106 protein-coding genes and 2 tRNA genes (1 of these 108 running past the window's edge) are annotated in these 115,343 nt (G+C 34.0%); 35 read left to right on the top strand and 73 right to left on the bottom strand.

Annotated features, from left to right (window positions below; genetic code table 11):
• The 9 genes from X925_RS06415 to X925_RS06375 form a co-directional block, all read left to right on the top strand.
• Nucleotides 1-43, top strand: the end of a protein-coding gene (locus tag X925_RS06415; protein ID WP_103066635.1) for a sugar ABC transporter substrate-binding protein. Its footprint begins 1,217 nt before the window's first position; the window shows 43 of its 1,260 coding nt (coding positions 1,218-1,260); its start codon lies off the left edge, out of view; it ends in the stop codon at nt 41-43.
• 98 nt (nt 44-141) lie between these two features.
• Entirely contained in the window at nt 142-1,056 is a 915-nt protein-coding gene (locus X925_RS06410) for a carbohydrate ABC transporter permease (RefSeq protein ID WP_199171504.1), read from the top strand.
• Nucleotides 1,056-1,907 (top strand): carbohydrate ABC transporter permease, encoded by an 852-nt coding sequence (locus tag X925_RS06405; protein ID WP_169924946.1) that lies wholly within the window; start codon nt 1,056-1,058, stop codon nt 1,905-1,907. Before X925_RS06410 ends, X925_RS06405 begins: the two co-directional genes overlap by 1 nt.
• A gap of 12 nt (nt 1,908-1,919) precedes the next feature.
• Nucleotides 1,920-2,900, top strand: coding sequence for a glycoside hydrolase family 68 protein (locus X925_RS06400; protein ID WP_103066633.1), 981 nt, complete (start codon nt 1,920-1,922; stop codon nt 2,898-2,900).
• Nucleotides 2,897-3,622, top strand: a complete 726-nt coding sequence (locus tag X925_RS06395) for a DeoR/GlpR family DNA-binding transcription regulator (RefSeq protein ID WP_121959468.1) — start codon at nt 2,897-2,899, stop codon at nt 3,620-3,622. Before X925_RS06400 ends, X925_RS06395 begins: the two co-directional genes overlap by 4 nt.
• 130 nt (nt 3,623-3,752) lie before the next feature.
• On the top strand, nt 3,753-4,202 hold the full coding sequence (locus tag X925_RS06390; protein WP_146026693.1) for a hypothetical protein: 450 nt from the start codon (nt 3,753-3,755) through the stop codon (nt 4,200-4,202).
• A 5-nt stretch (nt 4,203-4,207) separates the two neighbouring features.
• The gene (locus X925_RS06385; protein ID WP_121959466.1) at nt 4,208-7,453 is read left to right on the top strand and encodes a PD-(D/E)XK nuclease family protein; all 3,246 of its coding nucleotides are present in this window, start codon (nt 4,208-4,210) and stop codon (nt 7,451-7,453) included.
• A 116-nt stretch (nt 7,454-7,569) separates the two neighbouring features.
• Complete coding sequence (locus X925_RS06380) at nt 7,570-9,429, top strand: GumC family protein (protein WP_158245432.1); 1,860 nt, start codon at nt 7,570-7,572, stop codon at nt 9,427-9,429.
• A gap of 36 nt (nt 9,430-9,465) precedes the next feature.
• Nucleotides 9,466-10,017 carry an N-acetyltransferase gene (locus X925_RS06375; RefSeq protein WP_103064936.1) on the top strand — a complete coding sequence of 184 codons (552 nt, stop codon included), beginning with the start codon at nt 9,466-9,468 and terminating at the stop codon, nt 10,015-10,017.
• Between the two features lie 46 nt (nt 10,018-10,063).
• Here the strand turns inward: X925_RS06375 and X925_RS06370 are convergent, their stop codons facing one another.
• Together X925_RS06370 and X925_RS06365 are read right to left on the bottom strand one after the other, a co-directional pair.
• The gene (locus tag X925_RS06370) at nt 10,064-10,666 is read right to left on the bottom strand and encodes an outer membrane beta-barrel protein (protein WP_121959464.1); all 603 of its coding nucleotides are present in this window, start codon (nt 10,664-10,666) and stop codon (nt 10,064-10,066) included.
• Between the two features lie 91 nt (nt 10,667-10,757).
• A complete protein-coding gene (locus X925_RS06365; RefSeq protein ID WP_121959463.1) occupies nt 10,758-11,291 on the bottom strand; it encodes a hypothetical protein in 534 nt (177 codons plus the stop codon).
• Nucleotides 11,292-11,427: 136 nt separating this feature from the next.
• On the opposite strand from X925_RS06365, the gene X925_RS06360 reads away from it, so the two are divergent.
• Complete coding sequence (locus X925_RS06360; protein ID WP_121959462.1) at nt 11,428-13,032, top strand: gamma-glutamyltransferase family protein; 1,605 nt, start codon at nt 11,428-11,430, stop codon at nt 13,030-13,032.
• 77 nt (nt 13,033-13,109) lie between these two features.
• Nucleotides 13,110-14,312 (top strand): MFS transporter, encoded by a 1,203-nt coding sequence (locus tag X925_RS06355; RefSeq protein ID WP_158245183.1) that lies wholly within the window; start codon nt 13,110-13,112, stop codon nt 14,310-14,312.
• On the opposite strand, the gene rbsK is transcribed toward X925_RS06355, so the two are convergent.
• The 11 genes from rbsK to X925_RS06300 form a co-directional block, all read right to left on the bottom strand.
• Nucleotides 14,307-15,224, bottom strand: a complete 918-nt coding sequence (gene rbsK / locus X925_RS06350) for a ribokinase (protein ID WP_103064931.1) — start codon at nt 15,222-15,224, stop codon at nt 14,307-14,309. The genes X925_RS06355 and rbsK overlap by 6 nt on opposite strands.
• A gap of 57 nt (nt 15,225-15,281) precedes the next feature.
• On the bottom strand, nt 15,282-16,151 hold the full coding sequence (rbsB, locus tag X925_RS06345) for a ribose ABC transporter substrate-binding protein RbsB (protein WP_012208749.1): 870 nt from the start codon (nt 16,149-16,151) through the stop codon (nt 15,282-15,284).
• Between the two features lie 102 nt (nt 16,152-16,253).
• Entirely contained in the window at nt 16,254-17,153 is a 900-nt protein-coding gene (locus X925_RS06340; RefSeq protein ID WP_041534308.1) for an ABC transporter permease, read from the bottom strand.
• 16 nt (nt 17,154-17,169) lie between these two features.
• On the bottom strand, nt 17,170-18,660 hold the full coding sequence (locus X925_RS06335; RefSeq protein ID WP_121959461.1) for a sugar ABC transporter ATP-binding protein: 1,491 nt from the start codon (nt 18,658-18,660) through the stop codon (nt 17,170-17,172).
• Nucleotides 18,660-19,055, bottom strand: a complete 396-nt coding sequence (rbsD, locus tag X925_RS06330) for a D-ribose pyranase (RefSeq protein ID WP_121959460.1) — start codon at nt 19,053-19,055, stop codon at nt 18,660-18,662. The genes X925_RS06335 and rbsD overlap by 1 nt, the downstream gene beginning before the upstream one ends.
• 1 nt (nt 19,056) lies before the next feature.
• On the bottom strand, nt 19,057-20,040 hold the full coding sequence (locus X925_RS06325) for a LacI family DNA-binding transcriptional regulator (RefSeq protein ID WP_121959459.1): 984 nt from the start codon (nt 20,038-20,040) through the stop codon (nt 19,057-19,059).
• Nucleotides 20,041-20,201: 161 nt separating this feature from the next.
• On the bottom strand, nt 20,202-21,077 hold the full coding sequence (locus X925_RS06320; protein WP_121959458.1) for an ABC transporter permease: 876 nt from the start codon (nt 21,075-21,077) through the stop codon (nt 20,202-20,204).
• 16 nt (nt 21,078-21,093) lie between these two features.
• The gene (locus X925_RS06315) at nt 21,094-22,149 is read right to left on the bottom strand and encodes an ABC transporter permease (RefSeq protein ID WP_103064926.1); all 1,056 of its coding nucleotides are present in this window, start codon (nt 22,147-22,149) and stop codon (nt 21,094-21,096) included.
• Nucleotides 22,146-23,660, bottom strand: a complete 1,515-nt coding sequence (locus tag X925_RS06310; RefSeq protein WP_121514959.1) for an ABC transporter ATP-binding protein — start codon at nt 23,658-23,660, stop codon at nt 22,146-22,148. Before X925_RS06310 ends, X925_RS06315 begins: the two co-directional genes overlap by 4 nt.
• Nucleotides 23,661-23,683: 23 nt before the next feature.
• A complete protein-coding gene (locus X925_RS06305) occupies nt 23,684-24,676 on the bottom strand; it encodes a BMP family ABC transporter substrate-binding protein (RefSeq protein WP_121959457.1) in 993 nt (330 codons plus the stop codon).
• A 94-nt stretch (nt 24,677-24,770) separates the two neighbouring features.
• Nucleotides 24,771-26,153, bottom strand: coding sequence for an ADP-ribosylglycohydrolase family protein (locus X925_RS06300; protein WP_121959456.1), 1,383 nt, complete (start codon nt 26,151-26,153; stop codon nt 24,771-24,773).
• Nucleotides 26,154-26,240: 87 nt separating this feature from the next.
• Between X925_RS06300 and X925_RS06295 the strand changes: the two genes are divergently transcribed.
• Nucleotides 26,241-26,951 (top strand): glycerophosphodiester phosphodiesterase family protein, encoded by a 711-nt coding sequence (locus tag X925_RS06295; RefSeq protein WP_121959455.1) that lies wholly within the window; start codon nt 26,241-26,243, stop codon nt 26,949-26,951.
• Here the strand turns inward: X925_RS06295 and X925_RS06290 are convergent.
• From X925_RS06290 to X925_RS06220, 15 genes are all read right to left on the bottom strand, one after another.
• Complete coding sequence (locus tag X925_RS06290) at nt 26,948-27,835, bottom strand: radical SAM protein (protein ID WP_103064922.1); 888 nt, start codon at nt 27,833-27,835, stop codon at nt 26,948-26,950. The two genes, X925_RS06295 and X925_RS06290, sit on opposite strands and share 4 nt — an antisense overlap.
• A gap of 45 nt (nt 27,836-27,880) precedes the next feature.
• A complete protein-coding gene (locus X925_RS06285; protein WP_041534063.1) occupies nt 27,881-28,168 on the bottom strand; it encodes a hypothetical protein in 288 nt (95 codons plus the stop codon).
• Nucleotide 28,169: 1 nt separating this feature from the next.
• Nucleotides 28,170-29,141 carry a DUF4899 domain-containing protein gene (locus X925_RS06280; protein WP_103898555.1) on the bottom strand — a complete coding sequence of 324 codons (972 nt, stop codon included), beginning with the start codon at nt 29,139-29,141 and terminating at the stop codon, nt 28,170-28,172.
• 48 nt (nt 29,142-29,189) lie between these two features.
• Complete coding sequence (locus X925_RS06275; RefSeq protein ID WP_012208735.1) at nt 29,190-30,446, bottom strand: glucose-1-phosphate adenylyltransferase; 1,257 nt, start codon at nt 30,444-30,446, stop codon at nt 29,190-29,192.
• A 13-nt stretch (nt 30,447-30,459) separates the two neighbouring features.
• Nucleotides 30,460-31,581 carry a glucose-1-phosphate adenylyltransferase subunit GlgD gene (gene glgD / locus X925_RS06270; protein ID WP_103064918.1) on the bottom strand — a complete coding sequence of 374 codons (1,122 nt, stop codon included), beginning with the start codon at nt 31,579-31,581 and terminating at the stop codon, nt 30,460-30,462.
• 20 nt (nt 31,582-31,601) lie between these two features.
• Nucleotides 31,602-32,045 carry a nucleoside-diphosphate kinase gene (gene ndk, locus X925_RS06265; protein WP_121515012.1) on the bottom strand — a complete coding sequence of 148 codons (444 nt, stop codon included), beginning with the start codon at nt 32,043-32,045 and terminating at the stop codon, nt 31,602-31,604.
• Nucleotides 32,046-32,063: 18 nt separating this feature from the next.
• Entirely contained in the window at nt 32,064-33,152 is a 1,089-nt protein-coding gene (locus X925_RS06260; RefSeq protein WP_158245431.1) for an ABC transporter permease, read from the bottom strand.
• The gene (locus X925_RS06255) at nt 33,139-34,305 is read right to left on the bottom strand and encodes an LCP family protein (RefSeq protein ID WP_121959454.1); all 1,167 of its coding nucleotides are present in this window, start codon (nt 34,303-34,305) and stop codon (nt 33,139-33,141) included. The genes X925_RS06260 and X925_RS06255 overlap by 14 nt, the downstream gene beginning before the upstream one ends.
• Nucleotides 34,306-34,312: 7 nt before the next feature.
• Complete coding sequence (locus X925_RS06250; RefSeq protein ID WP_121959453.1) at nt 34,313-35,023, bottom strand: hypothetical protein; 711 nt, start codon at nt 35,021-35,023, stop codon at nt 34,313-34,315.
• A gap of 92 nt (nt 35,024-35,115) precedes the next feature.
• On the bottom strand, nt 35,116-36,417 hold the full coding sequence (locus X925_RS06245; protein WP_103064978.1) for a cyclic 2,3-diphosphoglycerate synthase: 1,302 nt from the start codon (nt 36,415-36,417) through the stop codon (nt 35,116-35,118).
• Nucleotides 36,418-36,434: 17 nt separating this feature from the next.
• Entirely contained in the window at nt 36,435-37,655 is a 1,221-nt protein-coding gene (locus tag X925_RS06240) for an arginine deiminase (protein ID WP_012208728.1), read from the bottom strand.
• 52 nt (nt 37,656-37,707) lie between these two features.
• Nucleotides 37,708-38,589 carry a pyridoxamine kinase gene (locus X925_RS06235; RefSeq protein ID WP_103898552.1) on the bottom strand — a complete coding sequence of 294 codons (882 nt, stop codon included), beginning with the start codon at nt 38,587-38,589 and terminating at the stop codon, nt 37,708-37,710.
• A gap of 12 nt (nt 38,590-38,601) precedes the next feature.
• On the bottom strand, nt 38,602-39,522 hold the full coding sequence (locus tag X925_RS06230) for a pseudouridine-5'-phosphate glycosidase (protein ID WP_103898551.1): 921 nt from the start codon (nt 39,520-39,522) through the stop codon (nt 38,602-38,604).
• A 196-nt stretch (nt 39,523-39,718) separates the two neighbouring features.
• A complete protein-coding gene (locus tag X925_RS06225; RefSeq protein ID WP_121959452.1) occupies nt 39,719-40,672 on the bottom strand; it encodes a carbohydrate kinase family protein in 954 nt (317 codons plus the stop codon).
• 11 nt (nt 40,673-40,683) lie between these two features.
• Nucleotides 40,684-41,535, bottom strand: coding sequence for an aldo/keto reductase (locus X925_RS06220; RefSeq protein WP_012208724.1), 852 nt, complete (start codon nt 41,533-41,535; stop codon nt 40,684-40,686).
• A gap of 278 nt (nt 41,536-41,813) precedes the next feature.
• Between X925_RS06220 and X925_RS06215 the strand changes: the two genes are divergently transcribed.
• The 13 genes from X925_RS06215 to X925_RS06155 are packed head-to-tail and all read left to right on the top strand — an operon-like array spanning nt 41,814 to nt 52,413.
• A complete protein-coding gene (locus tag X925_RS06215) occupies nt 41,814-42,299 on the top strand; it encodes a Na+/H+ antiporter subunit E (RefSeq protein WP_103898548.1) in 486 nt (161 codons plus the stop codon).
• On the top strand, nt 42,296-42,547 hold the full coding sequence (locus X925_RS06210) for a monovalent cation/H+ antiporter complex subunit F (protein WP_041534061.1): 252 nt from the start codon (nt 42,296-42,298) through the stop codon (nt 42,545-42,547). The genes X925_RS06215 and X925_RS06210 overlap by 4 nt, the downstream gene beginning before the upstream one ends.
• Entirely contained in the window at nt 42,544-42,882 is a 339-nt protein-coding gene (mnhG, locus tag X925_RS06205) for a monovalent cation/H(+) antiporter subunit G (RefSeq protein ID WP_012208721.1), read from the top strand. The genes X925_RS06210 and mnhG overlap by 4 nt, the downstream gene beginning before the upstream one ends.
• Nucleotides 42,875-43,120, top strand: coding sequence for a hydrogenase subunit MbhD domain-containing protein (locus X925_RS06200; protein ID WP_012208720.1), 246 nt, complete (start codon nt 42,875-42,877; stop codon nt 43,118-43,120). Before mnhG ends, X925_RS06200 begins: the two co-directional genes overlap by 8 nt.
• Nucleotides 43,120-43,845, top strand: a complete 726-nt coding sequence (locus X925_RS06195) for a Na(+)/H(+) antiporter subunit B (RefSeq protein WP_121959451.1) — start codon at nt 43,120-43,122, stop codon at nt 43,843-43,845. The genes X925_RS06200 and X925_RS06195 overlap by 1 nt, the downstream gene beginning before the upstream one ends.
• Nucleotides 43,842-44,177: a sodium:proton antiporter gene (locus X925_RS06190; protein WP_121959450.1), complete on the top strand. Its 336-nt coding sequence runs from the start codon at nt 43,842-43,844 to the stop codon at nt 44,175-44,177. Before X925_RS06195 ends, X925_RS06190 begins: the two co-directional genes overlap by 4 nt.
• Nucleotides 44,170-45,591, top strand: coding sequence for a complex I subunit 5 family protein (locus tag X925_RS06185; RefSeq protein ID WP_121959449.1), 1,422 nt, complete (start codon nt 44,170-44,172; stop codon nt 45,589-45,591). The genes X925_RS06190 and X925_RS06185 overlap by 8 nt, the downstream gene beginning before the upstream one ends.
• Nucleotides 45,592-47,433: a proton-conducting transporter membrane subunit gene (locus X925_RS06180; protein ID WP_121514942.1), complete on the top strand. Its 1,842-nt coding sequence runs from the start codon at nt 45,592-45,594 to the stop codon at nt 47,431-47,433.
• Complete coding sequence (locus X925_RS06175) at nt 47,430-48,332, top strand: respiratory chain complex I subunit 1 family protein (protein WP_103064907.1); 903 nt, start codon at nt 47,430-47,432, stop codon at nt 48,330-48,332. The genes X925_RS06180 and X925_RS06175 overlap by 4 nt, the downstream gene beginning before the upstream one ends.
• A 23-nt stretch (nt 48,333-48,355) precedes the next feature.
• Nucleotides 48,356-48,916, top strand: coding sequence for an NADH-quinone oxidoreductase subunit B family protein (locus X925_RS06170; protein WP_103064976.1), 561 nt, complete (start codon nt 48,356-48,358; stop codon nt 48,914-48,916).
• Nucleotides 48,900-49,454, top strand: coding sequence for an NADH-quinone oxidoreductase subunit C (locus X925_RS06165; RefSeq protein ID WP_121959448.1), 555 nt, complete (start codon nt 48,900-48,902; stop codon nt 49,452-49,454). The genes X925_RS06170 and X925_RS06165 overlap by 17 nt, the downstream gene beginning before the upstream one ends.
• Nucleotides 49,441-50,550, top strand: a complete 1,110-nt coding sequence (locus tag X925_RS06160) for an NADH-quinone oxidoreductase subunit D (protein WP_121959447.1) — start codon at nt 49,441-49,443, stop codon at nt 50,548-50,550. Before X925_RS06165 ends, X925_RS06160 begins: the two co-directional genes overlap by 14 nt.
• A 24-nt stretch (nt 50,551-50,574) precedes the next feature.
• Nucleotides 50,575-52,413 (top strand): FAD-dependent oxidoreductase, encoded by a 1,839-nt coding sequence (locus X925_RS06155; RefSeq protein WP_121959446.1) that lies wholly within the window; start codon nt 50,575-50,577, stop codon nt 52,411-52,413.
• Between the two features lie 30 nt (nt 52,414-52,443).
• On the opposite strand, the gene X925_RS06150 is transcribed toward X925_RS06155, so the two are convergent.
• Entirely contained in the window at nt 52,444-53,376 is a 933-nt protein-coding gene (locus X925_RS06150) for an inorganic phosphate transporter (protein ID WP_121959445.1), read from the bottom strand.
• A gap of 264 nt (nt 53,377-53,640) precedes the next feature.
• On the opposite strand from X925_RS06150, the gene X925_RS06145 reads away from it, so the two are divergent.
• A complete protein-coding gene (locus X925_RS06145) occupies nt 53,641-54,477 on the top strand; it encodes a M23 family metallopeptidase (RefSeq protein ID WP_121959444.1) in 837 nt (278 codons plus the stop codon).
• Between the two features lie 9 nt (nt 54,478-54,486).
• Here the strand turns inward: X925_RS06145 and yqeK are convergent, their stop codons facing one another.
• From yqeK to X925_RS06085, 12 genes are all read right to left on the bottom strand, one after another.
• Nucleotides 54,487-55,059, bottom strand: coding sequence for a bis(5'-nucleosyl)-tetraphosphatase (symmetrical) YqeK (gene yqeK, locus X925_RS06140; RefSeq protein ID WP_121959443.1), 573 nt, complete (start codon nt 55,057-55,059; stop codon nt 54,487-54,489).
• Nucleotides 55,060-55,093: 34 nt separating this feature from the next.
• On the bottom strand, nt 55,094-55,375 hold the full coding sequence (locus X925_RS06135; protein WP_012208707.1) for a DUF503 domain-containing protein: 282 nt from the start codon (nt 55,373-55,375) through the stop codon (nt 55,094-55,096).
• A gap of 10 nt (nt 55,376-55,385) precedes the next feature.
• The gene (locus tag X925_RS06130) at nt 55,386-55,913 is read right to left on the bottom strand and encodes a cob(I)yrinic acid a,c-diamide adenosyltransferase (protein ID WP_041534059.1); all 528 of its coding nucleotides are present in this window, start codon (nt 55,911-55,913) and stop codon (nt 55,386-55,388) included.
• 153 nt (nt 55,914-56,066) lie between these two features.
• Complete coding sequence (gene fusA / locus X925_RS06125; RefSeq protein WP_121959442.1) at nt 56,067-58,139, bottom strand: elongation factor G; 2,073 nt, start codon at nt 58,137-58,139, stop codon at nt 56,067-56,069.
• A 32-nt stretch (nt 58,140-58,171) separates the two neighbouring features.
• A complete protein-coding gene (locus X925_RS06120; RefSeq protein ID WP_233187749.1) occupies nt 58,172-59,857 on the bottom strand; it encodes a phosphodiester glycosidase family protein in 1,686 nt (561 codons plus the stop codon).
• 22 nt (nt 59,858-59,879) lie between these two features.
• Nucleotides 59,880-61,205 (bottom strand): thymidine phosphorylase, encoded by a 1,326-nt coding sequence (locus tag X925_RS06115; RefSeq protein ID WP_121959440.1) that lies wholly within the window; start codon nt 61,203-61,205, stop codon nt 59,880-59,882.
• A 2-nt stretch (nt 61,206-61,207) separates the two neighbouring features.
• Nucleotides 61,208-62,488, bottom strand: a complete 1,281-nt coding sequence (locus X925_RS06110; protein WP_121959439.1) for an ATP-binding protein — start codon at nt 62,486-62,488, stop codon at nt 61,208-61,210.
• 72 nt (nt 62,489-62,560) lie between these two features.
• Nucleotides 62,561-63,289: a response regulator transcription factor gene (locus X925_RS06105; protein WP_121959438.1), complete on the bottom strand. Its 729-nt coding sequence runs from the start codon at nt 63,287-63,289 to the stop codon at nt 62,561-62,563.
• 58 nt (nt 63,290-63,347) lie between these two features.
• Nucleotides 63,348-63,803, bottom strand: coding sequence for a thioesterase family protein (locus X925_RS06100; protein ID WP_121959437.1), 456 nt, complete (start codon nt 63,801-63,803; stop codon nt 63,348-63,350).
• The gene (ftsH, locus tag X925_RS06095) at nt 63,754-65,691 is read right to left on the bottom strand and encodes an ATP-dependent zinc metalloprotease FtsH (protein ID WP_121959436.1); all 1,938 of its coding nucleotides are present in this window, start codon (nt 65,689-65,691) and stop codon (nt 63,754-63,756) included. Before ftsH ends, X925_RS06100 begins: the two co-directional genes overlap by 50 nt.
• 36 nt (nt 65,692-65,727) lie before the next feature.
• Nucleotides 65,728-66,663 (bottom strand): tRNA lysidine(34) synthetase TilS, encoded by a 936-nt coding sequence (gene tilS / locus X925_RS06090; RefSeq protein WP_121959435.1) that lies wholly within the window; start codon nt 66,661-66,663, stop codon nt 65,728-65,730.
• Nucleotides 66,664-66,749: 86 nt separating this feature from the next.
• Nucleotides 66,750-66,824 (bottom strand) — tRNA-Thr (locus tag X925_RS06085).
• A 530-nt stretch (nt 66,825-67,354) separates the two neighbouring features.
• Between X925_RS06085 and X925_RS06075 the strand changes: the two genes are divergently transcribed.
• The 4 genes from X925_RS06075 (at nt 67,355) to X925_RS06060 (ending at nt 70,449) form a co-directional block, all read left to right on the top strand.
• Nucleotides 67,355-67,798 carry a hypothetical protein gene (locus tag X925_RS06075; RefSeq protein ID WP_233187748.1) on the top strand — a complete coding sequence of 148 codons (444 nt, stop codon included), beginning with the start codon at nt 67,355-67,357 and terminating at the stop codon, nt 67,796-67,798.
• An 82-nt stretch (nt 67,799-67,880) separates the two neighbouring features.
• Nucleotides 67,881-68,903 (top strand): NADPH dehydrogenase NamA, encoded by a 1,023-nt coding sequence (gene namA, locus X925_RS06070; RefSeq protein ID WP_103064669.1) that lies wholly within the window; start codon nt 67,881-67,883, stop codon nt 68,901-68,903.
• A gap of 65 nt (nt 68,904-68,968) precedes the next feature.
• Nucleotides 68,969-69,045: transfer RNA gene (locus X925_RS06065), tRNA-Asp, on the top strand.
• Nucleotides 69,046-69,207: 162 nt separating this feature from the next.
• Nucleotides 69,208-70,449, top strand: coding sequence for a HAMP domain-containing sensor histidine kinase (locus tag X925_RS06060; RefSeq protein ID WP_121959432.1), 1,242 nt, complete (start codon nt 69,208-69,210; stop codon nt 70,447-70,449).
• A gap of 3 nt (nt 70,450-70,452) precedes the next feature.
• Here X925_RS06060 and X925_RS06055 read toward each other — a convergent pair whose 3' ends face one another.
• Genes X925_RS06055 through X925_RS06010 form a run of 10 tightly spaced genes read right to left on the bottom strand, consistent with a single transcriptional unit; the run spans nt 70,453 to nt 84,653 of the window.
• A complete protein-coding gene (locus tag X925_RS06055; protein WP_121959431.1) occupies nt 70,453-71,439 on the bottom strand; it encodes a DNA polymerase III subunit delta in 987 nt (328 codons plus the stop codon).
• 13 nt (nt 71,440-71,452) lie between these two features.
• Nucleotides 71,453-73,150, bottom strand: a complete 1,698-nt coding sequence (locus X925_RS06050) for a penicillin-binding transpeptidase domain-containing protein (RefSeq protein ID WP_121959430.1) — start codon at nt 73,148-73,150, stop codon at nt 71,453-71,455.
• Nucleotides 73,151-73,157: 7 nt separating this feature from the next.
• Entirely contained in the window at nt 73,158-73,433 is a 276-nt protein-coding gene (locus tag X925_RS06045; RefSeq protein ID WP_121959429.1) for a hypothetical protein, read from the bottom strand.
• Nucleotides 73,434-73,456: 23 nt separating this feature from the next.
• Nucleotides 73,457-74,353: a 16S rRNA (cytosine(1402)-N(4))-methyltransferase RsmH gene (gene rsmH, locus X925_RS06040; RefSeq protein WP_121959428.1), complete on the bottom strand. Its 897-nt coding sequence runs from the start codon at nt 74,351-74,353 to the stop codon at nt 73,457-73,459.
• Nucleotides 74,354-74,392: 39 nt separating this feature from the next.
• Complete coding sequence (prfB, locus tag X925_RS06035; protein ID WP_121959427.1) at nt 74,393-75,493, bottom strand: peptide chain release factor 2; 1,101 nt, start codon at nt 75,491-75,493, stop codon at nt 74,393-74,395.
• Between the two features lie 30 nt (nt 75,494-75,523).
• Nucleotides 75,524-77,998, bottom strand: a complete 2,475-nt coding sequence (gene secA, locus X925_RS06030) for a preprotein translocase subunit SecA (RefSeq protein ID WP_121959426.1) — start codon at nt 77,996-77,998, stop codon at nt 75,524-75,526.
• 44 nt (nt 77,999-78,042) lie between these two features.
• Nucleotides 78,043-79,254, bottom strand: a complete 1,212-nt coding sequence (locus X925_RS06025) for a hypothetical protein (RefSeq protein WP_121959425.1) — start codon at nt 79,252-79,254, stop codon at nt 78,043-78,045.
• 45 nt (nt 79,255-79,299) lie between these two features.
• Nucleotides 79,300-81,369 carry a methyl-accepting chemotaxis protein gene (locus X925_RS06020; RefSeq protein ID WP_121959424.1) on the bottom strand — a complete coding sequence of 690 codons (2,070 nt, stop codon included), beginning with the start codon at nt 81,367-81,369 and terminating at the stop codon, nt 79,300-79,302.
• 31 nt (nt 81,370-81,400) lie between these two features.
• On the bottom strand, nt 81,401-82,282 hold the full coding sequence (locus X925_RS06015; protein WP_012208686.1) for a VIT1/CCC1 transporter family protein: 882 nt from the start codon (nt 82,280-82,282) through the stop codon (nt 81,401-81,403).
• A gap of 28 nt (nt 82,283-82,310) precedes the next feature.
• A complete protein-coding gene (locus X925_RS06010) occupies nt 82,311-84,653 on the bottom strand; it encodes an HD domain-containing phosphohydrolase (RefSeq protein WP_158245429.1) in 2,343 nt (780 codons plus the stop codon).
• A 266-nt stretch (nt 84,654-84,919) separates the two neighbouring features.
• Between X925_RS06010 and X925_RS10315 the strand changes: the two genes are divergently transcribed.
• Nucleotides 84,920-85,090, top strand: coding sequence for a hypothetical protein (locus X925_RS10315; protein ID WP_158245428.1), 171 nt, complete (start codon nt 84,920-84,922; stop codon nt 85,088-85,090).
• A gap of 347 nt (nt 85,091-85,437) precedes the next feature.
• Nucleotides 85,438-87,018, top strand: a complete 1,581-nt coding sequence (locus tag X925_RS06005; RefSeq protein ID WP_158245427.1) for an NFACT family protein — start codon at nt 85,438-85,440, stop codon at nt 87,016-87,018.
• Nucleotides 87,019-87,024: 6 nt separating this feature from the next.
• Here the strand turns inward: X925_RS06005 and X925_RS06000 are convergent, their stop codons facing one another.
• The 17 genes from X925_RS06000 to aglA (X925_RS05920) all read right to left on the bottom strand — a co-directional run bounded on the left by X925_RS06000 (nt 87,025) and on the right by aglA (X925_RS05920) (nt 107,606).
• Complete coding sequence (locus X925_RS06000) at nt 87,025-87,762, bottom strand: IclR family transcriptional regulator (RefSeq protein WP_255408266.1); 738 nt, start codon at nt 87,760-87,762, stop codon at nt 87,025-87,027.
• Nucleotides 87,763-87,886: 124 nt separating this feature from the next.
• Entirely contained in the window at nt 87,887-88,912 is a 1,026-nt protein-coding gene (locus X925_RS05995; protein WP_121959421.1) for a sugar kinase, read from the bottom strand.
• 40 nt (nt 88,913-88,952) lie between these two features.
• Nucleotides 88,953-89,591, bottom strand: coding sequence for a bifunctional 2-keto-4-hydroxyglutarate aldolase/2-keto-3-deoxy-6-phosphogluconate aldolase (locus tag X925_RS05990; protein WP_103066513.1), 639 nt, complete (start codon nt 89,589-89,591; stop codon nt 88,953-88,955).
• Between the two features lie 136 nt (nt 89,592-89,727).
• Nucleotides 89,728-90,561, bottom strand: coding sequence for an SDR family oxidoreductase (locus X925_RS05985; RefSeq protein ID WP_121959420.1), 834 nt, complete (start codon nt 90,559-90,561; stop codon nt 89,728-89,730).
• Between the two features lie 21 nt (nt 90,562-90,582).
• Nucleotides 90,583-91,653, bottom strand: a complete 1,071-nt coding sequence (gene uxuA / locus X925_RS05980) for a mannonate dehydratase (protein WP_121959419.1) — start codon at nt 91,651-91,653, stop codon at nt 90,583-90,585.
• A 94-nt stretch (nt 91,654-91,747) separates the two neighbouring features.
• Complete coding sequence (locus X925_RS05975) at nt 91,748-92,266, bottom strand: D-lyxose/D-mannose family sugar isomerase (RefSeq protein WP_121959418.1); 519 nt, start codon at nt 92,264-92,266, stop codon at nt 91,748-91,750.
• An 81-nt stretch (nt 92,267-92,347) separates the two neighbouring features.
• Nucleotides 92,348-93,388 (bottom strand): ABC transporter ATP-binding protein, encoded by a 1,041-nt coding sequence (locus X925_RS05970; RefSeq protein WP_121959417.1) that lies wholly within the window; start codon nt 93,386-93,388, stop codon nt 92,348-92,350.
• Nucleotides 93,381-94,382, bottom strand: coding sequence for an ABC transporter ATP-binding protein (locus X925_RS05965; RefSeq protein ID WP_121959416.1), 1,002 nt, complete (start codon nt 94,380-94,382; stop codon nt 93,381-93,383). Before X925_RS05965 ends, X925_RS05970 begins: the two co-directional genes overlap by 8 nt.
• Nucleotides 94,383-94,414: 32 nt before the next feature.
• Nucleotides 94,415-95,524, bottom strand: coding sequence for an ABC transporter permease (locus X925_RS05960; RefSeq protein WP_369973998.1), 1,110 nt, complete (start codon nt 95,522-95,524; stop codon nt 94,415-94,417).
• Nucleotides 95,525-95,532: 8 nt separating this feature from the next.
• Complete coding sequence (locus X925_RS05955; RefSeq protein ID WP_121959414.1) at nt 95,533-96,516, bottom strand: ABC transporter permease; 984 nt, start codon at nt 96,514-96,516, stop codon at nt 95,533-95,535.
• A 120-nt stretch (nt 96,517-96,636) separates the two neighbouring features.
• The gene (locus tag X925_RS05950; protein WP_121959413.1) at nt 96,637-98,613 is read right to left on the bottom strand and encodes an ABC transporter substrate-binding protein; all 1,977 of its coding nucleotides are present in this window, start codon (nt 98,611-98,613) and stop codon (nt 96,637-96,639) included.
• 445 nt (nt 98,614-99,058) lie between these two features.
• Entirely contained in the window at nt 99,059-100,459 is a 1,401-nt protein-coding gene (aglA, locus tag X925_RS05945) for an alpha-glucosidase AglA (protein ID WP_121959412.1), read from the bottom strand.
• 289 nt (nt 100,460-100,748) lie between these two features.
• A complete protein-coding gene (locus X925_RS05940; RefSeq protein ID WP_121959411.1) occupies nt 100,749-101,906 on the bottom strand; it encodes a tagaturonate epimerase family protein in 1,158 nt (385 codons plus the stop codon).
• Nucleotides 101,907-101,920: 14 nt separating this feature from the next.
• Complete coding sequence (locus X925_RS05935) at nt 101,921-103,078, bottom strand: ROK family transcriptional regulator (protein ID WP_121959410.1); 1,158 nt, start codon at nt 103,076-103,078, stop codon at nt 101,921-101,923.
• A gap of 33 nt (nt 103,079-103,111) precedes the next feature.
• Nucleotides 103,112-104,479 (bottom strand): glucuronate isomerase, encoded by a 1,368-nt coding sequence (gene uxaC, locus X925_RS05930; protein WP_121959409.1) that lies wholly within the window; start codon nt 104,477-104,479, stop codon nt 103,112-103,114.
• A 282-nt stretch (nt 104,480-104,761) separates the two neighbouring features.
• A complete protein-coding gene (locus tag X925_RS05925; protein ID WP_121959408.1) occupies nt 104,762-106,105 on the bottom strand; it encodes a glycoside hydrolase family 28 protein in 1,344 nt (447 codons plus the stop codon).
• A gap of 109 nt (nt 106,106-106,214) precedes the next feature.
• Nucleotides 106,215-107,606 (bottom strand): alpha-glucosidase AglA, encoded by a 1,392-nt coding sequence (gene aglA, locus X925_RS05920; protein ID WP_121959407.1) that lies wholly within the window; start codon nt 107,604-107,606, stop codon nt 106,215-106,217.
• 210 nt (nt 107,607-107,816) lie between these two features.
• Between aglA (X925_RS05920) and X925_RS05915 the strand changes: the two genes are divergently transcribed.
• From X925_RS05915 to X925_RS05905, 3 genes are all read left to right on the top strand, one after another.
• Nucleotides 107,817-108,980: a glycerol-3-phosphate acyltransferase gene (locus tag X925_RS05915; protein WP_121959406.1), complete on the top strand. Its 1,164-nt coding sequence runs from the start codon at nt 107,817-107,819 to the stop codon at nt 108,978-108,980.
• Between the two features lie 81 nt (nt 108,981-109,061).
• Nucleotides 109,062-109,730 (top strand): response regulator transcription factor, encoded by a 669-nt coding sequence (locus X925_RS05910; protein ID WP_103079440.1) that lies wholly within the window; start codon nt 109,062-109,064, stop codon nt 109,728-109,730.
• 26 nt (nt 109,731-109,756) lie between these two features.
• Complete coding sequence (locus X925_RS05905) at nt 109,757-111,097, top strand: cell wall metabolism sensor histidine kinase WalK (protein ID WP_121959405.1); 1,341 nt, start codon at nt 109,757-109,759, stop codon at nt 111,095-111,097.
• Between the two features lie 66 nt (nt 111,098-111,163).
• Here the strand turns inward: X925_RS05905 and X925_RS05900 are convergent, their stop codons facing one another.
• The 5 genes from X925_RS05900 to X925_RS05880 form a co-directional block, all read right to left on the bottom strand.
• A complete protein-coding gene (locus X925_RS05900; RefSeq protein WP_233186650.1) occupies nt 111,164-111,709 on the bottom strand; it encodes a PspC domain-containing protein in 546 nt (181 codons plus the stop codon).
• Nucleotides 111,710-111,750: 41 nt separating this feature from the next.
• Nucleotides 111,751-112,305, bottom strand: a complete 555-nt coding sequence (locus X925_RS05895) for a hypothetical protein (protein WP_121959404.1) — start codon at nt 112,303-112,305, stop codon at nt 111,751-111,753.
• 22 nt (nt 112,306-112,327) lie between these two features.
• Complete coding sequence (locus X925_RS05890; RefSeq protein ID WP_121959403.1) at nt 112,328-113,560, bottom strand: DUF1015 domain-containing protein; 1,233 nt, start codon at nt 113,558-113,560, stop codon at nt 112,328-112,330.
• 2 nt (nt 113,561-113,562) lie between these two features.
• Complete coding sequence (gene ybeY / locus X925_RS05885; protein WP_121959402.1) at nt 113,563-113,994, bottom strand: rRNA maturation RNase YbeY; 432 nt, start codon at nt 113,992-113,994, stop codon at nt 113,563-113,565.
• A gap of 12 nt (nt 113,995-114,006) precedes the next feature.
• On the bottom strand, nt 114,007-115,343 hold a 1,337-nt coding region (locus tag X925_RS05880; protein ID WP_121959401.1), incomplete at its 5' end, for an HDIG domain-containing metalloprotein.

The following is a 115,343-nucleotide window of genomic DNA, read 5'->3' as shown; positions in this document are numbered from 1 at the left end:
AGATCAGGATATTGAATCTAACCAGGGTTATCCCATATATTAAATGTTACAAGCTCCATGAACAGGGTGAGAAAACTCACCCTGTTTTTAAAATTGATAGAAAACTTTTCAATTATGAAGTAGATAAAGAGGTGAATAAAGTTGAATAAAGCAGAGAAAAGTAGGAAAATGAGTTATAAACAAAGGGGGCTTAAGCAGGCTTTACCTTTTTTATTACCTGCAAGTATTTTACTGTTCGTATTTTTAATAATTCCTTTCTTTTTTGCTTTTTATTTATCCTTTACGAATACTCGTTTAATTTCTCCTATTCCACCTAGATTTGTTGGATTTAGCAATTATGTTAGAATGTTAGGCGATGACCTCTTTGGAAAAGCCCTACTAAATAATTTTTATTTCGTAGCCATAGTTGTCCCTCTTCAAACCATTTTTGCCTTATTTTTAGCGATACTCGTAAACCAAAAAATAAAAGGTAGTACGACGTTTAGGACGATATACTTTTTACCTACCGTAACAACGATGGTAGTTGTTGCAGTAATATGGACATTTTTATATCATCCTGAGGGAACGATAAACGCCATCCTTTCTTTCATTACATTTGGGAACTGGGAGCCTATAGATTTTCTTAGCACCGAAAGAATCGCTTTCCCGACAATAATGTTTTTATCTATTTGGCAAGGAGTAGGTTTTCAAATGCTGATATTTCTTGCGGGATTGCAAGAAATTCCCGAATCATTGTATGAAGCAGCAACAATAGATGGAGCAAACAAATGGAAACAATTTATATATATCACTCTTCCCCAACTAAAAAATACAAGTATATTCGTAATTATCTCTACCACGATACTCGCTTTCAAATTATTCGATCAAGTATACATTATGACAAGCGGTGGTCCAAATTATTCGACATATACAGTAATGTTACATATATATAATCAAGGATTTAGGATGCAAAACGTTGGTTATGCATCTTCTTTAACGGTGATATTTTTTCTCATTATTTTAGGGGTTTCTTTAATTCAAAGAATTCTCCTGAGAGAAGAAAGAGAGGTGTTTTGATGAGGCAAAGAAGTAGAAAAAGAATGATAATTATTAATAGAATTATTAGTTATATTTTAATGATAATTCTCGCCATCTTTTTTTTATTCCCACTTTTGTACATGATCTCCGTGTCTCTTAATCCAAGTGAGATAGACATAGTCAATCAAATGTCTTCAATAAAAGGTTTTATACCCACTACGATTAGTATAGAAAATTTCAAAGATGTTTTTGATCGGATGCCTTTTCAAAGATTTTTATTCAATTCTGTGTTGATCGTTGGTACAACTATAATTGCAGGTTTAATTGTGAACAGCATGATGGCGTACGGACTTGCTAGGTTCTCTTTCAAAGGAAGAAAAATGCTAGTTTCAATAATTGTAGCTTTAATTATCATTCCCTTTGAAGCAATTGCCATTCCTCTATTGCTCATAACCAACAAGATGGGGTGGCTGGATAGTTACCAAGTTCAAATAATTCCATTTATTGCTAATCCACTTTATATATTTCTTCTCTATCAATTTTTCATAAATTTTCCCAAGGATTTGGAAGAAGCAGCTCTAATAGATGGAGCAGGTTGGTTTAAAATTTATTGGAAAATCGTTTTACCTCTTTCTAGACCAGTTTTGGCAAGTGTAGCAATTCTTCATTTTCTTATGCAATGGGGTTCTTTTTTGTGGCCATTGATGGTTACGAGGGGATACACATATAGGCCTTTAACGGTTGCAATGCAAACGTTCTTTGGACAAGCCCCAATCTACTGGGGAGATATCATGGCTTTTGCTACTATGATGACTATTCCTGTTATAATATTATTTATTTTCCTACAAAACCAGTTTGTAAAAAGCGTTGCTACCACAGGAATAAAATAGGAGGTATGTTTTATGACGCAAAATTCATCATGCTTTAAATTGAAAAACAAATACATTTGGGATCTCTGGTTTCTTAAGGACAAAGAAGGTACTTGGTTCAAATATTTTTTAGAATCACCCAGCACAAAAGACCCTGAAGACAGGCATTTTCATTCTTCAATAGGCTTAGCCAAAAGTCAAGATTTAATTAATTGGAAATATGAAGGTATTATATTATCCTCAAATCAAAACAAATGGGACGATACCTCTATTTGGACTGGAAGTACATTTTATTACAACAACGAATACTATCTCTTTTACACTTCAAGAAACAGTAAAAAACCCAACGAGCAACTCATCGGTTTAATAACTTCAAAATCCCCTGATTTCAAGAACTATACAAGAATTTCAGATAACGAACCACTTTTAAGAATAGATCCAAATCTTTATGAAACTAATTCTTACGATGGTATGATACATTTCAGGGATCCTTATGTTTTTCAAGAAGGTTCTGATTTTTACATGGTTTTCTGTAGTAGAAGAAAAGATGGTGAGATCAAAGCAAGAGGAACTGTGGGAATAGCTACCTCTAAAAACTTGATAGATTGGAAAATTCTCGAACCGTTATCTATACCTAAATGGTTTGACAATACCGAATGCCCGTATATTATTAAAAAAGATGGCATATATTATTTGCATTTTTGTTCTAATTCATTTTCGGATAACTTCAAAGAACAAACAGAATTAGATCCTATTCCTGGAGATTATTTCTTAGTAAGCGAAAATTTAAAAGGGCCATACACAAAGACCGCAAATGGACCAGCATTGTTTAAACCGCAAATTGAAAAAATCGCCTACAATACGCAAATAGTTTCACAAAAAAACGATAATTTTATCTTTTTTTGGCAAAAAAGTGAATCAGAGTTATGTCCAATATTTTCACACAGAGGACCTTACAAAATATGGTACAATAATTATGGAATATCTATCGAGAAAGAGGAGTTTATGAAATGAAAACAAATAGCACTAAATTAATTCCAGAAGAAAGACGAAGAAGAATACTTCAATTGCTTGAAAAAGAGGGAAGCATCACAGTTTTTGATCTCTCTCAAATATTAAAAGTTTCCTTTTCCACAGTTCGAAATGATTTAAATTATTTGGAAAGGGAGGGACTTATAAAAAGAACGCATGGTGGAGCCATTGCTAAAGAAAGGTTTAATCCTCTATTTCAAAAAGAAATTGCAGGACATGCAAAAGAAAAATTGGAAATTGCAAAGTATGCGGTTCAATTTGTAGAAAACGATGACACAATATTTATCGATGCGGGAAGCACTACCCTTGCTTTTACTGAAGAATTAATCAACTCTAATAAAAAATGCCATATAGTTACAAACTCATTATACATTATAAACGCCCTTTCTAACTCCACTGAAATAAATCTACACGTTTTAGGCGGAGAATTTATCCCCAGTAATATGAACTTTATTGATTTAGAGCAAAACTTCGAAAAATATAAGTTTAAAAAAGCCTTTATGGGAATTAACGGATTCAACGAGGAGGGCTTCTATGTCCATGAACTGAGTGAAGCAAATTTTAAAAAGAAAATTATAAAATCAGCAAAAGTTGCATATATCCTAGCAGATCATTCCAAATACAATAAAATCTGTGCTAACTTGGTTGAAAAATGGAAACAAAATTATATTTTAGTTACAGATGATAGAAAAATAGAAGTATAAGGGAGTTAATCTTCTGTTTAACCAATCTTTTTCACGGACATGTAATATGATCTAATGCGGTGAATTGAGATAATAAATATGATATAATTAAATGAAAACAGAGTTACAACATGAGAGAGGTGAAAAAGAGTTGAAAGGATTTTTAGCAATCTTCCTTCCATTTGCAATAATTCTTTTGCTTTTTGGTTTTTCTTCACAAAAAGCCTCGACAACAGCTCAGCCATCTCCTACACCAGCCCCAGAAATACCTTCATTTTCAGAAGAAGATGAAAATTTGTTCGAAGTCACTTTTATAATCACTTCCGTTCCAGCAGATACACCTGAAGATGCTTCAATTTATATGATGGGGAACTTCAACAATTGGTTGGTGGGAGATGAAAATTATAGGTTTGAAAAAATGGATGATGGAACCTACCAATTGACTCTAAGAATGCCTCCAAATACTGAAATCGAATACAAATATAACCGTGGCAACTATGATTATATAGAAAAGGATTTCTTTGGGAACGAAAGAGAAAATAGGACTTACAAATTTGAATATAACTTCGATGAAGTGAGAAACGAAATAGAAAGCTGGTAGAAAAAATGAGGAAGGTCTATTTTTTTGACTTAAATCCAGAACATTTTAAAAACGTTGGAGATCTTATACTTCCTTTTTACAACGAAGACCCTCTGAACTTTTTGTTTCTAGGGCCTTCTGGTTTTTATGTGAAGCAAGTGGCAGAATATATTGCCTCACAAACAAAAAAAACTATAAATCGTGATGCCTTCAGGGTTATAAACCAATATGTGACTGAGACGCTAAAAACATACCAACCACAATCTGTAATACTGGATAGAGATTTTTTGAAGGTATACATCGAAAATGAGATAATGGATTTAATAGAAGAAGAGAAAAAAGACGAAGAATTTTCTGAATATCTAAACGTTATATCCAAATCTCAAAAATCAGTGGAGTACATATTAGATATTTTCGAGAAAAAATGGGAAATTTCAAGGGTTGAAGATGAAAAAATCGTTGAATCCTCTGAAGAATACAAGTTGCTTGATGATTCTATAGATAACAATTCTAATTTGTACATGCTTTACACAAAATTAGAAAAAAAACTCGAAGATATTTTAGAAACGAAGTTCGATATGTCTATTAAATACCAAAGAAATTACGATCCCGTTAGTGTGTACAAATGGTTTTATGAGATTTTACCTAACAGATTGAAAGAAGAGGGGAAAAAATATATAGGGAAAAGGGTCGTTATTTCCGGATTTTTTGATATTTCTCCAGCCGTTAATAAAACACTTAAAGCTTTCTTTGATCTCTTTGAAGAGGTCCATTTTATTACTTGGGTCAACATAGAAGACAGAAGTTTTGATTCAATAACTAACATACACAACTTTTTAAAAAATGAAGGGTTTGAGTTCCAATCGAAAAGGAAAGGTTTAAAACGGATTTTTGAAAATACTAATATTGAAATCTTTCCCATGAACAACGATGTTTCTGAAATAGAAATCCTTACAAAAGAAATAAAAAGAAGATTGATAAGTGAAAATCTTTCGCCTGATGATTTGGGGATCGTTGTTCCCAATAATTCAACTGCAAAATTATTGGCGGATTATATGGAAGATGCCAAGATACCTTACAGGTTCAAAAATGATGTTTCGTTAAACGAAAGCCAAATAGTTTTGATACTTCTTCAACCAATTAAAACGCTGGTGAGGGGTTGTGAAGTTGAAGATATCTTGGCGATGATTGAAAGTGGTTACGGAGGAGTAACTGAGCTGACAATGGAGCAGATAGAAAATTATCTAAAGCATTTAAACTTATTCTATGACATACAAAAATCCTCACTCAAAAACCGAAAAGAAAAATGGCTGAATACTATTGAGAAAGAAATAGAAAAAAGAAATTCTCAACTTAAAGGCACAGAAGAAATAGAAAGGATAAGCGAAGAACTCAAAGACTTAAGGGAATTAAAAAAATGTCTGGGAAACATATTTTCTCTTTTAGAAGATATCCAAAAAAGCAAAGATCGAAAAAGGTACTTCAGTGTTTCTGATTACAGAGAGTTGGTGAAAGAATGGATAGATACTTACCTATCTCATTTCAACATACTGAAAACATACGAGGATGTACTCCCCATTGAGAGTCAATTAAATGCATTAAAAGCCTTCGAAACACTAGTATTCAATGTCGAAGAAAATTTGGAAAAAATTCTAAAGTCAGATAAAAATTTAGGAATTGAAAAGTTCTACAAAATACTTTCTTCTCTAATTCAGATTGAAACGTATAGAGAATCCGAAAGGTACGATAATACGGTAGAAATAATGAGCCTTGAGGACTCAAGATTTGTAAAGAAAAAATACAAATATTTTGTCGGCTTTACCGAAGAAAACTATCCTTCAATAAAGGTCAATCCTTTCATCACATCTATGAGTAACGAAGGGACCTTAATCGCCAGACATTCAGAAAAGATCAGTAGAAGAAACTTGTTTATCTCCATGATTTTCGCTGATAATATTATATTTACATATCCAAACGCTAAACTAAGTGGAGAACCAATACTACCCTCTCCATACGAAAAAGAGTTTAGGAACAACTTTAAAAACGTTAAATATTCCAGTGAGTTTCTCTCTAAAAAAGAGATCCTACCAACAGATCCAGAAAATATATTCTCTGATACAGAAGCTACTATTTATTACATATTGAACGGGAAGAAAGAATTTTTACAGAGTAAACACTACACTGATATTGAGAGATTAAAAAAAGAGATAACTAATCCAAGCTGGCAATTGTATAAAAATACCGATCTTGGACGGTTAAGCCATACAAAAATTACTACTTATGTGGATTGCCCGTTTAAGTATTACCTAGGTATAGAAGGTCGATTAAATGGAGATAAAGATTTTGGGAAGTTTTTCGATGGACTTATAAAGCACAGGGTGATGAAAGAGATATTTTCCAAATACAAAAATTATGAAGTTATGTCCCAAAAAATTCTCAACAAAGAAGAATTGAAAGAAGAAATAAAAAATATCATTGAAGATATTTGGGAAGAGTATACAGACGATTTTTTACAAACCTATCAAGCTATAAAAGATGTGGAAAGTGAAATAATAACAGAAGATATTTTAGATAGTATAGAAGACATACATCGAAATTATATCCATTTCAAAAAAGGTATAGATCTCACTTATTCTCAAGTTATAGCTACAGAGTTGGAGGTAAATTCAAAGATAAATATCGGAAATTTTCATGATGTAGACTTAACATCGAGAATAGACAGGGTAGATCTTTTAAACGGTAACTACGCATACCTTCTTGATGAATTCGACGAACAACTATTGCCAGGAACGTACTCAATTATGGATTACAAAAGATCAAAAAATTTCCAAAGTGAACAATTGCTAATTTATTACCTAACCTTATTAAATAGCGAAGAATGGAAAAACAAATTAACAAATTCTGATGTATATCTAAAATTTCAAGTAGTATCAAAGAAAAAAGATCATAAAAATGATAATTTTATAAAAATACAGAAAGGCCAGATTATATATAAAGAGCACAAGTCTAAAGCAAAATACGTATCTTTTGATATTAAAGAATTCTACACATGGCTAGAAAAAGTTTTTCAAAACATCAACAGATCTAATTTCACTCCTATAGCAGTAAAAGAAAGAGAAATACGAAGGTTCTTAGAAGAAATGCATGATAAATACAACAACGCAAAAACAGGGGAAAAATATTACGACTGCTCTTCTTGCCAATTCAGAAGTTTATGCGAGTTGATGCAGTACAAAAAGGATTTTAATATGAACATAAAAAAATACCTTTGAATTAAATGCCCCATATGGTAAAATATTTTGCATAAAACAAAATAAAGGGGCGCCAAATATCACCTTTCAGAGTTTCAAAACGCAGTAAAAAAATAACTTAAAATTGGAGGATGGAAATGGAAGAAGAAAGAGAACTAACCTTTTCAGACATACTCAGAATTTTTAAAAGAAGAAAGTGGACTTTTCTAATTATTTTCCTCTTAACTATCTTTTTAACAGCGTTTTATTTGTTTTTCATGACAACTCCCACATATGAAGCAAAACAGGTTATAGAATACAAATCAAGTTCTCCCCAACCAAGTGTCTCTTTAGGGTCTGCCGCAAACTTGTTAGGAATCAGTCAACCGTCTCCAGCTGGTTTAACCACCGAAATTGAAAGGATGAAATCCGATTGGGTGTTGGCAAACGTTGTAAAAGAGCTCAACCTTGTAGAAAAAGCGAATGAAAACAAAGGGTTAATTGCCCGATTAAGAGGCTCGGAAGTAACAGAAAGAGATCTCATTGATTCACTAAAAGAAGGTATAAATATACAAAATGTTCAAGATACTAATATGATAGAAATAAGATACCAAAGTTCTGATCCAACTATGGCTGCTTCGGTTGTGTCACTTGTATATTCTTACTACACCGATTATGCAGAAAACCTTTATTTTGAGGATTCTCAGTCTTATTTGAATCAAGTTGAAACGTTATTTGAAGATGTTTCTCAGCAATATGATCAGATAAATAAAGAAGTTTTAGATTTTCAAACTAAAAATAAATTGTTAGCTTCTTCTTCAACTTCATCTCAAACATTCGATAGTTTAATTAGTTATTATTCAGAAACCTATATGAATATACTAAAATTAGACGCAGATAAAAACCAATTAGAAATTAGAAAGCAAGCTATAGAAGATAATATTTTCAAACTGAGTCCAGAAACTAAAGAGTTTATACTAACAAACACAGAAAAAGATACACCTGTTAAGGATATAAAATCTAAATTAGTAAGTGACACCATAGAATTAGAAACTTTAAAGTTAAATTCCCCTAGTTCTCCGAGAATAGGTGCTTTGCAAGCAGAAATAACCGTTTTAGAAAACGAGTTAAAAAAGAGTCTTGAAACAATTTTTTCCAACGATCTAAACTTTCTTGCATCGATTGATATGGGAACTTTTAATGAATACACGGGGATAATTACACAACTCCAACTGTTCGATGTAACAAGACAAGTATATGAAAATATGCTTCAAGTTATAGATGAAGAAATTTCGAAAAGCTCCCCCGTTCTTTACGAATATTTTCTATTAACACAACAACAAACCATCCTTCAAGCTAGATATAATACATTATTAACTGCCTTAGAGCAAGAAAGAATGAAGGCATCACTGTACGATAACAAATTCAAAGTAATAACCTCCGCCTATGTTCCAGAAAACCCTGTATCACCAAACTCCACCCTCACTTTAGCTATTGGAGGGGTATTGGCAATATTTTTAGGGATTTTGGGTGTTTTTGTAAAAGAAGCAAACGATAAAACGGTGAAAGATCTATACGAATATGAAAGTTTATTTGGGGTTCCTGACATCATTTTAGATGACTCAAACGATGCCGAGAAAATAGTTAATTATGTTTATAAAAAAGATTTTAAAAAGTTTGGATTGCTATTTTTGGGAAATTTCTCAGTTGCCCAGAACCTTTCCCAAAGAATTTACAACATCTTGAATACAATAAAACCTTATAAAACGGAGTATTTCACTTCGATAGAAAACGAAGATTACAAAGAAAAGTTTGAAAAGTTTGAAAAGTTTAAAAACACTAATGAGGCTTTTATTATGTTTGACAATTTCAACAACAGTGATTATATACTATACAGAGATGATTTAGAAAAAATTATTATATTTATAGAAGAAAAAACAACCAATTTGGAAGATATAAAGGAGATTTTAAAAAAAGAAAAGGATCCCACCGTTGTTTATGTGAAAAAGAAAAGATAAAATCCTTTGGAGGTGTCGGTAACGAAGCTCGAATTAATGAGCAAAGAAGAGTTTGAAATATACAAAAAGAAAATGTATGAAGAATATGCAAAAGTTTTGGCTGAGAATTTGTTGATTCCATATGAAGAAGCCTTGGCAAGAGCTGAGGATCAAATTGATACCATCTGGAACGAAGATGTTAAAAAAGGGAAAAACTACGGTTATAATGTTATAACAGGTAATAACGAACACGTCGGAAGAATATGGGTTTTTGTTAATTATAGTTCTAAAAAAGCGTTTATATACGATATTAGGATTTTTCCACAGTATCAAAAAAAGGGACTTGCAAAGAGTGCTATAAAAGAATTAGAAGAAACATTAAAGAAAGAAAACGTAAAATCTCTTGAATTGAATGTCTTTGGAAACAACAAAGTTGCGTATAATTTGTATAAAAATCTTGGATTCACCGAGACATACATTAATCTGATGAAAGGCTTTCAAAAACAGAGAATTGTAACTTTGCCAAAATTTTTGAAATTTTTAGAAACTCTCTTTTTAAAATCAGGGTATAGAATAGTCGCTATCGAAATGAGAAAAAAATTAAAATAAAAAACCTCCGTAAGGAGGTTTTTAAGTTATTTTGTTTACTTTTAAATTAGAATTGTACGCCTGCGTAAACCTTGATTTTTGGTCTCAACTGGAACTCACTCTTATAAACTTCGTCATAATCCTCAGCTACTGTTGGTTTTTCAAATAAGACATCTGCACCTACATTCATGTCGAGGTTTTGAACTACAAAGTTTGCTCCAGCTCCACCGCCGAAACCTAAACTATTTGCTAAAACCTTATCGTCTCCTAATCCAAAGGAATAGTTAAACAACCCTTGGACATACATTCCAAATGGTAAGTCTGGGAAGAAGGCATTTAAACTCTGCCTGTAACCAGCATTCACGCCCACCATCATTTGAGCTACCTCTTCAGTAGCAGTAGCGGAAGCTGTAACTGCTGCATTAGTAGCAAATTCTGTTGGGAAATAGTAATCAAAAGAACCGCCGACTAACAACGCTCCGCCTTCTACACCCAATCCATCGAACAAATAGTTTGCACCTGCACTGATCCCATGCATCGTTACATCTTCTACTGTATCTACATCAGTAGCGGCTAGAGATGTATTTACATATCCAACTGTTACTTCAAATGCAGCGAAACTAAAAACAGCTAACATACCTACCAACAACGTTGCGAAAACTTTTTTCATCTTTGTTCCCTCCTCTCTGAGATTTTGTAGAAATTATGATAAAAAACTAACAAACATACTTGCTTCATTGTATCATACTTATTTTATATCTCTAAGAAAAAATGAATACATTTTGTTGAATTTCGATGAAATCTGGCGTATTTTGTTTAAAAAGGTTAAGAGAAAGTATGTAATCTAACCTACTGTTTTTCTGAACAAACTTATTTGCTAATTCATTTTTATAAGAGTAATCGTTTTTATGATTTTTATTATTAACGTTTGGATCTGATTTTATAAATTTATCAGAAAGACTTTTAGATCGGTTATGTGATTTGCTTGCTATCGAGTTAAAATTTGAACTGTAGTCTTGATTATAGTTTAGATCATTCAATTTTTTTATTTTGACAGTGTGATCATCGGTAGAAGCTAAATAATATACGCCTATAGTAATAGTTGATTTTTCTTCTTGATCCATTTCCGTCTCGCCAATCAGTTTCACTAAATTGAGATTACTAGGAATAGAAGAAACTAAAGACAAATTATCCAAATCTGCAAATTCTGTGTAAGATGTATTAGTTGCAAAAGATGAAAATACAAACAATAGAAAAATTAATAAAATGCTAGTGAATTTCGTAGCTTTTATCATAATTACTTCACCTCCTGAAATTAACCCGTTATATCGTCATAAAAAATCTGTATCTACGCCTCTTTCATTTATTTGATTTCAATGATATAATAGATTACATTCCTTAAAATTAGATTAAAAGAAAGGGGTAGTTCAGATGTTTGATCCATTAAAATTTGCTTATCCATCAAGAAGGATCCCCATTTATGCGAAAAACGGAATGGTAACAACAACAAACCCATTAGCTTCTGAGATAGGTATAGATATTTTAAAAAAAGGTGGTAATGCCTTCGATGCGGCTGTTGCAGTGGCAGCAGGCTTGACCGTCTTGGAACCTACTTCCAACGGTATAGGTAGCGATGCCTTCGCTATACTTTACAAAGACGGTAAACTATATGGATTGAATTCCAGCGGATACGCTCCAAAAAATCTCACCTTGGAACTAATGAAAGAAAAAGGGTTTGAAAAAATACCTCAGTTTGGTTGGGAATCAGTAACTGTTCCAGGTGCTCCGGCTGCTTGGGCAACTTTGTCTGATAGATTTGGTGTCCTTCCTTTTGAAGATTTATTAGAACCATCCATAAAATATGCAAATGAAGGTTTCCCCGTTTCGCCTGTGACAGCAAAATCATGGCAGAGCGCTTTTAAAAGGTATAAAAAAGAGTTGAAGGGAGAAATTTTTAAAACATGGTTTGAAGTATTTGCCCCGAATGGGAAGGCACCTGATGTTGGAGAAATTTGGGAATCAACTTATCACGCAAAGACTCTAAAATTAATTGCTGAGACAAAGGCAAAAAGTTTTTATTCTGGAGAGTTGGCACAAAGGATGGTTACATTTTCAAAAAAGACGGGAGGCTACTTTTGCCAAGAAGATTTAGAAAGTTATGAACCTATATGGGTAGAACCACTTAGTGTAAATTACAGAGGATTTGACGTATGGGAATTACCACCAAATGGACAAGGTATAATTGTTTTGATGGCTTTGAACATACTAAAAGGCTTTGAAATGAAATGTAAAGAAGATCCAGAAAGTTACCACAAACAAATAGAAGCCTTAAAATTGGCTTTTAGTGATGGTTTAAAATATATTACTGATATAGAAGATATGAAAGTGTCAGTAGAATCCCTTTTATCTGAAGAATATGCAAATCAGCGAAGAAATCTTATAGGTGAATATGCATTATTACCACAAGCAGGGGATCCATATTCTGGAGGAACGGTTTACTTTGCAACTGCGGATAAAGATGGAAATATGGTTTCTTTCATTCAAAGTAACTATATGGGATTTGGTTCTGGAATAGTAGTTCCAAATACTGGTATAAGCCTTCAAAACCGAGGAACAAGCTTTTCTTTGAATGAAGAAGATCACAACTGTTTAAAACCACTAAAAAGGCCATACCATACCATTATACCTGGATTTATAACCAAAGAGAACAAAGCGATAGGGCCTTTTGGAGTTATGGGAGGGTACATGCAACCACAAGGTCATCTACAATTTCTTAATAATTTTATTGATTTTCATTTGAATCCTCAGGCAGCTTTAGATGCTCCAAGATGGCAATGGGTAAAGGGCAAGGAAATTATGGTAGAAAAAGAATTTCCGACGTATATTCTAGAGTCTTTAGTAGATAAAGGTCATCAAATAGAGGTTTCATTAAATTCCTCTAATTTTGGAAGGGGACAATTCATATATAGAACGGACGATGGTGTACTGATAGGGGGCACCGAACCAAGAGCGGATAGTAACATATCTTGCTTTTAAAAGAAATTTAATGTAAATTCCAAAAAGATTCTAAAAAATGGTGGTACAATATAGTTAGATAAGCTAACTATATTGAGGTGAGTAAACTGACGCAAAAGGTTATTAATCTGCTTATTTTTTCGTCCATAAGTAGCTCTTTTTGGGCAATTTATAGGGTTGTTTTTAATTTATTTTTAAGAGATTTGGGTTATACAAATCAGTTCATTGGTCGAATGACCTCTTTAGAGATGTTGGGTGCTGCCATCCTAGGGATCTTGATAGGGATCCTGGGGGATAGAATCGGAAAGAAAAAAATGATAATTATATCTTCCATAAGTTTTGGTATTCTATTATTGATCAGAAGTACGTTTCCTTATAAAAATATTTTATTAATCCTTGGATTTTTAAATGGTGGATTCATGACCTCTAGGAGATTACTTTTGGATTCTTATCTGATGGATGTTACCGATAGTTCAACTCGAGGAGCTGCTTTTGGATACAATTTTGCTATTTTTATGGCTAGCGGTGTTTTAGGGAATTTCGTAGGTGGTTTTATGGGAGAATATCTGGGTTTAGGGTTGACTCTTTACATAACAGGGATATGTTATGCCATATCACCCATATTATTAAGAAAATTACCCGAAAGCGTTAGAGATAAAAGAGTCACCCTTCAAAAAGTTTTAGACTTTTCCCAATACAACAAAGAAGAAAAATACATTTTAAAGTACTATCTTTTAAGAACGGCAGCAATATCTTTTGGAGCGGGATTGTTTGTCAATTTTGGGAATATTATATACAAAGACCTCTTCAACATGTCTCCTTCCTTGATAGGTATATCTCTGTCAATTGCACAATTTGGGGCGGCTGCTGGCTCTGCCCTTTCACCAGTACTTGGTAAAAGATTTGGTCCTTTTAAATATACATTCATTTTAAATGGTATAGTTATTCCGTTGATTATATGTTTAGGTTTCATCCGAAATCCTTTTGTTTTTGTTGTTATTTATGCACTAAGATTTACTTTCACAAATATGACCAACCCTGTGGAAACATCCTCTGTTTTGAGTGCTCTACCAAAGAATAGAGTCACATCGATATATAGCCTTAGAAACGCCGCCAATTTTTTGACAAGGTCTTTGGCTGCATTTATATTTGGAATCGTAAGTGTATTACCAAGTGGTTATACTTACTTGTTCTTAATTAGTTCAGTGTTTTATACGCTCGCACTAATTTTCATGTATAAATTATTCGTTCCTTTGAGGAAAAACGGTGTTTTGCATCAATTGTACAGTAATAATTCATAAAAAGCGTTTTAATACTTCTTCCTTTTTAGGGATTGAAGACTGAGCTCCTTTTCTTTCAACAGAAATTGCGGCGGCGGTATTGGCAAAGTTAAGGCTTTTCTTTAAATCTTTTGTTTCTGAAAAAGCTACGGCAAATGCTCCATTAAAGATGTCTCCTGCACCGGTACTATCAACAGCTTTTACTTTTAGAGGTTTAATTTTCGCTAAGTTTTCATCTTCATCAATGTATATAACGCCTTTATCTCCCATCTTTACAATCAAATTTTTTACCTTGCTAATTCTTTTAAATTCAAGCATTGATTTGTCGAGGTTGTTTTCGTCGAAATCTATCTTTTCTTTTTCACAAAGGAACATAAACTCTTTAATATTGGGAGTTAAAAAATCTATACCGTTTAAACTTTCTATCTTTGTATTTCCAACAGGGGCAGGATCGTAAATAATAGTTATCCTTTTTTCTTTTAACTTAGAAATAGCGTACTCAACGCTTTGCATGGGAATTTCATTCTGCAATAAACAAATATCTATTTCATCACCATATTGATCAAAAAACTTATCTATTTTCTCTTTGTCCACATTATCGTTGGCACCCGAGAAGATAATTATTCTATTTTCTCCATTTTTATCAACCTCTATATAAGCCCTACCTGTTTTTTCATTCTTTTGCACGTAATAACCTTCTATTTTATACTTTTTAAAGTTTTGAGAAATTTGATTCCCATATTCGTCATCACCTAGGCAGCTACAAAAGTAAACAGGCTTTTCAGATAACTTAGCGGCTGCAACTGCTTGATTTGCCCCTTTGCCCCCAAAATAAAAGTCCAAGGAAAGGGCTTTTTGGGTTTCTCCAGGAAGTGTAAAATGTTCAACGTTGAATACAATATCCATGTTACTGCTACCAATTACAGCGATCATGAGGTTATCTCTCCTTTGGATAGTTTCAGTAAAAGGGGCATAAAGCCCCTTTTTAAGTTATTTTGTTACCAATTGAAGTGGAACGGGGAAGTAAATTGTCTCTGTGGTCAAATATTCATAAGCTTTTTCAACTGCCAGTTCCCCCATTGTGTAAGGTTGTTGAGCTATTGTTGCACTAAGTTCACCACTTTCAACAGAAGCTAATGCATCGGGAGTGGCATCAAACCCAACAACGATTATATCTTGTAATTTCCCAGCAGCCTTTATTGCTTCCAATGCACCTAAAGCCATTTCATCGTTATGAGCAAAAACGGCGTCTACATCAGGATAGGCCTGAAGTAGGTTTTCCATAACGGTTAGCCCTTCAGCCCTGTTGTAGTTTGCTGTTTGTCTGGCTACTACTTCAATACCAGGATATTTCGATATTTCTTCGTTGAAACCTTGACCTCTTTCTCTTGCAGAAGAAGTTCCAGGAACTCCGACCAATTCTATAACCTTTCCTTCTCCTCCTAATTGTTCAGCAATAAAACTACCTGCCATCATTCCTCCAGCAACGTTGTCTGAAGCTATATGGAGCAAAACTTTTCCACCATTGGCACTTCTATCAACAGTTATTACTGGGATTTTAGCATCGTTTGCTTCTTCAATAGCTGATACAATAGCGTCGCTGTCCGTGGGATTTACTAAAATCATGTCGACTCTCTGTAATATCAGATCTTCTATGTCGTTTAGTTGTTTTGCTGGATCGTCTCGGGCATCAACTACCAACAGTTCTACCCCTAATTCATTTGCTTTATCTTCAGCACCGTTTGCTAAGTCAACAAAAAATGGGTTGTTCAATGTTGAAACCGATAAACCTATCTTTACTCCAAAACTAAACGTTGAAACAAACAACACTAACAATACAAATACTAATACCTTTCTCATCTTTCTCTACCTCCTTTGATATGTTTTTCTCAGCGCCCTTCCCCCGCTCCCCACCCAAAAGGAAAGGGAAAGCATTATCCCTTCGCCTATCGAAAAATGTTTTTATTCCTCTTTTTCTGAAAGAACAGCTAACAGTATTATGACCCCTTTAACTAAATCTTGATAAAATGGGGAAATATTCATCAAGTTCATTCCGTTGTTAATTGTTCCCAGAAGAAGGGCACCAAACAACGTTCCTAACACTCCACCTTTTCCTCCAGCTAAACTTGCTCCACCCAAAACGACTGTTGCTATTGCGTCAAGTTCATACCCTTGCCCAAAAGTGGCTTGAGCGCTGTTTAATCTTGCTGTCAAGATTATTGCGCTGATCGCACTAAAAAGTCCACTCAACATATAAACAACGGTTTTATATCTATCTACGTTTACTCCACTGAGTTTCGTGGCTTCCTCATTTCCTCCAATTGCGTATATATACAATCCCAATTTTGTTTTTTTCAGTATGTAAAGGGAAAGAAAAAATATACCTAACATAATCAAAATGGGGACTGGTATACCAAATATATCCCCTCTACCCAAAAATCTAAAACTATCTGGGAAAAGTGAGATGGGGATTCCTTCAGTGTATGCTAAGGTTAAGCTCCTTCCTATAGCCATTGTAGCTAATGTTACAATGAAAGGTTGGATTTTGCCTTTCGATATGACAATTCCATTAAATGCCCCTATCGCTGCGCCAATTAATAAGCCTACAATTATTCCTAATAGGACTCTTCCATCTTTGACTATGGAAGCCATAACAACAGCACTAAAAGCAAAGGTTGAACCAACAGATAGATCTATTCCTCCAGAAATTATTACAAGTGTCATTCCGAAACCGAGGATAGCCATTATTGAAACTTGTCTAATGACATTAACGATATTATAGAGATTAAAAAAGCTGTCTGTAAAAATTGAAAGTACCACAAACAAAATGATAAAACCAACAAGGGCAGGATTTTTTCTCATAAAAACTAAGAGAGTTTTAAACAATTTCAACCAACCCCATTCCAGCTTTTAGTATATTTTCTGGTGTCATTTCTTCCTTTTCCAATAAAGCTGTTTTCTTTCCTCTGTGCATTATCAGAGTTCTGTCACATAACCCCAAAATTTCCGGAATCTCTGAAGTCACTAATATCACTCCCATTCCTCTATTAGCTAAATCGTTTATGAGCTTATAAACTTCAATTTTAGCTCCAACATCTATTCCCCGAGTAGGTTCTACAAGGATGGCAATTTTTGGTTGTTTTAATAAGAATTTTGCTAATACAACCTTCTGTTGGTTTCCGCCAGATAAGTTTTTCACCTTTTGTTTGTTAGACGATACTTTTATATTATATTTTTGGACCTGATTTTTAGTTTCTTCGATAGCTTTTTTCCAATCAATATTGAAAATAGGAGCGAATTCTTCAGCATTGGGAATGGTTATGTTCTCAACAACAGTCAATAGCTGAACTAGCCCTTGGGTTTTTCTATCCTCAGGAACCAAAACTATACCCCTTTTCAAAGCTTGAGAGGGAGACTTGAGCTCTTCTACCTTTTGGTTTTCTACAATAAGGTTTTTGAAAGTTGATTTGTATGCCCCAAAAAGTCCCAATGCCAGTTCTGATTTTCCACAACCAACCAATCCTGTTATTCCAAATATTTCCCCTTCCCTAACTTCAAAAGAAAGTGGGTAGACCTTTCCAGGAATTTCAAATTCCTCAACTTTTAGGGCAATTTTGTCTCTTACCTTATTAAACTTGGGGAACATGTCTTTTATTTCTCTTCCTACCATCATCTTTATCAGGTCATCTTGGTTTAGTTCTTCTAAATTTCCAGAACCAACCAATTTACCATCTCTAAGAACGGTTACTCTATCGGCAATTTGATAAACTTCTTCGAGTTTGTGGGTTATAAAAATAATAGAAATCCCCTTTTCTTTAAGATCCCGCATAACCTTAAATAAAGTACGTGTCTCGTGCTCGGTAATTGTAGCAGTAGGTTCGTCCATAACGATAATTTTGGCTTGTGATGCTATAGCTTTAGCAATTTCTACCAACTGTTTTTCTGATACGTTTAGATTAGAAACCTTTATTTTTGGGTCAATATCAAAATCAAGCATATTTAGATATTTTTTTGCTTCGATAGCCATAGATTTAAAATCGATATTCAAGAAATTACCTTTCTCTTTTCCTAAAAATATATTTTCTGCAATCGATAAATTTTCAGCCAGCATTAATTCTTGATGTATTATAGATATTCCTCTTTTTTTGGCTTCTATTGGGGAACGAAAGGTTACTTTTTCCTCACTTAAAATTATCTCGCCGCTATCTGGCTGATAAATTCCACCAAGTATTTTGATTAACGTACTTTTGCCAGCCCCATTTTCTCCAAGTAAGGCGTGTATTTCTTTTTCTTTTAAATTGAAACTGACTTTGTCAAGCGCTAAAACCCCTGGAAAGGTTTTGGTAATATCTACCATCTCTAATAACATTAAAAAATCACCCCTGAAACCAATATAATGTTTGAAAAGGGGGTACATTCTCCAGTTCTTATAAAAAATTTGGAATTTTTTGCTATATCTTTAAACTCTTCATGTGATTTTTTCTCTATCTCAATATTTGAAAATATATCGAGCACTTTTTGATAATTTTTAAGATTATTTACTTCCATCTCACCAGCAATAATAACTTTCTCAACTTCTAATTCGTATAAAACCATTTTTATGGTATCGATAAAATTTGGTATACCTTTATCAAAAACCAAGTCAACAAATGTGACATCTTTTGGTATTGGATAACCCATGTCAACTATACTTAACATATCTTTATGCCCCATCGATGCAACAAAATATGATATCTGAGAATTAAATATGCCTTGCTTTTTCAAATTAGTTTCTCCTCCTCGTACTTTCTCGAATTATTATCTCGTTCTCAAACTGTTTCACAGGAATGTGATCGATTGTTTTTGAAAGTATTGTAAAGATCATTTCTCCGGCCGTTTTTCCCATTTCATATATTGGTTGTTTCACAGTGGTTAAAGGTGGCGAGAACATTTTACTAAAGGCGATGTCATCGTAGCCTGTGACGCTTACATCTTTTGGAACTTTCAAACCTTTTGTTTTAAAATGTTCTATAACTCCATAAGCCAACAAGTCATTTGCACATACCACAACGTCGGGAAGACTTTTAATCTTTTTAGCCACCGAAATCCCCGATTCATGAGTGTACTCTCCCTCAAATATTTTGTAATCTATCTTGTATTCATTTGCAAAATCTTGGAAGGCTCTTAGTCTCTCGGCTGCACTGAATATTTCTCTCTTGCCGCTTATAAATATGAATTTTCTGTGATTTGAATTGTATAGATATTCAAGTAATTTATACATTCCATTGTAGTTGTTTGAACAAACGTAAGAAAATTCATTGTTTTTAATGATCCTGTCTATGAAAACGGTTTTTACATTTCTATTGATGAGACTTTCAACATGGTCACCAATGCCTGAGTATAAAATCCCGTCGACTTTCTTTTCGATCAATGTTTTAAATAATTTTTTTTCTTCAGCAATGTTGTTATCAGAATTGCATATAATCAAAGAAAAGCCTTTTGATCTTAGAAAATCTTCTGCTCCTCTTACTATAGTTGCAAAAAAAGGGTTGGCAATATTTGGAATGATAATACCTATTGTCTTGGTGTATCCAACTCTTAAACTCCTGGCGAGAGAATCGGGATAATAATTCAACTTTTCAATTGCCTTTAAGACTTTTTCTTTTGTTTCTTTTTTTACCGGTAAGGAACTGTTTACTACCCTTGAAACAGTTGATATGGAAACCCCTGCTTCTTTTGCTATATCTTTTATGGTTATTTGCTTATTCATAAAAAACCACCTTGTTACAATTATTATGCAAACGTTTTCGGAACTGCTCATTCATAGTATATCCCTAAATAATTTAAATTGCAAACTTGATTATGGGGGATTAGAGGAGATTAGACGGAATTATAGTCAATTAACTCAATTTTTCTTCTGTTTTCTTAATTTTATTCATTTTTTTCTTTGCTTTTGTTGGAACTGTATAAGAATAAGACCACCAGAGTAATTACATAAGGTAACATGGAAGTGATTTGTGGTGGGATATTGAAGTTTTGAAGAGTGAAAGTCACACTTTCAAAAAATCCGAACAGCAAAGACATTAAAAGTATTCCTAAAGGACGACCTTTTACCAAGATTATTATAGCCAAAGATATCCATCCTCTACCGTTTGACATATTTTCGCTGAAAAGGGTAACGTAGCCTAAGGATAAGTATGTTCCAGCCATGGAAGAAAGTATACCTGAAAGTAGTATAGAGGTAAACTTCATTTTATTAGGGCTAATGCCTAAAGATCTTGTGGTTTCTGGATCTTCCCCTGTTGCCCTAAGTCTGAGACCAAATTTCGTGTGAAATATTATAACTTCTAACAACAAGGCTAAAAGTATTGTTATGTAAACAATAAAAGGATGATTGTTCAATATTTGTGAAAGAATAGGAATTTGATTTAAAATGGGTATGTCCCATGTTGGAAGAGATTCTATCTTTGGAGATATGAAAGCACCTTTTACGTCGAAAATATTCCTTAAAAGGTACGTAGTTCCACCCAAAGCGAGCATATTTATACCGATTCCTGTCAAGAATTCGTCTGTTTTAAGGGACAATGCAAATGCCGAAAAAATCAGGGCAACAACAGCTCCGGAAATCACTGCAAACAACATGCCCATTGCCCAACTTTGAAAAAGATAGCTTCCCAAAACTCCGAAGAAAGCCCCGATAAGCATCATACCTTCCATAGCAATGTTGAATACGTTAGCGTAATAGGTAAAAGTGCCCCCCAACGCTGCAAGAAGTATAGGAGTTGCGCTACTGAAACTGTCTCTAATTAATAAAGAAATTATATCAGTCAGAGGATTTCACCACTCTTTTTGCTTTCAGAGAAGCTTTGATTTTATCACTGTAGTAAGATATCGTACTCCTTGTTGCAACAACCAATAAAACGATTATAGCCTGAAGAACCATTGTGAATTCAGAAGGTATTGATACCTCGAATTCCATACCTATTCCACCTGCTTTAAGAAACCCGAAGAATATTGCAAAAACTGAAGTTTCAACTACTCCGTTACCTCCCACTATGGCAAGCATTACTCCATCCCAGCCATAATTTGCTCCTATTCCTTTAATAAACCTATGTTGAGTCCCACCTAATATCAACAAAGCACCTGCTAAGCCGGAAAGGAACCCTGTGTAAAACATAACCCAGATTAAATTTTCTTCATTTTTACAGCCACCTATCTTTGAAAAATCATAATTATGTCCCATCATACGCCATTCGTAACCTTTTTTTAGATAAGTCACAACAAAAAATGAAACAAAGACCATAAAAATCGCTATGAAAAAACTGATATTTATTCCGTTTATAGTGGGAAGAAAAAATTCTCTTTTTATCATATGAGTGGCGGGAACATACGAGTTTTCATCCAAAAATGGGTAGGTCGCCAAGTACAAAGTCAAGTAATCTGCTATGAAATTCAGCATTAAAGTGGTTATAAATTCATCCATTTTATAATACTTTTTTAGTACACCAGCCAAGCCGCCATATAAGCCCCCAACGATACCAGAAATTACCAAAATAACAAATATCCCCAAGATTCCTGGTATGGGTAGATAGTATCCTAAAAGCGCAGCGGTCAAAGCTCCAACAATTAGTTGTCCTGGTTCTCCAAGGTTCACCACGTTTGAACTGAATGCTATTGCTGCAGCCATACCCGTTAATATCAATGGGGTAGCGTTGTTTAAAGTTGAAGAAAGAGAAAACCATGAAGCTAATCCGTAATTAAATAATGCTCGATAAGCTTCGATAGGGGAATTTCCCTGGAGTTTTATCAAAACCGCAGCTGCAAGAAAAGACAAGGCTATACCAATGATTCCTGTTAATATTTTATTTAAACTTTTCATAGTTTAGCCCCCAACATGTATTCGCCCACTTCTTCTTTTGAGTGAATTTTGGGGTCTAATTCAGCCACTATTTCTCCTTTTCGTACCACGTACAACCTATCGCACATAGATAAAAGTTCATCCAGATCTGCAGAGATCATCAGAATCCCTTTCCCTTTTTCTCTCATTTCAAGGATAACGTTATGAACATATTCGATTGAACCAACATCTAATCCTCTGGTTGGTTGGTCCAAAAGCAAAAAAGGCGCATCGAGGCTGAATTCACGTGCAACTATTAATTTCTGCTGATTTCCTCCGGAAAGACTTTTAGGAACATCGTTTATACTTCTTGAAAGGATGTTGTATTGATTGATCAAATCTTTCGCAAATTTTTTAGCCTTTTTCCAATCCATGATGTATTTGAATTTTGATAATCTTTCACCTAAGTGGTGAGTCATTGAAAGATTTTCTACTAAAACAGCGTTCAAAGCTAATCCAAATCTTTTTCTATCGGCAGGAATATAACTTATTAGTCTTCTTCTTTTTCTAATAGGGAACTCTGTGATATTTTGATCTTCTATAAAAATTTTTCCGTGATCCGGATAAATTTCACCGATTATTGTTTGTACAATCTCGTATTGACCGTTGCCTTCGACACCTGCTAAACCAACTATCTCACCTGATCTAATAACAATATTGATGTTTGACAATAGGTTTATCTTTGTTTTATTCGAAGCAACGGTCAAATTTTCACATTTAAAAACCTCTTTACCTGGTTCTTTTGGGACCTTCTTCACTGTTAGCATGACCTCTTTACCCACCATCATTTTTGCCAATTCACCTTTTGAAAGGTTATCGTTCTTTAAAGTTGAGATAATTTTTCCTCTTCTCATAACTGTTATGATGTCTGAGATTTCCAATACTTCTTCCAATTTATGACTGATAAAAACAATGGTTTTACCGGTATCTCTAATATTTCTTATCTCTTTGAATAGTTGCTGAGTTTCTTGAGGTGTTAATACCGCTGTTGGTTCATCAAAAATCAATGTGTCAACCTTTCTGTACAACAATTTTAGAATCTCCACTTTTTGTTGGGCTGCGACAGAGAGGTTAGAAGTAGTTGCTTGTAAATCAACAGCCAAACTAAACTTTTTGGTAATCTCTTCTAACTCATTTAATATTTTTTCTTTATCTAAGAAGCCGAAATTTTTTGTCTTTTCCATACCCAGAACAACGTTCTCGTATACCTTAAAAGAAGGAACGAGCATAAATTCTTGGTGAACCATACCTATCCCAAGTTTAATAGCTACGTTTGGGTTAGTTATTTTTTGTTCTTGACTATTGATAAAGATCTCCCCACTGGATGGAGGTACCATACCGTATAAGATCTTCATCAACGTGCTTTTTCCGGCTCCGTTTTCGCCAATAATAGAGTGAATTTCTCCTTTTTCTAAGGAGAAATTCACTCCTTCCAAGGCTAAAACATCAGGTGGGTATACTTTATAAATATCTTTTATTTGTATATATGACATTTAGAACCACCTATGGATTATTATTATCTATACTCTTTGACCACAATCTTTCCATCCGCTACATCTTGCTGGATCTGTAATATTTTTTCTACAGTTTCTTGAGGAAGAATCTGATATGTATATTCATCGATAGCCAATCCTACCGCTCCGGCTTTTAATCCGAGCTTGTACAACGTACCGGGTTCATATCTCCCCTCTACTATGTCTTTAAATACTAGTTCAATGGATTTTCCAACTTCTTTAAGATCGCTGGTGATCACGTGGCCTGGGGCAAGGCCATTTTGATTTGAATCTACGCCAATAGCATATTTCCCTTCTTCCTGGGCGGCTTGTAATACACCTGTACCGGTTAAACTTGCGATTTGAAATATTACATCCACACCTTGAGAATAAAGTTGTAAAGCGGCTTGTTTTCCTTTGGCAGGGTCATCCCAACTTCCCACGTATATCGTTCTTACTTCAATTTCCGGATCTATGTAATGTGCCCCTTGTTCATAACCATATACAAAGGATCTGATGACTATATCGTCATCTCCGCCTACAACCCCTATTAGTTTTTGGGGATTTATCCCTTCCAATTCCGTCATTGTTGTAACGATACCTGCTACAACTCCAGCCATGAAAGCCCCTTCTTCTTCAACGTAATCAACGTTTGATATTATACCCTGTTTATCTTCAACTACGGTGTCAATATTAACGAATATCTTATTGGGAAATTGTGCTGCTATGGTTTTTAATTCTTCTTCAAAACCATAAGAGATTACGAATATAACATCTGCCCAATTTGCGGCTGTGAGTAAACTTTGATAATAGAGCGAAGGATCAAAGTTGCATTCAATTACCCTTGTTTGAACCCCATAATCAGTTTCCAGTTGTTTTATGCCAGCGTAACCAGAGTCATAAAAGGATTGGTCCCCAAGGGAACCGTTTATTACGTATGCTACCCTTTGTGGTACGGCAAAAGCTGTGAAAGAAAAGAGAATAACAATGAACACAAAAAATGTGAATCTTTTCATATTTTACACCTCCCCATACGATTTATTATACTATTTTTATGAACTTTGCTATCTGCTTTAGCGCCCCCTTCGCCCCGCTGTCCACCCATAATCTTTACGATCTATTAATTCCCTTTTGGGTACTTAATTTAAATGTCCATTGTGCTAATGTAGAGATTTTTATCTTTGAAAAATCTGGTAAATAGGTTTCCAACGTGTCTTTCAAAGGGTCTGACCAATAAGAAGGGAAATCGTTTGCACCATACATGATCCCCAATATCGTACCTACCTCACCAGCATTACAATCAACGTCGTAACCGAAAGAAGATACGATCTTCATTGTTTTATCAAAATCCCCTTCTCCAAACCACAGAGAAGTCAAAACAGAGGCGGTATTGGGATACAGATGTACCCAATTATACCTTTGGAAATTGTCCTCTGTTTTTCTGAGGACGTTGATCCAATCATTATTTGCTTGACAATATTTTACTACATTATCTACGACTTTTTTAAATTCGGTATTTTTGGGGATATAATCCAATGACTTTTCTATTATTTTTCTTGGATCTTTTTCAGAAAAAGCCAAAGATGTCATAACCGCACTATGTATGCCACCGTATATACCGTTACCACTATGGGATACTTGTGAATCTATAAACGATAACTTTGCGGCATTATATGGATCGCCAGGTTGCAATAAACCATGAACCATGCATCTCATCTGTGCTCCTATCCATTCTTGAAATGGGTTATTAAAAAATCCTGATTCGGGTGGGAATATTCCTCTTTTAATATTTTCAAGGGCTATCAACTCAGCACTCCATCCAAATGGTATGTAGGATATCCAATTTTTTGCTAAATCCTTTGAAGTGATCCTTTCCCACTTCTCTTCGTAAGTTTTGAGAAAAATTAATTCATAGGTTACATCGTCGTTGATCGTTGAAACCTCACCTATGTAAGTACCCAATTGGTCAGAATATGTTTCTTCCAACGCATCGTGGGTATACCCTTCAAGTTTGGTTCCCATAGATCCACCTGCAAGTTGGCCTAACCAACCACCATGAATCTTGTCTTTTAGATTATCAATATTGTTAAATTTTTGCTTAGGAAAAGAGTTAGAGATATCTTCCCAGTCCAAAGGTCTATCATACTTTTCGTATGCGTTATTGTCCAATGAATCGGCTTTAGAAAGAGAAAAGAAAATTTCTGAAGTTATAGCCTTTAATTTAGAGTAATCTTTATTTTTTAATGCTTCGAATCCTTTATCCAGCAATAACTCCGCTTGGTTTACGTTTTTACCCATATTTTCTACAGATTGGACTGCACCAACGATGAGAGATTCCGGGGCGTTAGAACCTGGAACTTTACTATCCCAAAGGGTTACCAATATCTCTTTTGGGAAAACATTCATTTTTTCTACATCTTCCCATTTTTCGATGTTATCTTTTTTTGGTTTGGCGTTTCTTCTTCTATTAAATTCGTTTTCCCATGCCTTCATAATTTTTCTCCTTTCTTGAAACAAGAGGAGTTCTAATGGTATAATTATTTTATCACATTACTTGCTTAGGAGGATGATTAAAAAATTATGAATGAATTTGTAATTTTAGGGCATAGGGGTTACAGGGCAAAATTTGTCGAAAATACGATCGAAGCTTTTAAAAAAGCCAGAGAATATGGTGCCGATGGTGTTGAATATGACTCGAGATTAACTAAAGATGGAACGTTGGTTGTTCTTCATGACGATAGTATTAACAACAAAAAGTTGAAGGAATTAACTTACGAGGAGTTAAAACAGATACATTTTAAAAATGGAGAAACCGTTCTAACGGTCGAAGAAGTTATCTCTAATTTAGATGAGCGAGCTATTCTTAATTTAGAAATCAAAGAGGTTGAAGCGGCTGTTCCTTCCTACGAAATAACTAAAAGAATGAAGGCAGTTGATAGAACCCTATTTTCTTCTTTCAAAATTGACGCTTTGAGAAAGGTCAGAAGTTTAGATAAAAGTGCAAAAGTTGGATTACTCAGTGAATATGATACTTTAAAATACGTAGATGAATTGAATAACGAGATTGATCTTTATTCTTTGAATCTTTGGATAGATGCTTTAAAAGATAATATAGAACTTTCTAAAGAGCTCTTGCATAAATGGAAAGAAAAGGGTTTGAAGATATTTTTGTGGACGGTCAACGATCCTAAATATTTGCACACATTCAAGGGTTTGTACGATGGTATAATTACCGATGAGGTTGAAAAAATAGTAGAAGTAAGGAGACAAATCGCAAAAGAGAAACTTTAGAGATTGATGTGTCGAGGTATGGGGATGTTATATGGTTCTTTTGTTGGTTTTTCATTGTAAAAAGGACGGGTGCACCATGGACATCCCGAGGTTTTTTTAGCTTCTTCCATATCTATCTCCGCTTCTGGCAATTTTTCAAGGTTACCATTTGAATCAAAGAGAAAATCGGTTTTTTCTACATCGTGTTGTAAGATGATTTCTCTAGCGATCTGGATTTTTCTGTACCTAGATAAAGAAGGTGGTAAAAGGTTTTCAAACCTTGTCCCCTTTATGGGGGTAAAAGAAAATAAACTTACCAATATCTTAAACTTTTTCATTTTTAATAAAAACTCTATAATATTTTCGTCTGTTTCTCCCAATCCAACGATTATATGTGTTGTAATTCTGTTGGGGAAATCATTTGAAGCGTTTATGAGCATATTTTCATAGACTTCGTATCTACCGCCCCTGATTTTTGAGAAAAGTTCTTTGTTTGCTACATCTATAGCCATTCCAACCCTATCAACGTTGTACTTTTTAAACAAGGTTCTAACTTCTTCAATATTTCTTGGCCTTATAGAAACAGAGATAGGTATTTCTGTTTCTTTCAATAAAGATAATAATTCGTTTAATTCGTTCCAGTAATCTAAAGAAGAAACAACTTGTACACAAAGACGTTTGAATTTTGTTGGGATGAAGATACTTTTAAAAGTTTCTAGAGATATTTCAGGCCATTTGATTCTTGATAATAGATCTGCGTTACTTTCAGCCTTCCTAGCTTGTGCACAATAAGCACAGTTGAAAAGGCACTTTTCCCCGATCATGAGATAAGCTGTGTAGTTTGGGAAGTCAATTTTTCCTTTTTTTAAACCGAGTTCTACAGCTGTAGCATAGGATAAACGCAATTTAAATATTCCTCCATTCACCTATTGTTTCGATATATTTGTTACTTAGCGTGTATTTTCGATGTATACGAAGTCATATCCCTTATATTCAAAAACATGAATAGTCGCTTCTTTCGTTGTTGTCGATATTGTTTGTTTAATTTCATAACTATTCAAAAACTCTTGAGGCGTTAACGCAAAGATTTCTTCCACTTCATTTATTAATTCAAAGGCTTCTGTGATTTCCTTTTCTTTCAAATTTCTGTATTCAAGGATCCGATAGGCATATTCATATGAAAGCACAGAAAAGATCAACGTTGGGATCATAATAACAAAAGTCAACACTACTTTCAAATTAGAACGACCCCAGAAGTATAATAATTAAAATTATCAAAAGTATACCTATTATTGAGAAACCAGCTATTATCAGTACATCTAATGAACCTATTTTTTTATCAATAGGTATACTTTTATCATTTTTCATTTGGACGTATAAATCTCCGATAGTTTTTGTTTCGTTTTCGTGTTCAGTTTTTTCTTGAGACTTTCTTAAAATTTGAAGTCGATTTTGGTCTACTGAAACCTTTAACTCTCTATGAACTACCGCTTTACCCAAAACCCCATTCCCTAGATCTACTTTTAAAAATATATAGTCGCTTGAAGGAATCAACTCTTTAGATATAATTTTTCCCTCGACTACTTCTCCCATTTTTTTTTCGCCTTCATTTTTATTTTCAATTGGTAAAACTATTATAGGTTCACCTATATCCAATTTAGAAACGGAATAACCTTCTATGGGGTCTATTATTGGATAGATTTCGGTTGCATTTTTAACGTCTTCTCTAGTTAAGTATTCTTTTAAACCTTCTTCACCTTTTTCTTTAACGGCTGTTATCCAGGTTAGATCCTTATAATCAAATTTTTGGGCTACAAGCTTGATCTTTGTATCTCCAGACCATTCACTTAAAATATCGCTCAAAATTGATTTTAAAACATAAACATCTTCATCTTCTATAGCCATAAAGATTTTTGTCCCTGTGACCTCGAATTTCATTTTTTTTAGCATGCTGTAGAAGTAGGCTTTGAACTGAGTTAAAAGGTTATTATTTTTTTCCTTAGACAATTGATAATACAGCATATCGATGTCTGATTTAAAATCGAGATAATCTTTTGTTATATCAGGAAGATCTATTTCTCTAAGTTGAGCCCTACTCAACAAAAGAACATTAAAATAGGGGGTTTGAGCCTTTTTACCAAACATATATCCCACATACGTTTCACCAGTTAAATTTGAGGTTGCTAAAAATTTTAATGCATAAAAGTCCATATTTTTTCCCCTTTTCTTGAATATACGTTTTTTCTAAAAATTTTTTGTTCACTTTGATATTCCTTCCCCACTTTTTATTTCTTCCACATCATAATCATTTAAATCTATCTCGTTGTCTATTACACAATTTTTCCCTATTATCATCTTGTCTTTTATCTTCGAGTTGAAGCCTATTACAGTTATATCTGAATTATAGATCTTTTTATCGACTTTTGATTCTGAAAATTTGCCTTTTCCTATCTCAACCGAATCACCGATAATAGTGTTTTCAGCAATAATTGTTTTTTCTATATACGAATTTTTGCCGATAAATACGTTATTCATTATTATGGAATCTTTTACATAAGTTCCCTCTGAAACGGTTACCCCCTGGAAAATTACTGAATTTTCAACTGTACCATATATTTCTGATCCTTCACTAACAAAGCTTTTTATTACACTAGATCCCTTTGCAATGAAAGCAGGTGGTAACTCTTCCGATTGAGTGTATATTTTCCAATTTTCATCATGAAGGTCTAACGGAGGCAAGGGAGAAATTATCTCAAGATTACAGTCAAGATAAGATTCTAAAGTTCCAACGTCTCTCCAATACCCTTCAAAGTTGAAAGCATACAGTTGAGAATTTTCTACTAGCGATTTGGGAATAATATTTTTTCCAAAATCATGTTCAGAAGTATTATCTTTGGCATCTCTTATTAGAGCATCTTTTAGAAAATTCCATTTGAATACATATATACCCAAAGAAGCCAAGGTTCCTCTTGGTTCTTTGGGCTTTTCTTGAAATTCGATTATTCTATCGAAAGGGTCAGTGACCATTATACCAAATCTATGTGCTTCGCTCACTGGTACTTCCATACAGGCTATAGTACCATCGGCATCTTTTTCTATATGATAATCTATTATATCGTTGTAATCCATTTTATATACATGATCCCCTGACAACAGTAACACAAAATCAGGTTTATACCTTTCTATGAATTCTATGTTTTGATAAACCGCATCGGCTGTTCCTTGGTACCAAGAAGTTCCTGATCTGCTTAGATAAGGGGGCAAAATATGTAAACCTCCGCCTTTTATGTCCAAGTCCCAGGGTTTTCCTATCCCCAAATGTTCTACTAGCCTATGTGGCATATATTGAGTGACAACACCTACTGTATTTATATTTGAATTAACGCAATTACTTAAAGTGAAATCGATCATACGATATTTTCCACCGAAGGGTACGGCGGGCTTTGCTAAATTGTTTGTAATTACCCCAAGTCTTGTTCCTTGACCTCCAGCTAAAATGATAGCTAAAACACGCATTTCAATGCCTCCTTTATAGAACAGCCCCTTTTTCTATAACGTTGATCTCGTTACCTATGCCTTCTAACTTTCTCCCTGATCTTATCCTTACGTTTTTATCAATTATTGTCTTTCTAATTACACTTCCTTCCTCTAAATAACTTCCTTGAAGTACTATACAATTTTCTATTACTGAACCCGCTCCAACGTACACATCCCTAGAAAGGACAGAATTTCTAACAACTCCATTTATTATACAACCATCAGATATAAATGAATTGGAGACTTCGGCGTTAACGTTAATCTTCGGTGGGGCCGAATCTTTGAGCTTAGTATATATTTTTCTTTCTGGTGAATAGAACAATTCATTTCTGACCTCTTCTTTTAGAATATCCATATTAATATTATAATAATCTTCCACAGATTTTTTTATATTTTTCCAATAACCATCAAAATCGTAAGAAAAAACTCTCATCCTGGATAAATTGGGAATGATTATATCTTTTAATAGATCGAATTTACCGTTTGATACGTTGGCATATAGAATTTCCATCAAAAACGCTTTGTTTATAAAATAAACACCCAAAAAAATCTTATCAGAGCGATATTGGGAGTCCTTTTCATAGATTTGTGTGATTCTGTTATTTTCGTCTGTAATGACTTGTCCATATTGGCTAAAATTTACTCCCTCTTCTACAGTTTTTGTTAGCAACGTAATATCTGCGCCGTTTTTTACATGGTATTTGAAAAGCGGTCTAAAATCAATATTATATATATGATCTCCAGAACCAATTAAAACAAAATCTTCGTATGATCTTCTCAAAAAGGTCAAATTTTGAAATATTGCATCCGCTGTTCCTTCATAGTACATTTTATGACTTTGAGGGCTTATAAATGGCTGAAGTATGAATAATCCCCCTCTTTTTCTATCCAAGTTCCATTCTTTACCGCTTCCCAAATGATCCATGAGAGACCTAGGATTGTATTGAGTAAATACTCCTACGTTTGTGATGCCAGAATTTACCATATTGCTTAACGTAAAATCTATTGCTCTGTACTTACCAAAAACAGGAACGGCTGCGCTAGTTCTTTTTAAAGTTAATTTATCTAAATTATCTTTGGTGGATCCAGAAAGAATAAGACCTACAACCCTCATAAACCTCACCTCTTTGATGTTTACAACTCGTTTTCAAACCCGCATAGATATTCAAAAATCTCATTTTCTTCAAAGAAAATTTTCCACTCTTGTTCAGCACTTTGAATCGAATCTGAGGCATGTACAATGTTCTTTCTGACACTTATCCCAAATTCTCCACGAATGCTTCCTGCCTGAGCTTTTAGGGGATCCGTTTCACCGTTTATACTTCTAACAGCTTCAATAACCCTTGGGCCTTCTATAATCATAACAACCACAGGTCCAGATAGTATGAATTCTATCAATGGTTGATAAAAATCCTTACCTTGGTGTACTTTGTAGAGCTCTTCAGCTTGTGCTTTTTTCATCTTTATCATCTTCATAGCAACTACTTTTAGGCCTTTTTGTTCATATCTTTTGATTATTTCACCAATTAGTCCTCTTTTAACAGCGTTAGGTTTTATCATCACAAATGCTTTTTCCACCAAATTAAGCTCCCCCTTCTATTCATCTTTTAAAGATTCTACAATATTGAAGCTCGCTGCTCGCCTTGATGCGACATAACTAAAAAAAATGGATACAAAACTGTTTATTAAAAAGGCTATCAAAAAAGAGCTGGCTGTTATCTTAATGGGTAAATATTCCACATAAAAGAGGCCTTCGGGTAATGGGATCTTTAAAATAATTAGAAACCAGCAGGTTAAAACACCGGCAATAACTCCAAGTACAAATCCTACTAGAGATATTAAAAAAGTTTCTAAGATAAAAATAGTAGTTACTTGTCTTCTTTGAAAACCAAGAGCCCTTAAAATAGCTATCTCTTTTTTTCTGGTAAAGATAGAGAAAGAAACAGAGTTTGATATACTGAATCCAGAAATCAAAAGAATGAAAAAAGTTATCATAAAAGCTATCAAGCTATCAAATTGGACTGCCTTAGCCAAAGTTTCGTTGGACTCTTCCCAAGTGAGGGCGGAGTAACTAGAAAGATATTTTTCTTTAAATTGTTGAGCCTTGTTTGGATTTTTTAAAAAAATACCAGTATACTCTTTTGAATTCGAATTTTGAGACAATATGAAGGTTGAATCATACGAATATACCCCAGAATCGAATATTCCTGTAACGGTACTTTCTTGGAAAATCGGCAATAGACCGCTTGTTTTAACAGTTATTATGGTATCACCAATTTCAACATTGAGATTATTCGCTAATTTATTTCCTAATATAAGGCCTTCGGTACCCTTTTCCTCATTTATAAATCCTTCATAGATTGATAGATCATCCAATTCCATAAGTTGAGAGAAGGCAATTTTAGATTGGTTTATAACTGCTACAGAGGAGATGTTGAAATTTACAATTTCGTCTATTTCTGATGAGGTTTGAGTGTAATTTCCTCTAACAACTAGATGAGGATAAAAATTAGTTATTGAATCTATTAACAAGCTATCGAAACCATTTATTATTGAAGTAACTACTATAATACCCCATACCCCTATTATCATAGCGATGAGTGAGAATTTAAAGTTTTTTTTCGACCTTGTGAAAAAAGAAATAGCCAAAAGTAAAACCGGATTATTTCTTTTACCACCTTTCATTGAGAACCACCAGAGCATCGTAATCCGTTGGATCGTTCAAATTTTCTGAAATAAAATCTATCAACTGGAAATATTTGTACTTATCTTCTATTTCGATGAAATTTGTTCCGAACGTCTCTTTCAAATCTGCCTTTATCTTTTCCTTAGTTTCTTCTTCGACGTTCCTAAAAAAAACATATGAATATTGGTCACTTAAACCATCAAAAGTTTCATCCAAAACCTTAATCTGATACCCCGGTTTTTTCCATACGTCAAAAACATATGTATAAAAATTATATAATTTACTAGAAAAATTTTTGGTTATGAGAATTTTTGGTTTATCATTGCTTTGGTCAGAATATGTTTCAAAGGTTTTCAACTTGTATTGAATTTGGGGTATTTTACTTTCATCAGCAACTACATAGCTATCTTTGATTAGATAGGGGAATGAGATAAATTCCATCTGGGCATCCTTCGCTTGGTTATACAAAAAAAGTAGATCTTGGATTTCAAAAGAATTAATCGTGTCAGATAAACCTATATTAATAGCTTCAAGGAGTTTATTTATTCCAGCAGATTGAACTTCATCCAATAAAGCCAATACAGCATTTTTTTGACGTTCCATCCTTCCTAAATCTCCCGATGTATCTCTATACCTTACATAATATAACAATTCTTCACCGTTTAACTTATTATACCCTTTTTTAAAATCTATGTGTAAATTTTGATGGTAATCTGAGTAACTCATATCTGATTCTATGTATATATCTATTGGAGCAAATAAATCACCAATACTTTTAAATATAGAATAATCAAAAATTATGTAATCTGAAATCTGAACACCGCTTAATTTTTCGACCTCTTCTTTTAGCCTGTCTATGCCGTAAATTTCATAAACAGAGTTAATTCTTCTTTCACTTTGATCGATACTGATCAAAAGATCCCTTGGTATGGGTAGAAAAACGATTTTTCCTTTATCGATTCCCCCTAAGATTATGACATCAGTTCTTGTTGAACTTTCGATGTTCTCGTCCATTCCCAGGACTAAGAAATAGTAAGGAAATTCTATAGAAGATCTATCTAATCGAATGTTCTTACCTAAAGGTATTATAAAACTCAGTGCCAAAAAAATCAGAAAGATGAAAGATAAAATTCTTAAAATATGTATTTTCAAATAATAATCACTCCACGATCTCTTTGATCCTCTCAAAAGCCTCTACATCGGCGTATTTTCTTTCGATTGTTTGATTTGATATATTGATTTGAAGAGGTTCATTTAAAAGGAGCGGAACGGTTAAATTCTCGTAATCGGTTATAGAATACTTTGAAAAGCCATTAATGAGGGCATAAATCCCTTCTTCGTCCAAATTTGTGGACCTATTGTAATTTTTTACTATATCTACGTACTCCCCCAAACTGAAAACTTTCCAAAATCTCATCTCACTATTCTTCAAAGCCTCAAAAAATCCATCAATACCTTTTAAGTTGCTACCACCTAATTTACTTATAAATTCATTGGCAACTTCATCATTTAGGTAAAAATAATAATTGAAATTCGAGTTAAGATCAAACAACTTTAAAAAATCATTTGTAACTTTGTCTAAATTTTCAGAAGATAATGTAATATAAGACTCTGGGAAGGTAGTTCCATCTTCAATTTTGACTATCATTATCTTCCTGTTGTCGTTAAGAACCCTTACAAAATATAACCCATCGTCATAAGATACTGTATAAGTTACACTACTAGATGTTGCTACAGGATTGTTGACGAACTGGTTGTACCTATATAACATGAAACCTAAAAAAACCGCGATTATAGCGATAATTATTATCAAGATAAGCCATATTCCTCTGCCTCTTTTTCTTTTTCCTCCAACATACACATTTGCCACAAAACACACCTCCAACATGCGAATTCCTTAGATAATTTAGAAATTAAAAAACATCAACGAGAGATGCTCTCAATGAGCATCTCTCAAAAATTTTATTTGTTTTCTAAAAAATTACTTAAAACTTCTTCTAAATCAGGTTTACCGATTTCTTGCAACTCGTAAGTTACCCTAACTGTAGGTTTTTTTATGTCCATAATTCTTGTTAGATCAATTGGTGTACCTATAACCACAACTTCGGCATCGGATTTATTGATGCTTTCTTCCAGTTCTTTTATCTGTTTTTTTCCATAACCCATTGCGGGAAGTATTTTATCAAGATGAGTATATTTCTTATAAGTATTTACTATTGAACCAACTGCATAAGGTCTTGGGTCAATTATTTCAGAAGCTCCAAACTTTTTGGCAGCTATGAAACCGGCTCCATAGGTCATTTCGCCGTGAGTTAAGGTTGGACCATCTTCAATAACAAGGCATCTCTTTCCTCTTATAATAGAAGGATTTTTGACGAACAAAGGAGACGCAGCATCGATCACTGTTGCGTTTGGATTCCATTTTTCTATATTTGCTCTTACTTTTTCAATGCCTTCCAATGTTGCTGTTTCTTCTTTATTGATAACTAGAACATCTGCCATAATAAGATTCGTCATTCCAGGGAAATAGGATACTTCATGACCGGCTCTGTGTGGATCGACTACAACGATAGATAAATCGGGTTTATAGAATGAAAAATCGTTGTTTCCACCATCCCATAATATAACATCGGGATTTTCTTCTTCCGCCTGTCTCAATATCTCTTCATAATCAACACCTGCATAGATGACAGAGTTCCTATCTATATGAGGTTCATACTCCTCTCTTTCTTCAATTGTACATTCGTGTTTATCTAGATCTTCGTAAGTGGCAAACCTTTGTACCTTTTGCTTTACTAGGTTCCCATATGGCATTGGATGTCTGATTGAAACTACTTTTAAACCTTTATTTTTTAGAATATCCAAAACTCTCCTCGTTGTTTGACTTTTTCCTGAACCGGTTCTAACGGCACAAATCGAGATAATAGGTTTTTTGGATTTCAACATAGAATTATTGGGGCCCAGAAGTTTAAAATCTGCGCCACTAGCAAGCACCAAAGAAGCCTTTTCCATTACATACGAAAACGGCAAATCGCTGTAGGATAACACAACTTCGTCGATGTTGTTTTCTTTGATAAGATTGACTAGGTTTGCTTCTGATTCTATGGGTATCCCATTGGGATACAACTCTCCAGCGAGTTCTTTGGGATAAAGCCTTCCTTCGATATCAGGAATCTGTGTGGCTGTGAAGCAAACAACTTCGTAGTCAGGATTATCGCGATAATAAACGTTGAAATTGTGAAAATCTCTACCTGCAGCTCCCATTATCAAAACTTTTTTTCTCAAGAGTATCTCCTCCTTATAAGTGGCATACTAGCGCACCTAGGGCCTCCCCTTCCTCTAGATAGTTCGCTGGAGGGTATAGTTAAAACTTCTATCCCCGATTTTTCTAATTCTCTGTTGGTAATGTAATTTCGGTCGTAGGTGATAACCTTTCCGGGTTCTATTGCCAAACTGTTGGAGCCATCATTCCACTGCTCTCTGTGTGATGCTATTATATCAGCGTTTCCACATTTAATAATTTCGACATGATCTAAATTAAGATGTTTTTTTAATATGTTTTCCAAACTTTCTTCTTCTTCATAAAAATCAAATCCCTCTTTAGACTTAGTAATAATGAAAGTATCTATATCTTCTTTTAAATTTGCATGTACTAGAAATTTATCGTAATCAACCATTGTGAATATGGTGTCTAAATGCATATAAGCCCTATTATCAGGTATTATAAAAGCAATTATCTTCTCAAAGGTGTCTTTATTTTCTTTTAGAAACTTCTTAGCTAGGATTTCAACAGCTTCTGGTGAGGTTCTTTGAGAAATCCCTACCGCTAAAACTTTTTCGCTTAACACTAAGATATCCCCACCCTCTATTGGATAAGGGTAATCTTTCTCGTAATACAATGGGGTGCCTTCAAATTTTGTGTTGTATTTTATGACATATTCCATAAGCATAACTTCTCTTCTTCTTGCTGAGGTTTTCATTCTGTTCACGCAGGCACCTTTTCCCAAAATCGCCACAGGATCCCTTTGAAAATATAGATTCGGCATAGGTGGAAGGAAAAAAGGTAACTCTATATCCGCTCTTCTAACCCTCAAGGAGAAGATGTTTCTGTTAATTTCTAGTTCATCAGAACGTATACCCGATATTATAGTATCCACCATTTCTTTGGTATCTAGGGAAAACAAATAATCTTTTAAAAGAGCATAAATGAAGCTATTGTATATTTCTGAGAATTGTAAAAACTCTTTGACAAATTTTTCTTTTAAATCCAAATCATTAAGCGTTTCCGTCAACAATTCAGTAAGATACAAAACTTCTACACCGTTCTCTCTTAAAACATTTGCAAAGTAATCATGTTCTTCTTGCGCTTTATACAAAAAAGGAATATCGTCAAATAACAGATCAGAAAGATAATGAGGAGATAAATTTTCTAACTCTTTTCCCGGTCTATGTAGAAGGATTTTTTCTAATTTTCCGATTTCTGAATACACAGATAAATTCATGACTTTTAAGCACCAACCTTTTCCTTTCTAATATTATACAACAAAAACTCTTCTAAAAAATCTCATAGCTTTGTAAAAGTGTTGGGGCGTTCAAAGTATCAAGCACTTTTTCTAAAAGTATGCCTTCCCTTTGGGGATATTTATAACCATAACTAGCTTTTAAACACGTAGAAACGAATTGAGTAGCCCTGTCTATTGCCATTGGTACACTGTCTCCGTTTAAAAGACTACCAACGATAACGCTTGCAAAGGAGTCCCCTGTACCAGGGTATAAGGCTTTTATATAGTTATTGGTGATTTTCCAAAACCTATTATTTGTCCTTTCATAAGCTAATACCCCTATTTTTGATTTAGATTCATCAGGAACACTTGTTATAATAACGATTTCTGGGCCCATGTCTGACAAACGTTTTAACCAGCTTTTCAACATCTCTTCACTAATATCTTGGTCGTACTTTTCATCCAAAAGAAAACAAGCTTCCGTTAAATTTGGTGTTATTACATGAGACTTGGAAACTAGTTTTTTCATATCTTTGACCATGCCTTCAGTAATGGTAGCGTAAAGTCTCCCGTCATCCCCCATTACTGGATCAACGACTACTAGAGTTTCATTTTTCTGTGAAAAATATTGTATAAATTCCATTACAATATCGATCTGTTTTTCTGAACCTAAAAAACCACTATAAATGGCATCAAAACTCAGGTCTAATTTTTTCCAATGCGATATTATATCTTTCATATTGTCTGTTAGATCCAAAAAAGAGTAATCCTCAAACCCCCCTGTATGGGTTGATAGTATGGCAGTGGGAAGTGGGCAGACTTGAATCTCCATAGAAGATAATATAGGAATTACAACGGTTAAAGAAGCTTTTCCAAAACCTGAAAGATCGTGAATTGCCGCAACTCTTTTGATGGGTTTCTCTTTCAAATACATCATTCCTTTCCCCTAAGATAGGATGTTAAACTCTTTTGCTATTTCTGCACCAAGTTGGGCATTGTTGTAGACTAATTCAATATTTGCTTTTAAACTTTCCCCTTTTGTTAATTCGTTTATTTTTGAAAGTAGAAAGGGGGTTAATTCCTTACCTTTTATTTTTCGCCTTTTAGCCTCTTCTATTGCGTTTTCTATTGTTTTATCTATTTCCTCAAAATCCAGTGAATACTCTTTAGGAATAGGATTTGCAATAAAAATGCCCCCTTGTAGGCCCAAGTCCCACTTTGTCTTCATTATTGATGCGATTTCTTTAGGAGTTTCAACTCTATAAGGTACATTTATCCCACTTTCCCTCGAAAAAAAGCATGGAAGTTCGTCTGTTTGATAGCCAATCACTGGGACACCGAAAGTTTCTAGATATTCTTTGGTTAATTGAAGATCTAATATAGCTTTAGGTCCAGCAGATATCACCGCCACGTTGGTTTTGGCAAGCTCTTGCAGGTCTGCGGAGATATCAAAAGTTTCTTGAGCGTTTCTATGTACACCTCCTATTCCTCCTGTTACAAAAACCTTTATTCCAGCAAGTTCAGCTATTATCATAGTTGCTGCAACCGTGGTAGCGGCGTTAAAACCTTTTGCAAGGATAACGGGGAGATCCATCCTGCTTGCTTTCAATATATTTTTGGAGGTGGCCATGAATTCTAATTCTTCTTTTGATAATCCTACTTTCATTTTGCCATCTATTATTGCGATAGTTGCTGGAACTGCTCCCCTTTCTCTTATTGTTTCTTCTACATTTTTTGCCACTTCTACATTTTGTGGATAAGGCATTCCATGAGAAATTATAGTTGATTCCAAGGCAACGATAGGTCTATTTTCTTTTAAAGCTTGGTACACTTCTTCTTTTATTTCTAAATATGGGGTTGTATTCATATTAGTTTTCCTCCAAAAGCTGTATTTTTATTGTTTTACAAACTTTCTATAGCGCCCCTCCACCCCGCAGCCCGCCCGTGAGGAATAAGAATCTTTATTAGCGCCCTTCCCCCGCTTCCCACCCTTCTAAAAAAGGGACCTGCGGTCCCTAGCCCAGCAGAGAGGGCTACGCCCTGCTTTTCCCACCCCCCACCCATTAGGATGAGAAATCAATACCTTTGCTCCCCACCCCAAAAATTTTAGGAGATAACTCATCTGCAACTGTTTTTGGACTTTTTAGGGTAATTTGAGAGGCTTTTATTCCGTATTCAATGCTTTTTTCTATATCAGCATCTTTGTAAATGCCGTAGATAAATCCAGCAGTGAAAGCATCTCCGGCACCATTGGCATCGACTATTTCAGAGTCTTCGACTTCAGCTACAGAAAAGAAATCTGCTCTTTTAAAGCGATTGTTTAAAAGGAGAACCCCCTCTTCCCCGTTTGTTACAATTAAATTAAAAATATTGGGGAATTTTTCTGGAAAAGTCTTTTGTATACTTTTATAATCAAAAAAATTCAAGTTTTCTTGTTCTCTTAAGGATTTCAATTCTGAGAAGTTTAGGGTCAGATAATCTATTTTTCCAGTTATATTTTTTAATTTTTTTACTTTTAGATTTGATACGGCGTTAAAAACTGTGTAAACATTCGTGTTTTCAAGGATTTTAAGTATATATTCTATCGTCTGAGGTTCTAAATTTGCTTCAAGAAAGACAATTTTTGATTGGAGTAACGTATCTTTGTGTTTTTTTATATAATTTATATTTATCTCATTAATAATATCCATGTCTGATATAGAGACAAACATATCTTTTTTTTCGTCTAAAATAGCCAGGTAAACACCCGTACGACGGTTATCACAAATCTTGATAAAATTAGTATTTATCTTTAGATTATCTAATTCGGCTAAAATTATTTCACCAAATACATCGTTCCCAACTGCTCCAAATAAATTAACAGGGACTTCTAATTTGCATAAATTGTGGGCAACATTCCGAGCTACACCTCCTGAAGAATAAAAGATACGTCCAGGGTTTGAAGTCTTGAGAGATAATTTTTCGTAAGAAGATCCTTTGAAATCTGTATTTATTCCTCCTATTACTGATACATACATAAAATTTCTCCTCAAATGTTTTTAGGGTTAAAAACTTTTCCTAGATCTTCACAACTTTTTCGCAAATTTTCTTCTTCTTGAATATCAAGTGGTGTGAATTCGTCTGCTGCTTTTATTAACCATTCTAAAAGGTTTATGTGGCTAGAGCATAATATAGAGGTTATTGGCTTAGTAAGAGAAAATCTTATCGTTGTCTTCACTTCTTCATAACTTTCAGAAGGAATATAAAGAAGGTCCGATATCCCTTTTTCTGCATTTATCTTCGTTATCTTTTTTATAAGATTTTGTTTACTTATTACGCCAGTTCCTTTTTCCTTGGCTTTAGAAATTACTTTTCTTCCATAACCAGTGTACCAATTCATCCAATCTATGGGAAAGGTAATCGAATCAAAATCATAACTTTCTAAAAGTTGTAAAGCTATGCTTTCTTTGTTTGTTGAAAAACCTATGTATTTTACTAAGCCCAAATTTTTGGCGGCAAAGAATCCCTCTAACGCGCCTTCAGGACCTAGAATTCTATGAATATCCTCTTGGGTATTTGCAACAATTTGGATCAAGTCTAGATATTGAAGATTGAATTTAGCTAAGAGTTCTTTTATGTCCAGTTGTATCTCATCACTGCTTTTGGAGAAAGACTTACCCGCAATAAAAAGTTTATCCCTATGCAAATTTATTGGAAAAATAGTCGCTTCGTCTTTAGGTTCCAATGTAGGCGAAATTTCAAAGAAATTTACACCACCTAGAATAAACTTTTCTAAAAACCTTTTAATTTCATAATTATATTCGCTTACCAGCAGCTTTTCCAAATCCAAACCTATGATAGAGAGTTCTTCTTGTGTCTTACCCAAAATCCTTCTCTGCATATCTAGTTCCTCCTTTCAATGGTACCCCCTGGAAGGTGATCAATACTTAAAAGAAGATATAAAAAATTGCATATTCAATTATACCATAAAAAATAAATACGGTAGAAAATTAGCGATTTGGGGTAATTAAAGGTAATTAAGAACGAATATATTCAATTAGAAGGTGTTTTCTTGATTTTGACATTATACCACTTACTGGTATAATGTATGGGTATATTATTCACATTGTGTCAAGTATGAGTTTTTTTTCACAAACTATATAAAGTGGAGGGATTGTTGTGAAGAAGTTTGTTTCAACTTTTGTTGTTCTTCTAGTAATTTGGCTGTTTTTGACTTCTTTTAACCTTTCTGAATTGATCGTAGGGTTCTTAGTTTCAATTGTTTTAGCAGGAGTCATTGCAGGTCTTGTGGATTATGAGTTTGATCTTTCCATTGTTTACAAACTACCTTTATTTGTGGTTGTTTACGTACCTGTTTTCGTCTACAAAATGTTTTTATCAAATATCGACGTTGCAAGGAGGGTTTTAACACCAAAAATACCTTTAAACCCAGGTTTTGTGAAAATTCCTATTGATTTGAAGGGAGATGTTGGTAAGTTAACTTTAGCCAATTCCGTTACTTTAACCCCTGGGACACTAGCGATTGATTCTGATGATGAAAACCTATACATCCATTGGATAGATATAAAAGGCAAAAACGAAAAAGATTACAAAAAGCATGTTACAGGGACTTTCGAAAAAATTTTGGGGAGGATATACAAATGATAGAGATTGTCGTATTTAGCCTCATTGGAATAGGTGTGTTTTTTTCGATCTTGAGAATGATAATTGGTCCTGAAGTAACAGATAGAATCGTCTCTTTGGACACTATGAACGTCATGATCACAGGAATTATTGTTTTGCTGTCGCATATTTTTAAAAATGAAATTTATTTGGATATTGCAATAGTTTACGGAGTTCTGTCCTTTTTGGAAACGGTTGTTCTTTCCAGATATTTGGAGGCGAAAAAATGAAGGTGATCGGAGACGTTTTAATAATAATTGGAGGAATTTTCTATCTGTTGGGAGGTTTAGGGATATTCAGAATGCCGGATGTTTTCAATAGAATACAGGCAGGTACGAAAGCCACTACTTTAGGTGCGTTTTCTTTAATTTTAGGAGTTGGATTTTTAAACCCTACGTGGTTTTTGAAGTCACTAATCTTAGTCGTTTTTATGACCATCACCAATCCGGTTGGAAGTTCCGTTTTAGCTCGCGCCTCCTACTTACATGGTGCAAAAATAGCAAAATTACAAAAAGATGATTTAAAAAGTTTGTATGAGAAAGAGGAGATGAGCCAAGATGATTGAAATAATAGCTGTAATCATTGGTTTTACAATGATTCTCTTCGCTTTGATGGCAATTGAATCGAAAAAGTTGTTGAATTCCATCGTTTTTTTATCTATAACGTCTTTGCTCTCAGTAGTGGAGTTCATAATCATGAAAGCTCCAGATGTTGCTATAACTCAAGCTGTTATAGGTTCGGGTTTGATGACCTCGCTCTTCGTATTTACTCTGATGACTATGAAAAAGAGTGGTGAAAAATAATGAAGAAGTTTATCTCAGCTTTAATGACGCTTGCCCTTGCTTTTTTTATTTTTTCATTATTGTACGATCCAGAAAGTTTCTTTCCAAAGTATGGTGAAAGAGATTTAAATAACACCGTTTCACAAAAATATATAGAAAAGAATGTAGATGAAACCAGGCCTTTTCCGGAAACAGGATCGGCTAATATTGTTACTTCTGTAGTTGTTAATTACAGAGGATTTGATACCTTAGGAGAATTAACAGTCCTTTTTATTTCGGCAATGGGGGTAGCGTTGCTTTTAAATGTAGGAAAAGAAAGAATTGTATTTCGCGTAAAACCAAATTTCATTCTCAAAGCTGGTGTTCGAATTATAACAGGCATTATATTGATCGTTGGAATATATATATTCATTCATGGTCATTTAACTCCGGGTGGAGGATTCCCTGGTGGTGCTATGATAGCCTCATCGGTTTTATTGATGTACATTAGCGATGATAAATTCAAAGAGAAGATGAACGCCTTCAATGTACTTGAAGGTACCTCGGGAGTTTTGGTTATAGTCTTAGGGTTAATTGGGCTTTTTGCTTTTAATTCATTTTTATACAACTTTTTGCCTTCGGGCGAGATTGGTCAACTTTTCAGCGCAGGATTGACACCTATACTCTACGTTTTGATAGGTTTAAAGGTTGGTTCTGAATTGTCAAATATTATAGGCAACTTTTTAACACAGGGGGGAGAAGAATGATTCAGTATTTATTTTTAGCTCTGTTTTTTGTTGGAATCTGCGGCTTACTCTCATCGAAGAATTTGATTAAGATGCTTATTTCACTGAACCTTTTAGAATTAGGTTTGAATTTATTCATTATATCTATTGGATACGTTAAAGGTGGTAACGCACCAATTATAACGCTTGAATCTGTTTCAAATTATGTTGATCCACTCCCTCAAGCGTTGGTATTAACAGCCATTGTTATCGGTTTTGGGACTACCGCTTTAGGCTTGGCTTTTATTAGAAAGGTATACTTTGAAAAAGGTTCTATCGAAATAGATGAAATTAGAGGTGGTTCAGATGATTAATCCAGTACTTTTAATAGTTATCCCTCTACTTCTAGCGTTCGTTGGGGTAATGTTTAAAAACCTTTCAAAATCTCTTTTGTTTTTTGGGTTGATTTTAAACACCATCTTTGCTTTTTTTGTACAAAAAGGAAGTTACGAACTTGGAGGCTGGCAACCGCCATTTGGTATTAACTTGTTGGTGGATAATTATTCTTTATTCGGGATAGTATTAATTAATGTTTTGTTTCTCGTTTCCTCTCTGATTGGAATAAAGAAGATTGAAAAATATTCATTGCCTCTGTTAATATCTTTAGCCGGTCTAAATGGAATGGTGTTAACTAATGATTTATTCAACTTCTACGTTTTCTTTGAAATAGCCACTATTTCAGCTTATATAATATCAACGTTACATGGAAAGTACCATCATACGTTTAATTATTTGGTTTTAGGTTCCGTGGGATCTAGTTTGTATTTACTTGGAATAATTATTGTATACGCCGTTGTTGGAAGTCTTAACATGTCTGATTTGTCCATGCATTTTTCGGAACTTTCAGCAAATATTCAACTGATAGTTTCCATTTTAATTTTTTCAGGTTTAGCGGTTGAGGCAAAACTTATACCTTTTAATAGTTGGGTTAGAGGTATTTATTCTAATGTAAACACCTTGACTGCCCCATTATTTTCTGCTGTTTATGCGTCAACAGTTTTTTTGGTATTTGGAAGGTTCTTTTCCAATTTAATTACCATTAGTGGGCCTTTGTTTAATATTTTTATCGCGATTACTTTCATCACCTTTATATTTGCCGAAGCTTCTGCGACCGCCACAAAGAATATGAGAGAGATACTTACTTTCTCAAGTATTGGACAGGCAGGATTGATCACTGGACTATTTTTAATAGGTGGGGGGTACGCAGCAATTTTACAAATTATAAACAATGCTTTTGCTAAGATAGTTATGTTTTCTACTGCCGCGAACGTTTATGAGAATAATTCAAGTGATTCTATTGATCAGGCTGCGGGGATATTTAGAAAGTATCCTCTAATAGGTTTTGGATTTACTGTTTCTGCTTTGTCTTTGATAGGTCTTCCTTTGTTCTTCGGTTTTTATGCGAAATTCAATATTATAAACACTGCTTTCAATACCAACTGGATTATTCCATTAGTAATATTGTTGGGAAGTTTGTTGGAAGGTGTTTATTATATAAGGATGCTAGTTAAACTATGGGTACCAGGTGAAGAACACGAGGAGGCAACTGAAAAGTTGACAACTAGATTTTCTATGAACAAGCTATTTGTTATAAGTGTAGTATCGGTAGTTGTTGGGTTCTTATTCATTATTGGAGGAATCTACCCAGAATTACTCGGAGTTTTTGTACAGAATGTATCTGAACCTTTGAAGGAATCCTTATCTTATTTGTCAGTGGGAGTGATGTAGATGGCGTTAAACTCTCTGTTAATTACAGGTTTGTTGTTATCGATTTTGACTTTTTTCTTAACAAAGATAAACAAAAAGTTGGGTAGCTACTTTACCATTTTTTCAACATTGTTTGTTTTAGTTTTTTTGTTTGGATATATGAACGATGTTGGAACAGTATTTAACCTTTGGTCTTTTGGAGGATTTTCATTGCAATTGGTGAGTTCTAATTATGGTTGGTTCTTTTCCATAATAATGGTTTTAACTTATTTTCTTGTGTCTTTTTTTAATCCATATTGGATAGAAAAAATGGTTAATCCTGCTTCATACAACATGCTCTACGTGTTTTCTGTAGTTTCTACGTTGGGGGTTTTCTTTGCCAAGGATTTTCTTACGTTATTCATATTTTGGGAGATGGTAGTTTGGTCTTCCTTGTTCATAATTCCCCTTGGTAAATCAAGGAAGGCCTCTGTAGTTTATTACGCAATCAGTACGATCGGTTCTTTTTCAATGTTTTTTGCTGTGATGTATTTATACTCATTGTATCAAACTTTTGATATAGAAAGTATCTCACAGAATTTAATTAGCAGTCCCAATACAGCCGTGATGGCTTATTTTGTAATTATTATTGCAGGACTAGCAAAACTCGGAATTTTCCCATTTCACACGTGGCTCCCCATTGCCCATGGGAACGCTCCTCACACTTTTTCTCCAGTTCTTTCGGGAGGATTAGTTAAAATGGGGGCATTTATAGCGTTGTTGGTTAGCGCAATTATACCTACTTCGCAGATCTTTTCTACCCATATTCATATAATCGGTGTTCCTTATGAAAATTATATAATCATGGTTTTAGGAGCAATAAGCATTATAGTTGGAACCCTTATGGCAATAAAACAAGAAGACGCTAAAAGATTGATAGCTTATTCCACCGTTGCAAATGGTGGATACATATTGATCGGTATCTCGCTTTTAGATCAAGTAGGATTCGCGGGTGGAATGATGCATATTTTCAATCACGCAATGGCATCAGCCGCTATGTTTTTAACTATTGGAGCGGTTGCTTATAGGACTGGTACAACTAATATGAGTGAACTGGGTGGGTTGATAAAGAAAATGCCTGTAACCTTTGCCGCTTATTTAGTTGCCATAATTTCCATTGCGGGGATACCACCCACGAGTGGATTCGCATCAAAGTGGTTGATCTTCCAAGGTTTAGCGAGCAAAGGACTTATGTTTATAGCTTTTGCCACCTTTTTTGGAAGTATAGGGTCTTTCATGTACGTATTTAGGCCTCTTGCTACAGTATTTTTAGGTCAATTGTCACCTAAACACAACGATGTGAAAGAAGTTCCCTTTATGATGCAGATTCCAATGCTTGTGATGTCTTTACTTACAATATATTTTGGCGTGTTTCCTTCTCACATGTTAGGATTTATTTCTAAGATTCAGGCTTCTCTGAATCTTGTTCCAATCAGTGTAGAAGGTTCTAAGATATACTCCTTCAGTGGCATGTGGGATTCTTTAGTGATTACGGCCGTCTTCGTAATAGGTTTCATTATAGCCGCATTGATTTTTTATACACATAAAAAGGCTCAGCCCGTTGATCAAATGAACACTTACACTGCTGGCGAATTTATATACGATCCTGAATCGTATCATTATGCCAAAAACTATTACGCTCCTTTTGAAAGATTGTATAAGAATCATCCATCAGTGGAAAAATTTTATGATGCCATAGCTTTAAGAGTAAACGAATTTGGCCGTCTTGTCAGAAGTTGGTTCTTTTCTTCAAACGCTTCTGTAGGTGTCTTTTGGATTTCTGTGATAATAACAATAGCCTTTTTCTGGGGTGATAAAATATGAGTTATTTGATAGCCTTGATGATAGTTTTCATGGGATTTTTATGGCAGGTATCTCTTGATGGTATTCAAAGAAAAGTTACCGCTAAAGTTCACAGAAGAGTAGGACCACCCTGGTATCAAACTTTTATGGATATTTTTAAAGCTTTATCAAAATCATCTATAACACATGGTTTTATTTATGATTTTGGTGTGATGATGGCTTTGGGAGGAACGATAGCCACTTTTATGTTCTTACCTTTTGGCAATATCGTGGCTTTTAATGGTCTTGATAATTTCTTTGTAGTTGTCTATTTATTAGCAATAGGTTCTCTTGGGATGGCTATGAGTGCTTCTGGTTCAGGAAACGCCTGGGCAGGAATAGGTATTATGAGGGCGTTGACTCAGATGGTTGCTTATGAAGTCCCATTTATGATAGTTGTATTCGGTATGATACACGTTTATGGTACTTCTTCACTTAGTGAATTGGCACATGTACAACAAATGAATGGGATTTTTGGATGGCATATTTTTACTATGCCCTTAGGAGCCATAGTAGCTTTTATATCTTTACTCGGTATGCTTAATAAGGTACCATTTGATACGCCCATCGCACCAGCAGAAATAGCCTCTGGACCTATGGTTGAGTATGGTGGAAAACATTTTGGTATGTTGATGTTGCAGCACGAGTTTGCAACTCTAGTTGAAGTTGGTTTGTTCGTGAACCTGTTTTTAGGAGGAGGAAATTTAATTGAATACTTAATAAAGTACTTTTTTGTTTATACCTTAGTCACACTGATATACGCTGTTTCGGCTCGTTTTAGAATAGAGAATGTTGTAACATTCTTCTATGGAGTTCCAATAGTACTGTCACTTGTTCAAGCTGCGATAGTAATTTTTACAGGACTGGGGGTGAACGTATGACAAATGAAGAGAAAATAGAGCAGATGAATATCTTCGAAGAAGATTTAAACGATACCATAACTTTTTGGGAAAAGATAAAGAATATCTTCAGAGGCAAATCTTTATGGATGCTTCATTATTGCACAGGTTGTGGCGCGGTAGAACTTCCGCCAACAATGACAGCAAGATTCGACATGGAAAGATTGGGTATGGGACCTATGGCAACACCTCGTCAAGCAGATGTTCTGCTGATAACAGGTTATTTAAGCGTTAAAACTTTAAGAAGAGTTATATACACTTATGAACAAATGATGACTCCAAAATATCTTGTAGGGTTTGGGTCTTGTACTTTAAACGGGGGAATATACTATGATTCCTATGCGGTGATCAACAGGCTGGATTATTATCTTCCAGTTGATCTCTACCTTGCCGGATGTATGCCAAGGCCTGAAGCTATAATGAATACTTTCAAAACGCTTGAAAACATGATAACAAAAGGCGAAGCCAACGGATGGAAAAAATATGTTGAGAATTACGATTGGTATCGAAATAATCAAATCCGTTCTTTAGGGGAGGTGTATGTAAAGGATGAATTCCACGAATGATGCCAAAGAGATGATAAGCATTCTTGAGAAAAATTTCGATATAAAAGATTTCACCACACCAAAGAAAAATGAAATAAGTTTAGTTGTTGATCAAAATAATGTACCAATGATATTGACTTATTTAAAGGACAAAGGTTGGAAACAGTTAAGTTTGATAACCTGTATTGATTGGATTGAAGAAAACAAATTTGAACTAGCTTATGTTTTGTTCAACTGGACAAATGGAATTACTTTTTTAGTAAAAACAAAGATAGATAGAAAAAATCCGGAATATATCAGCATCATAGATATTTTCCCTGGAGCCAGATACTACGAAAGGGATATCCATGAGTTCTTTGGTGTGAAGTTTGAAGGTAATTCAGATTCTGAAAAACCGTTGTTCTTAGAATTATGGGATGATAAACCACCTATGAGAAAAGATTTTGACCCGTTAGAGTATTCTAAGCGTAAATTCCCTGATAGAAAGTATGACGTGGAACTTTCCAAAAACGCAGTAAAAGAAGCCATAAAAGAAGGTGGAATAAATGAAAGAACTTAAATTATACTTGGGGCCAAATCATCCCGGAATGCACGGGAATTTCAGTGTACATATGTATGTTGATGGGGATACCATCGTCAGGGCAAGGCCTATGCCTGGTATGTTGCATAGAGGATTTGAAAAACTTATGGAAAGAAGACTTTGGATGAATAATCTTGCACTCATACCAAGGATTTGCGTACCAGAACCTGACATTAATGAGATGGTTTACGCCATGGCGATAGAGGAGTTAACAGGAATTGAAGTCCCTGAAAAAGCTCATTGGATAAGGATGATAATCTTAGAACTAGCAAGAATCGCAAACCATCTAATGTCGCTTGGAGGAATAGGGGGACCTGTTGGACTCTACACTGGACCCAATTGGGGACTCGCAGATAGAGATCTTATATTGGATATCTTTGAAGAGATAACAGGGGCAAGAGTTTACCATATGTATATTGTGCCAGGTGGCGTAAGAAAGGATTTGAGTGATGAAACTATTGAGAAAATAAAGAGTTTTCTCGATTATTTAGAAAATCGACTTCCAGAATACGAAGATTTGATTCTCAAGAACTCCCTCTTTCAAAGAAGAACCAAAGATAAGCTGTTGCTACCTGCAGAGGTTGTTTGGGAGTTAGGAGTTACTGGGATAGGCATGAGATCAGCTGTGGGAGAAGCATACGATATTAGAAAAGTAGACCCATATGCAAGGTATGACCAAGTAGAATTCTCTGTCCCAACCGCAAACTACTCAGATGGATATACAAGGGTGTATTTCAAATACCTCGAAACGTATCAGAGCATAAAAATAATAAGACAGGTAATTGAAAAAATGCCCAAAAAAGGTAAAGTATGGAACAAAATATCTAGTGGAAGTGCTTTAAGGTGGCGTGTTCCAAAGGGTCAAGTTTACACTCATATCGAGTGCACAAGAGGAGAATATGGTTATTATATGGTTTCAGAAGGAGAAGATAAACCCTATAGAGTTGCTGTTAGAGGAGCATCCTATCCACAAGGTTTATTGGGGGTAGAAAAATATTTGCCCGGTACAAGGATAGAGGATGCAGCGCTTTGGATGGATACAATGGGTGTCTGTGCTCCTGAAATAGATAGATAAAAATTAAAGGAAGAGGTGAATATGATGAATACACCTGAAAAAAGTTTTTTTGCTCCAGCAAGGGCCTGGAAATACCTTACTAAAAAGCCTGTTAGTGTTCCTATGGAAGATATCTTAATGACACCTCGAGAGGCTTCGGATAGATATAGAGGTTTTCATATAAACGACTGGGAAAAATGTATCGGTTGTGGTACTTGTTCAAAAATATGTCCGACGGATGCTATAACAATGATAGATTTCGAAGAGCTCCCAGATGTAGAAGGCTCTAAACCACAAAGGCCTGCCATAGATTATGGAAGATGCAGCTTTTGTGGTCTATGTGTGGATATATGTACCACTGGCTCATTGCAGATGACCAAAGAATATGTACATATATCTAAAGATCCAAACACCTTCTTTTTTATTCCCACGGATGACGGGATCCATGGAATTAAAAAGCCTTTAGGTTATGTTAGAGATGAAGATTCAGACCTACTTGACTTAGAAAGAAAAGAGATGGAAATTGATCCACCAGAAATCAGAAAAACCTCATTCATAGAGATGGTTAAAGGATTTTCAAAAGAACAAGCTGTAAAAGAGGCTTCAAGATGTGTGGAATGTAGTATTTGTGAAAAGACATGTCCAGCACATATGAACATAGCAGATTACATAAAAGATATATATACAGATGATCTTCAAACGGGTTTGAAAGATCTTTATAAAACAAATCCTTTGCCCGCGGTATGCGGTAGAATTTGTACTCATCGATGTGAAACAGCTTGTACCATAGGTCACAGAGGAGAACCTATAGCCATAAGATGGTTGAAAAGATATATAGTGGATAACGTTCCACAGGATAAATATCCAGAGATTTTAGATCAGGAAATTATAAAAAAGGCTAATGCTAAGGTTGCCATCGTTGGAGCTGGACCTGCCGGACTTTCTGCAGCTTATTTCTTGTCTTTAATGGGATATGAAATAACTGTTTATGAGGAAAAGAACAGGCCAGGCGGTGTTCTTAATTATGGAGGTCCTGCTTATAGACTTCCAGACACGGCTTTTGAGCAAGATGTAAATTACATAAAATCACTGGGAGTAAAGATAATAACGAATACAAAAGTTGGAAAGGATATCACTTTAGAAGAATTAAAAGCAAAAAACGATGTAATATTTGTTTCAACTGGATTCAACAAAGGTAGAAAGCTTCCCATCGAAGGATCTGATCATGAAAAAGTCTTTGATTCTTTGACAATTTTAGAAGAAATGAAAAATTACGTCAGAGGAGAAGGGCCAAAACCATATATACCGAAATCCCTTGTAGTAATAGGGGGAGGAAATGTTGCCATGGATGTTGCAAGGTCCATGCTCAGACTCCAAAACATGGAATATAATAAATCTGAAGTACATGTCCTCAGTTTAGAGAGAAACTTTGATGAGATGCCTGCTGATGAAGACGAGATTGTTGAAGGCGGAGAAGAAGGGGTAATTTTCCATCCAGGATGGGGTCCCGTGAAGGTAATAGTTGAAAATGGAGAAGTGAAAGGTGTGTTATTTAGGAAATGTGTGGAAGTATTCGACGAAAACGGAAGATTCAATCCAAAATACGATGAAAGTAACACTATTACGATAAATGCGGATATGGTGGTAATGACTGTTGGACAGGCTCCGGATTACAGCTATTTGCCGGAAGAGATCCAAAATAACATGAAGATAGAAAGAGGAAGGATAAAAACAAACGAGTACGGACAAGTAGAAGGTGTACCATGGTTGTTTGCAGGTGGCGATATAGTGCATGGGCCAGATGTAATTCATGGAGTTGCAGACGGGCACAAAGCGGCTCAAGGAATAGACCAATATATAATGGACAAACAATTTTCAAAATAAAAAAGGGGGAGTTTAGCAACTCCCCTCTTTTTAAGATAATAATTGAATTAGAAATAACACTGTAAGTGAAATAATTCCAGAAATCATAGGTGTTCCTACCCAACCAAAAATTACTTTCATTATAGTAGTAGTATCAAAAGTTCTAGTACCTGCCGCTAATCCAACACCCACAATAGCACCTATTGTAGCCTGTGCAGCACTGATAGGGACACCAACTAAGGAGTAGATCCACAGGGTAACCCCTGCCCCCAAAATCGATACGGATGAAGAAAAATGATCCAATTCGACAATCCCTTTCCCTATGGTATACAAAACCTTTTTATTGGTAGTTAAAATTCCAATTGCTATTGAAGTACCACCTATAATGAGTAAAAGAAAAGGGGTAAATAAAACCTTTGCAAATACTCCAGTGACGTTTGCAACGTTGTTAGCTCCTAATGAGTATGCACTATAACAAATGACGATCCATGTTAGCACTTTTAAGAATCTATCTTGGGCTGTGATCCCCAAAAATTTTCTAAATGTTAGAGCCAAAAGTCTATATAATATGAAAGCGAAGACCAAGGCACCAATAGGAGTAAGTATCCACGAAACGAAAATTCTTGTTAAAATAGATGAGTTGAAATCTCCTTTTAGAATACTTAAACCAATCAGGGAGCCCACAACAGCCTGGGTAGCAGATGCGGGAAGCCCAATCAAACTCATAAAAATCATCGTTAAAAAAGCACAAAATAAGGCTAATGATAGTAGTTCAACACTTAAATTAGTCAAAGCCCCTAAGGTGTTTAACCCATTTCTCCCACCAACTACAGAGCCGACAAAAACAAAAAATGCAGAGATTATGATAGCTTTTTTGTAAGGAACTAATCCAGAAGCCACAGCTGGTCCAAATACATTGGAAGAATTGTTGGAACCTAAAGACCATCCTAACAATATAGCTGGGATTAAATAAAATAGATTCATATTAAAAATATTCCCCCATTTTAGGAAGATATTTAAAAAATTAAAGCCCATTTTTACCATAGTGGCAATCATAGGCTTTTCTCAGAAGAGATTTTTCTATTCTAACACCAATTTTAATAGATGTCAATGATTAGAAAAATCAAAATAAGAGAAAGTAAATTTAGGAATTGTTAATTATTTTTTTACTAGATAAAGATTATCATATGGTATAATAAATTCGTATTCTTTATTAACCTGTTGAATCAGTAAGGGGGAAGACAACTTTTGGGCAGTCTTAAAAGAGCGGCTGTATTTTTTACTTTCTCAATTTTGGCTGTAGTAGCCTTTTCGTCTTATTCTATCGTTGAACATCAAATTAAAAGTAATGAAACATTGTATAGTATATCAATTGAATACAACGTATCCATTTCAACTATTTTAGATTGGAATCCTAATTTATCTCCAAACAATTTAAAAATTGGGCAAGTAATATCGATTCCTCAACCGGAAGGGTATATCTATGAAGTCAAAAAGGGAGATAATCTAACTTATATCGCTAAATTGTTTTTCACAAGCGTTTCTGATATAGTTAAAGCGAACAATCTTGCTACAACAACTATTTTTGTTAATCAAAAACTTTTTATCCCTAAAAGTGTTGTAGGAAAAGCTTTTAATAACGAAAGAAGTATAATATGGCCGGTTTATGGTACGATTTCTTCTCTTTATGGATATAGGATTCACCCTATTACTAAAGAGCCTTCTTTTCATGAAGGGATCGATCTTGCAGCACCTATTGGCACACCCGTTTTTTGTGTTGAAGCGGGAGAAGTAAAATTCGTTGGCGAAAATGGCGGATATGGTTTGATGGTTGAAATAGAATCTTCCAATGGTTCTTATGTTTACGGTCATCTTTCTCAAATAAATGTGTATGAGGGTCAATATGTCGAAAAAGGCGAAATGATAGCAAGAGTGGGAAATACAGGTTTAAGTACAGGTCCTCACCTTCACTTCGAAGTTAAAAAGGCCGATACAAATTACGACCCGTTAGTATTTTTGCCTTCCAGTAATAGAATTTATGTGTTGAATAATACAGAAAACGAATATGGCTTAGGTGGAAATTGATACAAATCCTCAAATTTGACACAGTGCGTTCCATGTCTTATATGTATCTTCCAATATGTATCTCTCTTTAGCTAATGCATAGCTTATTTTGTTTTTAATCGCTAATTTGTACCCTTCATTCAAAGATATGATTGATACCTTTCTTAGTTCTTCAACGCCTTCAAAATTCCTGTCATCTCCTGCTGAATCGGAAATAACAAGCGCTTTTCCTATATCTCCCATTTTTTCATAACCGCTCGTGTGATAATATATCGCTTGGTATATATCATCGTCAATAAGGAATTTCCTTGCCAAAAATTCCGCACTTACTTTTCCATGCAAGAGAATGGGGCGATTTTTATCGAATTTATCAAGTGGAATTTTATAAAACTCCGCCAATTTGATTAACCTGCCTGGATCTACATCTCGAAACAAATCGTGTCCTAACGCGGCGACTTCCACTTTTCTTTCTGGAAGTTTGTGGATTTGGGCTAATTTTATGGAGAAATTGACAACGTTGTAGATATGTTCTAATCTTTTTTTAGATTTAATAGTTGCTTTTAAATACATTTTTAATTCTTCTATAATTCTGGTTAAATCCAAATTATAACCTCCTAACTATGCGGTCATATAACAATTAAAAAATTGTGTAATCTTCCCTTTCAACTTCTAAACCATAATTAAGTTCGATGTCATCCTCAATCTGTTCAATAAGGTTTAGTAAATAATCTCTGCTTTGACTTAACGACGATACGAATATTCCCAAGTAATTTTTCGAGTCGTTATAATTCCCTTCTAGAGCACACACATTGTACTTTTTTCTAAGTGAGTTTATAAGTGTTTTCACTACCGATCTTTTGTCTTTCAAAGAACCAATTCCAAACAACCTAATTTTCAATTCTAATTTGATGCAGAACATTTTAATTCCCTCACCATTTTTTGAATTCAATTTTATCTTCTATGTACTCTTCAAAACGAGCTAATACAAATAACAGATCAGATAATCTATTTGCATATTTTTTTAATGGCTCTGATACAGGTTCTTTTTTGTCTAAAGCGATAATTCGTCTTTCTGCTCTTCGAGCTATAGTTCTACAAATATCTAACTTTGCAGATTGCAAAGTTCTTCCGGGTATTACAAATCCCTTTAAATCTAACCTGTTTTCAAATTCATAAACATAATTCGTAATTTTAAGGGCATCTTCTTCTTGAATGGGATATTTATATGTTTGACTTTTGGAAGCTAATTCTCCTGCTACTTTAAATAGATTATTCTGTACTTCGTTTATTATTTTTTTTACTTCATGAGATTTCAAATAATGACTTGCTTCGGAAAGGAATGAGTTTAATTCATCTACGGTACCGTAGGCTTCAACCCTTAGGTCGTCTTTTGATACTCTTTCTCCACTCCAAAGAGAAGTTTCACCCTTATCACCTGTTTTTGTTGTAATAGACACCATACATCTCTCCTTTTTATTTATTTGTCCTGTGACCCTTTTAAAATGAAAATCTTAGTTTTGAAGTGCCACAGTTTGCACAATGCGGCAAACTTAAAAAACCATTTTGCACAAAGCTGCAAAAGATATATAAAAATGGGGCATAGCCCCATTTTATTTTTGTAATTCTTCTTCCTTTTTTCTTTCTTCTATTATTTTGTTTTGTATATCAGGGCTGACTTCTGAATAATGGGAAAATTTCATGGTAAAATAACCCTTTCCTGAGGAGATAGAACTGAGACGAGGTGAAAAATCCAGCATTTCAGCCAATGGAATTTCAGCCACTATCTTATCGTATCCTTTCCCGGCTGATTCCATTCCTAAAGGCCTTCCCCTTTTAGCTGTAACTTCACCGATAACATCTCCTGTGTTTTCAGTGGGTAAGAATATTTCAACATGCATAATTGGTTCTAAAATAACCGGTGTGTCGCTTTCCATAGCTATTTTAAATGCGTGCCTTGCAGCTATTTGAAATGAAATATCTGAAGAGTCAACTTCATGGTAAGAGCCATCAAAAAGAGTGACCCTAATATCAACAACAGGAAAACCAGCCAAAACACCTTTTTTGATAGCTTCTCTGATACCTTTGTCTACGGATGGTATGAAATTTTTTGGGATAACTCCTCCAACGATTTTATCAACAAATTCATAACCTTTTCCTCTTTCCAGCGGTTCAATTTCTATTTTAACGTGACCGTATTGACCATGACCTCCAGTTTGTTTTTTGTGTTTGTATTCTGCCTGGGATTTATTTCTTATGGTTTCCTTGTAAGCAATTTTTGGTTTTCCTACCTCAAAATCAATGCCGAAATTTTTCTTCAATTTCTCTATCATTATTTCTAAGTGAATGGTTCCCATTCCACTTATGACCGTTTCTCCAGTTTCCGCATCGAATTCCCATTTAAATGTTGGATCTGACTCTGCAATTTTTGCCAACGATTCAGTAATTTTGTCTATTTCATTTTTAGAATTAGGGACTATAGACTTAGATATCATCGGTTCTGGAAATTCTGGTAATTTCAGCCTATTTGACGTTTCTTCACTGGATACGGTTTGATTTATTTTACTCGATTTTAGCTTAGGTATAACTAAGATATCGCCAACACCAGCGACTTCGACTTCTTCGTTCTTATCAAATCTAGGTATGTTGATATGGGAAATCTTTTCTCTTGTGGATTCTTCAACAATATAGATACTAGAACCGGCTTTTAAAGAACCGCTAATAACCCTTAGATAGGTGAGTTTTCCAACGAACGGGTCTACTTCATTTTTAACGATGATACCTAAAAACTGACCATCTTCTTGGGAAGAAATCTCACTGCCTTCTTCAGTGTGAAACTTTCTTTCAAGCGGGGTCATTCCGAAACTCATTAAAGCCTTTATCAATTGATCAAAACCGATGTTTTTTAAAGCAGATCCAATGAATACAGGAATTATTTTATCTTCATCATACGCTTTATGAAGTGAGGAAATCAATTCTTCTTGACTTAATCCTTCTTCGCCGGATTCAAAATATTTTTCCATTAGTTCTTCGTTGGTTTCAACAATATCTTCTATTATTTCAGAATGAAATCTTTCCAAATAGTCTTTAGCATTATCAGGGATTTCACTTTGTTTGGAGGATTTACCTGTTCCTTCTTCATATATAAATACGTCATTTGATAAAAGATTTATAATACCTTTAAAATCCGAGCCTTCGCCTATGGGAACCTGGAAAGGAACTATTCTTATTTCGTCCTCAAAACTTTCTTTGAGTTCTTCAATTAAGTTTCCGAAGTTAACGCCTTCTTTATCCATTTGGTTTACATAAAATACGATCGGTTTATTTAATTCTCTTGCCATATTCCAAATTCTTTCTGTTGTTACTTCCACACCAGAAGAAGCGTTTATTACTATAACTACGTTGTCCACGGCGTTTAAAGCTATTTGTATATCTCCTATAAAATCTAAAGATCCTGGGGTATCAAAAAAGTACATCCTTGAATCATCTAAATCGAACGAGAAAATGTGGTTAGAAAAGGTTGCTCCTTTTTCTTTTTCAACAGGATCCTTGTCTAAATGTCTTTGACCTATTCTATCAGTTAGTCCAAGATTTACAAGGACATCGTCCATAAGGGTAGTTTTGCCACATCCATGATGTCCAAAGAATCCTATGATCCTCTTTTTTTCAGCGTTATATTCACTCACTATTACCCCTCCATTCTAAATCTATTTCTTAACTACGGGATTTTTTTATAAACACTTAAAAGCACGGGAATATAATTACGTGTTTTTTCGTTTTTGAAATTTTGTATTTCACCCTCGTAATAAACTATAGAAGAACTACCACCATCTAGCATCATTGCAACTTCAAACTCACCAATTTTAAATAGCAGGTTTCTTGTTTCGTCGTATGTAAGACCTGTTTCCGGATTATCAAGTCCTTCAATTACCATTAAATTGATATTTTGTTCTTTATCTAGCGCTACTACAGTTCTGGGGGCTTTGCCATAGATTATTCCATTGGAGTAGCTTTTCTTTTCGGCATCTAGTTGTTCTTGGGTATATTTGGAATGTATCAATATGGGCCCTCCCTCTAAAAGTAAAACAGGATCGTTTGACAAATTTTCACTTTTATTAAGCGTGAAATTAACTTTAGTTCCCAAAGATATATTTCCTAGATATTTTTCGTATTTTTTATCTATAAGTATTAGTTTTTCACCTTCAGAAGGAGTAGTTTTGTTTTTTGATATAATACGGTTATTTTCATCAATTAAGAAAAAAACATAATTCTCTTCTGTTTCCGCTATGTTTCCTTTATAATGATGTGTGTATAATTTAACGTCTCCTTTCCAGGTAGAATTAATAGATTTTATCCAAAAAAGTAAATTATCAATATTTAACTGGTATTCTAATTTAATATAGTCAATGTCAAGAAAATTTGTACCTATAATTAAGGCAGGTCGTGAATAAGAACTCAAATGTAATAAAATGCCGTCGGATATTATATTCCCAACCGGCTCTAAGGTTTGAGGATCAAAAAAAGAAGCATTAACAGAAAAAATGGGATTTTTCTCTTTTAAAAAAGAATACACATCAGAGCGAGTTCCTAAATTATTCAAATCGACTTTTATTTGATATATTTTTGGATCGACGATTAATTGGTAAATTTTTAACCTTTGTCCGTTTAATTCTTCGGTTTTTTCAATGTATTGAAGTCCTTCATTTTCAGATGTGGTTTTATCTGCATCAGTAATGGTAGGAATAATTTTTTTATCGATAATAATAGATAAATTTTTCCCATTTAAATTAACTTCATAGTTGAAATCACTCTTGAACTTTAAATAAGCAGTATTGTTTGAGTATGAATAGTCGAGATTATTTGGAATACTTTCCATAGGTGCGACAGGTTTTATGCTTAATAAGTAATCTCCATCTTTTGTTATTCTAGTCAAAGTTATCGAACTTTCTGAGAGATATGAATTAAGTTCAATTTTGATTTCACTTGTACTCACATTACAGGTAGTTATTTTAGGAATTTCTGAATAGAAGAAAATAGTGTCAATATCTTTAAAATTATTCAACTGTAAGAATGTAGATAAGACATCATCTCTTATGTATACATTTTCATCAATAATAAGTACGGAATTATTGTATTTGTTTATAAAATTTATTTTGGAGTAGAAATCATTCAAACTAATTTCTAAAACATTTTTATTGTATATTATATACATTATTCTGGAAGTGCGATTCATTACCATGCTATCATATTTGGAAAGATAATCAACATTAATATAAAAATAATCCTGATTTTTTATAGCTTCCATACTCAGGGGAGGATTTTTTTGAGATATAAAAATAGCTTCTTCAGAAAATAAATTTATTGCTAAAATTATTAGGAAGAATAGAAAGATAAGCTTTTTCATCAAAGAATGATCCTCCGTCCAATTAACTTTTTTCATCAGAAAACAAAACATCAAGAATTACATTTTTATTTATATTTTTAGGTCTTTCTTTACTGATTGTGTAAGCCTCATTTAAAAGCTTTAAAGAGGCATCAACGTCACTCTTGTCGCTTACAAACATCTTGGCTATTGTCTCTCCTTCTTCAACTTTATCACCAAGCTTTTTGTTAATTGTTAGACCAACAGTTTTATCGATGACATCTTCTTTTTTTTGTCTACCAGCACCTAATACCATCGACGCTAAACCTATTTTTTCAGTATCAATAAAGGTTATATATCCTTGTTCCTTCGCCTTGAATTCTAAAGTTTTTGGTGCTATATTAAGATATTTAATAGGATCATCAACTACTTCTTCTTTTCCGCCCTGAGCTTTTATCCATTCTTTCATTTTTTCTTTTACTATACCACGTTCTATGTTTTCTATTAATTTTTTCTTCGCTTCTTCATAGGTTATTATACCAGATAAAGAAGCCATATAAGAAGAGATTTCTAAACATAACTCAGAAAAATCTTTCGGGCCTTTTCCTTTGACTGTATCTATTGCTTCCATTACCTCCAAAGCGTTTCCAACGTTATCTCCCAAAGGTTGATCCATATTGGTAATTAAAGCAACAGTATTTTTATCGTATCTTTTTGCGATCTTTAGCATGATTCTGCCCAACTCTTTGGCATCTTCAATGTTTTTCATGAACGCCCCTGAACCCACTTTGATATCCAAAAGGATTCCGTCACTGGTTATGGCGAGCTTTTTACTCATTATACTGGAAGCTATTAAGGATAGTTCTTCAACGGTTGCGGTAGAATCCCTTAATGAATATAATTTTTTATCAGCTGGGGCTATATTTCCAGTCTGGCCTGCCACAACAATTCCTACATTATTGGCTATTTCAAAGAATTCTTCAGTGGTTAGAGAGGTTTTAAAACCGGGAATAGATTCAAGCTTGTCTATAGTTCCTCCGGTATGCCCTAAGGATCTGCCTGATAATTTGGCTATTTTAACACCTAATGAGGCAACCATAGGTGCTATCGCTATTGTAGTTTTGTCTCCAACGCCTCCAGTAGAGTGTTTGTCAATTTTTTTACCTGTGATTTTTGATAAGTCTATAATATCTCCACTTTTAAGCATTACATCAGTTATATTATAACTTTCTTCCTCTGTTAAATGGTTGAAGAAGATAGCCATTAACCAGGAAGAAACTTGATAGTCTGGAATACGGTTTTCTAAATAGCCATTGATCATAAATTCTATTTCTTCTTTTGTATTTTCTTTAGCATCCCTTTTATTTTTTATAATATCGTATGCTCTCAACTTTAAGCCTCCGTTTCATTATTTGTTTTGATAGGAAGGATGACTTGAAACAATGTACCGTTGTTTTCTTCACTGTCTAAATATATTCTTGCATTGTGGTTATCCAAAACTGTTTTCACTATGTACAAACCAATACCTAAGCCAGGTACTTGCCTGCTTCTGGATTTGTCTACTCTGTAAAATAGATCGAAAATCCTTTTTAACTCTTTTGAAGGTATGCCTATTCCTGTATCTTCGATTTCCAAAATTATATTGTTGTCATTTTTGTACAATCTTAACCATACCCTCTTTTCGCCTTTTTCCTTTAAAGCTGTGAATTTAAAAGAATTGTCTAAGATATTATACACTACCTGAAGGAGTCTATCTTCATTACCGAAAACGTATAGATCATCTTCTATTTGTTCTTCAAACTCAATGGACATCTTATCAGCAACAATTTTAAAGAAATCGAAAGCTCTCTTAACCGTATTAGAGAAATTGAAATATACAAATCTTTTTTCTTCTCCTATATTTTTTTCCAATCTCTCTATATCTAAAAGGTCGTTAAACATCCTAGTTAATCTCGAAATTTCTTCTTCTATTTTTTTTAATGGTTTGTAAATTTCTTCGTCTAAATTAGGTTCGTGCAGTATCGTTTCTAAATATCCGCTTATGACGGATAAGGGTGTCCGCATTTCATGCGACATGATGGTTAAGAATTCTCTTCTTAGATCTTCTAAATTTTTTTCTTTCGTGATATCTAACAAAATAATAACTCTATAATTATCAACATTTATTGATTTAACTTGACATCTGAAGTATTTTTTTTCCGGATAATAGAATGAAGTCTCTTCTTCCAAGTCTTTATCAGTTTTAAAACTTTTTAAAGCCAATTCAATGAGATTATGATTATCAACTACCTCTGTTAATGACCTACCCACAAAATTTTCTGTTGTGAAAATATTTTTGGCAAAAGAATTAGCAAAATCCACCCTGATAATTTCATTTTGATTATGGGAAATCAATATTATTCCTTCAGAAAGGGTGTCTAGAATCGAAAATATGTTCCTTCTTTTGTATTTTTCGGATTTGTATTTTTCTTCCAAATTTTTAATATATGAATTTAATTGATGCAAAAGAAAATCATCAACTGGATTTTTTATGTTTATATTTATGCTTTTTGCAATCTGATTTTTAAACCGTTGATGAGCACTTTCTTCTTTTCTCTTTCTTGAATAAGCATATATAAATAAAATATTTGTGATAATAAGCAATGAAATAATAATTATATATATATTGACCAATATTTTCACCCAGTTTATTAATAAAATCCAATTGGAAAAAAGGCAGAGGTATTACCCTCTGCCATTGAATATTTAGTAGTTTCTTTCCTTTCCAGGATCTCTGAATTTGTATCCTTTCCCTCTTACTGTAATTATGTATTTTGGATTGGAAGGATCTTCTTCAATTTTTGTTCTCAACCTTCTGATATGAACGTCTACTGTTCTTGTATCCCCGTAGTAGTCATACCCCCACAATTTATCCAACAATACATCTCTACTAAAGACCTTTCCTTCATTTTTAGCAAGAAAAACTAACAAGTCGAATTCTAACGGGGTAAGGCTAACTGGATTTCCTCCTACCCAAACTTCTAGTCTTTCAGTGTCGATGATTAAATCCTTGGCTGTAATTTTTTTGGGTCCTTCTTCTTTCATTTGAGCTGATGCAGCTTGTCTCCTAAATATGCTTTTAATTCTTGCAATTAGTTCTCGTACATTAAAAGGCTTAGTGACATAATCATCGCTCCCAAGTTCTAACCCAGCTACTTTATCCGCAGCATCATCTTTAGCACTCAATATGAGTACTGGCGTATTTCGATAATCTTCGCTGGATTTCAAGATTCTAATTAGATCAAATCCATCCATTGAACCTGGTAACATAATATCCACTATGAAAAAGTCGGTATCCTTTTCCTCTAATTTCTTTAAAGCCTCATCAGCAGACACAGCCGTTAATACTTCGTAGCCTTCTTTAGTCAAGTTCAAAGATAACATTTCAGAGATCGCCGGATCGTCTTCTACTATCATAATACTTTTTTTTGCCACTTTTCTTTCCCCCCTTTGGGATATTTTTTTGGTTAACTTATTTAACGAAGACTCATCTTCATGTGTAACGCTCAGAAATTTGTCCTGACAAATTTATACTCTCCATTTTTTGATTTAAGTTTTTTCTCAGGATCTTTTTAGAAACTATATTTCGAGTTAATTCAAAAGTTGCAATTTTGTTGATTTCATCAAAAGCTTCTCCCTGAAAATGTACTTTATTGTAGGATACATCTGTTATTTTTAACTTTATGAATACCTTAAAAGAGTAAGGGGTAGAAGACAGATGATCTATACAACTATGTGAAACTACAGAAACTTGATCTTTCTCCAAAAGATCTTTTATAATATTATAAGTACATTTATGTATCTCTTCTAAAAGAGAAGAGGTGCTTAAAGCATGAAAGCTTACAACTTCTTCATCTTCTGACCATAAATAACTTTCATCTTTTACTTTAAAGGAATAATTAAATTCCTTTCCTTTCAATGAGATTATTTTCTCTAGAAAGGTACTCATAATTTACCACCTTTGCTTCTTCTTGAGTTGAGGATACTCCAAGATTTTCCACATATTCCTTTAAGTCGTCTGTATCTTTCTGTAATAATTCTCTTAGTTCCTCACCTGAGATAGTTTCCTTTTTCAAAAGATATTGGGCAATTAGGTGAAGTTTCTCTTTGTTCTCTAACAAGACAGATTTAGCCTTTTCATAGCTTTTATTTATTATTTGCTTTACCTCAGAATCCAATTCTTTTGCAGTTTCATCAGAATAGTTTTTTTCTCTAAATAGTTCACGTGCTAAAAAAGTTTCCTCACTTTCGCTAGCCCAAGCTACAGGACCTATTTTTTCGCTCATGCCAAAACTTTCTACCATCCTTCGAGCCATTTCTGTAGCTCGCTTTAGGTCATTTTCAGCTCCACTGGTAATTTCATCGAATATGATTTCTTCTGCGGCTCTACCAGCTAACATTACCGCAATATCATCAAGTATTTCAGATTTATTCATCAGATATCTATCTTCAGAAGGTAACTGTAAGGTATACCCTAAGGCTGCATAACCTCGAGGAATAATTGTTACCTTGTGTACAGGGTCGGCATTTGGTAAAATAGTTCCTAAAATAGCATGACCTAGTTCATGAAATGCAACGACTTCTTTTTCTTGTTCGGAAAGCACTCGCGTTTTCCTCTCGGGCCCAACTATAACCCTTTCGATAGCTTCTTCGCAATCCTTCATTGTTATGAACTTTTCTCCATTTCTTGCTGCCAAAAGTGCCGCTTCGTTGACTAAATTTTCTAAATCCGCTCCAACAAATCCAGGAGTAGCTCTGGCTAACACGTCTAAATCAACATCTGGGGCTATTTTCTTGCCTCTAAAGTGAATCTTTAAGATATCCTTCCTTCCTTCAGCATCAGGTCTATCAATTACCACTTTTTTATCGAATCTTCCCGGTCTTAACAAAGCTTTGTCTAGAACATCAGGCCTATTTGTAGCTGCCATAACTATTATTCCAATGCTTGGATCGAATCCATCCATTTCTACTAATATGGAATTAAGGGTTTGCTCCCTTTCATCATGACCTCCTCCAAGACCTGATCCTCTTTGCCTACCAACTGCATCTATTTCATCAATAAAAATAATAGCAGGTGCGTTTGCCTTAGCTTGGTTGAAAAGATCTCGAACTCTTGCGGCTCCTACCCCAACAAAAAGTTCCACAAAATCAGAACCACTGATATAAAAAAATGGTACGCCTGCCTCTCCAGCCACTGCTCTAGCAAGTAAAGTTTTACCTGTGCCTGGTTCCCCTACTAAAAGCACACCTTTCGGCATTCTAGCGCCGAGCCTATTAAAAACCTTTGGATCCTTCAAAAATTTTACAACGTCTGTTAATTCTTCTTTTGCTTCCTTAACTCCCGCAACGTCGTTAAAAGTAGTGCGGGTTTTTTTCGGATCATATTTTTTAGCGGGACTTTTTATGAAATTCATACCTTGATTTGCACCACCCCCGCTTGATCGAAACAAAAGGGTGAAAAGAAAAATAAGTAAGAAAACAGGCAAAAGAAACGTTAAAATAGAGATCCACCAACTATTTTCTAAACTTCTGACATATTTAATCTCTATTCCTTGATTTGCAAGCCCATAAACGTATTGTTGGTCTGATAAAAGAGTTGGGGCATATGTTTCATAATAAAGTCCTCTATTATCTCTTGCTCTTGCGTAACCAGAGTCTTCTATTTCTAGAGAAACAATCTTTTTATCTTCCAACATTTGAACTAACTCACTATATTCTATTTTTGAAACATCTGGAGTACCAATAAGGCTGTTAACTCCAACATATATAAAAATACCTATTGTTATATATATTAATAATAGCCAAAGAACTCTAGATTGGTTTCTTTTATTTTGCAAGACTAGACCTCCTCTTTTCTCAATTCTATAATTTTATTACATTTTAACTAGCAGAGAATCACTTTTTTTCGTTATACTTACTCCATTTATCTTTCTTACTCCACCGTTACGCATTTTTATGATTTTCTCTGTTTCTTCCATATTTGGCGGGTATTTACCAAACTTCAAAAACGCAATTCTTATTATTTCGGCATCAAAAAAGTCATTTTCTAATTTTAATTTTAAAGAGTCTTCACTTATTTCACTTCTTTCTTCAAACTTCCTTTTAACTTCTTCCCTGTAACTCCATATGATTTTTGCAAGTCTAAAGAAACTTTCTTTGTAGCTTGGGTTGATCTTCTTAAATAATGGGGTAATTTCATATCTTATCTTATTTCTGGCATAATCCAAAGAATAATTGTACTTATCTTCCACATACTCTATATTATTAATTGTAACATAATTTTTGATTTCTTCCAAGTCGATACATAACATTGGTTTAGTTATTTCTTCTTCTATAGGGATTAAGCCGCCTAATCCATATATACCTGTTCCTCTCAAAATTCTGTAAATCATCGTTTCAAATAAATCATCCATATGATGGGCGGTCGCTATTTTATTATAACTTAATCTTCTTAATGTTTCATAAAAAAACTCATATCTTAAATTTCTTCCCGCTACTTCTACGCCTACCTTGTTTTCTTTTGAATATGTAAAGACATCCGCTTTTTTAGAAAAAAAAGGTACATTTAATTTCCAACAAGCTTGTCTCACAAAAGCTTCGTCATTATCAGCTTCTTCTCTCATACCATGGTTTAAATGGGCTACAGCTATTTCAAATCCCATAATTTTAGATAATTTAAACATTACATGAAGCAAAGACATTGAATCTTTTCCACCGGAAACTCCTAATAGAATTTTATCATATTTGTTAAAAATTTTATAGTCTCTTATAAATTTAAATATTTTTTTCTCAAAATCTTGGAGTATCACTTCCTCTTCTCCTTTCAGTTAACACTCTGACAGTGCCTAGAAAAACAAAACAGCGTCTCAAGACGCTTTGACTACTAAAAATATGGTGGAGCCGGTGAAGGGATTTGAACCCCCAACCTACTCATTACGAATGAGCCGCTCTACCGTTGAGCTACACCGGCAATTGATTTCGTTATGAGAATACATACAAAAAACCCCAATTTTGGGGTCAAAAATGGAGGGCCTGGTTATCAAAAAAATATAATATCCGACTTAATGCGGAATTTCGCACTATTAAAGTGCCAAGCACCATTACGTGCACGAGATTCTTTAGGCCCTCCATTGCTTATTTTACTATATAATTTCAAAAATGTCAACTGTGCGCAGAGGTCCCATTTCCTTTTGGGTGAGAAGCGGGGTGGAGAAGCTGAAACTCTTTCATTCTTATGGGCGGGCTGCTGGACGAAGGGGTTGAAACTTTTTCATCCTTATGGGCGGGCTGCGGGGCGAAGGGGCGCTAAAACTCATTATACAGGATTTGTGTGATAAGATAACACACCTTCGAAAAGATATGGTATAATCAAATTATCAATAAAAGCACTTCCTCCAGAAGGTGGGAAGGGAGCGTTTTTTTTGAATATTTGCCAAAGTATTGAATAAATAATGAATATGAGCTTCAAAAATAAATTTGAAAATAGGGGGTAGTAGATATATGCAAGAGATTCCAGCAAATATATCATTGGGTTTAACCATGGGAACGATTGCAGCGGCACTTTTTTTCATCGCTAATCTTTATGTATTTTTTCATCTTATTAATCAATTGGTTTCACCAAAAAAGCACTGGAAATGGCTAGACAAAATGAGAAATAGATGGCACTATGTGCATTATTTAGGAAATGTTGCCGCATTTATTGCAGCTTTAGCACATGGTGTTTTAATGTTGCAGTATGCTTCAGTATTTCACTGGATACTTATAGCTGTGATGGGGTGGATGGTGTTTGCAGGTTTTACCATGAGGTTTACAAAAGCAAGTTCAAAGTTTAAAAAGACTCTCAGGATGTTTCATGCAAAATGGTATATGTTTGTGATTGTACTGGTACTGCTGATAGTAGCTCATATTGCTTCTATTGGATCTTTTCCGTATTCTTTAGGATAAATAAATTTATGCCCCAAATCATAAATTTTGGTGATTTTTAAAAAGATACAAAAGAAAAAATAAACTATGCTGAGGTGTTGGGATGAGTAAACTTTTCACCAAATTTAAACTAAAGGGTCTTGAAGTTAACAATCGTATCCTGATGTCACCTATGTGCATGTATTCTGCTGGTGATGACGGCAAGCCAACCGACTGGCACTTGGTCCACTATGGTACCAGGGCAGTGGGAGGTGTTGGTCTTATCATGCAAGAGGCTACAGCCGTTGAAAGGCGAGGTAGAATTACTGGTAATGACTTAGGCCTCTGGGAAGATAGTCAAATCGATCCTTTGAAAAAAATGGTGGACTTTGTGCATTCTGTAGGAGGCAAAATCGGTGTTCAGTTGGCTCATGCTGGAAGAAAATGTGAGGTGAAAAACGAAAAGATTGTTGCTCCTTCGAGTATTAAGTGGAGTGACGAATATCCCGTTCCATCAGAACTTACCAAAAATGAGATTAAAGATATAATTAAAGCTTTTGGTACTTCGGCTGCAAGAGCGGTTAAAGTTGGTTATGACACTGTAGAAGTTCACGCTGCTCATGGTTATCTCATTCATGAATTTTTATCACCACTTTCTAACAAAAGAAGTGATGAGTATGGAGGCAAAATAGAGAACAGAGTAAAATTTTTGCGGGAAGTATTAATTGAAGTAAAGAAAAACATACCCAACGATATGCCTGTTTTTATGCGTTTATCTGCCACCGATTTTGTAGACGGGGGTATTGACATAAATGAAACGATAGAGATAGTAAAACTTGTGAAAGACTTTGTGGATATTGTGGATTGCAGCTCAGGCGGTCTTTTATCATCAAGGATAGATTTATATCCTGGCTATCAGATAATTTATGCAGAAGCTGTAAAAAGGGAAACAGGGGTACCGTCTGTGGCTGTAGGCTTGATAACCAGTCCAGAAATTGCAGAGGAGATAATAGGAAACGAGAGAGCGGATATGGTTGCACTGGGGAGGGTACTTTTAAGGCAGCCGTACTGGCCTGTATATGCCGCCCATGAGCTCAAGGATAGAGATATTATAGTAAGGCAGTATTACAGAGGAAGATATACATAAAAGAGTAATCTTTGTGGGGGCTTTACAAAGTGAAAATTTTGTGATAAAATAATTGAGCAGAAGATGGGGACGTGGTGAAGTTGGTTATCATGCCGGTCTGTCACACCGGTGGCCGCGGGTTCGAGTCCCGTCGTCCCCGCCATATTTTGAAAAGACGAACATTAAATGTTCGTCTTTTTTTAAGTTATTTTTAAAGTTTAGGGCATATTGTTATTTTTGAACAATTAATACTCTATTTGTTTAATTTGTGATACAATAGAAGTGACAGAAGATTTACAAAATTAATGGGGGGGATTATACTAAAATGCAAAAAGAAATAGAAAAAGAATTTTTTATGGAAACTTTTCAAGAAATGGTAGATCTTTTGCAAGAAATAAATTGGGACGAAAGTGAGAATGATTTTCTAACAAAGCTGTTAAAAATCGCCATAAAGATCATACCCGAAGCTGAATATGGTTCTATTTGGTTAATTAGGGGAGCATTATATGAAGCCATAGTTGGAATTGGTTACGATGAAGATTTAATTAAAGAAATGGTTGTTCCCTTCAACGAATCATATGTGAGTAACCATATGGATAAAGATTTAATAGAGGTTCAAAATATTTTGGATTACAATTCCCCTGAAACCGATTTGTACAAAATCAGTAAAAAATTACACAAAGAAACTAATCAAATGGTGACTTTGATTTCAGCTTTAAAAAATAAAGACAATGTAATTGGGCATATATATATTGACAGCTACCATGTTGACTCTTTCGATGATAATTCAAAAAAAATGCTTAGAATGTTCAGTAATTTAGCATCTATATTTTTGACTTTGAAAATCCTACGGGATTCAGAAAAAGAAACAGTAGAAACAAATTCTAATTATTTGAGTTTTATTAGTCATGAATTGAGAACACCTTTGACTTCAATTATAGGATTTGCCGAAACAATATTGAACAATGAGGATTTAAAAAAAGATGAGATAAGAAGTATCATAAGAAAGATACTATTTTCTGCTAAACACATGAACTCACTCTTAGACGATATTTCAACTTTCAACAAATTGAACAGAGAGAATAGATTGAATTTAGAAAAATTAAATTTAAAAAAGTTATTATATGAGGTTTTATCGATGTTAGAGCCAACAGCTTCCCCTGATGTTGAAATAAACCTCGATTTCCCCGTCGACATACCAGTAGATATTGAAACAGATGAAACTAAATTAAATCAGGTCCTCGTAAACGTAATAGGGAACGCAATGAAATACACCACAGAAGGTTCAATAGATATTCGTGTAGGTTTCGAAAGTTATACAAAACACTTTGTAATAGAGGTAAAAGATACAGGGCCTGGGATTCCAGAAGATAAGTTAAAAGATATATTTAGGCCATTTTTTAGAGTTTCTAAAGATAAACCAGGAAGCGGACTAGGTTTAGCAATTGTAAAAAAGAATCTTGAAATGCTCAAAGGAAGTGTTGAAGTAAAGTCAAAATTAGGCGAAGGGACGACTTTTGTGATAAAAATACCTCAATCTATCAGTAGTATTGTTGGTAAATGTTGATCATTACTCCCCTGTACATATTTCTTCAAATAATTTTGGGAAGAGTACCTTTGGTTCACCACCTGTTTTTAATGATCTATCCAGTTCCTCTATATCTATTATTATTTTTTCAACTGAAGTAGGGGAGTAAAGTTTTTCAACGTTTATTTTTTTTACCTTGTCGTTCTTAAAGTTGAATCCTAAGAAGGAAGCTACTCGTTGTTGTGAAACCATGCTATCTTTGCTGATTTTCGTTATTTCAGACCAATTGTAATTAGCCTTACTTTCCCCATTTAGTATCACCGCGTATAAATCCAAAAAGTACTTATATAAATAATTTGCTAAAGCAATTGGGGAGAATGAAGGAGATTTTACAATTGACTGCAGTTTTATTAGTGAATTTGATAATTTCTTTGTAGCTATATCATAGCAAAGTTCTTCGTAATTCGCTGTAGAAAAATAAGTAGAAACATCTTCCACGTCTTTTATAGATATAATTTCCGTATTGGAGTATATGCAAAGCTTCTTAATTTCCTCATACAACAAATCCTCATTTTTCCCCACAAATTGTATTATTTTCTCGGCTGTTTCATCACTTAATTGTTTGTTTAACTTGCTTGCAAAATCCTTAAGCATTTCTATCCACAGTTCATCTTTCCAAGGGGGAGGAATCATTGCCTCTATTTTTTTATCGAAAGTTATTTCTTTTAGATATTTATTTTCTTTTTGAATATCCAAAATGAGTGTACCTTCAAAGGGGCTTTCGTAATGTTTCAGTAAGGTAGACATCTTTTCTTGATAGGGAATTTTGAAAGAATCGAAATCTGAAATTATTATGATTCTGTTTGTGGAAAAGATACTCCCCATTGTGAAAAGATTGTTAATGTCTTCGTCTGCATAATTTTCTGGCGATAATGTAACCTTTTCGGCACTTGGGGATTTTTCAATAATTTCTTCGATGCTGATTCTTTTTTGTATGGTTGAATTTCCTAGTATTAATATTTTTTGCAACGTTACCTCTCCTTCAGTCGATTGTGTGAAGTTGAATGATATCGGAATCGTTTAAATACTTATATGGTGGAACAGATTGTGAAACAACGGTGTCCCCATTACCTGTGATTATTAGGTTTTTTTCTTTTATTCCTAAGTTCAGTAGAATGTTGTAAGCCTCGGTTATAGGATAACCAATCAAATCTGGCATAATATCTTGATAAAAAACTTTTTGACCATCTAATGCACTACTTTCTTTTTCTTTGGCATATCTATAAAAAATATTAGTTAAAACAGGTGCAGCTACTTCTCCACCGTAAAATTCTTCTTTAGGATTATCGATAACAACTACAGCAGTATATATGGGATCAACAACTGGATAAAAGCCAACAAACAGCGAATAATAACTACCTTCAACGTACCCTATACCGCTTTCTGCTTTTTGAGCGGTGCCAGTTTTTCCACCGATTCTCAATCCTTCCTTATAAGCTTTTTGGGCGGTTCCTTCTAAAACGGTATAACTTAACCACTCTTTTACCATCTTAGCTGTAGGTTCAGATATAACTTGTCTTTCTGCGGTTGTTTTTTCTTCTAAAAAAGTTGGTTGTACATATTTTCCATCGTTTGGAATTATGTTAAAAGCTGATACTAACTGTATTGGTGTAATACCTATTCCTTGACCCAGAGCAATCTGAAAAGGGGTTATTTCGTACCAATCGTCCGGATAAGGGACTACCCCGTTGACTTCGCCTTTGAATTCTATCCCTGTTTTTTTCCCGAATCCATAGGTTAAAAGTTTTTGATAGAGCCATTGATTAGAAAATTCTTCGAGTATTCTTTCCATTATCTGCGCTATAGCTATGTTTGAAGAATATGCTAAAGTTTCTTTAAGTCCAACTTCTCCCATTCCATAACCTTGGGATTCGGTCACTTTAAAGTTTTTTTTGCCTGTAGGGTAGTATTCATATCCAGAATAAAATTTATCGTTAGGATTTATAATATGTTCATCGAGCGCTGTAGAGATTAATAGTGGTTTAAGTGTAGAACCTGGTTCTATATACCCCATATAAGCAATATTCCATGGATAAAGTGAAACACTTGACTTGATTTTACCGGTTTTGCTCTCCATAATAACAACTATACCGCCTTCAGCGGATTCTTTTTTTACGGTATCTAGAAGTTCTTCATATGCTATTTGCTGCATTTTCAAATCTATACTTAGATTGATTGTTTTTTGACTGTTTAAAATACCATTCTCTAACAAAAAAGGTTCGATTCCATAGGAGGTTTTGTTCATTTTTCCAATTAGTAGGTCAAGAGAAAATAATTCATTGTAAACACGTTGAGTGACAGGGTATATTCTAGAGTATTTGTTTAAAATTCCCAGATCGATATACGCTTCTTCATAAGTATCATAAGTTCCCCATTTTAGAAATTTTATGTCTTCTATTTCGTCGTCGCTGAACTTTTGATTCAATATATATTTGTTTTTTTTAAAGTCGTTTTGTGATTTCATAAAACCTAAATCGATCCAAGCTTCATATTTTTGCTGGTTGTATACAATCACATTTCCGTTGGAATCCACAAGTTCCGAATATTTGTTATTTTCTAATGAAGTTGAAAATTCGTTAAAGTCCTTTGCCAAAGAGTTATTATACACAAAAGTGAGGATAATAAGAAAAATATATCCTGAAAGAAAAAAAAAGGTGAAGATTAGCCATTTGTGTTTCATAGGTAGATTATTTCTCCATAATATTTAGGATCTCTATGTATCTATCGATTTGGCTATCTAGGGCAGATATCTGTGATTCCATATTATTAAGCTCCATCTGAGATTGAGCTATTATGGATTTATAATTCTCAATATTTTTACCGAAGTTAAGAAAGATAGTAAGCCAAATGCTAACGGTTAAAAAGGCCAAGAAAACCAAAATGACTATAACAATATCGAGAGGCTTGACTTTAGATTTAGTCTTTTCTAATCCTTTGCTTTTTGCATACACATTTCTTTCCATAAAAATTCCCCCTCATAACTTTTTTAAACCCCTTTATATTCAGCGACTCTCAATTTGGCACTCCTGCTTCTTGGATTATGTTTAATTTCTTCTTGCGAAGGTAAAATAGGTTTGGGAGTGAGGAAATTATATCTTTCATTGTTTTTGAAAAAATTTTTGACAATCCTATCTTCCAACGAATGAAAGGTTATTACTGCTACTCTTGCTCCACCTTTTAAAAAACTTTCAAATTTAGCTAAGGTTTCTTCGATATTTTTTAATTCTTGATTAACTTCTATTCTCAAAGCTTGAAAAGTTTTGGTGGCAAAATGTCTGTGTCTTTCATGAACTTGCGAACTGGGTAGTCCTTTTCTAATAGCGTTTACTAACTCTTGTGTCGTATTTATAGGTCTGTTTTTTACAATGCTTTTTGAAATACTGTGAGCGAACCTTTTTTCTTCTCCGTATTCAAAAATGATGCGTCTAAGGTCTTCTTGTGAATAATTGTTGACTATATAAGCGGCATCTTTTTTCGCTTGAACATCCATTCTCATGTCTAACGGTTCGTCTTTAGCAAAAGAAAATCCTCTATTTTCACCTTTTAACTGAAAGGTAGAAACCCCCAAATCCATTAAAAAACCATCCACTTTATCAATATCTAAACCCCTCAAAACCATATCTATATCTTTATAAGATGATTTAATCAATACTACGTTATCCGATAGATCTTTTAACCTTTGTTCTGCAATTTCTAATACCTCGTAATCCACATCAACACCAATTACTTTAGCCATCTTATTGGTGTATTCTAAAATAGCTTTTATATGCCCGCCTTCACCAGCGGTACAATCCACATAAATGCCGTCTTTTTTAGTTATCAAATAGGACAAAACTTCCTCAACCATTACACTTTTATGAAAATCGTCGTATTTTCTTACTATTATTATACACCTCTTTCGCCGAAAAACAAATTAATTTTTTTACTTATATTTTGCAAAGAATAACAGTTCTTCTTCTATGAATTCGTCTATTTCCCCGTCCAATACAGCTTGAGCGTTAGAGGTTTCATACTCTGTTCTTAAGTCTTTAACCAAAGTATATGGATACAAAACATAAGATCTAATCTGATTACCCCAAGAAATATCCTTTACTTCACCACGTAATTTTAATTTTTCTTCTAACTTTTTTTGGTGCTCTAACTCATATAATTTTGCCTTTAGGATTTTTAAAGCGGTGGCTTTATTTTGGTGTTGTGAACGCTCGTTTTGCACTGCTACTACTATACCTGTTGGTAAATGAGTAATTCTAACTGCTGAATCAGTTTTATTAACATGCTGGCCACCTGCTCCACCTGATCTATATGTATCTATTTTCAGATCGTCTGGATTTATTTCTATCTCAACATTTTCATCAAATTCTGGCATCACAGATATAGATGCAAAAGAAGTATGCCTTCTTCCATTGGCGTCAAATGGAGAAATTCTGACTAATCTATGTACACCACTTTCATATTTTAATTTACCATATACATAGGGACCGGAAATTTTGATAGTTGCACTTTTTATTCCAGCCTCGTCTCCTTCTTGAAAATCTATCGTTTCAATGTCATAATTATTTTTATCTGCCCATCGAGTGTACATCCTTAATAGCATAGATGCCCAATCCTGTGATTCTGTTCCTCCTGCACCAGGATGTAGACTAATAAAGGCATTTGCGTCATCATATTCTTCCGATAAAAGCATTCTTAATCGAAAGGAACTGATCTTTTTTTCAATAACTTTTAAAATTGCTTCAACTTGGTCGGTCATCGATGGATCATCCTCTGATAATTCAACCGCTATTTCTAATTCTTCAAAATCGTTTTCCAATTTTTTAAATTCATCTATTTCATCTTTTAAATTTTGTGCCATTTGGGAGATTTTTTTGGCTCTATTTTGATCATTCCAAAAGTCTGGATCCATCATTTTTTTGTTAAGTTCTTTAACCTTTTCTTCTGCTTTTTCTATATCAAAAATTTCTTTTAAGTCCTCAAAATTTTCTTTCAACTCGTCTATTTTAACTTTCGTTTCGTATTCTATCATTGGATCACCTCTTAAAAATGATTTAAATTATTATCTTTTAACTTTATACCTTTTTTTGATCTTGTTCGATTGTTTAATCGCATTTTTACTTTTAGATCTTCCACCATCGTTCGATTCATCAACCGCTGATACATTGTTATGTACAAAATTCAAACTGGCGTATATTTTTTTTGCTTCCTTTTCTTCTTTTTCTGGAACTAATTTTGCTATTCTCATTAAATAATTAACTATTTCGTCGTATATGCTATCAACCATCTGGTCAAAAAGAAGGTAAGATTCTTTTTTGAATTCCATAACAGGGTCTTTTTGACCATAGGACCTTAAACTCACCGCTTCCTTTAATGCTTCGATAGCATCTAAATGGTACCTCCATTTTTCATCTATTATTCTTAACATAACAAATTTTGCGACTTTGCTAAAATCTTCTCCAAACTCTTCTTTTTTGTATTGATATCTCTTCCAAAGTAGATCAAAGATTTCATTCTCTATTTCTTCGCGTGTGTTCCCCTTTATGTCAGAAATTATCAAATATTGTTTCAACTTCTCTGAGATACTACTTTTGTCGTATTTTTCTTCGACTTCATCCCATGAGGACTCCACTATTCTTTCCACAACATCCATAAAGATTTCTTTTATATGGTCATCATAATTACTTTGTTCAAGTATCCAATCCCTGTGATTGTATATAACAGATCTTTGTTTGTCCATTACAGAATCAAATTCATACAATCTTTTTCTTATCGAGAAGTGTATCCCTTCAATTTTCTTTTGAGCGTCCCGAATAACTCTACTGAGCATTTTATGTTCTATGGGTTGGCCTTCTTCTATTTTTAAAGCATTCATCATGTTCTTCATTCTTTCCCCACCGAACAATCTTAAAACATCATCTTCAAAAGAAATAATAAATCTTGATTCACCAGGATCCCCTTGCCTACCAGATCTACCTATTAATTGGTTATCTATTCTTCTGCTTTCATGCCTTTCAGTACCTAAAATAAAAAGGCCTCCAAGCTCTTTGACTCCTTCTCCTAATTTAATATCGGTACCTCTGCCCGCCATATTCGTGGCTATGGTAACAGCATTTTTTTCTCCCGCCTGAGCGATAATTTCTGCTTCCCTTTCGTGGTATTTTGCGTTCAAAACTTCATGTTTTATTCCTCTTTTTTTCAACATCTCACTAATGGTTTCACTGTTTTCGATTGAAGTTGTTCCCACCAATACGGGTTGGCCTTTTTGGTTTCGCTTTACTATTTCATCAATTATTGCTTGATATTTTTCTTTTTCGGTTTTAAAAATTAAATCATTTCTATCTTCTCTAATAACAGGTTCGTTGGTAGGGATAACAACAACTTCTGTGTTGTAGATCGCTTTAAACTCATCTTCCTCAGTTTTTGCAGTTCCGGTCATACCTGATAATTTTTCATACATTCTAAAATAATTTTGGAAAGTTATTGTAGCAAAAGTTACGCTTTCTTCTTTGATTTTTACTCCTTCTTTTGCTTCTATAGCCTGGTGCAATCCTTCCGAGTACCTTCTTCCCGGTAACAATCTTCCAGTAAATTCATCGACGATGACAACTTCTCCATCACGAACGATGTAATCTTTATCTCTTTTGAAAAAATTTATCGCCTTTAAAGCATTCAAAAGGTGGAACAAATACTTAATGTTGCTAGGATCGTATAAATTATCCACAGATAACAGTTTTTCTGCTTTATTTATACCTTCTTCAGTTAATGCTAAAGTCTTTTGCTTTTCATCTATAGTGTAATCTTTTTCAACTATGAATCTCTTTGCTAAAGAGGCAAATCTTCTGTACAGTTCGGAAGGAGTATCCGAAGGTCCTGAAATTATTAACGGGGTTCTCGCTTCATCTATCAAAATCGAATCAGCTTCATCAACTATTGTAAAGTAATGGCCTCTTTGTACTTTGTCGTTCTTTTCGTAAACTAAATTGTCCCTTAAATAATCAAATCCAAATTCATTGGCAGTTCCGTAAGTTATATCAGCTTGATAAGCTTTTTTTCTATCTTCTTTGTCCATGTTGGCTTGAATGTATCCCACGCTCAAACCTAGATACTCATAAACCGGTCCCATCCAATTCGCATCTCTTTTAGCCAAGTAATCGTTGTGGGTAGCCAAATGAACATTTTCTTCTGTTAGGGCATTTAGATATATAGGAAGTGTTGCAACTAAGGTCTTTCCTTCCCCTGTTTTCATTTCGGTTATCTTACCCTCATGTAAAGCGATGCCTCCCATTAACTGTACATCGAAATGCCGCATCCCTATCGTTCTTTGTGAGGCTTCTCGTACGACAGCAAAGGCTTCGGGTAAGATATCGTCCAAACTCTCACCTTGTTTTAACCTGTTTTTAAATTCGAGAGTCTTTCCAGGTAATTCAGTATCACTTAGAGATTTCATACTTTCTTCTAGTTCGTTTATTTTATTTGCGATTTTTGAATATTTTTTTAGTAAACTTTTATTCTTGTCTATAAGTCCAAAAAGCATAAATAATGCACTCCTTTCGAATCAAAATTTCTTAGCTATAATTTTTATCTTATTTTTATTTCTATTGTATACAAACCGTTATTATCGTATTCTTCTTTTATTACCCAACTATCTAACGAACTATAAAAATTTACTGATAAATAATTTGAAATATCTAAAATTAACAGACTGTTGAGACTTTCTTTTCTTTCAATTTCTTCATAATATTTAGTGTTTTTGAATCGTTGTATTTCTGACAAATACACATTCATCTTATCGGGTAAAACGTTTGAAAATATCAATTCATCTTCTATAAAATAAAGGTAAACTTGGTTTTCCACACTTTGATTAGACCAAAGATAATAATTGTAAGTTCCAATATTTCCTTCTTCCATATTTCTTGCTTCTGCAAATTCTCTGAGTTTATAAGTATCAATCGATGCTTCAAAGAATAAGTTAAGCTCATTATTACTTATACTTTGTGAACTAACGGCTATAAACTCCTCTTCTTTGATACTATTGACTATAAATCCTATAACATTTTTGCTTTCATCGTCCAAAGGGGTTAAAAAATTTTCAAAATACGATGGGAAATTGGTTTTGTCTAACTTTTGTATGTTCAAAACTTCTCCAAACAATTTCTTGTTTTCCAAAAGTGTCAAATCAAAATTTTTCTGGGCACCTCTGTAATCTTTAGACTCAAATGTTGCCTTTAAGGTTCTCGAATCAACGGTAACGTAAAAATCCCAAAGGTTATTTTCATTTAAAACATTTTCTAGAGACCCCGATACTAAAGCATTTGAATTGTTATCATAGGGCGTCGGTTCCATATTCAAAAAGATACCGTCTTCATTTTTTTGAACAGCAAAACTTCTTTCTTCTAAGGTGTATAGGTCATTGCTTACTTTATTAGCACTAAAGATCTTTGTAAAAATTTCGTTAAAAACTTCATCTTCGGTAGAGTATATAGCGATACTTTTCGAATTAATTATCATGTCAGATAGAAGGTTAAAATAATTAGGATTAAATAATTCGCCAAACGAATAGTCTTTTTCCGAATAAAATACCATCGGAGCATTTAAAAAATTTTGAATGTTTGTATTCGTAGATTCTAATGTCGTTGAAAGTAATTCTTTGATATAATCTTGCCCTATCCCTTCAGTGGAGTTTACAAATCGATAAAAAGGTACCGTTTCATAGATTTCAGTATAAACAGCTAAAGGACTTTTTATCCTTATAATTGTTTCTCCAAAGGTGAATAAAGCAATTATAATCAAAAAGATGAGGATAATTGATAACTTCTTTATTTTATTTCCTCCCTATTATTCAACACTCATTTTGAATTTTGAAATGGCTGAATTGAGATTTTGAGAAAGTTTTTCTAACTCTTGAGCTCTTTCACTAAGTGAGCCAGCGTTTTCAGACTGATTTTGCATCAACATCTTAATTTCTTTAATTTTTTCGCTGGTTTCATTCACTGTTCTAGCTATTCTTTCCATTGAAGAACTCATTTCTTGCGTACTTGCACTTTGTTCTTGCGAACTAGCAGTTACGTTTTCCACCCCTGAAATCATTCCATTTATCTCATTTAATATGCCTTCAAATTGTTCTCGAACCTTGAGGGCTTCATCGTTTATTTCTGCAATAGTATTTACGGTTTTATTGGTTACGTCGTTTACATTGTTGGTACTTTTTTTCAGATCCTCTAAAATGTTGCCGATTTCGTCCGTTGCTTTACCGCTTTCTTCTGCTAATTTTCTTATTTCATCGGCTACAACGGCAAATCCTCTTCCCGCTTCTCCCGCTCTTGCTGCTTCTATTGCTGCGTTCAGTGCTAACAGATTCGTCTGTTCAGTTATGGAATTTATAGTTTGAATAATATTTCCAATATTTTCTGCTTTTTCCAAAAGTTTTGAAACATTTTCTTCTGCTTCTTTGGATTGCTCTACACCAACTTCTATTTTCTTTACTATATTGTGAATACTTTTCATTCCTTTGTTAGCTTGGCTTTGTGTCATTTCAGCTGAATTGGATAACTCTTGTGCAGCAGAAGATAAACTTTGTGCTGAAGAGGCAATTTCTTCAATACCGGATGTGATCTCTTCGACAGATGAGGCACTATCTTCCGAAATTAACTCTATATTTTTTGCTTCGTCGAGAACTTCTTCTGCCGACTTTTTGAATTTTTGTGAGGCTTCTTTTAATTCCTTTGAAGATGTTTCAACTCTTTCAGAAACATCTTTTATACTTTCAATCGTTTCTTTTAAGTTATCTCGCATCTTACTAAACGATTTAGCCATTTCTCCCACTTCGTCTTTGGATTTACTTTCGAATTCTACATCCAAATTCCCTTCTCCGAATTTCAATAATACGTTTGAAAAATCTTTTATTGGTTTTGAGATACCTTTTCCAACAAAGTAGGCAACTACAATTGCTATAACAACTCCCACAACGGTTATTAGGATTATAAGAAGCGTTAAACTATTTATCTCACTGTATATTTCACTCTCGGGTAAATTTAGGAACAAAATCCAGCCATTGGATAGCTTAGAATAACTCGTTAAGAACCCTTCACCATTTAATCTTTCTACAAAAGTCCCTTCTGTACTTGAGCTTATGGTTTCTAAGTAATCCGTTATTTCATCTTCTATACTCTTTCCAGAGTCATAAAGAGGATGGAAAATTACATTAAAATTATCATCCACTAAGTACGCATATGCTTTTTGGTATCCTAAATCTTTTTGAATGAGGTTGGCAAAATATTCCAAGGGAAAACTCATCCCAGCAACACCAACAAAAGTTCCATCTTCTGGATCGTAATAAGGAACAGAATAAGTGATTACATTTGTCTGTAAATATTCATCAAAGTATATATCGGTCCAAACACCTTCACCTTTGTCTCTTGCTTCAAAAAACCACTGATATTTTTTATTTTCTGGGTTAAAAGTATCGTCTAATTTTATATATTCATTTTCTAAACTTTTATCTTCACCCTCAATGTAGTAAAGGGAATACAATTCTTTTGTCCTTAACATATCTGGATTGAAAACTATAAAAGAAGTTGCATTACCTTCTATTTTTTGCGAAAAATTTTGGGGTACATCCTTAGCTCTATCTAAAAACTTTATCACTTCAGCATTTGAAAAACTCGCTATAAAAGGATCAAATCCCAAAAAGGCAGAATCGCTATAATTATCCACTACTATTTCAATAATACTTATTTGTGAACCTAGATCAGATGCAACGCTCGCAGTTAAATTTTCCACTCCGTTTAGTGAATATTCTTCTAAAAGAGCAGTGGATCTGAAAATTGATACAAGACTTATAACGGTTACCACTGCAATCACTAACAAAGCAGAAGATAAAATAATCTTGGTACTGATTCTTTTCAATGCAAACTCCCCCTTTAAAATATGTATCGAATTAAATTGAAACGCCCAAGGTGATTCTAACTAGGAAACCTATAAAAAACGTTAATCCTGCAACACCCAAACTTATACCCGCCATTTCAAGAAATCTACTTTTGAAGCTTAAATCTTTGGCAACAGAAATATAAAAATTGAAAATCAATATTATTATAACAGCTGTTAGTAAAGTTATAATTAAACTTAAAAAATAATTATTGGGCATTAACAAATAAGGAAGGATTAAAAAAAATACCGTGATTATATATGCGATTCCTGTGTAAGCTGCTGATTTTAATGCTCTTTCATCGTTTTCGGCTCTTTTTGATAGATACTCGGATGCCGCCATTGACAATGATGCGGCTATCCCAGTTATTAATCCAGATGTAGCTATTATTATTCCGTTTTGAAGGGCAAAAGTCAAACCTGCTAATGCACCAGTCAATTCGACTAACGCATCGTTTAAACCAAGCACAATCGACCCCACGTAATTCAGTCTTTCTTCTTCTATCATTCCTAAAAGTTCTCGTTCATGCTTATCTTCTTCTTCTTCAATTTGTTTTGCTTCGGGGACTACACTGGAAATATCCTCATAGGAAATCTGAGCCCTTTCTTCACCATTTTCCATGAGCTTCAAACTGAAGGTTAACCCAAGTATTTTAGAAAGAATGAAATAGAACAAGACTTTTATGTAATTTGGTTTCACATCTTCGTTCGTATAACTTTTCCAAAAATCGTGGTGTTTTAACTCTTCGTTTGCTATGCTTTCTAGGACTTTTTTATTTTTAGTATCTTTAGTAGAATCAGCTAATCTCTTATAAATCATATGTTCCGTTAACTCAGCCTTTTGGAAATTTAATAAATGTTTTTTTGTTTTTGAGTCTATTTTTGAGTTTTCCATTTTAGGGCCTCCAATTAAAATTTGTTTTTTATTCTTCATATTTTTTATACATTTCCTCTATTTCTTTTTCGTATCTTTTCAATATTTCTAAGAGTCTTGGGTTAAAATGATCTGGTTTTGTCCTGTGATCCCCATTTAACAATATGTCAATGGCTTCCCTATGTGAAAAAGCTGCTTTATAACTTCTTTTTGATCTTAATGCATCGTATACATCTACCAAGCCAACGATCTGAGCCTCAATGGGAATCAGCTCACCCCTTAATCTAAAGGGATACCCAGAGCCATCGTAATGTTCGTGATGGTAAAGGGCAATTTTTCTTGCTGTTTCAAAATATGGATCATCCAACAAATTATCGGCATATAGTGGATGTTTCCTCACTTCTTCCCATTCTTGTTCATTAAGTTTACCAGGTTTATTAAGAATCTCGGCAGGAATAAAAAGTTTCCCCACATCGTGAAGTGGAGAAAAATCTCTTATTTTTTCAACGTGTTCTTTGGGGAAACCTAATTTTTCTGCAAAAAATGCAGATAATTCACTTACACGGTAGATATGTTTCTTGCTGTTTTCATCGTGTGATTCTGCTAATATAGACAGCTTGCTTGAAAAGGTTGCATAAGCATTTTTTACCTCTTGCGTTCTTATTCTATTGACAAAAAACATTCTTGCTACATTTAATAAGGAATCAAAAAATCTTACCGATTCTTCGGAAAAATTTTCATCGCTACCTTTTTTAATATCAAGTGAAATATCTAAATACCTATTTTCATCTATTTTTATGGCTTTCAGCAGTGTGGATTTTATTGGTTTGGTAAATTTGTACATTAAGTTTGCTACATCTTCAGTCATCCTTTCTTCATCCAATGAAATTATGTTATCAAGTACAGTAGATTCTTCAGCAATAAAAGCATAACTTTTTTTAAGATTTAAACTTTTTAAACCATTAATATCATGACCCAAAGCGGCTAAGAATCTCCAACTATCTTCCTCTATTATAGAAACACTACCATAATCAGCTTCTGGAATTTCTATGATCAAAGTATTTAAAAATTTCTGAAAGAAATCTTCTATTTTTACCTCTTCATTTCCAACTTCGGATATAATTTCCAACAGATGAATTATTTTATTATTCAGTTGTTCTATCTCTTGATAATTACTTTCTATTTCCTCATTTTGTGATATCAACACTTCGTTGTAGGAAGTTAATTGTTCATTTGCTGCTGTAAGCTCTTCATTATAACTTTGAGCCTCTTCCTTTGCCTCATTTAATTCAGTCAAAAGAGAGTGAAGCTTTAAATTTTCTTCTCTTAGAACATATATAAATACAATAGAAAAAGGCACTAGAATCATTATTATCCAAAAAATCACAGGGTAATTTTCATAAAAAGAAGGTGGTTTGTTCTGGATTGTTGAATCTGCTGGTAGGCTTCTAATCGAAATACCAAATCTTTCCAATGCAGGAAAGTTAAAAACGTATTTATTATCCGGGAAATAAATTCTTGGTAACTCTTTAATATCAGCTCCGCTTAATAAGTCTATTGCTATTTCCCCGGCTTTGCGCCCTTGATCGTATGCACTGGTAATTTTACCTCCTACAACGTTGTTGCCCATATACGCGCTTGAGGTAGTATAAATAGGAAGCTTATCAAATTGTCCCATATAATCTTCTACTTGGGTATAATCATAAAAATTTCCATAAATATCCTTACTAAAAGCTAAAAGAAGCGCTATTGAGTTTTGCGAAGGTGTATCAAGCTCTTCTTTTATTTGATCAAGAGAATCAGTTAGAAAGATAAAATTAATACCCTGAAATTCAGGCATTACATCATTCTCCACTTCTTGCTTGAAAAGTTCCCCAGTTTTAGTCTGATTATCAACAACTACATAAACATTCTCTGTATATGGATGAAGATTTAGTGCTAACTCTAATGTTTCTTTTATATCATGAGTCTCCACAATGCCACTTAGAAATTCTAAGTTATTCAAATCGTATTCTTGATAGTAATTGATCCCAGCATAAACAATAGGAGTTCCCAAAAAAAGTGATTCATAATTTGATAAAACAAAATCAAAAGCATTGTTATCCAGAGCGATAACGACATCAAAAGTAAAATTACTAAATTTTTTTTCAAAGTACTCTTTGAATATGTTTAAACTATTATCATCGCCAAACCTTTTACTATCAAGATATTCAACGTATATATTTATATTTTCTTCATCTTTTAAAACTGAATATATTCCTTCTAATTCTATATCTGACCAAGATAAACCAGGATTATAAGAATTTAAAATTAGGACGGTAGAAGCTAAAGAATAAATCCCAGACAAAATAAATATTAATAACAATAATCGTGCTTTATTATTGTTTCTCACAGGTGAACCTCCTTGCATAATGAGAGCAGATTTGCATTTTTACCGTACTTTGATATTGTATCACAAATAAGAAGACTTTAAAAGTATAATAATTTTTGTTGTTAAAATAAAATTATTTAAATGTTTTTATAATTGTAACATATATATCTTATCATTTTCTTAGTGTTTAAGCTGATAAATTTATTCAACTTTTATTTTCACACTATTTTTCCTTTAAATTTATCGACTAATTTTGTCTAAAGTTGATTGCATAAGGAGGGGATAGTATGTCTAAACCATGGTTGATAGTTGTTGGAATTTACCTTGTGATAATGGCTATTGCTGGGTTTAGTGTTGCAACTATGCCAACATGGCATGCCTGGATAGACATCATCGTTGGTATTATTTCTTTGATAGTTGGTTTTATGGATAGAGGAAAGAAAAGCTCAGCAGCGTAGAATTTCAATTTCATAGATTTTTACAAAATACAAAAGAGGCAAAGGTTCTTTTGCCTCTTTTGTGTTCTTATTGCAGCCTTGTGCAAAAAGGTCTTTTTTCGTAATGTTTTTGAATAACTTTCCTAATCTCATTTGCTTAGCTTTTGCCGTTTTATGCAAAACGCTTGTTGCTGATTTGTGCAAAATGGTTTGTTTGCAATGCTTTAGAAATGTTTTCCAAAATCTCGTTTGCTACGCAAACGATGTTATGCGAATTTGGGGTTCTTAAGGGGCAAAGCCCCTTAAAGATTATGGGCGGGCAGCGGGGTGAAGGGGCGCTATATTTTAAATAAAACGAGGTGTCTTACTTGCCTTTTGATGGTTTGGTATTACATAAAGTATTAAAAGAAATAAAAGACAACATTGTGGGGGATAGAATAAAAAATATATATCAACCTATCAAATCCCAAGTGTTAATTCAGTTCTCTCAAAGTTTTGTGCTTCTTTCGTTAAAAAGCCCTTCCTATGTTATTTTACTTTCTCAAAAACCAAACGTACCAATACAACCAGCGAACTTTTCACAGTTTTTAAGAAAAAAAATAAGAAACGGAAGGGTGGTAAATGTTGAGCAGTTAGGTTTAGATAGGATAGGTTACTTTGAAATTGAAAGCTACGATCAAGAAACTTCCACTATGCGAAAATATAAGCTATTTTTCGAATTAATGGGAAGAAATTCCAACTTAATACTCGTTAACGAAGATAATAAAGTAGAAGAATCTTTAAAAAGGGTTTATGATGAATTTAGACCCATAATTCCAGGGGTTAAATACCTACCTTACTACGATGATTCTCAAACAAATATATTGAAAGAAGACTTAGAAAATATTGAAAATATTGATTATGATAGATTGATGGGGTTTTCTAAAAAATCAATAGGGTTTTTGAAAGAAATAGGGATCCAAAGAGCCGTGCAAGACCTCAAAGAGCCTTATCTTTTTTACTTCAAAGAGGGGAACTCATATGATTTCTCTGCAATAACTCCCAATAATTTTGAATACGAGGAATTAAAGCCATCAGAAGCGTTGCTCAAAGTCTTGCAAGAAAGGGCTAATCAATCACGATTATTGGAAATAAAAAGGGATTTGGAAAAAAGGGTAAAAAGTGAAATTGATAGACTAGAAAAAGCCAAAGAACAAATATTACAAGATTTAAATGAAGAAAAAGGTCTAAAAGATTTTGAAAAACGAGGAGAGCTTCTTCAAACTTATCTCTACAAAATAAAAAAAGGTGAAAGATACTTTACAGTAACCGATTGGAATACCGGTGAGGAGGTCACAATTGAAATAGACCCACTTTTATCACCAACACAAAACCTGGAAAAATTGTACAAAAATATAAAAAGAGCAAAGTCAAGAGTTGAACATGCTAAAAAAAGAATAAAAAAAGTGAATAACGAACTTGAATATTACAATCAGTTATTTGAAACAATCTCTTCCGCAGAAGAAATTGAAACCTTAATAGAGATAAAAGAAGAAATGAAAAATATAGGGCTGATAAGTGAAAACAAAAAATCTAAAAGGGAAAGAAAAGTAAAAACAACTTTTAGGAAATTTAATTACAAAGGCTTTGAAATACTAGTTGGGAAAAATAACAAACAAAACGATGAATTAACAAGATCCGCAGCACAAGCCGATATATGGCTTCATACACATGAGATCCCAGGCTCTCATACAATAATAAAATCTTCTGGTAAAGAAATACCAGAAGAAGTAATAGATTACGCAGCAAGAGTTGCTGCAACATTTTCTAAAGCAAAAATGTCCTCCAATGTAGCGGTTGATTACACTCAAAGAAAAAACGTATGGAAACCAAAAGGAGCAAAGCCAGGAATGTGGCTGTATAAAAATTATGAAACCATTATCGTTGAGCCTTTTAGAGAAATGCCATGAAAAACCTTAATCTTTATGCCCCAACAACTTGGAAATATTTTTGGCACATTCCTTAACATAACGAATATATTCATCTACTTTCTCTTCTTCGGCTCGAGAGGCACTCATCGAAATACTTACACCCGCCATAACTTTTTTATCGTAGTTAAAAATAGGAGCCCCCATACAATAGATCCCAATTTCATTTTCTTCGTTATCAATTGCGTATCCTCTTTCTCTTATTTTTTTAAGTTCATTTTTCAATTTGTTGGGATCAGTAATTGTGTTTTTACCCCTTTTTTTCAACTCCACATTTTCTAGATATTCTTCTATCTCTTCTTCAGGTAAATGAGCCAAAATAGCTTTTCCAAATGCTGTTGCATAAAGGTTTATCTTCATACCAATTCTTGACATCATTGGTAAAGAATTAGGACCTTCTATCTTTTCTACATAAATACCTTCATATCCTTCTTTAATAGCCAAATGAACTGTTTGACCTGTTTTTACCATTAAATCAACTAAGTGGGGATGTGCAATCTCCCTTAGATTTATTTTTTTTAAAATAATACTCCCATACTCCACAAGCTTGAAACTCGGGAAATATGATTTATCGCTATTCTTTGACAACAAGCCTCCTTTGTGCAAATCATCTAAGTACTTATACGCATTAGATATAGACATATCAAACTCTCTTGCAATTTCTGTTGCATAAACTGGTTTTGGTGAATAGACTATATAATCTAATACTTCTAAAACTTTTCTGATAGTTTGAATAGATTTTCACCTTCCTATCTGTAAAATACCGAATTTCATTATATCACAAATTTTAATAATTAAAAGAACTTTGAACCCCTTTCGATTTTGTAGTTTTATTTGATGGCATTTTTATCTATCTTTGAATCCTACCTGTGGAATCTCCTTTTGTTAGAGTTTTCACTTCTTCTAATGTAACGTGGTTAAAATCTCCGATTATAGAATGCTTCAGACATGAGGCAGCTGTAGCAAATTCTATTACTTCTTGATGAGGATAATTGTTTATTAAAGCGTATATTAACCCACCGGCAAAGGAATCTCCTCCCCCTACTCTATCAACTATGAGGATTTGATATTTTTTGGAGCAATAAAATTTGCTGCCATCATAATATAGACCTGCCCAACCATTATCAAAAGCAGAAAAGCTTTCTCTGAGTGTTATAGCGATTCCTTTCAAATCAAACCTTTCAGAAATTTGTTTGGCTAAATTTTTATAACCGTCTAATTGTAGATTTCCTTGGGATACATCAGAATCTTTAGCTTTTATATTAAATACCTTTTCAGCAGCTTCCTCATTCGCTATAAGTACATCGACATATTTCATAAGTTCTGACATCACTTCGTTGGCTTTTTCAGATGACCACAGTTTTTTCCGATAATTTAAATCACAACTAACAATAATTCCTTTATTTTTTGCTGTTTTCACCGCATCCAGGCATGCCTGTGCCGCATTCTCGCTCACGGCAGGTGTTATCCCTGTAAAATGAAACCACTTTGCCTCATCTAAAATCTTATCCCATGGGTATTCTGTAGGTTGAGATTCTGCAAAAGATGAGTATTTTCTATCATAAATGACTAAAGAAGGTCTTTGAGATGCTCCAAATTCATGAAAATAAATACCTAATCTTTCTCCGCCTTGAATTATATAATCAGTTTTTACCCCATATCGTCTTAGGTGATTTATTGCCGATTGCCCTATCGGGTTGTCTGGAACTTTTGACACAAAATAAACATTTTCTCCATAATTGGCAAGAGAAGCAGCAACGTTGGCTTCAGCACCACCGTAAGTTACATCAAAAGAATCTGTTTGAACAAATCTATAATAATTTGGGGGAGAAAGCCTCATCATAATTTCACCAAAAGTAACAATTTTATTAGCCATTACAATATCTCCTTTCAAATATATTTTGTATTCTTAAAAATTATCTTGCCATTGCTATAGCTTCAACAAATTTTTTAGCTGTTTCCTGGACAAGTTCATAGTCTCCCGACTTTGCGCCTTTTGTCAATTCTCCTCCAACGCCAACTGCGGCACAGCCGGCCTTTATCCAATCTCCTACATTTTCGAGACTAACACCGCCTGTAGGGACTATCGGTGCTTGAGGAAGAGGTCCTTTAATTGCTTTGACTATTGAAGGACCAAAAGCACTACCTGGAAAGAATTTAACAAAATCAGCACCAACTTCCATAGCTTCTACCACTTCTTTTATTGACATTGCCCCAGCCATAGAAACTTTTTGATACCTATTGCATATTTTTACCATCTCTTTGTTTAGATATGGACTTACAAAAAATTCGGCTCCAGCTAACATAGCAATTCTCGTTGTTTCTGGATCAAGAACAGTTCCCGCACCTATAAGAATTTCTCCTTTTGAATATTCCTTTTTCAGCTCCTTGATAACATCATTCGCTCCTGGAACAGTCATCGTAATCTCAATAGCCTCGATGCCACCTTTTTTAACAGCGTCGGCAATTTTCAATGCTTCTTCAGGAGAATCAGCTCTTACTACAGCAATTATTCCAACATTTATAATTTGCTCCATCACTTTTAATTTATCCATGGAATCCTCCTCAAAATTTTATCGTTCCTGACCTTTTTATTTATTACTTTACACTCTTTTTTGACTTTTGGACCATAGTAGTTATAAAATCTATTAATAACTACAAATTTTTTATTTTACTAAAAAATCAAAATTACTAAACACCAGAATAAGCTAAAAATCCTCCATCTATTGGAATAACAGTACCGGTAACAAATCCAGAATCTTCTTCATTACATAACCATTTAATTGTTCCTATAAGTTCTTCAGGCTTACCTAGTCTTCCCATTGGTGTGTTGTTGATTATTTTTTGATGCCTTTCGGTAGGTTTTCCTTCCTTATCTAATAGTAAGTTCTTATTTTGTTCTGTTAAGAAGAAACCAGGAGCTATTGCATTTACTCTTACTCCTACCTTTGCAAAATGGACAGCTAACCAAGCAGTGAAATTACTTACCGCAGCTTTTGCTGCACTGTATGCTGCAACTTTTGTCATCGGCGAAAAAGCGCTCATAGAGGATATATTAATTACTGTGGAGTTTTCAAGCTTTACCATTTCCTCTAAAAAAACTTGAGATACGATAAAAGCACTTAAAAAATTGAGATTAAATACAAACTCAAATCCGTTTTGCTCCAAATCAAAAAAAGTGGTCAAATCTTCTTTTCCCAAATCAGTTAATTCAAAAATTTCTTTTGTGGTAGTTCCTTTAGGATGATTCCCTCCTGCACCGTTTATCAAAATATCACATCTACCATATTTATTAATCACTATCTCTTTTGCTTTTTCGACTTGTTCTTTTTTTAGTACATCGCATTTGATAGCTAAAGCATCTCCGCCTTTCCCAATTATTTCATCTTTTACAGCTTTTGCTTTTTCTTCTGATATATCCAATAATGCTGTTTTTACTCCTTCTTTTGCTAGGCCTTTCGCTATTGTACTGCACAATATTCCACCACCACCAGTAATTACTGCAACTTTATCTTTCAAATTCATCCTTTTTCTCTCCTTTCTATATTATTTAATTTTATTTAATGTTTCCCACATGCCGTATAGATAGCTTACCCCTAGTGCCCTATCGTATAGGCCATATCCGGGTCTTGCTTTCTCATTCCATATGTTTCTTCCATGATCAGGTCTTAGATATCCATTAAAATTTATTTCGTACAAAGCTTTAAGAATTTCAATCATATCTAAGGTTCCTTCTTTAGACATGTGTGAAGTTTCGAAAAATCTTTTATTTCCGATTCTTTTGATGTTCCTAACATGTACAAAAGAAATTTTATCTTTCTCTCCAAAATGCCTAATTATTTGTGGGATGTTGTTATCTTCCCTTGCACCTAAAGAACCTGTACAAATGGCTAATGTGTTGGAAGGGCTATCAATGCATTTCACTATTCTTTCAAGTTGCTCTTTTGTGCTAACTATCCGAGGTAAACCGAAGATAGGCCAAGGAGGATCATCAGGATGTATTGCTAATTTTATATTTAATTTTTCACATTCAGGTATTACAGCCTTAAGAAAATATTCTAAATTCTTAAAAAGCCTCTCCTCATTAACATCTTTAAAAATTTCAAAAAGTTTTTCTATGTCCTTTAATTTTTCGTTTTCCCATCCAGGTAACGAAAACCCAGCTGAATTACGCTTAAATTCATCAATGAGTTGTTCAGGAGTTATATCTTTAATCTTTTCATCAAAATAGGCCATAGTTGTTGATCCGTCGTTTAATTTGTAATATAAGTCTGTTCTTATCCAATCAAAAATCGGCATGAAGTTATAACAGATGATTTTGATTCCTATTTTACTTAAATTTTGTATAGTCTTTATATAATTGTCTATATAATGGTCTCTCGTTGCAAGACCTGCTTTTATGTCTTCATGGATATTTACACTTTCAATTACTTCTAATTTTAAACCTTCCTTATTTACTTTATTTTTTAAATTTTCAATTTTGTCAAGAGGCCAAACTTCTCCAACAGGAATTTCATCTAAAGTTCCAGCTATTCCAGATATAACAGGTATTTGCTTTATTTGTGAAAGCGATACACTGTCATCTCCTTCTCCAAACCATCTCATGATAAATTCCATTTGTACCTCACCTCAAGCCTGTATTTAGTTCCATAATTATTTACAATAACAATAAATATATTATATTAACTAATTTTGAAAAAATATTTTTAAATTATACTCTTTTAAAGTTTGGATCTGTGAATATATCAGTTGCATCGTCACTGTAAGAAGAAAATTCAGAAATAACGGCACCTTCTTCTCCAGCCTTGAACCAATGTAAGGTATTTGGAGGTATGGTGTATTGCTCTGCTGGGTTTAAAATTATTTCATGCGATGCTGTGAAATATTCATTTGGTGGTTGCACATGCCAAGTGTTCTTTTCGCCCTCAACGAAAAGAAATACTTTACCATATCTACACCTGAAGGTTTCTTCTTTTCCAATATCTCCATCATGAGGCGGATGCTTGTGTTCAGGACATGTTTGATTAGGTAAAAGAACCATTTCTTTAGCACAGTATCTATCAGTATTTACATAGGTAACAATTTCAAGACCTAGTTCTTCGATATTTTCTAATCCTCCATCAACGATTTCGATGTTTTCCTTTTCATCTTCTCTTAGAGCGATACCAGCTTTCTCAAAAAGTTCCAAACTTTTATTTTTGACTTTTTCATATGTTTCTTTATCTAACATAGATTAAAACCTCCTTATTTTGCCATCTTTTGCAGCTTTTAGAAACTCTAAAACATGCATTGTAACTACCTTTTAATACCTTCAATAAACTTTTAAACCTTTTAAAGAGAGTTGAGAAGCAAAATGGCACGCAACTAAATGTTCATTTTCCCCGTTTCCTAAATTTTTTAGAGGGGGATATTCTTTTTTGCATATATCTTGAGCATAAGGACAACGTTGATGAAAATAGCACCCTTTTGGAGGATTAGCAGGATCAGGAACTTCTCCTTCCAAAGGTTTCAATTGTTCAGCTCTTTTTTTTGGATCCGGAATTGGAACAGCTTCCAAAAGCTTTTCTGTATATGGATGTTTGGGATCTTCAAAAATTTCTTTAGAATCTGCTAATTCAACAATCTTGCCTAAATACATAACCGCGACTCTATCACTTATATGTTCAACAACGCTTAAGTCATGAGAAATGAAAAGATATGTCAAATTAAACTGTTCTTGCAAATCCATTAAAAGATTCAAAATCTGTGCTCTTATGGATACATCTAAAGCTGCTACCGGTTCATCAAGTACAACTAATTCAGGCCTTAGAGCTAACGCTCTTGCTATAACTATTCTTTGTCTTTGGCCCCCACTAAATGCATGGGGGTATCTTATTAAATATTCTTTCCTTAATCCTACTGTTTCCATTAATTTTTCAACTTCTTCTTGAAGTTTTTTTCCTTTTGCTATTTTATTTACTTGTAGAGGTTCACCTATAATATCTCTTACTTTCATTCGAGGGTTTAGAGATGTAAAAGGATTTTGAAACACCATTTGAGCAGATTTCCTTAATAGCTTTTCATCTTTTTTGCTTATATTGGATACATCTATTTTTTCTCCGTTAACATGAAGAAAGATATTTCCTTCCGTTGGTTCAAGGGCTTTTAAAATAGTTTTTGCAATTGTAGTTTTCCCACACCCGGATTCTCCTACAAGTGAGAGGGTTTCTCCTTTTTTGATCGAAAAACTTACATCATCCACAGCCTTCACATGTCCAACAATTTTTGAAAAAATCCCTCTTTTTATTGGGTAATACTTTTTTAAATTTGATACTTCAAGAAGGACTTTATTGCTAATAGTTTTCTCATTCATCGTTTTTCCCTCCATACAAAAAACATGCAACGGTGTGATCTTTAGAAAAGGGGATATTTTTTGGCTCTTTCTCATCACACACTCCTGTTATGTAATTAGGACATCTGTTATGAAAGCTACAGCCTTTAGGTTTGTTGAAAGGATCAGGAACGATACCTTTTATTGCTTCTAATCGTGTCTTTTTTATTCCAATTTTTGGTATAGAAGTCATTAGTGCTCTTGTATATGGATGAAGGGGGTTGTTGAAAATATCATAAACAGTTCCTTCTTCAACAATTTTTCCCAAATACATAACTGCAACTCGATCAGCCATCTGGGCAATAACCCCTAAATCATGCGTTATAAAAATAATTGAGCTTTCAAATTCTTTTTGTAATTCCTTCATTAAATATAGTATTTGGGCTTGGATAGTAACGTCCAATGCGGTGGTTGGTTCATCTGCTATTAATATCATAGGATTACATGAAAGGGCTAAAGCTATCATGCATCGTTGAAGCATCCCACCTGATAGTTCAAAAGGGTAGGAATTTATAATTTTTTTTGGATCTGGAATTTTAACTTTTTCTATCGTTTCTAAAGCTATCTCTTTTGCTTCCTTTTCTGAAAGGGTTTTGTGCAGTATGATATTTTCTATCATCTGTTCTCCAATGGTATAAACTGGTGAAAAAGATGCGGCGGGTTCTTGAAATATCATAGCTATATCGTTACCCCTTATTTGTCGCATTCTTTCATCAGTTGGCATTAAACTTGTTATGTTTATTATTCCATTTTCCGTATGGAGTAGAATTTCCCCAGATCTTTGAGTATTCTTAGGTAAAAGTTGTAAAATAGAAGAAGCGGTTACACTTTTACCGCAACCTGATTCACCCACAATGCCAAACACTTCATCCTTTCTAACAGTAAAATTTATTCCATCTAAAACCTTAACCGTACCTTCAGGTAAATTAAAAGAAACATTTAAATCTTTTATATCAAGGATATTTTCACTTTCCATCTTATTCCTCCTATCATTCTCTATATTCTTAATTATGTATGATAAGGATCGGCAGCATCTCTTAAGCCATCACCAACAAAGTTAAAGCAAAGAACCGTTATAATAACAAATAAAGCAGGGAGCATTAACCAAGGTTGTAAGGCAACAGTTCTGATATTTTGGGCTTCTTGAAGCAAAACTCCCCAGCTTATTGTTGGTGATTGTAAGCCTAATCCTAAGAAACTAAGTCCTGTTTCTCCCAGGATCATACCGGGAATTGAAAGAGTGATAGAAACTATCATATGGCTCGTTAAGGAAGGTAGCATATGTCTAAAGATGATACGAGATTCTTTTGCACCGGCTAACTTCGCAGCAATAACAAAATCTTCTTCTCTTAAAGTAACAAATCTACTTCTGACAACCCTTGCTAAATCGGTCCACCCTCTTAATGAAAGAATAACTGTTATAGCGAAATATCTTTGTATTTGCGACATGTATCTAGGCAAAGCTGCAGCGAGTGCCATCCATAATGGAATATCTGGTATACTTCTTACCACCTCTATTAACCTTTGAATAGTAAAATCTACCTTTCCACCATAATAACCAGATATTCCACCTAAAACCACACCAATTACTAGACTCAAGAAAACCCCCACAAGTCCTATAGTTGTTGATATTCTTGCACCATAAATGATCCTTGAGAGCATGTCCCTTCCCATTCTATCTGTTCCAAAAAGGAACAATTCACCTTCTTCAACTCCTATAAAATGAATATTTGATTCCCATATTCCCCATAATTTATAAGGGTCTCCTTTCACAAAAAAAGAGACAGGATATACTTTTGATTCGTCCGTTAAATAAATTCTTTGAAGTGTTTCGGGATCTCTTTCCATTTTGTAACCATACACATATGGCCTAACTAATTGCCCGTCCCTAATAAATCTTATCCTTTGAGGTGGTGCGTATACATAACGACTATTTAATTTGTTAGGATCGTATGGAGCGAAGAACTCCGCAAAAATACCTACAACGTATAATAAAATTAATATTATCATTCCTACAATTGCCAATTTATTCTTTTTAAAGCGCCACCAAATTAGTTTTGCTTCAGATGCATAATAATATGCTTCTTCCGATTTCTTCTTTTTATTGAACAATTGAATCACCTTCCTCACGAAAGTCTTGCCCTTGGATCCGCCCAAGCAAGTAAAATATCAGAGACTATCGTTCCTATAACAGTAAACATTGTTAAAATTAAGATTATGCTTCCAGCCAAATACATATCCTGAGCTTTCAAAGCATCCATCAACAAAGTACCAACAGTTGGAAGATTGAGTACAATACCAGTAACAACCGCTCCAGAAATAATATTTGGAAGAGTCCATCCTGCAGTGCTTAAAAATGGGATAATAGCAACCCGAAGAGGGTACTTCCAAGTGAGTTTATTTTCAGGAACGCCACGGGCTCTTGCAGCAGTAACATATGGTTTGTTAATTTCATCCAACAAATTTCCTCTGAGGACCCTAATGAGGCCGGCCATTGTAGCAGTCCCTGTTACAATAACGGGTATCCAAAGGTGCTGTAATAAGTCTAATAGTTTTCTCCAACTCCATGGAGCCAAGGCATATTCAGGAGAAAATAATCCTCCTAAACTTAATCCGAAAGCGGAGAAGGCACCCCACATTAAAAGTAAAGCAAATAGAAAATTAGGTACAGAAACTCCAAAGTAGCCCACAACAGTAAACGCATAGTCTCCTATAGTATATTGATGTGTCCCAGAATACACCCCTATTAAGAAACCTGTTACCCAAGCAAACGCAGTTGCCAAAGAAGATATCAAAACAGTGTACCACACTCGGGCTCCTAAAAGGTCTGCAACTGGTTTCTCATACAACATTGAATAACCAAAATCTCCTCTAAATAAGTTGCCAAACCAGTAAAAAAACCTAACATAAACAGGTTTATCTAGCTTATATCTTTCTCTAAGGAGTTCTATCTTGGCTAGGTCAACTTCTTCGCCACTTTGTCTCAGAGCCACTTCATATGTTGTCAAATAATCTCCAGGGGGGAGTTCCATTATAATAAAGGAAAGAAGAATTATAATAAGAACTGTAGGAATAGATAAAAGAAGTCGCTTAACTATATATTGAAGCATAGTACCAAACACCTCCAAAACAATTTGTATTTTAGAGACTTTCAAAAGTTTGATCTAAAAAATGTTTTTTAAAGTACCCCTCAGCCTTTTCAATAAGGCTGAGGGGAACAACTATAACAATTATTCATCAATATAGAACTGCATCGGCATTGTGTTCAATGGAGATCTTAGCACATCATCCGTAACAAGCTCTCTTGCTACGTTTTTGAAATTGTTTTTAACAATAACAGGAGCAATATCTTCTCCAACTGTCCCTATCATCCATAAGTTTTCTCTGTGTATTTTTGTAACTTCTTTCATCAATTCTTTTAATTTTTCTTCATCTGTGGTCTTTTGTATTTCAAGCCAAAGATCAACCAACTCAATAACTGGTTCTGGAGGTACTATATCATCGGGTTCTGGTTCATCCCCTTCTATATAGGCTTTTATCCAGTCTGTCCAACCTACATACCAAGTTGTAGAAATATCTGCAGCACCTGGGAAAACAAAGAAAGGATCAGCTAGAGGTTGAGCAGCCCTATCCATCATCCAAACTTGTCCATCGAAGTCATGCGCATCTAGCCTCTCATAGTATAAACTTCTTTCTAAGTTTTCTACTTCAATTTCAATGCCGAGGTCATTTTTCCAGTATTCTCTTACCATAGTCCAGACGTCTACATGGGGTTGTCCCACTACTTGAACCGTAAATTGCAGAGGTTTTCCATCTGGTCTAAGCCTGTACTCATGCTTTGAATCCCATACAAGCCCCATCTCATCTAAAAGCTCATTCGCTTTTTCGGGGTTGTACTCCGCATAAGCACTTTCCCATTCGGGATCGTAATAAGCTGACCCGCTTACTAAAGAAGCTTGACGAGGCTCAGCTAAACCGGAAAATAAAATTTCATTTATCTCTTCTCTATTGATCCCTAGAGACAGCGCTTGTCTAAATCTCACGTCACTAAAAATTTCTTGGAGGATAGGATCACTATGGTCAAAAGTGTTTAACATTAACTGGCTCACAGAACCATTGGCTGCTATCCAGTTGTAGATTTGATAATCTCCACGTTCCTTATTCATAGCTAAGAGGGTATAATTACCAACACCAGCTCCCATCATTCCAATGTGTCTCCACTGCATGTCAATTTCACCAGAAATTGCTTTCAACAGAATGACTTCATTGTCCATAACGTATTCATGTCTTACGGTATCTATGTATGGTAATTGATTTCCTTCTATGTCAACGGCAAAATAATAAGGATTTCTTTCTAGAATATAAAATGAACTTGTTGGATCCGTCTTAGGTATCCATGTCCAGAGACTAGGGAGTTCTAAGTTTGAAATTGGGTCAGACTTATCTTCAAATACGTCTACCCAAGAAGAATACATCTTTCCTTTTTCTTCTTCAATAATCTTTTCTATTTCTTCCATAGGTGTGTAATCCGGATGAAATTGTTTTAGATAATGTTTTGGGGCACCAGTAAATCCTTGGCTGTAAGCCACTTGTAGCATAAACAAACTATAAGGTTCTGCAAATTCAAATTTAACGGTATAGTCATCGATTTTTTCTACCTTTGCTCTTTTTCCTCCAGCCATATACCATGCAGGTTTAGCGCTTGTATATTCGTCGTTTCCAACTATGTCATTTGCCCAAAAAACTATGTCATCTGCTGTGTAAGGATGTCCATCAGACCATTTCATTCCTTCTCTTAAATGAAAAATGTAGACTTTTCCATTTTCTAGAACTTCCCAGCTTTTGGCTACACCAGGGAGAAATTCCCCACCATCTGCACTAAAATAAATAAGATGTGGTTCATTGAATTTGTACACTCCCCATTGATCTGAAGGTCCTTTCCAGACTCTTCTCCATGTTCCACCAAACTTACCTACTTCTTCTTCAGGTACAATAACTAAAGGTTCCTTAGGAAGTCGCTCTTTTAGTGGTGGTAATTCTCCTTGTTTTACTTTTTCAGTAAGTATTGGTGATTCTTTGAATTCAGTAATTCGTTTGCCTGTTTCTTGATAATATTCTTGAGGAGTTGAATAAGCATTCCAACCAAAGATACTTGTTACTAATAAACTGACTATCAACAAACTTACTACCACTACCTTTTTGTTCATAATTACACCTCCTTGATCACTTATGCTTTTTACCCATTTACTCAATATTTTGATGTTTTTCACCTCCTTTTTGTTAAATCATTACAATCTTTATAAACTCTAAAATCTGTTTTGTTGAACATCTTCTATTGGCAACAAAAAAGGGATAAGTTTTCTGCCAACTATATGATGTTGGGAAATCGTCCCCCCTATTCCCCTTAGTTCATTCCCTACAAATGATTTTTTCGTTTTATAAGTCTTTTTTGTAATTTTATGAAAGTATGGGAATTGCCAATTATAATTTTTACTCCTACCAATATGTCACAGAGCAAAAACTAGGTTTATTCCCTTATTTAGTAGTTAAAAAGTAATGAAAAAAGCTTTTTCCAGTAGAATAGTAAGTTTATTCAACCAACTAATATTTAAGATAAAAAACTTCAAATTTTTATACTAACTTTTAACGTGCTCATACATTAAAATATTCTTTCAATTCTTTATTGATTGGATGGTTCATAATATCAGATAATACTTCTTCAACTTGTTTGAATGATTTAGTTCGTGGATCCCTAATTAAAAACTCTTTTAATATTTCCACATCTCGTTTTATGTAAGCTTCTAAAGCCATTTTCATTCTCATAATTCTTGGAATCAGATAATATTCTTTAATCCTCTCGTCCAGATCGGGTTCTAAAGTTTGCGGGTGCAAGCCACTTTTATCAACCAAAACAGGAACCTCAACAACTATATCATCGGGGATATCTTTAATTGTTCCTTTGTTTTCCACATTCAATATTAATCTTACCTGTTTATTATGAGCTAAGGCGTTAATAAATGGAACATGTTGTTCCCCACTCATTACACCTTTTTTGAAAATTTCGGGCCAAACTTCTGTTAATTTAATATTGGGATCTTTTTCTATTTCTTTAGATAATTCGATCATCCTTTTCCTTGACTCTCTGAGAGAATTATGAAATTTTGGCCTTTCTATTTCATTATCTATTCCCCCAAATTTTCCATACCATTTCTTTTTCGTTTCTAAATTGTAGTTGTATTTCCAACTTCCATTTCTAACAGTGTCACCAATTGGGATCATTCCATAAAATCTATACATATCGATAGCAGCTGGAGATAGTTGTATATCCCACGGCTCTCTTGATTCCCATTTGTATGATTCCTCTTCTACCCATTTATCAAGTAATTCATAAGCATTTTTCCCTTCATAATTGAATCTATTCAACCATATACCATGATTGATACCAGCAACTTGCCAATCCACCTTAGATGAGGGTAAATTTAAACAGTTAAATATTCCATTAACGCCAGAACTACCATGACAAAAACCTACTATTTTGGCTTTAGTTAATTTTTTGACAATCTGAGTTATTTCAAAAACCGGGTTAGCCGTTTGCATTAACCAAGCATTTGGTGCTAACTTTTCTGTTTTTTCTGCAATATCAAGTGCCAATTTTATATCCGGATAAGAACAAATAACGTAAGAGTAAGTTGATACCATGTTAAACTCTTGACTGTCTATTCCTCTATAGTACCCATGTTTCTCACCTATTTCTGTTACTATCTCCCATCTCTTATATCCGTCTTCTATTTCTTTGGGATAAGGGTAGGCGGTGTTTATTATGAAACTTGCTCCCTTTATTGCCTCTTCTAAATTCATAGTTTTTTCAATTTGAATATTTGACCCAAGTTCTTTACAATACTTTTTGGCTAATGTATATGTTGCATTTAATCGTGGTTCATTCACATCCATCATGCATATTTCACAATCTGCCAATTCCTCTGTTTGAGCTATATCACCTATTAACTGCAATGAAAATCTAACACTACCTGCTCCTATAATTCCTATTTTCAATCTTTACCCCTCCTGTATAAGTGTATTTTTATGATTTCTTTAGAAACACTAAAAACGCATTTTAAGTTTTTTTAAACCTTTCACATATTTAAGAAAAATCAATAATTTTACTTTTGAACTGAGGATACTCATTTTCTTATTATGAAAGCAACTTTCTTAATATCAAATCAAAAAAATTATAATAAAATAACGCCTACTTGTCAAATCCGATTTTAACCAATTAGGAGCATTTATTGGCAATTATTTAAGATTAGCTAATAAATGCTCCTTTTTTCTTAGTTTTTTGTTTTTATTTTGTTTCTTCAATTTTAAGTTCTTTCACATGTTTTTCTATATGATTCGCAACGTTTTCATGGTATTCATTTTGGTATTTTGTAAGAATCTCAAAAAACTTTTCTCTGAAGTCGTATTGAGGGTTTAAAACGAACATATATGAAACGTGCAGGGTTTGCCTTGCATCTGGGTTTTGTAGGTATTCTGTTGGAGATAAATCTTTTGGAACTGAGAATGGGTCACAGGAAAGATGGTAGTATTTATCCATTTCTTCTCTTTTATCAAGACATGTTTGCCAGATTTTTTTGAAGAATTCTGGATCTTTCTGAGCTACAACCTTAATAGCTTCGAGATAGCTGGTTCCAGATGTTTTTAGGTGGTAATTCCCTTGAGTAACTTCACCTATTATGGGATAAATAGAGAATTTATCGCTACCAGAATGAATGGAAAGCCTATATCCAAAATATTTGGCTATTTTGTCTTGTTTGATAAGAGACTTTTTAAACTCTTGTATATTTCCTATATAATCAATACCTTTTTGAAACTCCCCAGGGAAACGTGGAGCTAGTGTATCTATTTTTACCCCTTCATCGTAGATATATTTAGAGATCAAAAAATGTGTTTTTTCATCTGTTGGAACATCTGTCTCGTCAACTGAAACTTCAAAAGTTACCTCTTTTTTATTAACCTTTGGAAATTTGTTCCATACATCTATAACTCTTTCGATAACACTGGCATAAATTGAAACAATTTTATTCAATTCGTTTTTATCTGAATATTCTATGGGCATATCGTTTACAAAAAAGCTTTTGTTATAAAATTGTTCAAATATTTGGTCTTTTATAGAAGAATCTTTATTCATATGTTCTGAACAATCCAAAGTGAGCATTGTAATTCCCGAATCTAAAGCATATTGAATCTCCTCATCACTTTTCAAATGATCTCCATCAAATCCACTGTTTTCAACATAGTTTTCCTCAACAAGTGCGTTTAGTACGTCTTTTCTTACATCAGTAAACGTTCTTCCAGTGAAGTTTAACTCCCTAATACTTTGTTGTGCAAAAACAGGAAAGAAGTTGTATTTCTTTGCAACTTTTATATGGCCCGGGGTTGCAATTCCTATTCTATCCCCAAGACCCAAAGAAATCCCTTTCTTCGGTAAAATTGTAAACATTTATATTTTCCTCCTCATGGTATTAATTCTTCTCTTACATATTTTTCAAAGGCATAAGTCGCAGCTCCACAAGCTGTTATGTATTCTCCTATCGAAGAAACTTCAATAGTTACATCTTTGTTTGCGTAAAATATATGCTGGTTGTAACTTTGTTCTGTAGAGTCTTTTAGAAATTCCCACCCGTTTGACACCCCACCTGCTATATAGACCTTTTCTGGATTTAAGATATTGACTAAAGTAGCAATGCCAATTCCTAAATATTTTCCAGCTCTTTCAAACGCTTTTATCGCATTTTCATCACCTTTTTTGGCTAATTCATATACCAATTTCGATTCACAACTTCCTTCACACTCTAAATTTTTCCCGGATATTTCTTCGTAATTTCTAACAATCGCCTTACTTGAGCTTTCTGTTTCCAAACAACCATTTTTACCGCAGTTACACTTTCTTCCTTCGGGGTTAACCGTCACATGACCTAACTCCCCAGCAGCGTTCTTATATCCTCTCAATATCTTTCCGTTGCTTACTATCCCCACTCCTATACCTGGGCCAATGTTGATCACACAAAAATCTTTCTCTTTGTGGGAATTGTTAGAAATTAAGTTCCGTGCCATCATTATTGTGTTATGATCCACGTAGGCTGGTAGGTTGAACTCTTTTTTCATCACCTTTTTAACGTCAAAGTTTGATATATCAATATTGTGAGATCTTATGACCACGCCATTTTCTGGATCTACATAACCAGGAAAAGCCATCCCTATACCGATTATGTTGAATTTGTTTTTAACTATTTTTATATTTTCATAAATCTGCTTCAACAATTTGTCGTTCTTTTCTGAGGCGAATCTTTTGGAATATAAGATGTCTCCCTTCCCGTTTGAGACAATAATCCTTGAATATGCAGAGCCCACGTCATATCCAATAAACAAGAAGTCATCGTAGTTTATATCAAGCAAAATACCCTTTTTCCCTACACGAGAAACATCTTCATTTCCAACTTCTTTCAATACCTTTTTATGAATTAAAAGGTTCGTTATATAACTCACAGTTGAAGGCATGAGACGTGTTTCTCTTGCAATTTCAGCCCTTGTCATAGGGCCTTTGACCCTTAATGATTGAAAAATAAGTGCCGCATTGTTTTCTTTTAAAGATGACAAGGATGCTTTTTTCATCAAAATTGTACCTCCGAGTTCAATAATTTTTATCTAAATTTTTTCAAAAAACAACCTTTTTGGTCTGAAATAACTAATATCTCTTACCAAATCAAATGCTTCCCCGATAGGTATTTGACCTTTTTCTACCATTTCACCAACGACGTTAGATAACTCTCTTCTGAACATCTCTGTCCTTGAACCGTAGGAGATTAGCTTTCTTGAATCTGTTACCCAACCCGCTAAATCGCTTAAAAGGTCTACGGTGGCTATATATTTTAAATACATCTCCATTCCAAAAGGACTGTCGTTGAACCACCAAGGTGCTCCAAGACTAACGTTTGGGAAGGTCCTTGCTATTGTGGCAACGGTTGGAAATAGTGACGGGTCCAAACAGTACAAAACAACTTTCAATTTTTCATCAAATTGGTTTAAAAAGTATTTTAACCCATTTGCCAAGTCAACGTTGCTGGTTGAAATATCCCCTCCTGTATCTGGCCCCAAAGTATTATATAACTTGTCTCTGTAATCTCGCATAGCGCCAATATGTAATTGCATAACCCAATTGCTTTCAGCGTTCATTGACCCAAATTCATAAAACATAAAGGATTTGAAGTCTGAAATTTCTTGTTTCGTTAACTCTTTTTTTGAAAGTGCTTTTTCATATATTTCTTTTACTCTTTGTTTTTCAACTGGGTATGAAATCGGTTCAAATATCCCATGGTCACTCGAAACACCACCGAGTTCATCAAATTTTGTGTGTGTCTTGTAAAGAGCATTTAAAAACCCCTCAAAACGTTCAACATTTTCTTTTGTTATTTCTCCTAACTTTTCTACAAAATCTTTCCAATTTTCTTTTTCAATGTTCATAGCTTTGTCTGGTCTCCAAGTGGGGAGAATCTTTATTCCTTCAATATCTTTAGCTTTTTCATGATAAGAGAGGTCCTCTGTTGGATCATTTGTTGTACACATTATTTCTACGTTCATTTCTTTTAGTAATCGTTGAGGTTTCATACTTTCACTTTTTAGTAATAAAGAAGTATCTTGCCATATCTTTTCAGCCGTATACTTTGAAATGTTATCCTCTATTTTAAACCTTCTTTTTAGATCAAGGTGTATCCATTCGTATGTAGGATTACCAGCGAAGCCAGGGAAAACTTCAGCCAATGCCGTCCACTTTTCCTTATTTGAAGCATTTCCAGTTATTTTTTCTTCTGGTACTCCTCTCTTTCTCATTAATTCCCAAACATAATGATCGGTCTCTCCTTCAACTTGCCAGATGTCATCCCAACCTTTGTCCTCAACGATCTCTTTCACATCCCCGTGATTGTGAGCATCTAAGATTGGAAGATCTTTGATTGAATTATACAACATCTTAGAAATGTTGTTTTGTAGTAAATAATTCTCGTCTAAAAAAGACATTTTTCTAACCTCCTCTAGTAACTTTTTTCTGGCTATAGGAATCCAAAAACCCTGATTTTAACTATTTTTTAATACTTTCTAGTATTTAAGAAAATCAACAACTTTGCTGTTTATAATGAGATTAGTTCTTTTCGCTGGTTATTAAACCCTAACTATTATTATTTATTCTAATTCTAAAAAGAAAGTACTTTCTGTTTCATATCTCAAATTTGTTTTTCACTGCTTTATTCTTATTTAAAAGAGCTAGAAAGATTTTTAAATTTTAAATGTAGAAATACTCCATTAATACCAATCAATAGTAGCGTTTATATATTGGTCATTGAGTTTTACATTTTCAAAACGAATATTCTTAACATTCTCTAAAATAATTGGATTATCACTTTCTACATTCTCTATTATGATATTTTTCAGTACAACATCTTGGAGAGGGAACCCCTTTGGTGCATGTGCCTCAAATACCGTATCTACGTTTTTTACAGTAATATTCTCAAATACAATATTCTTATAAATACTTGGATAGTATCCACCTAATTCACCTGGATAGTTCATTTGAAACCAGAAAAGACGTTCAAATGTGTCAATTTCCATATTGCGGACTCGAATGTTTTCAACCACACCTCCACGATCAAGATTAGACTTGAACCTGAATGCTGAAGCTCCATTTCTTAAAATATTATCGGTAAAAAACACATTGCGAATACCACCAGACATTTCACTACCAAGTGCAACTCCATCTTCGCCGCCCATATCATTTTGATAAACTACAATATTTTCACTAGGTATTCCAACCTGTCGGCCATCATAATCACGCCCTGACTTAACAACAACTGAATCATCTCCTGTTTGGAACTTTGATTTTTCCACAACAACATATGAGCTTGATTCAATATTAATTCCATCGTTATTTGCGTTATGGGTATCTACATTAATCCCCCTGACAAATGCATGATTAGTGTAATTTAAGTGATTAACCCAAAAGGGAGAATTCACTACTGTATAATCTTTTAGTAAAACACGTTCTGCATCATAAAATTGAATCATACATGGTCTAAGAAAATGACCTTCACCGAAAATACGTTCTTCTACAGGTACGCCTTCAGCTCCCATTTGACGCAAAAGAGCAACGTCTGAATCATGTTTATCTAAAAAACATAAAAATTCACTATCCTTATTTCCGTCTATTACACCTTTACCTGTAATCGCTACATCATGAACATTTCTTGCATAAATTAATGGAGAATAGTTATATAATCTAGTTCCTTCATATTTAGTAAGTACAACAGGTAAATAATCCTTTGCATACGGACTAAATAAAAGGTATGCACCCTCAGCTACATGCAACTCAATATTACTTTTTAAATGAATTGGACCTTTACAATACCACTCCCCCGCTGGTATAACTACGCGTCCACCTCCATTGTCACTTGCTGCATCAATAGCTTTTATAATAGCAGGGCGAGCATCACTAACACCATCATTTACTGCGCCAAAATCTGTTATAACAAAATCTCTTTCTGGGATTTGTGGTCTTTGTACTGATTGAATAATTTTTGAAGCTATATTCCAATCATCCTGTGTATCTACGGCACTCACTACTTCTTTAGATGAAGATAAAGCGTAAATCATAATAAAATCACAAAAAAACTTTTCATTTTTGATTTCTCCCTTGCTTAAATTTTATGCAAATTTTAGAAATACTGAAACAACTTTAGGACCCTTTCTTTTAAGCACGTTATTACCTTCCATAATGTTCCTTCATTTCCTTGTTAAATGGAAGATCGAATATCTCATCCCATAACTTAGGAATATCATCATAATTTTTGGTTCTTGGGTCTCTTACTAAAACTTCTTCTAAGATAGTTCTATCTCCTGTTATAAAGGCTTCTAATGCCATTTCCATTCTTGTAATTCTGGGGATTATATAGTAATTTTTAATCTTTTCTGGTAAATCTGGTTGTATATTTTCAGGGAATATTCCATTTTTGTTAACCTTTACAGGAACTTCTACCACTACATCGTCAGGAATATTTTTTATCGTTCCGTTGTTCAAAACATTCAGGAATAACCTTGCTTCAACATTGTTAGTTAAAGCGTTTATAAAAGGTATCTGTTGTTCACCACTCATTTTTTCTTTTGGGAATTCTTCAGGCCAGTTTTCTGTTATTTTGATATTCGGATCTTTCGAAACTTGAATTATCATTCTTTTTGTTTGACGTAATTCTTCATAGAACTTCGGCCTTTCAACTTCATTGTCTATAGCCCCGAACTTTCCATACCATTTCTTTTTTGCTTGTAAACTATGATGATGTTTCCATGTACTGTTTCTAGTTGTGTCTCCTATAGGCAATAATCCATAGAATTTGTACATATTAATAACTGCTGGAGCTAAATGGGTATCCCAAGGATCTTTTGGTTCCCAATCATGTGATTCTTCTTCTATCCATTTGTCTAAGGTTTGGTAACCATCTTCGCCCTTGTATAGAAATCGGTTTAACCATATCCCATGGTTCACTCCAGCTACCTGCCAATCAGTTTCGTTTTCTTCTAATCGTAAAGTTTTTAGTACTTCATGGACACCTCCAACCCCATGACAAAAGCCTACTACTTTTACGTTGGTCAGCCTTTTAATCAATTGTGAAATTTCAAAAACGGGGTTCGCAGTTTGTATAAGCCATGCATTCGGACATATTTTTTCAATCGATTTGGCTATATCTAACGATAATTTCAGATGATTGTAGTTTGTGAATGTATAATAATCCGATACCATATTGAACTCTTGGCTATCTATTCCTCTGTAGTAACCATATTTTTCTGCAACATCTCTCATGATTTCATAACTTACATAACCATCTTCATGACCTGGTGCTCTGTATAATGCTGTGTTTATAACAAAGTCTGCATCTTTTAAAGATTCTTCACGGTTGGTAGTTTTTTCAAATTTAAGATTTCCACCTATTTCTTGCGTGTATCTTTTAGCAAGGTTATCTACGGCGTTTAATCGTTCTTCGTCTATGTCCATGAAAGAGATTAAACTTCCATTTAATTCCTTTGTTTTTGCTAAATCCCCTACTAATTTCACTGTGTATCTGACACTACCTGCTCCTATAAAAGAAATTTTAACTGGCATGTTTTTGACTCCTTTAATTAATTCATTCTAAAATCGAATTTATTCGTATCCATTTTAAATTAAAATAAACAAAAAGTCAACCTTGGTTTTACCTGATTATGGTCAATGTAACCCAATTAAATCCAAATATTTTTGATTAGGTTGGTTTTTCTCATTTTTTCTAAGGATTTGAAAAAAAGAGTATAATAAAAAATAAGAGGTGATCGATATATGAGATTTTTAATCTCGTTGGTTACGGCTTATCTTATCGGTTCGATACCATGGAGTTTTATTTTTACAAAAATTTTTTCTGGAAAAGATATTAGAAAAGAAGGAACTAAAAATGTCGGTACAACTAACGCTTGGAAAATAGCCGGACCTGTAGCAGGTGTATTATCTTTTACAGGAGATTCTACCAAAGGGGTTTTGGCTATTTTAATCGGTTTTTTGCTTGGTATAGGTAAGAGTTGGTGGCCATTACTTGCTTTAGTAGCAATAATAGGTCATTCTTGGTCTATTTGGTTAAAGGGTAAAGGTGGTGTTGGGGTAGCAGCTGCTGTGGGATCTTTTGTTGTTTTGTTTCCGTTAGAGTCTGCGGCTTTTGGTATATTAGCTGGAACGTTATGGCTTACTTTTGGCAAAGGGATAATGTTCGTTTTGTCATTTTTGTGGCCCTTTGTTATTTTGATAGGATATTTGAGAGGTACTATGGATTTATTAGGTACTATCTTGACTATTATTTTGGTGGCTTGGCTTTTTATTAAAGGTTGGGAGAATTTGAAAAATGCTTTCCAAGAGGTAAAAGAACCTTTAAAAGATAATTTTGTTAGAAGAAAGATCTGGCGTTATATGGGTCTTTTGTTCCCTGCGCTTGCTTACCCACTTTGGGGTCCTGTAGTTTTTAGATATATTATTGTAATTGCTGGTTTAATTGCTCTTTCTCTTGAATTAATAAGAAAATACTCAAAAAGTATTAATGAGTTTTTGAAAAAAATTTTTAAACCTGTTGGAAAAAGCGAAGAAGCTCATAAAATTTCAGGAACAAGTTATTTTCTTATGGGTTCAGCTATTGCAGGATTGTTCCCCGTTCCATATTCTTTGATCTCTATTGTAATGTTAGCACTGGGAGATTCCTGGGCTGTATTGGTTGGAAAAAAATGGGGTAAACATCAATGGTTGAAAGGGAAGTCTTTGGAAGGGAGTTTGGCGTGCTTTTCCATTTCTTTCGCATCGGGAGCTGTTTACATGAATTTGATTGGTTTACCAATTAGTTATATGAGCTTGATTGTGGGTGCTCTTTCGGCAACTGTTGTGGAGGGGTTTGGTAATTGGTTAAACGATAATTTGACGATGGCTCCAATAGCAGCTTTTTTCATGTGGTTTGTCAACATTTAAAAAAGTTATTTTTCATAAAACTTTAATTTGAATGTCAGAAAATTGGTTGTGGTAGAATATTAATTATGGTGGTGAATAATTATGAAGATCCTTGTTGTTGAAGATGAAGAAAAACTTGCTAATATAATAAAAAGGGGACTTACGGAAGAAGGATACTGTATCGACGTCGTTTACGATGGAGAAGAAGCCGAAAACTATGCAAAATATTCTTCATACGATTTGATAATTTTAGATATAATGCTACCAAAAAAAGATGGGATAACCGTTTGTCAAAATTTAAGGAAAGAAAATATCAATACTCCAATATTGATGCTAACTGCAAAAGATAGTGTGGGAGACAGAGTTAAGGGTTTAGATTCCGGAGCAGACGATTATTTGGTAAAACCTTTTGATTTCGATGAATTATTTGCAAGGGTTAGATCTCTGCTAAGAAGAGAAAGTTTTACCCGCAACCCGATTCTTAAAGTGGGAGATTTAACTTTAAACACCTTAACAAGAGAGGTTTGGATGGGGGAGAAAAAATTGAAATTAACCCCAAAGGAATACAATATTTTGGAGTATTTTATGAGAAACCCAAAAATAGTGGTTACCAGAACTATTCTTGAGGAAAAGATGTGGGATATCGACTTTGAAGGGAATTCGAACGTTATAGACGTATATATAAGAAGATTGAGAAAGAAAATTGGAGATAAAGAAGGTAAAATTTTAGAAACTGTTAGAGGAGCTGGTTACAGGTTAACGGTATCTTAAGTTTTTTTAAGAGCATAAAGTTCAAATTGACCGTTTGGTACTTACTAATAATGGCCATTTTGCTTTTAGTATTTGGGCTAAGTTCTTTTTATGCTTTAAGGTATAGCCTATATGATAACATTGATAATTTTTTGTTGACAAGGATGGATGATTTTAAAGGAGTATTAGAACAAGCAGAGAATGTTGAAAATATCGTAAATATAAAAGCGTTGCCGAACGAAATGATTTACGTTTATAGTGATGATGCTAGTTTGTTAAGATTTTATGGCTATCTTATAAAAATACCAGACATTCAGGGGAAGGTACAAAAAGCCAATGCAGGCGAAACATTTTTCTTCAATTTAACTACCGACTTCAATTGGAACACTAGATTTTATGTTTCAACTGCAAAGCTAAAAGAAAATTCGAATGTTGTCATAATCATTGGAAGATTTACTAATGAGATAGAGAATGTTTTGGCTCGTTTGAAAATGATTTTGATATCGACAGGTGTTTTGGTAATGATTCTTGCGGGGATAGGGGGATTTTTTTATGCCGATAGTTCTCTTCGACCTGTTGAAAAAATTATAGATACCGCAAAAAATATCGAGGAAAATAATTTGAATGAAAGGATAAAAGTAAACTCCCAAGACGAGTTGGGAAGGTTAGCTTCTACGTTGAATCAAATGATTTCTAGGCTTGAAAAAGCCTTTGAACAACAGAAACAATTCACCGCAGATGTTTCTCATGATTTAAGAACCCCGCTTTCAATAATTCAAGCGGAAAGTAGTTTGTCTTTGAAAAAAGACAGGTCAATAGAAGAGTATAAAAAATCATTAGAGTTGATCTTGGAAGAAACTTCTTATATGTCAGAAATTATCGATAAATTGCTTTTTTTAGCCAGAAGTGATAACAAAACTCAATTTTATAATTTTACCAAAACTAATTTGAAATCTTTGTTGGAAGAAGTAATAAAAAAAGTTAGTCCTTTGTACCACAACAAAGGTTTAGCATTAGAAGTTGCAAAGTTGGAAGAGCTATATATCAGGGCAGATAAAGAAAAATTAAAAGAAGCTATTATAAATATTTTAGATAATTCTTTAAAGTATACGGATGAAGGAAAAGTTACTATTTCTTCTGTTAAAAGAGGTAATTTTGCTAAAATATCTATAGAAGACACTGGTAGAGGTATTCCTAAAGAAGATTTACATAGAATATTCGATCGTTTCTATAGGGGAGACAAAGCAAGGACAAGCAGTGAAAAAAGTACGGGCTTAGGGTTGGCAATTGTCAAAGAGATCGTTAATGCTCATAATGGAAGAATAGAAGTGAAGAGTGAAGTTGGAAAAGGAACTGTGTTTTCTTTATTTTTGCCTATTGAAAAATAAGGGCCAAAAGGCCCTTTTCGATTTTCAAGATTAATTAAGCTATATAACTTGGCACGAGATCCAAAACTATTTTTTAGTCCTTGAGGTTGAAATTAAATATGCACCAATTCCGATCAGTAATATACTTATCACGATTTTGATAAAATTTCTAAAGAAAAATGTCGAAGGAGTTATTATACTTACCAAAATAATTAACCCAATTACGATAAATAGTAAAGCAAACAACCCTATAACGACTTTTCTGTCTTCATCTTCTAAATTATGTGAAACATGGTGATGCTCGTTTTCGGGGGTTTCTTCAAAATTATCAGAATAATGATTTTGTTGAGGTTCAGGAGGGATTATAAAAATTGCGATTATGTACAAAATAACCCCGAATCCCCAAACTAGGCTTAACACAATCCATAGCAGTCGTATAATGACAGGGTCTATTTGAAAATACTCACCTAAGCCTCCGCAAACACCGGCTAAAATCTTATTTTCTCTGGAACGATAAAGTTTTCTCAATTTTTTCTCCTCCAGTTTTGAAGTGGTAACTGTCATTAGAAACTTTTTTAGCGCCCCTTCGCCCCGCTCCCCACCCATAAGGATTAAAGGGTCTTTACTCTTCACTTTGCTCCGCACCCTTTTTTAAGGAAGGGACCTCTGGTCCCTTAGACTCCACTGCTTGCCGAAGTTTTGTTTTTCAAAAGCCAATTAATAGCATTGGGGCCGAATTTTAAATTAAGAGAGTCAATTACACCCAAATAATTAAAATTATTAATAAAATGCTCAAGAGTTATTAAATTTTTTTGCATATCGGATAAGGTGACCTTTTTGCATTCAAAAGCTTTTAATAATTCGCCCATATCAAGTATTTTATATTTTAAGTCGTTATAAATTAGAAGATCCAATTCTTGATCTTGAAATTCAATATTGTGACTAACGACACTGTATTTGCCAAAATCCATGTAAACGAGATATTTAGACATTTCACCTTTCTCGTCATGATAGTAAGTTAGCATCACGTTGTCACTGGGGCAGAGTATGCGTTTTATCAAATCAATCGAGTTATGAGAAGATAAAATCTTCCATTTTCTTTTTATTCCGTACAGATTATTTTCAAAAGTCTTTATTTCATCTATTTGAATTTTTTCATCAACGGCGTGAGTTTTTATTTGTTCAATTTTGTTAATTAAATCAAATTTATAGTATTTTATAACTACCACCTCTAATGTCTGGAAGAAAGGCTCAGCTTAATTCATGAATTAATAAGCCACTCCTCAATTTTGGTTCAAACCAAGTTGATTTAGGCGGCATTATCTTGTTCATCTCTGCAACTTTTAAGAGTTGGTCTATTTGGGTGGGATACATAGAAAATCCAACTTTCCAATCTTTCTTGTCTACCCACTTTTCGATTTCTTTTACACCTCTAATACCACCTAGAAAATATATTCTTGGATCGGTCCTGGGATCTTTTATGGAAAGTATGGGATCTAATAAGTATTTTTGCAATATTTGCACATCAAGGTTTTCTACAGGATCTTCACTTTCTTCACCTTTAAAGGTGAGTTTGTACCATTTTTTGTGAAGATACATACCAAAGGAATGTAGGGAATCAGGAGAATAAGGTGAAAAGGGAGCTTCTTCTACTTCAAAATAAGAACCCATCTTTTTCAAAAATTCATCTTCATTTAAACCATTTAGATCTTTAACAATTCTATTGTACGGGAGTATTCTGAGTTCGTTGTGGGGGAAAATAGCGGCCATAAAATAATTGTAGGGTTTATTCAAAGAGTAACTTGTGTCTTTTTCTTTCAGTATTTTTTGAACTCTGGAAGCGGCAGCAGCCCTATGGTGTCCATCTACAATGTAAAGATATTCGATACTCTTGAAAGCTTTTTCGACTTGTTCTTTTTCGCTTTCTTCTTGGATTTTGATGAGTTCATGTTTCACATTGTTTTCATCGCAAAAGGAATAAAGGATTTCCTTGTTTTTTATAAGCTTGTCAATAATTGTTTTTAAATCTTCTTGGGCTTTGTAGGTTAAGAAAACAGGGCCAGTTTGTGCATTTAGATTTAATATGTGATTTGTTCTATCGTCTTCTTTATCTCTTCTTGTTAGTTCATGCTTTTTTATGATCACTTTATTGTACTCATCCACACTAACAACAGCAAAAAATCCTGTTTGAGAAACTCCTTGCCAGGTTTCACGATAAATATAAAAAGATGGTTCAGAATCTTTGATTAATACACCGTTTTTGATAAAGGATTCGAGATTTTCTTTGGCTTTTTTGTAAACAGCATCTTTAGAATTTTCTTCTGCCTCTACTTCGGACCTTGTTACTCTCAAAAAAGAATTGGGGTTTCTAGAGATTATCTCTCTAACTTCATCCTCCTCAAGTACGTCGTAGGGGGGGCAAGAAAAACACTGTTCTATCCCTTTATATGGTCTTAAAGCTTGAAAGGGCTTTACTGTAGCCAACTCTATCTCCTCCTGTCTTTGATTAATTGATGAAAATATTGATCTTGAACGTCAAACATTTTTTTAGCATCTTCTTCAGAGTTTTCATGGTCGTAACTAACGATATGTAGTAAGCCATGAATAAGTATATAATAGAATTCTTCTTCAAATGAATTGCCAAAATCAGGCGCTTGTTTTTCTATACTTTCAACAGAAATGACAATATCTCCAATGACAGGTTCGTTTAAACCATAAGAAAAGGATAAAACATCCGTAGGTGAACTTTTGCCTCTATATTTATTGTATTCGCTTATATTCTTATCGTCGGTGATTAATATGTTTAATTCGAAATTCCCTTCGCCAACCTCGTTTAGAAGAAGTTTTTTGGCGATATCTTTGATTATTTTAGTGTCTATTTCTCTTAAATCTTGTTGGTTTATAACGTTTATTTTCAAAGGCGTTCTCCTTTACTCTCTAAGTTCTTTTGTCTCAACTTTGGGATAGGATATCCTTTTATGGTTCATTTCCATGATGGTTCTAATAATTCGGCCTTTTATCTTTTTGACTTCTCTAAGTGTTAATCCACAATCATCCAACTGTCCTTCAAAAAAAAGAGAATTTATCAAATTATCAAGTTTTTCATTAAGATCAACAGCGCTTAAGTCTTGCATGCTTCTTACCATGGCTTCTGTTACATCACATATCATAAGTATGGCAGCTTCCTTAAATTGAGGGATGGGTCCGGGATATCTGAACATGTTGGTATCTTTTATACCTGTCTGATTATAATATTCGCTGTAAAAGAATTGCTTGACCCTTGTGCCATGATGCTGTGCTATCATATCCTCTATTAGTATAGGTAAACGGTGTTTTTTTGCCAATTCGATACCATAAGTGACATGGTTGTTTAAAATCAAAGAACTTAATTTAGCACTTATATCGGAATGAGGGTTTTTATTCTTTTGATTCTCGGAAAAGAACTGAGGTCTCCACACCTTCCCTATATCATGGAAATAAGAACCTACCCTGGCTAAAACCATATTTCCATTGATAATCTCAGCAGAGCTTTCCGCTAAGTTAGATATGATCATGCTGTGATAGTATGTTCCTGGTGCTTTCAATGAAAGATTTTTTAGCAAAGGATTACTTAAATTACCAAGTTCCAACAACCCAATCTCGGAATAAACTCTGGTTAAGTATTCAAAGAAAGGTAAAATACCCATAGTTACCAATACGCTCAAAAAATTACTTTCGATTATTATGAGATAGTCCAACGGAGTATAGTATAAGTTAATTACATAAGCAACGATAATTTGCGTTAAACTAGCCCAAAAAAATGGTAGTATTATCTCTATTCTCCTTTTGGTTTTCCTCGATGATAGGGCGACAACTGCTGCGGGTAAAAATAAAAAAATCATGAACTTCAAATCAAATCCGAATAAAATACCAAAGTAAGCGGAAAATATGAGACCTGAAATTAAACCGGTAGAGTAATCTATTAGTAAGGTTATTATCAAAGTACTCAATATGGTCGATATTGCAAATATATTCACATATTTGAAAACAAAAAGATTTAGTATTATATTGAAAAAGAGCGGCGTTAGAAAAGCCGCCCAGTAATTTAAAGGATGAAGTTTAAACATTTTATTCTTAGGTAACAAAAATTCTCCGATAAATATCCAAAATACAAGAAATACTAGGTTAAAACTTAACTGAAAATTCAACGAGATTCTGTTGAAAATGAGCCATTCTGTGAATAAAGCTAAAAATATAAAAAGAACAATCCTAATTATAAAACCTTTAT

Source organism: Petrotoga sp. 9T1HF07.CasAA.8.2 (genome assembly GCF_002895585.1).
Lineage (GTDB): Bacteria > Thermotogota > Thermotogae > Petrotogales > Petrotogaceae > Petrotoga > Petrotoga mobilis.
This window is presented reverse-complemented; position numbering and strand designations above follow the sequence as displayed.

What these genes read in the sequence shown, in the direction of transcription:
- X925_RS06405 (WP_169924946.1), top strand. Translation starts at nt 1,056, where the DNA reads ATGAGGCAAAGAAGTAGAAAAAGAATGATAATTATTAATAGAATTATT.
- X925_RS06400 (WP_103066633.1), top strand. Translation starts at nt 1,920, where the DNA reads ATGACGCAAAATTCATCATGCTTTAAATTGAAAAACAAATACATTTGG.
- X925_RS06395 (WP_121959468.1), top strand. Translation starts at nt 2,897, where the DNA reads ATGAAAACAAATAGCACTAAATTAATTCCAGAAGAAAGACGAAGAAGA.
- X925_RS06385 (WP_121959466.1), top strand. Translation starts at nt 4,208, where the DNA reads ATGAGGAAGGTCTATTTTTTTGACTTAAATCCAGAACATTTTAAAAAC.
- X925_RS06380 (WP_158245432.1), top strand. Translation starts at nt 7,570, where the DNA reads ATGGAAGAAGAAAGAGAACTAACCTTTTCAGACATACTCAGAATTTTT.
- X925_RS06375 (WP_103064936.1), top strand. Translation starts at nt 9,466, where the DNA reads ATGAGCAAAGAAGAGTTTGAAATATACAAAAAGAAAATGTATGAAGAA.
- X925_RS06370 (WP_121959464.1), bottom strand. Translation starts at nt 10,666, where the DNA reads ATGAAAAAAGTTTTCGCAACGTTGTTGGTAGGTATGTTAGCTGTTTTT.
- X925_RS06365 (WP_121959463.1), bottom strand. Translation starts at nt 11,291, where the DNA reads ATGATAAAAGCTACGAAATTCACTAGCATTTTATTAATTTTTCTATTG.
- X925_RS06360 (WP_121959462.1), top strand. Translation starts at nt 11,428, where the DNA reads ATGTTTGATCCATTAAAATTTGCTTATCCATCAAGAAGGATCCCCATT.
- rbsK (WP_103064931.1), bottom strand. Translation starts at nt 15,224, where the DNA reads ATGATCGCTGTAATTGGTAGCAGTAACATGGATATTGTATTCAACGTT.
- rbsB (WP_012208749.1), bottom strand. Translation starts at nt 16,151, where the DNA reads ATGAGAAAGGTATTAGTATTTGTATTGTTAGTGTTGTTTGTTTCAACG.
- X925_RS06340 (WP_041534308.1), bottom strand. Translation starts at nt 17,153, where the DNA reads ATGAGAAAAAATCCTGCCCTTGTTGGTTTTATCATTTTGTTTGTGGTA.
- X925_RS06335 (WP_121959461.1), bottom strand. Translation starts at nt 18,660, where the DNA reads ATGTTATTAGAGATGGTAGATATTACCAAAACCTTTCCAGGGGTTTTA.
- X925_RS06325 (WP_121959459.1), bottom strand. Translation starts at nt 20,040, where the DNA reads ATGAATAAGCAAATAACCATAAAAGATATAGCAAAAGAAGCAGGGGTT.
- X925_RS06315 (WP_103064926.1), bottom strand. Translation starts at nt 22,149, where the DNA reads ATGAAAAGTTTAAATAAAATATTAACAGGAATCATTGGTATAGCCTTG.
- X925_RS06310 (WP_121514959.1), bottom strand. Translation starts at nt 23,660, where the DNA reads ATGTCATATATACAAATAAAAGATATTTATAAAGTATACCCACCTGAT.
- X925_RS06305 (WP_121959457.1), bottom strand. Translation starts at nt 24,676, where the DNA reads ATGAAAAGATTCACATTTTTTGTGTTCATTGTTATTCTCTTTTCTTTC.
- X925_RS06300 (WP_121959456.1), bottom strand. Translation starts at nt 26,153, where the DNA reads ATGAAGGCATGGGAAAACGAATTTAATAGAAGAAGAAACGCCAAACCA.
- X925_RS06295 (WP_121959455.1), top strand. Translation starts at nt 26,241, where the DNA reads ATGAATGAATTTGTAATTTTAGGGCATAGGGGTTACAGGGCAAAATTT.
- X925_RS06280 (WP_103898555.1), bottom strand. Translation starts at nt 29,141, where the DNA reads ATGGACTTTTATGCATTAAAATTTTTAGCAACCTCAAATTTAACTGGT.
- X925_RS06275 (WP_012208735.1), bottom strand. Translation starts at nt 30,446, where the DNA reads ATGCGTGTTTTAGCTATCATTTTAGCTGGAGGTCAAGGAACAAGACTT.
- glgD (WP_103064918.1), bottom strand. Translation starts at nt 31,581, where the DNA reads ATGAGGGTTGTAGGTCTTATTCTTTCTGGATCCACCAAAGATAATTTA.
- X925_RS06260 (WP_158245431.1), bottom strand. Translation starts at nt 33,152, where the DNA reads ATGAAAGGTGGTAAAAGAAATAATCCGGTTTTACTTTTGGCTATTTCT.
- X925_RS06245 (WP_103064978.1), bottom strand. Translation starts at nt 36,417, where the DNA reads ATGGGAGCTGCAGGTAGAGATTTTCACAATTTCAACGTTTATTATCGC.
- X925_RS06240 (WP_012208728.1), bottom strand. Translation starts at nt 37,655, where the DNA reads ATGAATTTATCTGTGTATTCAGAAATCGGAAAATTAGAAAAAATCCTT.
- X925_RS06235 (WP_103898552.1), bottom strand. Translation starts at nt 38,589, where the DNA reads ATGTATTTGAAAGAGAAACCCATCAAAAGAGTTGCGGCAATTCACGAT.
- X925_RS06230 (WP_103898551.1), bottom strand. Translation starts at nt 39,522, where the DNA reads ATGAATACAACCCCATATTTAGAAATAAAAGAAGAAGTGTACCAAGCT.
- X925_RS06225 (WP_121959452.1), bottom strand. Translation starts at nt 40,672, where the DNA reads ATGTATGTATCAGTAATAGGAGGAATAAATACAGATTTCAAAGGATCT.
- X925_RS06220 (WP_012208724.1), bottom strand. Translation starts at nt 41,535, where the DNA reads ATGCAGAGAAGGATTTTGGGTAAGACACAAGAAGAACTCTCTATCATA.
- X925_RS06210 (WP_041534061.1), top strand. Translation starts at nt 42,296, where the DNA reads ATGATAGAGATTGTCGTATTTAGCCTCATTGGAATAGGTGTGTTTTTT.
- mnhG (WP_012208721.1), top strand. Translation starts at nt 42,544, where the DNA reads ATGAAGGTGATCGGAGACGTTTTAATAATAATTGGAGGAATTTTCTAT.
- X925_RS06200 (WP_012208720.1), top strand. Translation starts at nt 42,875, where the DNA reads ATGATTGAAATAATAGCTGTAATCATTGGTTTTACAATGATTCTCTTC.
- X925_RS06195 (WP_121959451.1), top strand. Translation starts at nt 43,120, where the DNA reads ATGAAGAAGTTTATCTCAGCTTTAATGACGCTTGCCCTTGCTTTTTTT.
- X925_RS06190 (WP_121959450.1), top strand. Translation starts at nt 43,842, where the DNA reads ATGATTCAGTATTTATTTTTAGCTCTGTTTTTTGTTGGAATCTGCGGC.
- X925_RS06185 (WP_121959449.1), top strand. Translation starts at nt 44,170, where the DNA reads ATGATTAATCCAGTACTTTTAATAGTTATCCCTCTACTTCTAGCGTTC.
- X925_RS06180 (WP_121514942.1), top strand. Translation starts at nt 45,592, where the DNA reads ATGGCGTTAAACTCTCTGTTAATTACAGGTTTGTTGTTATCGATTTTG.
- X925_RS06175 (WP_103064907.1), top strand. Translation starts at nt 47,430, where the DNA reads ATGAGTTATTTGATAGCCTTGATGATAGTTTTCATGGGATTTTTATGG.
- X925_RS06170 (WP_103064976.1), top strand. Translation starts at nt 48,356, where the DNA reads ATGAATATCTTCGAAGAAGATTTAAACGATACCATAACTTTTTGGGAA.
- X925_RS06165 (WP_121959448.1), top strand. Translation starts at nt 48,900, where the DNA reads ATGAATTCCACGAATGATGCCAAAGAGATGATAAGCATTCTTGAGAAA.
- X925_RS06160 (WP_121959447.1), top strand. Translation starts at nt 49,441, where the DNA reads ATGAAAGAACTTAAATTATACTTGGGGCCAAATCATCCCGGAATGCAC.
- X925_RS06155 (WP_121959446.1), top strand. Translation starts at nt 50,575, where the DNA reads ATGAATACACCTGAAAAAAGTTTTTTTGCTCCAGCAAGGGCCTGGAAA.
- X925_RS06150 (WP_121959445.1), bottom strand. Translation starts at nt 53,376, where the DNA reads ATGAATCTATTTTATTTAATCCCAGCTATATTGTTAGGATGGTCTTTA.
- X925_RS06135 (WP_012208707.1), bottom strand. Translation starts at nt 55,375, where the DNA reads ATGTTCTGCATCAAATTAGAATTGAAAATTAGGTTGTTTGGAATTGGT.
- X925_RS06120 (WP_233187749.1), bottom strand. Translation starts at nt 59,857, where the DNA reads ATGAAAAAGCTTATCTTTCTATTCTTCCTAATAATTTTAGCAATAAAT.
- X925_RS06100 (WP_121959437.1), bottom strand. Translation starts at nt 63,803, where the DNA reads ATGAGTACCTTTCTAGAGAAAATAATCTCATTGAAAGGAAAGGAATTT.
- X925_RS06075 (WP_233187748.1), top strand. Translation starts at nt 67,355, where the DNA reads ATGCAAGAGATTCCAGCAAATATATCATTGGGTTTAACCATGGGAACG.
- namA (WP_103064669.1), top strand. Translation starts at nt 67,881, where the DNA reads ATGAGTAAACTTTTCACCAAATTTAAACTAAAGGGTCTTGAAGTTAAC.
- X925_RS06060 (WP_121959432.1), top strand. Translation starts at nt 69,208, where the DNA reads ATGCAAAAAGAAATAGAAAAAGAATTTTTTATGGAAACTTTTCAAGAA.
- X925_RS06050 (WP_121959430.1), bottom strand. Translation starts at nt 73,150, where the DNA reads ATGAAACACAAATGGCTAATCTTCACCTTTTTTTTTCTTTCAGGATAT.
- X925_RS06045 (WP_121959429.1), bottom strand. Translation starts at nt 73,433, where the DNA reads ATGGAAAGAAATGTGTATGCAAAAAGCAAAGGATTAGAAAAGACTAAA.
- prfB (WP_121959427.1), bottom strand. Translation starts at nt 75,493, where the DNA reads ATGATAGAATACGAAACGAAAGTTAAAATAGACGAGTTGAAAGAAAAT.
- secA (WP_121959426.1), bottom strand. Translation starts at nt 77,998, where the DNA reads ATGCTTTTTGGACTTATAGACAAGAATAAAAGTTTACTAAAAAAATAT.
- X925_RS06015 (WP_012208686.1), bottom strand. Translation starts at nt 82,282, where the DNA reads ATGGAAAACTCAAAAATAGACTCAAAAACAAAAAAACATTTATTAAAT.
- X925_RS10315 (WP_158245428.1), top strand. Translation starts at nt 84,920, where the DNA reads ATGTCTAAACCATGGTTGATAGTTGTTGGAATTTACCTTGTGATAATG.
- X925_RS05995 (WP_121959421.1), bottom strand. Translation starts at nt 88,912, where the DNA reads ATGGCTAATAAAATTGTTACTTTTGGTGAAATTATGATGAGGCTTTCT.
- X925_RS05990 (WP_103066513.1), bottom strand. Translation starts at nt 89,591, where the DNA reads ATGGATAAATTAAAAGTGATGGAGCAAATTATAAATGTTGGAATAATT.
- X925_RS05985 (WP_121959420.1), bottom strand. Translation starts at nt 90,561, where the DNA reads ATGAATTTGAAAGATAAAGTTGCAGTAATTACTGGTGGTGGTGGAATA.
- uxuA (WP_121959419.1), bottom strand. Translation starts at nt 91,653, where the DNA reads ATGGAATTTATCATGAGATGGTTTGGAGAAGGAGATGACAGTGTATCG.
- X925_RS05975 (WP_121959418.1), bottom strand. Translation starts at nt 92,266, where the DNA reads ATGTTAGATAAAGAAACATATGAAAAAGTCAAAAATAAAAGTTTGGAA.
- X925_RS05970 (WP_121959417.1), bottom strand. Translation starts at nt 93,388, where the DNA reads ATGAATGAGAAAACTATTAGCAATAAAGTCCTTCTTGAAGTATCAAAT.
- X925_RS05965 (WP_121959416.1), bottom strand. Translation starts at nt 94,382, where the DNA reads ATGGAAAGTGAAAATATCCTTGATATAAAAGATTTAAATGTTTCTTTT.
- X925_RS05955 (WP_121959414.1), bottom strand. Translation starts at nt 96,516, where the DNA reads ATGCTTCAATATATAGTTAAGCGACTTCTTTTATCTATTCCTACAGTT.
- X925_RS05950 (WP_121959413.1), bottom strand. Translation starts at nt 98,613, where the DNA reads ATGAACAAAAAGGTAGTGGTAGTAAGTTTGTTGATAGTCAGTTTATTA.
- X925_RS05940 (WP_121959411.1), bottom strand. Translation starts at nt 101,906, where the DNA reads ATGTTTACAATTTTACCGAAGAAAGGGATTTCTTTGGGTCTTGGGGAT.
- X925_RS05935 (WP_121959410.1), bottom strand. Translation starts at nt 103,078, where the DNA reads ATGAAAAAAGCATCCTTGTCATCTTTAAAAGAAAACAATGCGGCACTT.
- uxaC (WP_121959409.1), bottom strand. Translation starts at nt 104,479, where the DNA reads ATGTCTTTTTTAGACGAGAATTATTTACTACAAAACAACATTTCTAAG.
- X925_RS05925 (WP_121959408.1), bottom strand. Translation starts at nt 106,105, where the DNA reads ATGATTTACGCTTTATCTTCATCTAAAGAAGTAGTGAGTGCCGTAGAT.
- aglA (WP_121959407.1), bottom strand. Translation starts at nt 107,606, where the DNA reads ATGCCAGTTAAAATTTCTTTTATAGGAGCAGGTAGTGTCAGATACACA.
- X925_RS05915 (WP_121959406.1), top strand. Translation starts at nt 107,817, where the DNA reads ATGAGATTTTTAATCTCGTTGGTTACGGCTTATCTTATCGGTTCGATA.
- X925_RS05910 (WP_103079440.1), top strand. Translation starts at nt 109,062, where the DNA reads ATGAAGATCCTTGTTGTTGAAGATGAAGAAAAACTTGCTAATATAATA.